This window comes from Paenarthrobacter sp. Z7-10 (assembly GCF_026932795.1).
Classification (GTDB): domain Bacteria; phylum Actinomycetota; class Actinomycetes; order Actinomycetales; family Micrococcaceae; genus Arthrobacter_M.
Genome location: NZ_JADPVH010000008.1, coordinates 1 through 86,780, shown reverse-complemented (window position 1 = coordinate 86,780; position 86,780 = coordinate 1). Strand labels below are relative to the sequence as shown.

The following is an 86,780-nucleotide window of genomic DNA, read 5'->3' as shown; positions in this document are numbered from 1 at the left end:
AACGTTTCTTTGGATTGAAGGCTATTACAACACACGTCGCCGCCATTCAACGCTCGGCTATTTGACGCCAGCCGAAATTGAGTTAGGCTATAAATCTATTCACGAACTCGCGGCATAATCCCGAGTCCACAAAAACGGGAACACTCCATATCCACATCAGGGCGCTCCTTCTGCCAAACCTGAGTCGGCTCCACGCCAGGCCGTGGAGCGGCGTTTAGCCCAGCCACAGATGTTGCCTTGTCCGACGAGTTCACGCAGCAGCCCCGCCAGCCGGTATCCCGGCATGGCGTTAAGGGCCTGCCGCAGGTATCCGTCCGCGGCGGATGCGCGACCCCGGCACCAGGAAATCCAGCCGAGCATGGTCAGCGCGGCGGCCTGGGGGTTCCCACTGGCGGCTTCCGCCAGATATTCGAGCAGCCGTGCGGCGACGTCCATCCTGCACCAGTCAGGACGGTTTCCGGTTTCGCCCATCAGCACAGCACCAAACTCCGCCGCACCGAACTCCCCCGCTCCAAACTCCGCCGCACCGAACTCCCCCGCTCCAAACTCCGCCTCTCCAGGCTCGGAGCTCCGAAACTCCGAGCCTGGAAATTCCGATTCTCCGGTCGCCGGCCCTCCAGACGCCGACCCTCCGAAGCACACCTCCGATTTCCGGAGGGCTGCTTGGAACTTGGTCCGCAGGAACTCCCGCTCGGCAGATGTGGGGTCCCAGCCCTCAGGCAGGAAAACATCGGGTGTAATCGGTGCCGGCAGGCCGCAGGCGGCCGCTCCTTGCACCGCCAGACGGACCGAGACACTGCAGGAAACCAATACCGCGTCCCGAACTGTGAGGCTTTCCAACGATGCCAGCAGGAAGCCGGCCGCCGCCGCATCCGGAGCCGCCGGCCACCGCGCCATCGCCAGTTCCCAGACCTCCATCGTGGCCCGTAGCTGGTCCGGACCGCAGGGATTGTGCGCGAATTCCTGCGTGTACTGACTCTGCCGGACACCGGTAGCCAATCGCAGCCCTTGTGGACCCGCCGCTTCGGACCCGTAAATGCGCAATACACCGTCGGGTGGCTCCGACGAGTAGCTGCTGCCCATAAATATCAGTTCGGCGTTGAGTTTGCTTTCCGCGATTTCGCTCTGTGGCCGGCCGGGCCAGCCACAGCAGGACGCATCCGTGCAGCGATAGTTGCGCCAACGTTCCGGGCCCACGTACCAGGAATCTTTGACAGGCGTTCCAGCTATAGCGAACGCCTTCTGCAGAGCGGCCATGAGCTGACCATGCGGAACGGGCCGGATGGCAAGCCAATCCTGGGAGCCGAAGATGGCCAGCAGCACACCGTCAGACGTCTCGTCCGACTGCAAGTAACCAAGGATATGCTCGGCGAAGGTCAGCAAATATGCTTTGTCACTTTCGCGTCCTCCCGAGGGCAGGTCAACCCGGAGGGTGGCCCCCACGGCCTTCCCCGTCATTGTGATGCAGACCAGGCTCCGGACGGGCCAATAGCCCAGCGCATGGGGAATGTAGCTGAGGATGTCCTGACCGGTGCTGACGGAAAGCCGTTGTTTTGTGCTCATGGATCCACGATCGCCAAAGGGCGGGTTTCGGACCAGATGCTTCCGCTGCTATGTGCGCTCAGGGCCATCCCAGCTCGGCTGTGCAGGAGCTGTGGAGAGCTGTGCAGGAAGGGCTCCCCGTCATCCCTTGTCGGGAGAATTCCTGCCGCTGTTCTTGGCAGCCTTCTTGGCGGCATTCTTGGCGGCCGTGGGCCGCCGGGTCGCCAATTCCTGCCGGTATTGCTGACGTCGGCGGCGGTTGTCCGCCATGGCGGCGCGCAGCGGAGGCACGCGAACCCCCTCAAGTGCCATCCGGCGTCGAACCTCGTGCCGTGACATCAGGACTCCGCTGACTCCGACTGCTATCACCAGGAACTGGACCGACAAGGCGATCCGAAAGGAATCCAGCCCGTACAGTTGTCCGTGCGAAAATCCGCTGTTATTGAGCAGATCCAGGACCAATCCGATCACATACATAGTCAGCAGGGAGGCGAAAAACCCACCGACGTTGACAATGCCGGTCGCGGTGCCCATCCGGTGCGCTGGATTAAAGGTTCGGGCAAAATCAAAACCGATCATCGAGGCCGGACCTCCGAGCGCAAGCACCAGCACCAGCACCACCAACAACCACAGCGGCGCCCGGCCGGGATACAGCAGCACCACCATCCAGATGGCCGCAATGGCGGCGGAAATCAGCAGCACCATGGTGGAGCGGCGCAGCGGATGCCGGCCCACCCATCCCCCGAGCAGTGGCCCACAGACCATTCCCACCAGCACGAACAGGCTCATCAGCACCGACGCCGTCGCCGGGGCCACGCCCTGCCCGGAGAGCAGAAAGGGATAACCCCAGGTCAACGTAAAAACGGTGCCGGAGAACTGGGTGGTGAAATGGCTCCACAGTCCCAGCCGGGTTCCCGGCTGCTTCCATGCTCTGGCCAGCGCCGCACCGCTGTCGCGCAGGCCCGGATGCACCAGTGCCGGGGCAACATTGGGCGGCTGGTTGCGCAGCAGCGACGCGGCCAGGACGAAGGCCAGCAGGGACAACCCAGCGGCGCTCAGGAACGCGGCGCTCCAGCCCAAGCTGTGCAGCAGCAAGGCGAACGGAATCACGCTGATCAGCTGCCCCAGTTGCCCCAGTTGTCCTGTGAGCTGGGTCAACAGCGGGATCCGGCGGGGCGGAAACCAAGCCGGCAGCAGCCGGAGCACGGAAATAAAGGTCAGGGCGTCGCCGGCGCCTACCAGGACACGTCCAATCAGTCCGGCCGGTACCGAGGTGGCCGCTGCGAGCTGCAGCTGGCCCAGGCACATCAGCACGGCGCCCGAGGCGACCATCAGCCGGGGTCCAAAACGGTCCACCAGCACTCCCACCGGGATCTGCAACACCGCGTAGACCAGCAGCTGCAGTACGGTGAACGCGGACAATGCCGATGCCGTGGCATGGAACCGGGCAGTAGCTTCCAACCCCACCACACCGAATGACGTCCTTTGGGTGATGGCAATCAGATAGGCGAAGACGCCAATCCCCCACATGACCCAGGCGCGTCTGCTTTCCACCTGTCCATCCTATGCGCGCCGGTAACGCCCGCCACCGGCGCGGTGCGCCGGCGTAACACACCGGCACCGGAAGGGCCTGCCTGCCGTCAGCCGTGGGACACAGCCTGCATCAATGCCGCCAGCGGCCGGGCTACTGAGGCGGCTGGCCGCCGTCGCCCTCTGCCGGGTCCTGGCTCGCGAGATACGCCTCCACCGCGGCACCCAGGGCGTCGGCATCGGGCAGCTGATCATTTTCGTCGGCCAGCAGGGAGCGGGTGGGGGTGTCCTTGGTCCGGTCGTCGTACTGGTGTTCCAGGCTCCGCACCACGTTCTGCACATCCGCTGAGGACTGCACCTGCTCCCCGATCTGCCGTTCCACGTCCCGGCCTGCCTCGCGAAGCCTTTCGCTGGGCAGCATCAGCGACGCGGCCGCACCAAGGTATTCCAGTCCCGCGACGGCGGCGGGCGGGTACTCTGCCTCGGCCAGATAATGCGGGACATGGATGGCGTATCCGGCAACGTTCCGGCCGGCCTGCTGCAGCCGGAACTCGAGCACGTGGCCGATGGCCGAGGGAATCTGGACGGTGGCGCGCCAGGAGGATATTCCCTCGATCAGATCCGGCCGATTGCCGTGCACCGTTACGCCAAGCGGGCGGGTGTGCGGAACCGGCATGGGAATAGAGTGCACCCATGCCACCAGGTTGACGTCAAACTTGCGCACCAGACCCAGCACCGCGGCGCTGAACCGTTCCCACTGCAGGTCCGGCTCGTTGCCGGTCAGGAACAGGAACGGGTTGCCCAGACTGTCAATCATCCGGTGCAGGGCCAGCGAGGGCTGCTGATAATCCGAGAGGTGATCCTCGGCGAACGTGATCCGGGGCCGGCGGGAGCGGTAGTCCAGCAGCTGGTCGATATCAAAGAATGCCACCGGCTCGCTGTCCAGGTTCTCCAGCAGTTCCGCGGTGATCTGCTGGACAACCTGGCCGGCATCCGAGGATCCGGTGAAGCCCATCAGCAGGTTCAGCCCGCGCAGGTCTTCGTGCTGCAGGAGCTCATCGTTGCTGGCGTACAGCGCCGACGGGTCCAGAAAAGGTTTGTACTCGATGTCTTTCACAACTTCCTCCGCGGACATTAAGGTCCATCACGCCGACGCCCACTGTGCGTCCCGCTTCTCCAACCTTAACAACGTCCAAGCTGCCGGGAATCATCCCGGATGCTCAAATATCCCCGCGCCGGGGTCCGCGCAGCAATTCGGCGGAAGATTTACTCAGGTGAGCCGGGCTACCGCAGAGCAGGCCCGGGCCTTTAAGCCGTCCCCGAGGGCTGCTTGAGCGGCTCCGCGGAACCGGCGGACTACGATCGGAGAATGGGCGCCGGCCGGACCGGGCCCGACATCCGCCAACAAGTGAGGATCCATTTTTGTGTTCACGAACGACGAAGTAACGCTCAAAGCGGTTGCCAAAGACCTGAAGAAGCACCGTTCCGATGCGCTGGTCATCGGCGTTGGCCAAGGTGTGGAAGGCCCGGTGCTGTTGGACAGCCCGCTGCCGTCCAAGGCGGCCAATGCCCTCGCCGCCTCGCTGGCGGAACTGGGCATCACCGGCGCGGCCGATGAGGTGCGCCGGTTCCCCGGCATCGAGGAGCTGGGCGCTGCCGTCCTGGTGCTGGCCGGAGTCGGCAAGGTTGCCGACGGCCAGGTTTCCGCCGAGGCGCTGCGCCGCGCCGCAGGCTCGGCGATCCGTCAGTTGGCAGGGGTGGGCAGCGTCGTCGTCGCCCTGCCGACGACGACGATCGCCGAGGCCGCGGCCGTGGCGGAGGGTGCGGCGCTGGGTGCCTACTCGTACACCGAACACCGCACCGCGGGCCCCTCCGGCCACAAACCTAATGTCAGGGCCGTCACCGTTTTCACCCCGCTGGCCACCGACCGTGCGATGGCGCCGGCGCTGGAGCGGGCCACCGTCCTCGCACGCGCCGTGAACGCCACCCGGACACTGGTCAACGCCCCGCCCAGCCATCTGTATCCGGAGACTTTCGCCGACGCCGCCAAGGAATTGGCAGCAGGCCTTCCGGTGAAGGTTACGGTCTCCGACGAGAAGGCCCTGAAGAAGGCCGGCTTCGGCGGCATCCTCGGCGTCGGACAAGGATCCTCACGGCCACCGCGCCTGATCAAGGTGGAATACTCCCCTGCCCGCGCTAAGGCACATCTGGCCTTCGTCGGCAAGGGCATCACCTTCGACAGCGGCGGAATCTCGCTCAAGCCCGCCGCCGGAATGATGACGATGAAGTGCGACATGGCCGGTGCCGCCGTCATCCTCAACGCACTGCTGGCTGTCGCCCGCCTCGGTTTGCCGATGAAGCTGACCGCATGGCTGTGTGTGGCCGAAAACCTGCCATCGGCCACGGCCATCCGGCCCTCTGATGTGCTCACCATGTTCGGCGGCAAGACCGTTGAGGTCCTGAACACCGACGCCGAAGGCCGGCTGGTGATGGCCGACGGGCTCGCCGCAGCATCCGCGGAAATGCCAGACGCCATTTTGGATGTGGCCACCCTGACCGGGGCGCAGGTTGTTGCGCTGGGTCACCGCGTCTCGGCAGTGATGGGCGACGAAGGCGTCACGGCCGCAGTGCAGGCTGCGGCAAAGCGGGCCGGCGAGCTGTTCTGGCCGATGCCGCTGCCGGAGGAACTGCGGCCCAGCCTCGACTCTCCGGTGGCTGACCTGGCCAACATCGGTGAAAAGGCCGGTGGCATGATGACGGCTGCCGTCTTCCTGAATGAGTTCGTTGGCAATGGTCCCGATGGAGCGAAGATTCCGTGGGCGCACCTGGACATCGCGGGACCGGCCTTCAATGAGGGCTCCGCCTACGGTTACACCCCGAAACAGGGCACGGGCACCGGCGTACGCACCCTCGTCGCCTATGTCGAGGACGTTCTGCAGCGCACGGCCTAGCAGCAGCCTCCGCAGGACAAATTCCCAGCGGGGCGGGCGGGACCGGCGAAAGTGCCCTCCCCGCCCCGTTACGGGATGTATCACAAGCGACCGTGAAACGGGACACAAGTCCTTTACCCCCGAGGTTTTCGGGTGGAGCATGGTAGCCGGGAACGCTAAGGTAAATGCTGAACACGTTTCGACCGGGCCGGTCTCCGCTCAATAACGCGGAGTCCCACGTCCGGAAGCAGCATCAGATATCTGCAGTCCGACTGTACGAAAAATCTCCATCAATCTTCCATCGAAGACGGCGCGCCCCGGTGCGTCAACCAATACGCGAGGGAGCGTCTAAGTGGCCGATCAGGCAACTGCGCAAGAATTCGACATCCTGGTACTCGGTGGCGGCAGCGGCGGTTACGCCACCGCACTGCGTGCGGTCCAACTGGGCTTCACCGTAGGTCTGGTGGAGAAGGCCAAACTTGGCGGCACCTGCCTGCACAACGGCTGCATCCCCACGAAGGCTCTTCTGCACTCGGCCGAAGTGGCCGATCACGCCCGCGGCGCAGCTAAGTACGGCATCAACGTTGACTTCCAGTCCGTCGACATAGCGGCAGTGAACGCGTACAAGGACGGCATCGTCGCCGGAAAGTACAAGGGCCTGCAGGGTCTGATCAAGGGCAAGGGCATCACCGTCATCGAGGGTGAGGGCAAGCTCAGCTCGAAGAACACCGTGACGGTCAACGGCACCTCCTACACAGGCAAGAATATTGTCTTGGCCACCGGTTCTTACTCCCGCAGCCTGCCCGGCTTGGAACTTGGCGGACGCGTCATCACCTCGGATCAGGCCTTAACTCTGGATTACATTCCCAAGAGCGTTATCATCCTCGGCGGCGGAGTGATAGGCGTCGAATTCGCCTCGGTCTGGAAGTCCTTCGGCGTGGACGTCACCATCGTGGAGGGCCTGCCGTCCCTGGTGCCCAACGAGGACACCGCCATCGTCAAGGTCCTGGAACGCACGTTCAAAAAGCGCGGCATCAACTTCAGCACCGGCATCTTCTTCCAGGGCGTCGAGCAGAACGACGACGGCGTCAAGGTCACCCTGGTGGACGGCAAGACCTTCGAAGCGGACCTGCTGCTGGTCGCCGTCGGCCGCGGTCCGAGCACCGCCGGCCTGGGCTTTGAAGAAGCCGGCCTGAACGTTGACCGCGGCTTCGTTGTCACCAACGAACGCCTGCACACCGGCGTCGGCAACATCTACGCCGTGGGGGACATTGTTCCCGGCCTGCAGCTGGCCCACCGCGGCTTCCAGCAGGGCATCTTTGTGGCCGAGGAAATTGCCGGTTTGAAGCCGGTGGTCGTGGAAGACATCAATATTCCAAAGGTCACGTACTGCGAGCCGGAGATTGCGTCGGTGGGTCTGACCGAAAAGGCCGCCAAGGCCAAACTCGGTGATGATCAGGTTCAGACACAGGAATACAACTTGGCCGGCAACGGCAAGAGCTCCATCCTGGGCACCGGCGGCATCATCAAGCTGGTCCGTGAAAAGGATGGTCCCATTGTTGGCGTCCACATGATCGGCACCCGGATGGGTGAGCAGATCGGCGAGGCTCAGCTGATGGTCAATTGGGAAGCCTATCCGGAGGATGTTGCCTCCCTGGTGCACGCGCACCCCACCCAGAACGAGGCCCTCGGCGAAGCTGCGATGGCGCTGGCCGGAAAGCCGCTGCACGGCTGAATTCCGCTCTTCTGAGTGCACCCGGCGGCATCCGCCGGGTGCACTAAGCTCAATTTATATTTCCAGAATTTCATTCGCACTGCAGATAATAAGGAGAACGGGGACGAAATGTCTGAATCCGTGAACTTGCCCGCCCTTGGTGAAAGTGTCACCGAAGGCACCGTCACCCGCTGGCTCAAGCAGGTTGGTGACCGGGTTGAGGTCGACGAGCCCCTGCTCGAGGTCTCGACCGACAAAGTGGATACCGAAATCCCCTCTCCGATTGCCGGCGTGATCGAGGAAATCCTCGTCGCCGAAGATGAAACCGCTGAGGTTGGCGCCCCGCTGGTGCGCATCGGCAGCGGCGCGGACGCCGGAAGCGCGGCACCGGCATCCGAGCCGGCCCCGGCCTCCGAAGCCACGGAGCCGGCCCCGGCCTCCGAAGCCACGGCGCCGGCGCAGGCCCAGCCAACCTCCGCCGAAAAACCGGCACCTGCGTCCGAACCCACGGTGGCCGAGCCCTCCACAGAAACCCCCGCCGACGAAGAGCCGGCTACCTCCGCTCCGTCGGCCGATGCGACCCCCAGCGGTGGCGAAAGCCACAATGTCACCCTGCCGGCGTTGGGTGAGAGCGTTACCGAAGGGACAGTGACCCGCTGGCTGAAGGCAGTTGGTGACTCTGTCGAGGTGGACGAACCGCTGTTGGAAGTTTCCACCGACAAAGTGGATACCGAGATTCCCTCTCCGGTGGCTGGCACGCTGCAGGAAATCCGCGTCAACGAAGATGAGACTGCGGAAGTTGGTTCCGTCCTGGCCGTGATCGGAGCCGGCGCAGCCGCTCCGGCACCCAAGGCGCCAAAGGCCGCTCCGGCTGCACCCGCCGCACCGGCACCCAAGGCAGAACCGGCGGCCAAGCCGGAAGCTGCTGCCGCCCCGGCGCCCTCCGCGACCGAGAGCGGAACTGAGGCTCCGGCCCCCGAGGCCGAAGCGCCGAAGGCAGCCCCGGCCGGACCGCCGTCGTCGGCTCCCACCGCCCAGTCCTCGGCCGCCCCCGCTCCTGCCGGCGGTTCCGGCGAGGCCGGCTATGTGACCCCGTTGGTCCGCAAACTGGCCAACCAACACGGCATCGAAGTCTCCGCCCTCACCGGCACCGGCGTGGGCGGGCGAATCCGCAAGCAGGACGTTCTTAGCGCCGCCGAGGCCAAGTCCGCCCCCGCCGCACCGGCGGCTGCACCCGCAGCGACCTCGGCACAGGCTTCTTCGGGCGGCGTTGCAGCGTCCTCGCTGCGCGGAACCGTGCAGAAGGCGCCCCGGATCCGGCAGGTCATCGCCCGTCGGATGCGGGAGTCACTGGACGTTTCCACCCAGCTGACACAGGTCCATGAAGTGGACATGACCCGGGTCGCCAAGCTGCGTGCGAAGGCCAAGAACTCCTTTGCCGCCCAGAACGGCGTCAAACTGACCTACCTGCCGTTCATCGCCAAGGCCGTCGCCGAAGCCCTCAAGCAGCACCCAAAGCTGAATGCGGCCTACGACGAGGACAAGCAGGAGATTACCTACCACAATGCCGAACACCTGGCCATCGCGGTGGATACGGACAAGGGCCTGCTGGTTCCGGTGATCGCCGACGCCGGCAGCCTGAACCTTGCCGGCCTGGCGGGCAAGATTGCCGATGTCGCCGACCGCACCCGCCGTGCGAAAATTGGTCCGGATGAGCTCTCCGGCGGCACCTTCTCCATCACGAATATCGGTTCCGTCGGCGCCCTGTTCGACACGCCGATCATCAACCAGCCGCAGGTCGGTATTCTGGGCACCGGAGCCATCGTCAAGCGCCCCGTGGTGGTGACCGACGTCGACGGCGATGACACCATCGCCATCCGCTCGATGATGTACCTGTCGCTGACCTACGACCACCGCCTGGTGGACGGGGCAGACGCTGGACGCTTCCTGCAGACCCTCAAGGCGCGCCTGGAAGCGGGTGCATTCGAGGCCGATCTTGGCCTCTAGAGCCTGAACCGGGTCCGGTCCTGCACTGCGTGGCCGGATCCGGTCCCGCTCACACAGCTGTGGCGTCCTCTTCCAATTGGAGGAGGACGCCAAGTTGTTTGCGTTCGGCTGCTGCCCAAAGAGCCGGTCCACCAGTGGGCACATCAGTAAGTTGCTCGCGGCACAGCGCCCTCGATGGACAGAACGAGCGGCAGTTCGATTGTGGTTATGGACGCCAGACCATCAGGACGACCACAAGGACCATCAGCAGCGCCACAATGCCCGAGGACATCGAGATGCGCTGGTAGCCCTTGCCGGCAGGCTGGCTGGAGTTTGCGGCCGTCTGAGTACCTGACCCGGCGGTGACCGGAACCACCGCGGACCCGGCGTGCCGCAAGGCCGGCACGACGACGGCCAGGTTGAGGACCAGCGCCAGCACGTAGGCGATGATCGAAATCAGGATCCACGGCGTGGTCATCGACAGGTGATATTTCGGATCGCTCATACCCATCAGACCAAAGCCGAAGACGACCACGATCAGCGAGAGCAGGCTGAAGACATAAGTGGATTTGGCCAGCGACGCCACCTGCGTCTGCGCTCCTGAGCGCAGCGCCCGCATCGCCGTCATCGGCAAAATTGTCATCGGTCCGACGATAAAGACGGCCGCAACGACGTGTAAAACATTCATCAGGGTTTCCATGCCCCCATGCTACAAGTCCGCCCTGTTAGGACCATCGTCGTTTCTCCCGCTGCCCGGGCCCGTGGCGCCGGGAACTGAGCCTCGGTGCCGACCGGTCGGCTCCCCGCCTAGGATGGAAGAGCAGGGGTGCTTCCCGGTGGGAAGCGTCCCTGGGACCTGGCAGCTGAAGCTGATCAGGGAGTTACTTTCCGAGAGTCAGTTCAATTCCAAGGAGCGATTATGGCGACAACGCGCACAGCCCACACAGTATGGAACGGCGATCTGCCCAGCGGCTCGGGGCAGGTCACTTTGGACAGCTCCGGTCTTGGAACCTACGACGTGACCTGGAAAGCCCGGGCGGAACAGGCGGAGGGAAAAACGAGCCCGGAGGAACTGATTGCCGCGGCGCACTCGGCATGTTTCTCGATGGCCTTCAGCCACGCACTCGGCGAGGAAAACAAGGGCGCACCCGAAGAAGTCCACACCACCGCGGACGTCAGCTTCCAGCCGGGTGAGGGCATCACAGGAATTCATTTGACGCTCAAGGCCAGGGTTCCGGGCTTGAGTCAGGAGGATTTTGCCCGGATTGCGGATGCGGCCAAGACCGGGTGCCCCGTCTCCGCGGCGCTGACGGGCACAACGATCACCTTGGACGCGACGCTGGAAGGCTAGCATAAGAAGTCCTGCGGCCCCTGCCGCGGAATATGTGGCTCCGGTTCCCGCGGAACCGGAGCCACGGCTGGCAGGGACGCCGGCCGTCCCAGGCGGGAGAAGAATCCGTCAGTCGGCTTCGGGGCGCGGCGGCAGGACACCCGGCTGCAGCTTGCGGTAGTTCTCCCGGGCAGGCGGCGCGTCCGGTGGCGTCTGTGCCAGCATTTCCTTCAGGAGGCCCACCCCTCGTTCGAGCTGCGGATCGTCGTCCGCTCCATAGGCGTGTGGCGGAAAGGGAACCTCAATATCTGGGTCCACGCCATAGTTTTCCACCTTCCATCCAACTCCTGCCGTAAACCAGAATGCATAGCGCGGCTGGGTCACGGCAGTGCCGTCAGCCAGCGAAAATTTCCCGTCAATGCCGATGACGCCACCCCAGGTCCGGGTGCCAACCACGGGTCCGATTCCCCGCAGCTTGGCGACCTGGGTGATGATGTCCCCGTCCGAGCCCGCGAACTCGTCAGCCAGGATCACCACCGCACCGCGCGGCGCCTGCTTGGGATAGATACCCGCCTTCTGCCTGCGCACCAGCGTCCACGCAGTCATTCTGCGGCCGATCAGTTCTGCCACCAATTCGGAGGTGTGGCCGCCGCGGTTCCGCCGGACGTCCACAATCAACGCATCCTGGGCCGTCTCAGTATCCAAGTCCCGGTGCAGTTGGGACCAACCCCGCGCCAGCATGTCGGGAATGTGCAGATAACCGAAGCGCTCACCGGAGCCCTGGCGGACCTTCCGCCGGTTTTCCAAGACCCAGCGCTGGTAGCGCAGCCGCTCTTCGTCCTTGATCGGCACCACCGCAATCCGGCGCACCTGCCCGGCGCCGCCGTCGTGGGCGGGCCCCTGGACAATAGTGAGCTCGACTGCCTTCTCCGCAGCGTTAACCAGCAGAGCATCGGGTCCGGTGTCCGGAATTTCGACGCCGTCAACGCGCAGCAGCACATCTCCCGGCAGCGCGCCGGCTCCGGGCGCGGTCAGTGGAGACCTGGCCTGCGGGTCGGAGGACTCACCGGGCAGCACCCGCTCAACCTCCCAGCCGCGGGCGGTCCGCTTGAAGTCAGCACCCAGCCTGCCCTGCTGACCGGCGCCCGGCTCCGCGGCCGGGGCCGGTGTGACGTAGGCATGCGAGGTGCCGAGCTCGCCGTGGATTTCCCAGAGCAGATCCACCAGATCATCGTGTGAGCCCAGTCGCTGGACAATCGGGCGGTACCTGTCATAAACGCCCTGCCAGTCCACTCCGGCCATGTCCGGTGTCCAAAAGAAGTCCCGCTGCAGGCGCCAGGTCTCATCGAAGGCCTGGCCCCAGACCTGGACCGGGTCCAGCTGAACCCGAACGCGGCCAAGGTCCACCTCAACACTTTCCGCCGAACCCTCCTCCACCGCCGCTGCCGCAGGCAGCAGCCGCACCTTGGCCTCATGGACCACCACAATGCGCTTTCCATCGCCGGAGACGCGGTAGGCACTCAGCGCGGGCACCAGCGTGCTGGTCTCGCGCTTGGCGATATCGAAACGTTCCAGCCGCCTGGCCTGCGCCTTGTCACCGGTGGATGCGCGCCCATCACCGGTCACGCCCTCCGGCTCGCCGGCGAGCCAAAGGAACGCTCCTTCCGCCGCCGTAAGCTGCTCGTAGTTCCCCTGCGCAACGGGCACCGCAATGATCCGCTCGCTGATGCCCTGCGGATCCACTGCCAACGCAGGAGAGGCGGGGTTCTTCCCGGGGTACTCGTGTGCCGGCGCCAGACTCTCCGGCTCTGCCGGTGTGCCGGCAACGGAGGGTCCGAAGGGCGACGGGGTCCCGGCTGCAAGCGCCAGCAGGAACGGCTTGGTTGAGGACGGGAAACTCAGATCAAAACCGTGGGTGTTGTAAACCGGGTCAAAACTGCGCTGCGACAAGAACGCCACAAAGCGTCCATCCGGGGTGAAGGCCGGTCCATGGTCGGGGAAACGCCCGTCGGTGAGGTCCAAAATATCGGCCGCTTCATCGGCGATATGTGCCAGCCGCAGCTTTGAGCGGTCCGTGTCCATGGTGACCGGCTCCACCCAGAGCAACCAGTCCGAATCGGGGCTGAACACCAACTCCCCGATCGCGCCTGCTTCAGTGCTGGCTATCCGCCGCAGGGTCCCTGCCGCAACGTCGAGCAGCAATACCTGACCGTCTTCGGTTCCAATGGCTGCACGTTGTCCATCCGAGCTCGCCACAATCTCGCTGGCACGCGTCGGCCCAGCGAACTCCACCCGCTGCGAACCCGCGGAAGGACCCCCGGATACATCGGCTGCCGCAGGCGCTCCGCCGGGCAGCGAGACGGCAGAACTGGCTTCTACCCCGGCAGAGAGATCCCTTATGTACAGTCCCTCTATTCCGCCGTGATCGGCCACGTAGATGACTTTTCCATTTCCCAGCGGGCGCACCAGTCTTGCCCGCACACCAGGTGTTGCTTCGACTATCCGGGAGGGACCGTCGCGGTGCGTGAGCCAGTGCGCCGTGCCGTGGGCCTCCACTGCGCTGGCACGGCCGGTATGGTCAGGAACCACCTGGCCAAGGTGCTTGGCGATGTCCAGCGGCCTGCGCCGGCGGCCTGTCGAGGCCGAGCCGAGCGTAATCTCCACCTCACGAGGATCCGTGTCCAGAGAGTCGATCAGAAACAGACGACCCGCCGATTCATAGACCAMGCGGGCCCCGTCACTGCTGGCATGCCGGGCATAAAACGCGTCGTGGTCGGTGTGCCGGCGCAGCTGGCTCCCGTCCGGCAGAACGGAGTACACGTTGCCGTAGCCCTCATGATCGGACAGGAACGCGATCCGCTCCTTAATCCACAGCGGATCGGCCAAGTTGCCGTCCAACTGTTCGGCGAGGCGGATGAACTGGCCGGATCCATCGCCGTCAATCCACAGTTTGCCGCCGGTGCCTCCCCGGTAGCGCTTCCACCAGGCCGGCTCGCGGGACAGGACGGAAGAGACCACAACCGGCCGTGCATTGCCTGATTCCAGGCCATAGGCCACCGAATCCACCGGACCGAAGGGCAGGATGGAACGACTGGATCCGTCCAGGCTGAGCGCGTATGCCCAGGTGTGCCGGCTTTCGGCCTGCTCGAAGGCGCTGGTCGCCAACACCTCGCCGGCGGGAGTAAATCCCTTGACCTTCGTACTTTGGTGGCCAAAATAGCTCAGCTGATGGAAGTCACCTCCATCGGTTGAGGCCGTCACCACTTCAGGGGCGCTGCCCTGCACGACGGACCAGGCCAGCCGGCTGCCGTCCGGGGAAAACCGCGGATTCCGGGCCGGCAACTGCAGCGAAGAGACCCGCCACGCCCGCCCTCCACGCAATGGTGCAACCCAGACGTCGTCTTCGGCCACAAAGGTGATCAGATCTCCGTGCAGGTGCGGATAACGGAAATAGCTCGATGAAGTCATGCACCGATCCTAACCACGGCGGCAGACAAAAAAGCCGATCCACAATAAGTTGGCCCGCAGTCCGCAGTGGCATGCGGACTTCCCTGCGGACTGAAGCCATGATGGGATGAAGCATGCGTATTCTCCTTTCGGGCGGTTCCGGTCTCCTCGGTTCTGCCCTCGCCAAACATCTGAGCGGTCAAGGACACCGGGTGGGCAAGCTCGTCCGCCGGCCAGCACGCACCGACGACGAATTTCAGTGGGACCCAGCCCACCGCGATCTGGATACGCGGCATTTGGACGGCGTGGACGCCGTCGTCAATTTGTCCGGTGCGGGACTGGCGAGTCGGCCCTGGACCCGAGGCTACGTTGAAGTTCTCTATGAATCGCGCATCGATCCCATTCTTACGCTGACCGCTGCCATGGGACGGATGGACCATCCGCCCAAGGTCTTCCTGAGTCAATCCGCAACCGGCTATTACGGTCCGACATCACCCGCTCAGGGCCAGGCCGACGAATCCTCCCCCTCCTCCCCGCAGTCCCTGCTGGCCGATATCTGCCGCCGCTGGGAGGCAGCAGCGCAAACTGCTCCCCCTGCCATCCGCACCGTGAACATGCGCACGGGAGTGGTCTTCACTCCGGACGACGGAGCCTTGAACAAACTGCTGCTGCCGCTGAAACTCGGTATTGGTGGCCCGCTGGGCAGCGGAAAACAATACTGGCCATGGATCTCTCTGCCGGACCTCGTGGCGGCCATCGAATTTCTGCTGACCCACGACATCTCGGGACCAGTGAACCTGTCTGCGCCCGAATCCAGCCAGGTCGGGGTCCTGGTGACCGCGCTGGCCAAGGCTTTTGAGAAACCGGCAAGATTCCGTGTTCCCGAGGTGGTCCTCACCACCGTGATGGGTCAAATGGCGCGTGAGATGCTCCTGACCAGCACCCGCGTCCGTCCCGCCGTCCTCAGCGCGCACGGTTTCACTTTTCAGCATCCCACGCCGGCCGCGGTGGCCGGCTGGGCAGCGGCCGCCCTGCACTGATCCTGCCCTCAGGGAACGGCCCGGCGCACCTCCGCTATCTGCCAGTATCCCGATTCCCGGAACAGTACGAAGGTCAGCATTTGAGTGGCGGCCTCAGGCTGGGAACGGACGACCGTCCCGAACCGGTCGACTTCGGTAAAGCCGCTTGTCACAGCCGTGGCCTTAACCAGGACGGTCGCATCGGACCGCGCTTCCAGAGTCCGCGCGGTGAGAATCTGGGTCTCCAAACCGGCCAAGGTATGCGCGCTGGCTTCCAATTGCGTTGCCACTGTCCTGTCGTCCGCCAGGGCCGTGGATCCGGACACGTCGACCCACTCCAGCATTCCACCCTGGCCTGCGCTGAAGGCATAAGACCGCAGCCAGGCCAGGCCGGCCAATGCCCGCTGTGGGTCTTGGGATTCGAGCTTTTCCCTGATGGGATCCGGCACGGCGAGATTGGCCAAGGAATGTGCCGTCCCACCTGCGCCGTTGCGGGCGGGGCTGGAACCAGTGGTGGGATCCGGGCCGGGATTAGCGCGCGGCCAGGCGAGCACGACGACGGCCGCAACAAGCACGACGGCGACAACGCCGGCCGTGCGGCGCAGAGCCCAACCCCGGTTGCGGACGCCGGCACTGGCACCAGTCCCGCCGCGGCCCCGACTGGGGACACTGCTGCGGTTATTCGTCCGATCCCAGCCCTGGCTGGGGATACCAGTACCTGTGCCGGTCAAGCCTCGGCCGCGGAGAATTGCACGGATCCGGACACCCAACCGGGCCCAGCGGAGTCTGCCTGCGGCTTCGACCCTGAGTTGACGGCGCGTCAACAGCTCGGGAATGACGCTGGGATGCACGGAGAAGGACAGGTCCAGGGGAAGGGCCACAGCGCTGCGGTAGATGGCCTGGCCCAGTTCCAGCGCCGATGGACGCAATGCCGCCGATTCCTGGAGTCCGGCTTCCAGCGCCTCGGACAGTTCTTCGGGAATGCCCTGGACATGCAGGGCCAGCGGCAGCCGGGAAGCCGGTGGCGGAGGCGCTTGACCAGTGAGTGCGAACCAGCCCACGGCAGCCATCGCGTAGACATCCGCCGCCGGATCCAGGACCAGCGATGAGCCAGAGGCGTCTCCGTCTGCGGGGCCGTCCACCACGAAACCATCGGTGCCAAGCCACGGTTGGGACCTGTCCCCCACCATGGCCGCGACGCCGAAATCCGCCAGCAGTGGTTTTCCCTCCGCGGTAAAGAGAACATTGCCGGGAGCGACATCGCCGTGCACCACGCCCTGGTCATGCAGGTAGCCCAGCACTTGGGCCAGCGGGGACAGAACTGTCACGGTCTCGCCCACAGTCAGCCGAGTCCGTGCCGCCACCAGATCTGCCAGCGAACCGCCGGCGGCATAGTCCATCAGCAAAGCCCACGAACCACCCCAGTCCGGGGACAACGGCAGCACGGCATGCAGGTTCAGCAGGTGCTCGTGGCTGTAGTTTGCCAAAATGCGCAATTCGCGCGTCAGTTTGCGCTGCACCGGTTGGCCCTTGTCGTCGTCGTCGGACCCCGGCAGGAAGCACTTTGCCGCCAAGGACTGCCCGCCGGCGTTGCTGTGGACCAGCCATACTTGGGCGCTGGCGCCGCTGCCCAGCAGGCGGTCCGCCTGATATCCCGGCATCATCGGAACCGGCCAGGCAGAGGCCGACGTGGCAGTGGTCTGCACGGGCAGGGCGGCAGCGGCGGCTCTATCGTCGGCAGAGGCACCGGCGGGGGCGGCACCGGAGGGAGCGTCGGCGGCACCGGAGGGAGCGTCGGCGGCACCGGAGGGAGCGTCGGCGGCACCGGAGGCTAAATAATAGTCCATGCTTAGTGATAGCGCGGATCGCCGATTCCCGCCGAAGTTATCCACAGATCTGGAACTGACGTGTGATGTATGTCCCGCCGCCCGTCGTTGATTTAGGGCTTCAGTCGCGGAGGACTACCCTTGAACTCATGACTCTTGAGTTCTCTGAAGTCGGTTTCGCCCCTGACTTCGTCGACTACAACCAGGCTTGGGATCTGCAGCGCCGACTGCACGCCGAGGTTCTTGCCGGCACCTCCCCCAGCACCGTTCTTTTGCTCGAACACGCGGCGGTTTACACGGCCGGTAAACGCACCGAAGAACATGAACGGCCGTTCGACGGCACGCCGGTTATCGCTGTGGACCGGGGCGGCAAGCTCACGTGGCATGGGCCCGGCCAGTTGGTTGGGTATCCCGTGCTGGCTCTGAAGGATCCGCACGACATCCGCGGCTATGTCCGGGCTCTGGAAGACGTGATCATCACCGTCCTGGCCGGATTCGGGGTTACCGGCACCCGGGTGGATGGCCGTGCCGGCATCTGGATTGAGGCCGATGGGCGCGGTCCCACCCGGAAAATCGCAGCCATCGGCATTCGGGTGCACAACGGGGTGACGATGCATGGCTTTGCCATCAACGCCAATAACGATCTGGCCCCCTATTCGATGATCATCGCGTGCGGGATCACCGACGCCGGGACGACCTCAATTCAGCAGGAGACCGGCCAGGACGTGACACCGCGGGACCTTGTGGCTCCGGTGGCCGAGGAACTACGCAGAACTGCGGAGGCACTCATCGCCTCCGATGGACCTCATCAGGTAAAGGCCGGCGGCGCCACGGAGCAAGCGCCGGCAGAAGGAGCCCTATCGTGACGCTGGCACCCGAAGGCCGGAAGATGTTGCGCATTGAAGCGCGCAACGCCGAAACCCCCGTCGAGCGCAAGCCCGATTGGATTAAGGCCAAGGTCAAAATGGGACCGGAGTACATCGGCCTGAAGAATCTGGTGCAGAAAGAGGGGCTTCACACTGTCTGCGAGGAAGCCGGCTGCCCGAACATCTTCGAATGCTGGGAAGACAAGGAGGCGACCTTCCTGATAGGCGGCGCGCAATGCACCCGACGCTGCGATTTCTGCCAGATCGACACCGGCAAACCCTCCCCGCTGGACCGCTTTGAGCCCACGAAGGTGGCCCGCTCGGTGCAGGCTATGGAGCTGCGCTATGCCACAGTGACGGGCGTGGCGCGGGACGATCTTGCGGATGAGGGTGTCTGGCTGTATGCCGAGACCATCCGCAAGATCCACGAACTGAACCCGGGCACCGGCGTCGAAATCCTTATTCCGGACTTTTCCGGTAAACCGGAAAACATCCAAGCCATCTGCGACGCCAAACCCGAAGTCTTTGCGCACAATGTCGAGACCGTGCCGAGGATTTTCAAGAGCATCCGGCCTGCGTTCCGCTACGAACGCTCGCTGGACGTTATTACCCAGGGCCGGAACCTGGGCATGGTCACCAAGTCCAACCTGATCCTTGGCATGGGCGAGACCCGTGCGGAAGTTTCCTCCGCTCTCCGCGACCTGCATGAAGCCGGCTGTGACCTGGTCACCATCAACCAGTATCTGCGCCCCAGCGAACGGCACCATCCGGTGGACCGATGGGTCAAGCCACAGGAATTCGTGGAACTGCAGCAGGAAGCCGACGAAATCGGCTTCCTCGGCGTGATGGCCGGACCGCTGGTTCGCTCCTCTTACCGGGCCGGACGGCTCTGGGCGACGGCGATGCGCAAAAAGGGTCTGCCGATCCCCGAAGAGCTGGCCCACATCGGCAATTCCGGCAGCACCCGCCAAGAGGCGGCGACACTTTTGGCGGCGCGGTAGTCGGTCCAAGTACCGGTAGAATTGATCCCACTATGGCCAAATCCACAGACTCAGCAAACGCCTCCTCCGATCCCGACGCGGTAAAGAAACGCAGTCCCTTCTTCCGGCGCGGCAAGGGTTCGACAGCTGTCGGCCCGAAAAAGCAGAACCGTGTGAAGCAGCTGGTGGACATCTTCAAGATGACCCGCCGGCATGACCCGAACGCTCAGTGGCTGATGCTGCTGGTCTTCCTCGGTGTCATTGTGGTGGCGCTGGGCATCGGCTTCCTGGTCGGTAATTGGATCACCGGGCTGATCCTGGGTATTCCGCTTGGGTTCCTGGGCGCGTTGCTGATTCTCTCCCGGCGGGCCGAACGGGCCGCCTTTGCACAGATTGAAGGCCAGCCCGGAGCCGCCGGTGCCGCCATCAACACGCTGCGCCGAGGTTGGATCGTCGAGGAACAACCGGTCGCTGTAAATCCGCGCAGCCAGGACGTCATCTTCCGGGCCATTGGCCGGGCGGGCGTGGTGCTGGTGTCAGAAGGCCCCTCGGCCCGGGTGAAGCCGCTGATCGATGCTGAGCGCCGGCGCCTTAACCGCATTCTTCCCAACGTCACGGTGCACGTCCTCGAATCCGGCCGGGGTGAGGGACAGGTCGAACTGCGCAGCCTGGCCAAAAAGATGCAAAAGCTCAAGCCCGAACTGACCAAAGGCGAGGTCAGCGCCGTCAACAAGCGGGTCGCCTCTCTGGGCAATAAGTTGCCCATTCCCAAGGGCATTGACCCCAACAAAGCACGCCCCGACCGCAAGGCCGCCCGCGGCCGTTAGCCTTCGGCCGCTGCGCCGCTGCAGGGCCACCGCCGTCCCCCCGGCAGCGGGAGGGTTCGATGGCCGCAAACTCAGCCCCGGATCAGAACCGTATTCGCCGCCCTGTCATGGAGTCCGCGGTGGTCGGCATCGGTGATGACCACCGGCAGCACCAACGCCAGCAGGACCGCCCGCACGACTCCAGCCAGCAGGCCGGCGGAGCCGCCCCCCACCCGGATCACATGGATGCCGGCGATCCGATGGCCGATGCTGTAGCCCAGTGTCCCAACCAGCACCACCTGCTCCAGCAGGAAGATGGCCAGAATCCCCATGGAATTGCCTGCCAGCAGCAGATGCGCAATCAGGTAACTCAGGCCCCAGTCGATGCAGATCGCCAGGATCCGCCGGCCGGCGCGCGCCAGGGAGCTTGGACCGGATTCGGGCAAACCAAGCCGCTGCCCTGGGTACGCGGAGACGCCGGAGGTGTCCGGACCGCTGAGCCATGAACCGATATCTTTGCGTTCCACCACCATCCCAGCCTACCCGGGTGCAAGTGGTGTGGAGCCGTAACGCAAAGGGACGTCCAAGCGCGCCCGGTTAGACTGGAAGAAGCGGGAAACCTGTAACCTCCCTGAAACACCATGGACACTCCCGGGTAATCCCTTGTCCTTAGTCTGGTAACAGTGGCAGGCGCAGTCGCACCACGCGACAGCGGCAATGGCCTGCCGGCGGCCGGATCCCCCTTATGCGTAAGGAGCATAGATGTTCAAGAATGCGGACGAAGTCCTCAGATTCATCCAGGACGAAGATGTGAAGTTCGTCGACATCCGATTCACCGACCTCCCCGGCGTGCAGCAGCACTTCAATGTGCCGGCCAAAAGTGTTGACGCGGATTTCTTCGTCAATGGGCAGTTGTTTGACGGTTCCTCCATCCGCGGTTTCCAGGGCATTGCCGAATCCGACATGCAGCTGATTCCGGACCCCACCACCGCCTTCGTGGATGCCTTCCGGCTGGAAAAGACACTGGCCCTGAACTTCTCCATCGTCAATCCCCGCACGGGAGATCCGTACCACCGCGATCCGCGCGGCGTGGCAGAAAAGGCCGAGGCCTACCTTGCCTCGACCGGCATCGCCGACAAGGCCTTCTTCGGCTCCGAGGCCGAGTTCTTCGTCTTCGATAATGTGCAGTTCGAGTCCTCCCCGCAGGGCTCCTTCTACAAGATCGACTCGATTGAAGCCCCCTGGAACACCGGCCGGGAAGAAGAAGGCGGAAACCTGGGCTACAAGACGCCGACCAAGGGCGGTTACTTCCCGGTCTCTCCGGTTGACCAGCAGGCCGACCTGCGCGATGCCATGTGTGTGGAGCTGGACAACGTGGGGCTGGCGGTTGAGCGCTCGCACCACGAGGTGGGCGCGGCTGGCCAGGCCGAAATCAACTACAAGTTCAACACGCTGGTGCACGCCGCCGATGACCTGCAGAAGTTCAAGTACGTCATCAAGAACACGGCGTGGCAGTGGAACAAGTCCGTCACCTTCATGCCCAAGCCTGTCTTCGGCGACAACGGCTCCGGCATGCATTGCCACCAGTCGCTGTGGAACGGCGACGCTCCGCTGTTCTATGACGAGAAGGGCTACGCCGGCCTGTCCGACGTGGCACGCTGGTACATCGGCGGCCTGCTCAAGCACGCCTCCGCGGTGCTGGCCTTCACCAATCCGACGGTGAACTCCTACCGCCGGCTGGTCAAGGGCTTCGAGGCACCGGTGAACATGGTGTACTCGCAGGGCAACCGCTCCGCCGGCATCCGGATTCCGATCACCGGTTCCAATCCCAAAGCCAAGCGCTTGGAGTTCCGCGCCCCGGATGCCTCCTCCAATCCTTACCTCGCCTTCGCCGCACAGCTGATGGCCGGCTTGGATGGCATCAAGAACCGGATCGAACCACCGGCTCCGATCGACAAGGACCTGTACGAGCTGCCCGCCGAGGAGGCCAAGGACATTCCCAAGGCTCCGGGTTCGCTTGAAGAGGCTCTGGCCGCGCTGGCCGAGGACAACGAGTTCCTGCAGGCCGGCGGCGTGTTCACCCAGGACCTCATCGACACCTGGATCGAGTACAAGTACGAATACGAGATCCGGCCCCTCTCGCTGCGCCCGAATCCCTACGAATTCGAGCTCTACTACGGCGTCTAAGCACGGCATCAGGATCTGGAGTACGACGACGGCGGTCCTCACCATAGGTGCGGGCCGCCGCCTTTTAAGCCGAATTGTCTGCCGTTGACGAGACTTTCACTCGTCAACCATCATTGACAGCCTCAGCGAAAATTGATGATGGCAGGCAAAGTTAACGGCGTCAGCCAAAGTTAGCGGCGGGCGGTGCGAAGCCATAAAACAACCGCTCGAAGACCGCCCGCGCCCGCCGGGTCAGGCCCAGGTAGTCGTCCTCCAGTTGCGCAGCCTGGCCGGCCTCGTAGCCGCACCAGCGAGCAACGGCTTCCAAGTCGCGGCGGGAGGACGGCAGCAGGTCCGATGGCTTGCCGCTCCAGATCACGTTGGCGGAGCGGATCCTGCTGGCCAGCCGCCAGCTCCCGGCCAGGAGTGCTGCATCGGCGGGGTCCACCAGACCTAAGCGCCCGGCGGCTTCCAGCGCGTCGAGCGTGGATGTGGTGCGCAGCGAAGGCTCGTGGTGGGCATGCTGAAGCTGCCAGAGCTGCACCAGCCATTCAACATCGCTCAAGGCACCGCGGCCCAGTTTGAGGTGCCGCGCGGGATCAGCGCCGCGCGGCAGCCGCTCCGCCTCAACTCTGGCCTTGATCCGCCGGATTTCACGTACCTCAGCGTCGGCGAGCTGGTGGGGGTAACGCACCGGATCCACGAGGGCAAGGAACTCCGCGGCCAGTTCATCGTTGCCTGCCATCGGGCGGGCCCGCAGCAGGGCCTGCGCCTCCCAGACCAGTGACCAGCGGGCGTAGTACCCGCGGTAGGACTCCAGGCTTCGGACCAGGGGTCCGTTTTTGCCTTCGGGGCGCAGGCCCGCGTCGATGACCAGCACCCTTTCAGCGAGGATCGCAGGTTTCAGCGGCTGCGTCAGCAGCGCCGAAAGTCTGCTCACAATGTGCTCCGCCTGCCGCTGGGCGTCCTGCTCAGCCACCCCCGGGAGTGCCCTGTGCACATACATAACGTCCGCGTCGGAGCCGTAGCCGATCTCCCGGCCGCCCTGCCGGCCCATGGCAACGACCAGAACATTGGTCAGTGTCCCTGATTCCGCATGCGCGGCGGCTTCGGCAACATGGAGTGCCCCCAGCACGGCCGCCCGGTCCGCGTCCGCCAGGGCCGCGCCCACCTGGTCCTGCTCCAGCATCGAACAGCAGTCCGCAATCGCTATCCGCAGCACCTCACGGCGCCGGATCAGCCTGATCAGCCGCATCGCCTGGCCAGGGTCGGCATGGCGGGACATCTTGGACCGGATTTCCTGCCACTGCGCCGCGAAGCTGAGCGGCACCAGTTCCTTGTCCGCACCCAGCCAGGCGGTCGCCTCGGGCGACACTTCCAGCAGATCCGTGATCAGCCGTGAGCTGGAGAGCAGATGGCACAGCCGTTCAGCGGCGGCCTGCGAATCCCGCAGCATGCCCAGGTACCAGTGCGAGGTGCCCAGCGCCTCGCTGAGCCGGCGGAAACCCAGCAGCCCCGCATCCGGATCGACGCCGTCGGCCAGCCAGTCAAGCAGTACCGGCAGCAGCTGACGCTGCAGCGCCGCCCGCCGGCTGACGCCTGCCGTGAGCGCCTCAATATGGCGCAGCGCACCGGGCGCGTCCCGGTAGCCGAGCGCGGCGAGTCGGCCCTGAGCTGCCTCCGAGGTGAGGGTGACGTCATCGGCGCTGAGGTGGGCCGCCGTATTGAGCAGCGGCCGATCGAAGATGCGCTCATGCAGTGCCCGGACACGCCGCTTCACCTGTTGCCAATGCGCCAGCAGGGCAGCCCCGCTGGGACGGGCGGTACTTAGCGGTCCGGCTGCGGATTTGGCGAGTGCACGCAGGGCGGAATCGGACTCCGGCATCAAATGCGTCCGACGCATCTGCACGAGCTGGATCCGGTGTTCAAGCACCCGCAGATAGCGATAAGCGTTGTCGAACTCGCGGGCATCGGTGCGCCCGATGTATCCACCGGCCGACAACGCCGCGATGGCCGCCGTCGTATCCTTGCAGCGCAGCGACGGGTCCGCCTTGGCATGCACCAGCTGCAGCAGCTGGACGGTGAATTCCACGTCGCGCAGGCCGCCCTTACCCAGCTTGAGCTGGCGCGATTCCTCCCGCTGCGGAATGTTGTCCGTGACCCGCCGGCGCATGGACTGCACCGAATCCACGAAGCCCTCCCGCTCCGAAGAGGTCCAGATCAGCGGCGCCAGGGCTTCCTCGTAGCGTGCACCAAGGGCGGCATTCCCCGCGACCGTGCGCGCCTTGAGCAGGGCCTGGAACTCCCAGCTTTGCGCCCAACGCCGGTAGTACGTCAGATGGGATTCCAGCGTCCGCACCAGCGGTCCTTCCTTGCCCTCCGGCCGCAGATTGGCGTCCACCTCCCACAGCCCCGGTTCCCGGGCAGGGGCATTGATGGCCCGGGAGATTCCGCTGGCCAGCGCGGTGCCGAGCGGAACTGCCTCGCTCTCGTCGATACCGGTGGCTTCGAGGACATAAATGACGTCGACGTCGGAGATGTAGTTCAGCTCGCGGGCGCCACATTTGCCCATCCCGATGACGGCGAGCGCGACGGCGGCCACCCGGTCCGCGCCCGCGGTGCGGCCCAGCTCCGCCCGGGAAACGGCAAGCGCTGCCTCCAGCGCCGCTCCGGCCAGGTCCGCCAACTCCGCCCCGGCCTCCGGCAGAAAGTCCTGCGGCGACGCAGCACAGAGGTCGCGGATGGCCAGCTGAGCCAGATGCCTGCGGTACCGGCTGCGGAGCGCAACGTAGGCATCCGGCCCCGTCAGGGCGGCCACCGGTGTTCCGGCTGCCGGATCGGCGCCCACCGCCTCCAGCAGGGAGGACCGCAGCTCGGCACCGCTGCGCGCTCTGGGCTCCGGACCGACCCGTTCGGAGAGCACATCCAGATGTTCCGGGTGCCTGATCAGGAATTCGGCCAGCGCCTCGGAGGAGCCCAGCAGCCGGTACGTCGCCTCACTGCGCTCGACGCCGGCACCGGCCAGTTCCTTCAACTGCGGACTTTGACTCAGCAGCCGGACCAGGGACTGCAGCGCCAAGTCCGGATCCGCCGCCATCGCCAGCCCGTCGAACAGCCGGACCTCATCGATGCCCGCCAGCTCCGGCGCACGAAGGAAACGCTCGCTCTTCTCCAGGTCGGCAAAGCCATTGGCAATCAGTTTGCGCTGCAGGCTGACCACGGCGGAGCCCTAAAGAATGCCCAGATTGCGCGTCAGCTCGTAGGGAGTCACCTGCAGCCGGTAGTCCTGCCACTCGGCCCGCTTATTGCGCAGGAAATGCTCAAAAACCTGCTCCCCCAGGATTTTCGGCATAAGCTCGGACTCCTCCATCTGGCGGACCGCGTCGTGCAGGCTGGATGGCAGCGGGTCATGGCCCATGGCGCGGCGCTCCGAGGAGGTCAGCGACCACACGTCGTCCTCCGCAGCCGGCGGCAGTTCGTACTCCTCCTCGATCCCCTTCAGCCCCGCCCCGAGCAGCACCGCGTACGCCAGATACGGGTTCGCGGCGGAATCAATTCCGCGGTATTCAATCCGCGCAGACTGTCCTTTGCCCGGCTTGTACAGTGGCACCCGAACCAAGGCGGAGCGGTTATTGTGCCCCCAGGAGAGATAGCTGGGAGCTTCCCCGCCGCCCCAGAGACGCTTGTAGGAGTTCACGAACTGATTGGTGACAGCTGTGAACTCCGGCGCATGGTGCAGGATGCCGGCAATGAAGTGCCGGGCGGTGGCGGAGAGCTGGAACTCGGCGCCCGCCTCGTAGAACGCGTTGGCGTCTCCCTCGAAGAGTGAGAAGTGGGTGTGCATGCCGGAGCCGGGATGATCCGAAAAGGGCTTGGGCATGAAAGTGGCATAGGTGCCCTGCTGCAGCGCCACCTCCTTGATGACGGTGCGGAAGGTCATGATGTTGTCCGCGGTCTGCAAGGCGTCCGCGTACCGCAGATCAATCTCGTTCTGTCCCGGCCCGCCCTCGTGGTGGCTGAATTCCACCGAAATGCCGACGTTTTCCAGCATCGTCACGGCGGTGCGGCGGAAATCCTGCGCCACTCCGCCCGGAACGTGGTCAAAGTACCCGGCACGGTCCACCGGGACCGGAATGCCGTCGGGTCCCAGTTCCTGGGACTTCAGCAGGTAGAACTCGATTTCCGGGTGCGTGTAACAGGTGAAACCCATGTCCGCGGCTTTGGCCAGAGTCCGTTTGAGCACGTTGCGGGGGTCCGCCGCGGAGGGCTGGCCGTCCGGGGTAAGGATGTCGCAGAACATCCGCGAGGTCTGCTCCGTCTCGCCCCGCCATGGCAGGATCTGGAAGGTCGACGGATCGGGTTGGGCCAGCATGTCGGATTCGAAGACACGGGCCAGACCCTCAATCGCGGAGCCATCAAAACCCAGACCCTCAGCGAAAGCGCCTTCCACCTCGGCCGGCGCAAGCGCCACGGACTTTAGCGAGCCCACGACGTCGGTGAACCACATGCGCACAAAGCGCACGTCGCGCTCTTCGATGGTGCGTAGGACGAACTCCTGCTGACGGTCCATGACTCCTCTTTTCCTTTGGTCCACTTCCGCTGGCCGCGGGCCTTTGTTCCCATCCTAAGTCGGGCATCGGAGAATTCCCTGTCCGCGATGGCGCGCTGGCCACAGCGCGGCCCTGCGGGCGGCCCGGACAGTGCCCGCCTCCAGTAGGCTCGAGGCATGAGTGATGCAGAAAGCGCCCCGCCCTACGGCTCAGGACCGGCGGCCCCCGCGGAACCGGCGAAACGGATCCGTACTCACCATCTGCAGCAGGCCAAGGACCGCGGCACCCGGTTTGCCATGCTTACCGCATACGACCAGTACGCGGCGCAGATCTTCGATGAGGCCGGGATCGAGGTGCTGCTGATTGGGGATTCGGCGGCCAACAATGTCCTGGGCTATGAAACCTCGCTGCCGATTACACTCGATGAGCTGATTATCTTTTCCCGTGCGGTCAGCTCCGCTGCGCGCCGGGCGCTTGTGGTGGCGGATCTGCCCTTTGGCAGCTATGAGGCCTCACCGGCGCAGGCCATTGCCTCCTCGGTGCGGCTGATGAAAGAGGGCCGGGTGCACGCCGTCAAGATGGAAGGCGGCGCCTACTACGCGGAAACCGTGCGTGCCATGACGGCTGCGGGAATCCCGGTGATGGCACACATCGGCTTCACGCCGCAAAGTGAGCACGTGCTCGGCGGCTACCGGGTGCAGGGCCGCGGCGATGCCGGGCAGGCCCTCGTTGACGACGCAGTGGCGCTGGCCGAGGCCGGTGCCTTCGCGGTGCTGATGGAAATGGTTCCCGCTGGCGTGGCCGCGGCCGTGGAGGCGGCTGTCTCCGTGCCCACCATCGGCATTGGCGCAGGCAATGCCACCACCGGGCAGGTGCTGGTGTGGCAGGACATGGCGGGCCTGCGCACCGGGCGGATGGCCAAGTTCGTCAAGCAGTATGCCGATCTGCACACCGTGCTGTCCACTGCCGCCAAGGCTTATGGGGAGGACGTCCGCAATGGCAGTTTCCCCGGCCCGGAGCACTCCTTCTGAGCCTTTTCGCCGCCACCCGCCAACCGGGGCTGCCCGCTCCAGCCCTCAGTCGTCGTCGGCCTCCCAGCTGGCATTGCGGCTCTTGACCTTTTCCAGCGCCTGCTGCGCTTCCTCGCGGCTGTCGTACGGGCCAATCAGGGCACGCCAGTCGGACTGCGCGTCCTCTTCGACCTCGTGTGTTTTGACGTTGTACCAGAACTGCGGCATGGTGGCTCCTTTCACCTCTTTGTCCTCAGGCCGACATACAGGGCCCAATACCGATCCTACGCGGCAGCCCGGGGGCAGGTCCCGACTCCGGGGCGGCGGATCTTATAGGATGGTTTTATGTCCGCGCAGATGTCCACCGCCCCCACCGGCACCTTGGTGCAGGGCTCCCTCAGTCCGCTGCTGTCCGTTCCCGCGGGCATTCCACGGCCCGAATATGTTGGCCGGCCAGGTCCGTCAAAGTTCACCGGGTCAGAGGTTAAGTCGGCCGAAACGATCGAAAAGATCAGGCTGGCCTCCAAAATCGCCGCCCAGGCCATCGTGGAGGTCGGACGGCACATTCAGCCGGGCGTGACCACCGACCAGCTGGACCGGGTAGGTCACGAGTTCATCCTGGACCAGCAGGCCTATCCCTCAACTTTGGGCTACAGGGGATTTCCCAAGTCTCTGTGCTCGTCCCTGAATGAGGTTATCTGCCACGGTATTCCGGACAGCACGGTGCTGAAGGATGGCGACATCCTCAACATCGACATCACGGCCTACAAGGACGGCGTCCACGGGGACACGAACTACACCTTTCTGGTGGGGGACGTCGATGAAGAGTCCCGGCTGCTGGTTGAGCGGACACAGGAGTCGCTAAACCGTGCCATCCGTGCGGTGGCACCGGGCCGGGAGATCAACATCATCGGCAGGGCGATCGAGTCCTACGCCAAACGCTTCGGCTACGGCGTGGTCCGGGACTTCACCGGCCACGGCGTGGGCGAGGCGTTCCACACCGGGCTGATTATTCCGCATTATGACGCGGCACCGGCGTACAACACCGTGATCCAAACCGGAATGACCTTTACCATCGAACCAATGCTCACGCTTGGCACCGTGGACTGGGACATGTGGGACGATGACTGGACCGTCGTCACCCGCGACCGGAAACGCACGGCGCAATTTGAACACACCCTGCTGGTCACCGAAACCGGCGCCGAAATCCTGACCCTGCCGTAGCCGGCACTTCCCGCAATTTACCCCTGATCCGGAGCCCCCATGTCGAAAAAGCACCCCTCCCAGTCCCATGTGATAGGCATCGACATCGGCGGAACAGGCATAAAGGGCGGCATCGTCAATCTGGATAAGGGCAAGCTGGTGGGCGAGCGGTTCCGCATCGACACCCCGCAGCCGTCCAGGCCTGAGGCAGTTGCGACAGTGGTTGGCCAGATCGTCGCAGAGCTCATGACCCGGGACGGCGCACCGGACGCGGACGCCCCGGTGGGTGTAACCTTCCCCGCCATCATTGCCCACGGAGTCGCCCGTTCGGCTGCCAACGTGGACAAGAGCTGGGTGAACACCGACGTTGACGCGCTGCTGACCAGTGAGCTGGGCCGGGACGTCCAAGTGATGAACGACGCCGATGCGGCCGGCCTGGCGGAGGCCCGTTACGGTGCGGGCAAGGGTGTCAAGGGCACCGTCCTGGTAATCACGCTGGGCACCGGCATCGGCTCGGCCTTCATCTTTAACGGCAAGCTGGTTCCGAACGCGGAGCTTGGACACCTGGAACTGGACGGCGTCGATGCCGAAACCAAGGCATCGGCCAGCGCGCGGGAGCGGGATGGCCTGAGCTGGGAAGAGTACACCGGACGGTTGCAGCGCTACTTTTCGCACCTGGAATTCCTGTTCTCCCCCGAACTGTTCATCGTCGGCGGCGGAATTTCCAAGCGCAGCGAGGATTACCTGCCGCAGCTGAAACTGCAGACTCCGATCATTCCGGCGCTGCTGCAGAACAACGCGGGCATCGTGGGCGGGGCGCTGCAGGCGGCGGTGCATTTCAAGGCCGTCAAGTAGCGGTTGCTTCCTGAGCCGACGATGAACTGCAGACCTCCTTCGGGAGGTTCCCACGGAAGTGGTGCCGGTGGCGGCCAGGGCTTCCCCTCCCCGGCCGCCACCGGAGCTTAGTCGGTGCCGGGCGCCATCGGATTGGCGCTGCCGCCGTGGGTGCCGTTGCCGCCGGCGTCCTGTCCGCGCAGCAGTGCGATCGCGCACTCAAAATCTTCCAGCGACTCAAAGTCCTGGTACACACTGGCGAAGCGCAGATACGCGATCTGGTCGAGCTTCTGCAGCGGGCCCAGGATTGCCAGGCCTACCTGGTGGGCGTCCACTTCCGCTGCGCCGCTGGCTCGGATGGTCTCTTCGACCTCCTGCGCCAGCAGCGCCAGATCGTCGTCGGTGGCAGGCCTGCCCTGGCAAGCCTTGCGGACGCCGTTGACGATCTTGCTGCGGCTGAAAGGCTCGGCGACGCCGGAGCGCTTGATGACGGACAGGCTCGTGGTCTCCAGCGTACTGAAACGCCGTCCGCACTCCGGGCACTGCCGGCGGCGCCGGATCGCGGATCCATCCTCGGCCATCCGGCTGTCGACCACGCGGGAATCGGGATTGCGGCAGAACGGACAGTACATGTCAATCCTTCCTCCAGATGGAGCGCCCGCCGTAAACATCCTCGGTGGCGTGCCGCAAAACTATCCCTTCGTGCCAGTGTACGACTACATGTTGGGGAATTACAAACAGGTAATTACCATATGTGGTGGTTGGAGGTCCGTCGGCGAACGCCGCCCGCCGCTTTCCAACTGACCCGTACATGACCCAAATCAAAGCCGAATCAGGGTGAAGCCGGCGAGGAGTCAGGGCACAAAGCGGATCTTCACGGCGTCGCCATGCGCCGGAAGATTTTCGGCCGCCGACAGAGCCACAATATGGGCGCTGACCTCCTGCAGGGCATCGCGGTCGTAGTGGACGACCTGGATGGCCCGCAGGAAGGTCGTCACATTCAGGCCCGATGAGAAGGCGGCCGTACCGCGGGTGGGCAGCACATGGTTGGACCCCGCACAGTAGTCGCCCAGGCTGACCGGACTATAGTCGCCCACGAAGATGGCTCCGGCGTTCCGGATGCGGCCCGCGACGCCCGCAGCGTCGGCTGTCATAATTTCCAGGTGTTCGGCGGCATAGGCGTTGCAGACAGCGATCCCCTGCACCATGTCGTCCACCAGCACGACGGCGGACTGCGGGCCGCCGAGTGCCTCCGCAACGCGGTCCGCATGTTTGGTCGCAACGGTCTGGACGCCCAGCTGGGCACGCACGGCATCGGCGAGTTCCGGGGAGTCCGTGACCAGCACCGACGCGGCCTGCGGATCATGCTCCGCCTGGCTGATCAGATCGGCGGCCACCAGCGCCGGCACCGCCGTGGCGTCGGCAAGCACTGCTATTTCGGTGGCACCGGCCTCGGAATCGATTCCGACGGCGCCCTTGACCAGGCGTTTGGCGGTGGCGACGAAGATGTTACCCGGGCCCGTAATCACATCGACAGGTTCCAGTGCCCCTGCACTCACGTCTGCTTCGTGGCCAGCTTCCCCAGCAACGCTGTCCGCGGCGATGCCGTAGGCAAATGCCGCGATCGCCTGGGCACCGCCGATGGCATAGACCTCCTCAATTCCGAGCAGGGCTGCCGCGGCCAAAATCGTCGGATGCGGCAGCGAACCGAACTCCTTCTGCGGCGGCGAGGCCAGGGCGATGGATTCCACGCCCGCCACCTGGGCGGGAACCACATTCATCACCACGGAGGAGGGATAGACGGCCAGGCCGCCGGGAACGTACAGCCCCACCCGGCCCACCGGCACCCAGCGCTGACCCAACGCGGCGCCCGCGGCGACTGTGAGGTCGACATCGGCGGGGCGCTGGGACTCGGCAAAGCTCCGAACGCGGCGGATGGACTCCTCAAGGGCAGCCCGCACCACCGGGTCCAACTCCGCCAACGCCTTCGCCAGCGCCTCGGTGGGAACCCGGGGATGACGCTGCTCGACGCCGTCGAACCGGGCAGCCAGCTCGCTGAGCGCGGCAAAACCGGAATGCCGCACATCGTCGATAATCTGCTGGACCTTGTGTTCGGCATCCGCGGCCGCTGTGCGCCCGGCCCGGGGAACTGCGCCGCGCAGTTCGGCGAGGGAGAGCCGCCGGCCCCGCAAATCGATGGTGCGTAGCGTTCGTCCCACGTCCTGAAGCTGCCTGATCACTGCCCCAGTTTACTTCTGATCGGAGGGGCCCGAGCGCAGCAGGCTGACCAGTGTGACGGCGAAAATGATCAGCGCGCAGATGCCGGGCCAGAGGGTGAGGACGCTCACGGAGCGGAGCGAAAAAGCGATGCTGTCACTGGCCGGATTGGCCGGGACGTGTCCCCACAGATCACCCGCGAGTGTTCCCAGCCGCCAGGCGATCACGGAACCGGCGGCAGAGCCGGCGACGGCGGCGAGAATCTTGGTATATGAGCCGGCATTGCGCCGCTGCGGCAGCAGCAGTGCCGCCGTGACGATGCCGGCAACCAGCCCGATCAACCCCAGCACCAGGTCCCGCGGCAGCCAGACGGCGGTGTCCGACCCTGAGCCGTAAAATGCTCCGCCGGGAGCAAGGCACCACCACAGTGCTCCGACGACAATGCCGGCGGCAGCTGTTGAGGAAAACCAGCGCAGCAGCGACGCCGGCGGGGCACTGGTCAGGTCACCGGGAACCGCAGGAGCATAAACGGCCGGCGGATACTGCTGAGCACCGGAAAGCGGCGGTTGTGTCATGCTTCTACGCTAGCAAACGAAACAGCTCCCGGCCGCCGGCAGCACCGGCCCCGCTATACCTCCAGACAGGCCGGTCCAAGCAGGACTTTGAGGTCCCCAAACAGGGCAGGGGTGGGACTAACCCGCAGGTGCAGTCCCAGCTTCATGATCTCGATGCTGCGCGACCCGGCCAGCCGAAGCTGTACTTCGGTGGTCCCCGGATGCGTCTGCAGCACCTCGCCGAGGGACGTCACCACAATTTCCGTCGCTTTGTGGTTGGGCAGCGAGATCACCACCGGCCCGGAGTGGCCGTCGCTGAGGTCCGGAACAGTCAGTTCCATCGCATTGAGGGTGACAGCACCGTCGTCGCGCCGCTGCAGCCGCCCCTTCACCACCACAATGAGGTCCTCGGCCAGCACTGTCGCGATGGGTCCGTAGACCTGGCCGAAGAACATCACCTCGATGGAGCCGCCAAGGTCTTCGATTTCGGCCCGCGCATAGGCGTTGCCGCTGGATTTGGCGATCCGCCGGGACAGCGAGGTGATCATGCCGGCGATGGTGACAATGGAGCCGTCGGCCGGGCCTTCCTCGCCAATCAGCGTCGTGATGGTGCGGTCCGCGTGCTGGCTGAGCACCGCTTCCAGCCCCTGCAGGGGATGATCCGAAACGTACAGGCCCAGCATGTCCCGCTCGAAGGCGAGCTTGTCTTTTTTCTCCCACTCGGGCAGATCCGGCACCTCGGTGGTCATTCCGCTCCCCGGACCGGATCCCTCCATGTCGAAGGCGCTGAATAGATCGAACTGATTGGCCGCTTCGTTGCGCTTGAGCACGATCACCGAATCCACGGCTTCCTCGTGAATCATGGCCAAAGCGCGCCGGGGATGGCCCAATGAGTCGAACGACCCTGCCTTGATCAGCGATTCGATGGTGCGTTTGTTGCACACAACAGCGGGAACCTTGTGCAGATAGTCCGAGAAGGAGGTGAAGGCCCCCTTTTCCTCGCGGGAGGCGACCATGGCGTTAACGACATTGGCACCGACGTTGCGGATGGCCGCCATGCCAAAGCGGATGTCCTTGCCGACAGGAGTGAAGTTCACCGACGATTCGTTCACGTCCGGCGGCAGCACCGTGATGCCCATTTTCCGGCACTCGTTCAAGTACAGCGCCAGTTTGTCTTTGTCATCGCCGACGCTGGTGAGCAGGGCGGCCATGTATTCGGCCGGGTAATGGGCCTTAAGGAAGGCCGTCCAGTAGGAGATCATTCCGTAGGCTGCCGAGTGCGCTTTATTAAAGGCGTAATCGGAGAACGGCAGCAGGATGTCCCACAGAGTCTTGATCGCAGCGGCGGAGTAGCCATTGTCCAGCATGCCTCGTTCGAAACCGGCGTACTGCTTGTCCAGCTCGGACTTCTTCTTCTTACCCATGGCACGGCGCAGAATATCCGCTTGTCCCAGCGTGAAGCCGGCAACCTTCTGGGCGATCGCCATCACCTGTTCCTGGTAGACGATCAGACCGTAGGTACCGCCAAGGATCTCCGCCAGCGGCTCCTCCAGTTCGGCATGGATGGGGTCGATGTTCTGCAGCCCGGTCTTGCGCAGCGCATAATTTGTGTGCGAGTTGGCACCCATTGGACCTGGCCGGTAGAGAGCGATGACGGCGGAAATGTCCTCAAAGTTATCCGGCCGCATTTGCTTGAGCAGCGCCCGCATCGGGCCGCCGTCGAGCTGGAAAACCCCCAATGTATCGCCGCGCGCCAGCAGCTCGTAGGAGGCCTTATCGTCCAGTTCCAGGTCCTCCAGGACCAGGTCCACGTCCGCGTTGGCCTTAATGTTCTCCACCGCGTCGGTGATGATGGTCAGGTTACGCAGCCCCAGGAAGTCCATCTTGATCAGGCCGAGGCCCTCACAGGTGGGGTAGTCGAACTGGGTGATGACCTGCCCGTCCTGCTCCCGGCGCATGATGGGCACAATGTCGATCAGCGGGTCCGAGGACATGATCACCCCGGCGGCGTGCACGCCCCACTGCCGCTTGAGGCCCTCCAGCCCCAGCGCCATGTCAAAAACCTTCTGCGAGTCCGCGTCGGTGCGTAGCAGCTCACGCAGTTCCTCGGCCTCGGAATAGCGTTTAGCTTCGGGATTATGGACCTCAGTCAGCAGCATGCCCTTGCCCATCACATCCGGCGGCATGGCCTTGGTGAGCCGCTCGCCGGTGGAGAAGGGATAGCCCTGCACCCGGGAGGAATCCTTCAGCGCCTGCTTGGCCTTGATGGTTCCATAGGTGACGATCATGGCCACGCGCTCATCACCATACTTCTGCGTGACGTAACGGATCACCTCGGAACGGCGGCGATCATCAAAGTCCACGTCGAAGTCGGGCATGGAGACGCGCTCGGGGTTGAGGAAGCGCTCAAAGATCAAACCGTGCTTGAGTGGATCCAGATCCGTGATGCGCATGGCGTACGCAACCATGGAGCCGGCCCCCGAACCTCGGCCCGGTCCGACCCGGATGCCGTTGTTCTTGGCCCAGTTGATGAAGTCGGCCACCACCAGGAAGTAGCCGGGGAAGCCCATCTGCGTGATGACGCCGACCTCGAATTCGGCCTGCTTGCGGACCTCGTCCGGAATGCCGCCAGGATACCTGTACTGCAGGCCCGTCTCAACCTCTTTGACGAACCAGGATTGCTCGTTTTCACCCTCCGGGACGGGGAAGCGCGGCATGTAGCTGGCGCTGGTGTCGAAGTCGACCTCGCAGCGTTCGGCGATCAGCAAGGTGTTGTCGCAGGCCTCCGGATGGTCGCGGAACAGGGCGCGCATTTCCTGTGGCGACTTGAGGTAGAACTCGTCCGCGTCGAATTTGAAACGCTTCGGATCCGCCATTGTGGAGCCGGACTGCACGCACAGCAGGGCTGCGTGCGACGCCGAATCCTCCGCATGGGTGTAGTGCAGGTCGTTGGTCGCCAGCAGCGGGAGGTCCAGTTCCTTGGCGAGCTTGAGCAGGTCCGCGGAGACATTGCGCTCGATGTCCAGCCCGTGGTCCATCAGCTCACAGAAATAGTTTTCCGCGCCGAAGATATCGCGGAAGTCCGAGGCCGCCTGCACCGCTTCCCGGTACATCCCCAGGCGCAGTTTTGTCTGCACTTCCCCGGAGGGGCAGCCGGTGCTGGCGATCAGTCCCTTGCCGTAGGTCTGGAGCAGGTCCCGGTCCATTCGCGGCTTGTACAGATACCCCTCCAGCGATGCCAGCGAGGACATCCGGAACAGGTTGTGCATGCCCTCGGTGGATTCGGACCACAGCGTCATGTGCGTGTACGCGCCGGCGCCGGAAACGTCGTCGCGCCCGCCGCCGCCCCACCGCACCCGGCTGCGGTCAGCGCGGGCGGTCCCCGGCGTCAGATACGCCTCCACGCCGATGATCGGCTTAATGCCGGCGGATTTGGCTTTGGACCAAAAATCGAAGGCTCCGAAGACGAATCCGTGGTCCGTCGTGGCGAGGGCGTTCATCCCCAGCTCGTCGGCGTGGCTGAACAGATCCGTCAGCCGCGCCGCGCCATCGAGCATCGAATATTCGGTGTGATTGTGCAGATGGATGAAGGAATCGGAGCTAGCCACTTGTACATTCTAGGCCGTCGGGGACGGCACCGACGCAGGCGCACCGAGCGTTCCGGGGACGCCCAATTCAGTGCGCTCCCGACCCCAACGCCGTCAGGGCGTACTGCAGATCCTGCGGATAGTCGCTGAAGACCTCCACCCACGCCCCGGTCTGCGGGTGTGTGAAGCCCAGCTTGCGGGCATGCAGCCACTGCCGCGTCAGCCCCAGCTCGGCCGCCAGCCGCGGATCCGCACCATAGGTGAGATCACCCGCGCAGGGATGGTGCAGGGCCGAAAAGTGCACCCGGATCTGGTGCGTGCGCCCCGTCTCGAGATGCACCTCCACCAGCGAAGCCCGGCCGAATGCCTCCAACACCTCGTAATGTGTCACCGAGTCCCTGCCGTCTTCGAGCACGGCGAAGCGCCAGTCATGGCCAGGATGCCGGCCGATGGGTGCGTCAATGGTTCCCTGCAGCGGGTCCGGCAGGCCCTGGATCACGGCGTGGTAGACCTTCTCCACGGTGCGATCCTTGAAGGCACGTTTGAGCACGGTGTAAGCTAGTTCCGTTTTGGCCACCACCATCACGCCCGAGGTTCCCACGTCGAGCCGGTGCACGATTCCGACACGTTCGGCGGCGCCGGAGGTGGAGATGCGGTAGCCCGCTGCCGCCAACGCACCGACCACGGTTGGGCCCACCCAGCCCGGTGACGGATGGGCAGCAACACCGACGGGCTTGTCGATCACCACGAAAGCGTCGTCGTCGAGCAGTACCTTCAGGTCTTTAACCGGCTCGACGACGATGGCCAGCGGGTCGCGGCGCTGCGGGATCGTCACCTCCAGCAGTGCTCCGGACTGGAGCCTGTCGGCCTTGGCCAGTGCGGTGCCCTCCCGACCAGGCCGCTCGAGCACGACGTTGCCCTCCGCGCACAGCAGAGCCGCCGCGGAACGGGAAATTCCCAGCAGCTGGGCCAGGGCGGAGTCCGCCCGCTCCCCTGCCAGTTCCGGCGGAACGGCAACAGTTTTAGACATCTCTGTCCTCGGGCTCGGGCTTCTTCGTGCCGGTTCCGTCGGCGGCCACGGCCCGGCGGCCGGCCAGCGGGACACCCTTCAGCGTCAGGATGCAGATCAGAATCACCGAGCCGACAACGGACGAGTCGGCAACGTTGAAGATAGCAAAATGCGGCAGGGCAATAAAGTCCACCACGTGGCCCATTCCGAAGGACGGCTCGCGGAACAGCCGGTCGGTCAGATTGCCCAAGGCCCCGCCCAGCAGCATCCCGAGGGCAATGGACCACCAGATGGAGCCCAGCCTACGGGCTTGGATCAGGATGCCGACCACCACCGCCGCCATCACCAGGGTGAAAACCCAGGTAATATTTTCGCCTATGGAAAAGGCGGCGCCGGAGTTACGGATGTAGTGCCATGACAGCACCGAGCCCAATACAGGGGTAACCTGGCCGTCCACCATGGTGCTGGTGACCCACCATTTGGTGAGCTGGTCCAAGGCATAGGCCAGGAGCGCGAAGCCGGCCAGGATCAGCAGCAGCGGTCCCCGCCGGCGCACGCCCACCGTGCCCTCCCCGCTGGGGACGGACGCGCTGAGGCCGGGAGTCGATTCGTCGTTCATGATGCTTTCGTTCGTTGGTGCGGGTTTCCGGGTGCGGTCGGGCGGCTGCTGCAGGTCAGCGGTCCGATGCCGCCGCACTTGTGGTAGCCGCCGCACCCGAGTTAGCCTCCGCACCCGAGTTAGCCTCCGCACTTGTGTTAACAGTGAAAGCCGGCGGCTGTGGAGATCCCCAGCCGCCGGCTCTGACGTACATTCTGCTTAGGACGCGGTAGACGCTTCCGGTGCGTCCGAGGCCGCCACAGATCCCCGGGTGTCCAAGTCACGCAGCTGGCCTTCAATGTAGGCCTTGAGCCGGGACCTGTAGTCACGCTCGAACCCGCGCAGCTGTTCGACCTTGCGTTCCAGCACCGACCTCTGCTGCTCCAAGGCGCCAAGGGTCTTCCGGCTCTTCTCCTGGGCGTCATTGACCAGCGTGCTGGCCTCGATCTGGGCCTCCGCAATGATTTTGTCCCGCTGCTCAACGCCGGCGGTAACATATTCGTCATGCAGCCGCTGGGCCATGGCCAATACCCCGGCCGCGGACTCGTGCGCAGGAACAGAGCTGGTGGCCGGTGCGGCAACGGCCGCAGTCGCCGCAGCGGAGGGAACGGAAGCGGCGTCGTCCTTGCCCGCTTCGGTCTTGGCCGCCGCGGTGTCCTTGGCAGCTGTCTTGTCCGCCTTCGCCTGGTCGTCCTTGGTTGAACCGGCATCCTTGGCTGTGCCAGCATCCTTGGCCGTGCCTGCATCCTTGGCGGTGCTGGCGCTCTTGGACGAGCTGTCTTTCGAGGCGGTGGTGGCGTCGTGCTGCTCCGCGGGCGGGACCTTTGAAACCACGGGCGCGGCCGAAGAACCGGCGGCCTGCGGATTCGACTGCAGATCGGCTACCTTCTTGCGCAGCTCGTCATTTTCCTGGTTGAGCCTGCGGAATTCAACAACAATTTCGTCGAGAAAGTCGTCGACTTCATCCTGGTCGTAGCCTTCACGGAATTTCGTCGGCTGAAACCGCTTGTTGACAACATCTTCTGGCGTGAGAGCCATCCAGTCACCTCGTTGGTTTTAGAAAGTTCAGACCGCCTGCGGCCATCTCAACTACGGTCCCTCTCACACAGATCCGGGATCGGCATAAAAAGGCTGTATCGAAATCAGACTATATCGTTTCGGTTCCGAAAACGAACCTTTGCGGCGCCGACATGCCGACGTTCGTGCAGCTCCGGACTTAGAGTCCAAGTCCCTGGAAAACGGCCATCCCGATCCCTACAACGATCAGCAGCAGCATGAACCCAAGGTCCAGTGACATGCCGCCCAGCTGGAGAGGTGGAATCAGCCGGCGCAGCAGCCGCAGCGGCGGATCCGTCACCGAATAGATGCCTGAGGCCGCAACAAGGGCCGGTCCGCGGGGACGCCATTCACGGGCAAACACCTGGACCCAGTCAAAGACCAGCCGAACCATCAGGGCAAGGAAAAAGAGCAGCAGCAGCAGGTACAGCAAAGAAAATACGATTGACACGCCGGCAGACACAATCCTTAGAAGTTATCCATCAAGGGAATCCCACAATACTCCGCAATGCTGCGGGAAAGAATGTGAACCCCTGCGCAGGCCCGGTCGGGATGCGGCCGGGCCTTCGCCGTCAGCTCTGGTTGAAGAAGCTCGCCTGTGTGTCGGAGGCCTTCTTGTCATCGCCAAGAACCTCGATGTAGGACGGGGAGAGCAGGAAAACCTTGTTGGTGACCCGCTCAATGCTTCCATGCAGGCCAAACACCAAGCCGGCGGAGAAATCAACCAGGCGCTTTGCGTCCGACTCCCCCATGTCCGTGACGTTCATGATGACCGGGATTCCATCCCGGAAGCTTTCACCAATGATCTTGGCGTCGTTGTAGGAGCGCGGGTGGACTGTGGTGATCTGGCGCAGTCCGTGCGCGTCGTCGCGGGCGGACGCGGCCCGCTTGATCGGGGTCACCGGAGCCCGGTACTCATCGTCCGCCACCTTCAGCGTGGCCGGCTCGGAAGCGGCTTCTGCACGGTGCGGGGCATCCCGGTCGTAGTCCACTGAATAATCCTCGTTCTTATGTCCGGACTGAGGGTGCTCAGCCTCGTAGTGCTCCTCACCATCGGCGAGCCCAAGATAGATCATTGTCTTGCGCAGAGCGCCAGCCATGGTAGCTCCTCATATTCCTTTTAGCTTCGGGTCAAAGTGTTGTTGCCAACAGCATCGAGGCTACCTCAGCGCCGGGCGCGCACCGAGAACATCCGATCCGACACGCAGGTGTGTCGCGCCGTGGCGAATTGCCTGCTCCAGATCGTGGCTCATGCCCGCTGAGATCGACGTTGCGTCCGGAAAGCGTTCGAGGACCGCGGCGGAAATTTGCGCCAGCCTGGCAAAGGCTTCATCGGGGTCCGTTGCCTGCGGCGCCACCGCCATCACACCCGCTAGTACCAGTCCGGGCGCCGCGTCCACCAGCGCGGCAAGGTCGACAACCTCGTGCGGATGCGCGCCGCCCCGATGGGGGGCGCCGGCACTGCCCGGTGCCGGGTGCCCGGCGGCTGGATCCAAATTGACTTGGATAAAGCACAGCAAATCGGGTCGTCCTGTGCGTTCCTGCTCGGCAGCGATCGCTTTACTGAGTTCCCGGACCAGGGCCGGCCGGTCGACGGAGTGAACCGCAGCGGCGTAGGCCGCCACGGACTTGGCCTTGTTCGTCTGCAGTTGGCCGACAAAATGCCAGCGCAGCGGCAGCTGCGTGGAACTGGAATCGTGCACCGAGCGCTGCCGTCGGTGGTTCCACCCGTTGCCCAGCTCGAATGCCTTGGCACTGGCCTCCTGATCCCGGTTCTCGCCAAAATCGCCCGCTCCGAGCTCCATCAGCAGCCGAATGTCGGACGCCGGATGAAACTTACTGACGACAATCAGCTCCGGCTCCGGTGCCCCGGCGGGGCGTTCCCGGGACACCGAGCTGATGCGGGCACGGACCGCTGCCAAACTCTCGCGCAACTGGGCAAGCCTGTCCGTTCCCGGGCCGGCAGCTTCAGGACCTGGCATACACCACTCCGGCAAATCGTCCCGGCCACTCACCGGCTCCGTCCCTGCGGTGCGAAAACAACTCCGGCTCCTCCATGGTGCAGGCGGCAATCCGCTCCGCGGCAACCCCGGCCCGAGCCAACTGGCTCAGCACACCGGCTGGCAGATCCAGCGCCGGAGTGCCCCAGCGGGTGTTCGAATGGGTGGCAGGTTCCACCGCCGCCAGCCCGGCCCGCATGCTGTCCGGGACTTCGTAGCACTCTCCGCAGACCGAAGGGCCCAGCCATGCGCGTATTTCGCCGGCGCCACGGCGCCGCATCACGTCCACGGTCCGGGGCACCACCGCGTTGGCAACTCCGGCCCTCCCGGCATGGGCGACGGCCAGTACCGGTTGCCCGTCCCTGGCCGTGCCCACCAAGACCACAGGAACACAATCGGCCACCAGCACGGCCAGCGGTGTTCCCCCGGAAACCATGCCATCCGCCGTCGGGGCAGCGCCGTGCCCCGCGGTACCGACACCTTCAGAGCGGCCAACTCCAGCAGAGCCGTTCCGTTCGGCCACTGCGGAGCCGTCACCGCCGTCGGCGACCGGGTTGCCAATTTCCGCCACTTCATTGCCGTGGACTTGGGTCATGAAGGCAATCCCGGCGCGGCCAAGGCCCAGCCCGGCTGCCAGCCTGTTCCGGTTTTGTGCCGTCTGCGCCGCATCGCCGACGGAAAAGGCCAGGTTGCCGGCCCGGGTGTCGGTGAATGCCACCCAGATTCCCGGGGAAACTTCACGGCGCCACCAAAACACAGCTACCTGGCCTTCTCTAGGGTGCCGGCCCAATGTGCCCCTGCGGAGAGCGTTGGGCCGGCATGGATGTCCCGCAGGAAATTACTTCAGGAAGTCGGGCACGTCCAGCTCATCGGAACGATGCCCGGACAGGTCCGGCTCCACCACGGCGGGCAGATCCACATCGAAGCCGGCGTCGGCCGGAATGTGGTTGTTGTTGGACTGCTGACCCCAGTGGTTCAGGCCTGCGGCCGGCACGGTGGCCGGTGCCAAGTGCGGTGCCGACTGCGGCGCCGCTGGGGCTGCGGCCGGCAGTGTCCGGCGGGAAGCCTCGGTTGGCATCGCCGGGGCCGAGGTGACGTCGACGTTGTCAAAGCCGGCTGCAATCACCGTGACGCGTGCCTCGTCGCCCAGGGCGTCGTCGATCACGGCGCCGAAGATGATGTTGGCCTCCGGGTGCGCCACTTCCTGCACCAGCCGGGCCGCTTCGTTGATTTCAAACAGGCCGAGGTCGGAGCCGCCCTGGATCGAGAGCAGCACACCGTGTGCGCCGTCGATCGAGGCTTCCAGCAGTGGTGAGGCGATCGCCAGTTCCGCAGCCTTGACGGCCCGGTCCTCGCCACGTGCGGAACCAATACCCATCAATGCCGAGCCAGCGCCCTGCATAACCGACTTCACATCGGCAAAGTCCAGGTTGATCAGGCCCGGGGTAGTGATCAGGTCCGTGATTCCCTGCACACCGGAGAGCAGCACCTGGTCCGCCGAACGGAAGGCATCCAGGACCGAGACGTTGCGGTCACTGATGGAAAGCAACCGGTCGTTGGGGATCACGATGAGCGTGTCCACCTCGCCGCGCAGGGCATCGATGCCGTTTTCGGCCGAGGTGGCCCGGCGGCGTCCCTCAAAGGTGAAAGGCCGGGTGACCACGCCAATGGTCAGCGCGCCCAGTGATCGGGCAATACGGGCCACCACGGGTGCTCCACCGGTTCCGGTGCCGCCACCCTCGCCAGCCGTAACGAAGACCATGTCGGCCCCGCGCAGCACCTCTTCGAGTTCGTCCGAATGGTCCTCCGCCGCCTGCCGTCCAACATCGGGATTGGCACCGGCACCGAGCCCACGCGTCAACTCACGGCCGATGTCGAGTTTGACGTCCGCATCGCTCATCAACAATGCCTGGGCATCGGTATTGACCGCAATGAACTCAACGCCGCGCAGTCCCACGTCGATCATCCGGTTGATTGCGTTGACGCCACCGCCGCCGATGCCGACGACCTTGATGACGGCCAGGTAATTCTGGGGTGCTGCCACGTTACGTGTCCCTTGTTCGTGTACTGGTGAGAATCTTCAGTGCTCCGCCGCGTGCCGCGTTCCGGTGAACTTTCCCCGTAACTCTCCACTGCCGCTTGAAGCTTTTAGAGCTTAACCCTCAAGTCGAAGGTTATAGTTATGTCAAGTAACTCCTGCTTGGAACGCTAAAGGGGTTCCTGCCCGCATGCAATTACCGCCGCCCGCGTGTCGTCTTAATCGGGTGGAAATATTCGCCGCGACCTTGTGCCTGGAATTGACTGAACGGGCGGCCCGTCATCGGGTCACCGGATGCCGGGGTGCGCTGACATCGTAAACCTTTATCGGAGCCGGCGCGGGTTGGCCGGGCTGCTGAACGGGAGCGGGAGCCTTCAACAGCGCCTGCAGCACCTTGGCCTTAAGCTCCTTGTCACTGGCATTACCCCACACCACCGTTTTACCGTCGGTCAGCGTCAGCGTCACTGCATCCGGCGAACTGGCGGACGCGTGCTGCAGCCGCGAAAGTACCTGCGCCGGCAGCGCCGAAAGCACCGTGGTGATCGCCGTGAACGTGCTGCTTCCCGTGGTGGCAATCCCACCGTCTATCAGCGGGAGTGAAACCTTGGCCGGATCCGGCACCGTTCCCAGCGGAACGCCGTCCTGATCCACCAGGACGTACCCTTTGCCGCTCTTGCTTTGGTTTTTGACCACAGCCACCGGTACCCGTTCCACCACATGCACCAGCAGGGTGGAAGGCGGCCGCGCCTCTACGGAAACGGACCGGATCTGCTGCAGCGGTACCAGCAGCTTCTGCACCTGGTCCTGGTTGACCTGCGGAAGCGGCTTGTTTTTCAGCGGAGCCAAAGCCCTGACAATGCTGGCTGTGGACACCATTTTATTGCCGTCGATGGTCATGCTCTTCAGCGCCAGCAGCGGTGAAAAGAGCACGACGGCGGTAATCACCGCCAGCGTCACCACCACGGCAGCCGCGGTGATCCAGACGGTGCGGCGCAGCCGCCGGCCGTGGCGCTGCGGGAAATCGATAACCTTGGCCGAGCTTCCAGAGCTCCCCGCCGTCCGAGGTGTTTTCATAGTCGCTGTCTGTGGGTCCGGCACCGGCAATTCCGGCGCCGACAATTCTGACGCGGCCAAGTCTGACGCCGAAAATTCTGACGTCGACAATTCCGGCATCGATGACCCCGTCTTCGGCGCAGCACCGATCCGAAACCGGCCACCGGTCCAAAACCGACGCCCAATTCTGAAGCCGCCGCGTGTCCCTGCGACGGCGCCAGCCGCAGTCTGGTCCGGCGCTTGGTGTTCATGTGTGGCAGCGACCCCGCCGGTCGCGCCGGAAGCCTCGGTCACGGCGGCCCCACTCCTCGCGCCGGAAGCCTCGGTCACGGCGGCCCTACCCGTCTCGTTGCACGCGTCGGTCACCTCCTCCGTCCCTACAGCGTCCATCGGCTGGGCGGGATCCAGCGACTGGGCGGCGGCCGCCCGGACCGTTCCGGAAGCAGGGTCGGGCATCGGCAGGACCGAGACTTTGGAACTCTGCGGCACCACCGTAACGCTGCGCACCCCTGCCGGTCCCCCATGTCCAGGCTGTGGCTGGCGGGACCGGGTATTATCAGCCGCCCGCGGAGCCGGAACATGCCTGACTGGAGCCGCCGGCAAGGTCGGATTGGTCCGGATTACCGGTGGCTTGCGCCTAGGTGCCATGATCGGTCCTTGCGGAGGTGAGTGAGCTTAGGGCGTCGAGAATCCAAGGCCCGTATTGGGTCACATCCCCGGCGCCAATCGTCAGGATAATGTCTCCGGGCTCGGCCGCACCGGCCAGGGCGGCGACCGCTGCCCGGGCATCGGGCTGGTACGTCAGCTCCCCGGGCGGCATCGACGCCGCCTGCGTGGACGGCGCCATCGCGGATGGCGCCCGCGTGGACGGCGCCCGCGTGGACGGCGCCTGCGCTGCTGGCGCCACCGGGCTGGCCGGGACAGCAGTGATCAGTTCGCTGCTGACGCCGGGGATCGGGTCCTCGCGGGCCGGATAGATGTCCAGTACGGCCACCGAATTGGCCAGCCTCAGGGCCCGGGCGAACTCCGGCGCGAACTCCCGCGTCCGGGAAAACAGGTGCGGCTGGAACAGCACGTGCACCCGGTGTCCGCCGGCAACCGTGCGCGCTGCCCGCAGGGCGGCTTCCACCTCGGTGGGATGGTGGGCATAGTCGTCGAAGACCCGCACGCCTGCTATTTCACCGCGCTGCTCGAATCGCCGGGCAGCGCCACTGAATTCCTGCAGGGCCGCCACCGCGGTATCGGGCTGGACGCCCAGCTCCAGCGCGACGGCCAGGGCTGCCACCGCATTCAGGGCATTATGGACGCCCGGAACCTGCAGCTGAAGTGGATACGCGGTCAGCTGGCCCGCGTCGGCTTCGGCTGGCACCGCTCCATCGGCCGGTGCCGACACCGGCGTGCGCAGGGTTACCGTGCTGCGGGTGCCTATCCCCGCGCTGTCCATGGCGGCGGAGAGCACCAGATCGGCACGCTCATTACGGCCGTAGAGCACCACCCTGGTTCCCGCATCCGCCGCCCGCCGTGCCAAAGCCAGGGCGCCGTCGTCGTCGGCGCAGGCCACCAGCAGGCCCCCGGCCGGAAGCAGCGCCGCGAAATCGTCAAAGGACCGGTAGAACGCCTCGGCCGTGCCGTAGTGATCCAGGTGGTCCGGTTCGACATTGGTCACGACAGCGATCTGCGGCGAATAGTTCAAAAAAGAGCCATCCGATTCATCAGCCTCGGCGACGAAGATCCCCGACCCGCCATGGGCGGCATTCACGCCGAGGGCAGGCACCGTGCCCCCGATCGCGAAGGATGGGTCCATTCCGGCACCGCGCAGCAGGACCGTGATCATGGACGTTGTGGTTGTTTTGCCATGCGTTCCCGCCACAGCCACCACCCGCTGCCCGGCCATCGCGGCCGCCAGCGCCTCCGACCGGTGCAGCACCCTTCCACCGGCCGCACGGGCCGCGACCAACTCCGGATTGTCCGCGCGGATGGCAGAGGAGACGACTACGGTATCCGCACCCCCTGCCGCAGCCGCGGAATGTCCCACGTGCACGGTCGCGCCGAGGGCGGCGAGCTCCTGCAGCGCGGACGAGTCCTTTGCATCGGAGCCGCTCACCGCAACGCCGCGCGCCAGCAGGATCCGGGCCACCGCCGACATTCCAGCGCCGCCGATGCCGATGAAGTGCACCCGCCCGAGCCGGTCCAGCGGGTCGATGCCGGTGCTGCCGGGCTGGCTGGGGGAAGTCCCGCCGCCTCGATTGCCGTCGCTTCCGGTATCTGCCGTCATCGCTGTGCTGCCTCCAAGACCATCCGTGCCATTCTCTCATCCGCATCCCGGATGCCTAGTTTGCGTCCGTGTTCCGCCATGGACTCCAGCCGCGCGTCGTCCGCGAGCAGCGGCAGCAGTTCGGCGCTGACCCAGGCCGGGTTGAAGTGAGCGTCCCTGACCAGCAGGGCCGCACCCGCTGCCACCAGGGCGGAGGCATTCAGGGCCTGCTCGCCGTTACCCACCGGCAGCGGCACAAATACCGCTGGCAGCCCGACGGCGGCAACCTCACAGACGGTGCCGGCACCCGAGCGGCACAGCAGAACATCGGCGGCGGCGTACGCGAGTTCCATCGAGTCGATGTATTCCACTTGACGGTAGTGCGGACCGGCCAGCGGGGATCCGTCGGCGGCCAGCACTTGTTTGCCCGCACCGGTGATGTGCAGCATCTGCACACCCGCAGCTTCGAGCGCCGGTAGGGAACCGGCGATCGTGCGATTAATCTGTTGGGCACCCAGCGATCCGCCCGTAATGATCAGCGTGGCACGTTGCGGCTCAAGTCCCAGCATGGCCCGGGCCTGTTGGCGGGCACCGGCCCGGTCCAGTCCGGAAATTTCCGGGCGCATGGGCATACCTACGAGCTGGCCGTCCTTGATTTCGACCGCCTCGAAAGCGGTCCCCACGGCGCTTGCGAAGCGCGCGCCGAGCCGGTTGGCCAGCCCCGCTTTACTGTTCGCCTCATGGATCACGATTGGGATGCCGCGCTTTCGGGCCGCCAGGTACATCGGGGTGCAGACATAGCCGCCCACCCCCACCAGCACGTCCGCCTTGGCGTCCTCCAGAATGGCGCCCGACTGCCGGATTGCCGCGCGCAGTCGTGCGGGCAGCCGGAGCAGATCCGCCGAGGGCCGGCGCGGGAACGGAACCCTGTCAATGGTGACCAGCTCGAAGCCGGCCGCGGGGACAAGCCGGGTTTCCAGCCCTGATGTTGTTCCGACGGCCAGAACGGAGGCATCCGGACGGGCGCGGCGGAGTGCCTTCGCGATGGCCAGCAGCGGACTGACGTGGCCGGCGGAGCCACCGCCGGCCAGCACAACCGAAAGGCTGCCTTCAGTGGCACCGGAAGCGGAAGGGAAGGGGGTGGTCATGAAGGGATTTTTTCGCTTTCCGGACGGGAACGGGCAAAGGACAGCACGACGCCGACCGCGGCAAGGACCAGAGTCAGGGCACTGCCGCCGTTGGAGATCAGCGGCAGCGGAACTCCAATCACCGGCAGCAGCCCGGTGACCATGGCAATGTTCACGAAGGCCTGGCCGATGATCCAGGCCATGATGCAGCCGCAGACTATCCGAATGAACGGGTCGCGGTGCCGGACGATCACACGGAAGATCGCGACGGCCAGAATGCCATAGAGCAGGACTACGACCAGGGTCCCCAGCAGCCCCAGCTCCTCGCCAATAATGGCAAAAATAAAGTCGTTGTGCGCCTCCGGAATCCAGTTCCACTTTTGCCGGCTCTGGCCCAGGCCAACGCCCCACCAGCCGCCGGATGCCAGCGCGTAGAGGCCATTCCGGGCCTGCAGGCAGAGGTCATTGCCGTCATCACAGTTGCCCATCCAGCCGGAAATCCGCGACGTCCGGTTGGAGCTGGTCAGAGCCAGCACGACGGCGGCCAGCACGCCGAACACGCCGGCCGGAATGAACAAACGGGCCCGGGCGCCGCCAAAGTACAGGCCAGCCGCCACAATGCCCATCAGGATCACGCTGGTCCCCAGGTCATGGCCCAGCAGCACCAGTCCGATCACGACAGCGGCCGCGGGGACCACCGGGATAATGGCGTGCTTCCATTGCAGGATCAACGTCCCCTTGCGTGCCAGCACTGCGGCCATCCACAGGGCAAGTGCAAGCTTCGCCGCTTCCGAAGGCTGCGCGCTGAAGCCGCCGATGCGCAGCCAGTTGCGGTTTCCGCCAACGCTCTCGCCCAGTGGAGTAAAGATCACCATGGCAAGCAGCACGATCGCCAACAGCAGGGCCGGCCACGCCAGTTTCTTCAGCCGCCTGATGCTGGTGCGGGACAGCACAAACATCAGCACTACGCCAAAGGCACCAAAGGCGCTCTCGCGCAGGAACAGGTTGTAGGGGTCCTTGCCCTGCGAAATCACTTCAACAGCGGAGGAGGACAGCACCATCATCAGGCCGACGCATGTCAGCGCCAGGGTTGCGCCCAGAATCAGGTAATAGCTGGAGCCGTTGCTGGGCCGGTTACTGCCCTCCACCCGGGGCCAGAACTCGCGGAAGAACCGACGCAGACTGGAATTGCCTTTGGTCCGCGCGGCGGTTTGGGATCCGGGACGCGCGGTGGCTCCGGTGCGTTTGCCGGCTGCACCGGAACGGCCATCCCGGCCGGCACCCGGACGGGGCGCGGGCTTGAGCGCGCGCAGCGCCGCAGGAACGGACCGTTTCGAAGCGGATGCGGCGGTCGATGCCGCCCGTGCGGTGGACGGGGTCCCGCCGCGAAGGTTTGGCCTAACGGGCGTGGTGACCATTTAAAGCTCCTTGCTGGTCGTCGCCTGCCCTTCCAGCAGCTTCCGGACGGCGTCGATGAACGCGTCGCCCCGATGAGCATAGGAAGAGAACTGATCCATTGATGCAGCGGCCGGTGCCATCAGCACGGTGTCCCCGGCCGCGGCAAGCCGGGCTGCTGCTGCCACGGCCCCGGCCATGACAGCCCGCCCCAGGTCGGGCGGTGCCGAAACTGTCTGCACCATTTCAGTTTGCGGGCTGCCCGCCTCGATCACGGGGACATCCGGTGCGTGTCGCGCCAATGCCACCCGCAGCGCCGCGGTGTCCGTTCCGATCAGCACGACTGCCTTCAGCCTGGCGGCGTGGCTGGAGACCAGCGGGCCGTAATCCACCCCTTTGGAGAGGCCGCCGGCAATCCAGATCACCGGCGAAAAAGCCGCCAGCGATGCGCCCGCGGCGTGCGGGTTGGTGGCCTTGGAATCATTGACCCAGAGCACGCCATCCCGCGTGGCCACCGGCTGGATCCGGTGCTCGCCGGGTTCGTAGCGGCGCAGGCCCTCACGCACGGCGTCCGGTTCCAACCCATACGCCCGCACCAGCGCGGCGGCGGCCAAGGCGTTCGCAACCAGATGTCGGGGCACCAGCTCTCCAATGTCCGCAACGGAGGCCAGTTCGACGGCGGAATCCTTGCGTTCGGCGATAAAGGCCCGGTCCACCAGCAGTCCTTCGACCACCCCAACCATGCTGATGGCCGGCACACCGGTGGTGAATCCCACGGCACGGCAGCCCTCAACAACGTTGGCTTCTTCCACCATCCGCTCGGTCTCAATCTGGTCAGCGTTGTAGACGCAGGCAGTCCTGGTATTGGCGTAGATCCTGGCCTTGTCCGCGGCGTAATCCTCAAAGGAGCCGTGCCAGTCCACATGATCTTCGGCAATATTGAGGCAGACGCTGGCCACCGGCGACACCGAGGAAGTCCAGTGCAGCTGGAAGGTGGACAGTTCGACGGCCAGGGCGTCATAGCCAACCGGGTCCCGGATGGCATCCAGAATGGGGGTTCCAATGTTGCCGGCCGCGATGGCGCGCAGGCCACCGGCCTGCAGCATCGACTCGACCATCGAGGTGGTCGTGGTTTTGCCGTTGGTGCCGGTGATGGTGATCCACTCGGCCGTCTTCCGCCCGGCCCGGGTCCGCAGCCGCCAGGCCAGCTCGACGTCGCCCCAGATGGGGATACCCTCCCCGGCCGCGCGCTGCAGCAGTGGGTGCGAGGGCCGCAGTCCGGGGCTGGTCACCACCAAGTCGGCAGGTCGACCATCCACCAAAGGCAGCACGGTGGACGTCGCGGTACCCAGCAGAACGTCCTTAACACCCACAATCCGCAGCGTTTCCGCCTTCCGTACTGCGTCGTCGTCGTCCGAGGCGGCCACCACCACCACCTTGGCGCCGAGCTCGGCGAGCGTATCAGCGGCGGAGAATCCCGTTTTGGTGATTCCGGTGACCACTACCCGCAGGCCGGACCAGTCGTCATCCCAGCTCTGCAGCGCATCGAGCCGGCTGGCGGCAGTCATATTTGCACAATCCATTCGGCATAGAAGGCCCCCAGGCCGACGGCCACCATCAGGCCGCAGAGGATCCAGAACCGCACCACCACTGTGACCTCGGCCCAGCCCTTGAGCTCAAAGTGATGCTGCAGCGGCGCCATTTTGAACACGCGCCGTCCTTTGGTGAGCTTAAAGAACCCCACCTGGATGATCACCGAGAGCGTGATCAGCACAAACAGTCCGCCGATGATCGCCAGCAGGATTTCGGTCCGGGACAGGATGGCAAAGCCGGCCACGGCACCACCAATGGCCAGCGAGCCGGTGTCGCCCATGAAGATTTTGGCGGGCGAGGTGTTCCACCACAGGAAGCCGATCAGCGCCCCGAAGATGATCACCGCCAGCAGCGCAAGGTCCAGCGGGTCACGCACGTCGTAGCAGACGTTGTGTGTGCTGGCACGGACGGATCCGCAGCCTTGGTTGCTCTGCCAGATGCCCATCAGGGTGTATGCCCCGAAGACCATCACCGATGCGCCCGCGGCCAGCCCGTCCAGGCCGTCCGTCAGGTTCACCCCATTCGTGGCGGCTGTGACAATCAGGTTGGACCAGATCACGAACAGCACCACGCCAAGGGCCGCGCCGCCGAAAGCAAGGTCCAGGCCCGGAATGTCTCGGGCAAAGGAGATTTTGGTGGTGGCCGGCGTCTGGCCCAGTTCGTTTGGAAAGTTCAGTGCCAACACCGCGAAGGTGATGCCGACGGCGGCCTGCAGGATCAGTTTCGCTTTGGCGTTCAGTCCCAGACTGCGCTGTTTCCTGATCTTAATGAAGTCATCCAGGAAACCCACCATGCCCATTCCCACCATCAGGAACAGCAGCAGCCAGCCGGAGACGCTGGGACCGGAGGACGTGGGATTGATCATCCACAGCACCAGATGCGTGATCAGGTAGGCGAAGACCACCGAGCCGACGACGACGGCGCCGCCCATTGTGGGCGTGCCCCGTTTGGTGTGGTGCGAGGTAGGTCCGTCGTCACGGATGAACTGGCCGTAGCCTTTGTTGACGAGCAGACGAATGAAGAGCGGGGTGCCGATCATGGCCAGGGATAGTCCCAGACCGGCGCCGATGAGCAAAGCAATCATGGCGTCCTCGTCCCTTCGGGGTCGGCGGGTTGGCCGGTTGTTGGCAATGCTATCCGATCCCCCAGGAATCGCAGCCCGGCACCGTTGGAGGACTTGAACAGAACGATGTCCCCGGGACGAAGTTCGCGGGCCAGCAATTCATAGGCTGCCTCGGCGTCCTCAACAAAGACCGACTCGTCCCCCCAGGACCCTTCCATCACCGCCGCAACATGCATGGCACGGGCCGGTGTTCCCACCACCACCAGACGGGAGATGTTCAAACGAACAGCAACCCTGCCGATCGCGTCGTGGGCGTTGATGGAGTCCTCGCCTAGCTCCAGCATCGGTCCGAGCACGGCCCAGGTGCGCCGTTCGGCGCTGCCGTCGGTGCGGCCGAGTTCGGCCAGCGTCCGCAGCGCGGCCCGCATGGACTCCGGGTTGGCGTTGTAGGCATCGTTAATGACGCTCACGCCGTCATCGCGCTCGGTGCGTTCCATCCGCCAGCGGCTGGCGGCTTTTTGCCCGCTCAGCGACTCCGCGATCAGTTCCGGGGACGCTCCCGCCAGATGCGCCGCGGTGGCTGCGGCCAGCAGATTCGTCACATGGTGCAGGCCAAGCAGCTTGCTGGAGAGGGCATGGCGAACACCCTCCGGCTCATCCGTAAACCGCAGGTCGAAAACCGGGTGTCCGTGCCGGTCCGTGGTCGCGTCCAGCGCCACTGCAGCCGGTCCGAGGCGCGCTGCGGCGCCGCTGCCTACCTGGCTGCCGGTGCCAAAGAGCGCAACGCGGGCCGACGTCCGGGATGCCATGGCACGCACCCGGTTGTCATCGCCATTGAGTACAGCGAACCCGGACGGGGACAGCGATTCGACCAGTTCACCCTTGGCCCGGGCAATGTTTTCCACCCCGCCAAACTCCCCGGCATGCGCGGTGCCCACCCCCAGCACCACACCAATGTCCGGGTGCACCAGCGATGCCAGGTAACCCACATGGCCAATCTTCGTGGCACCCATTTCGATCACCAGGAACCGGGTTGAGAGGTCGGCTCCGAACACCGTCAGTGGAACGCCCACCTCGCCATTGTAGGAACCCTGCGGCGCCACCGTCGGGCCCAGCCGGGACAGGACGCCGGCCAGCAGGTCCTTTGTCGTGGTCTTTCCCGCCGAACCGGTAATGCCGATGACCGTCAGCTGACCCGCGGCGCGGATCCGGCGCACCACCTCGGCGGCGAGGGCACCCATCGCCAACACCGCGTCCTGGACGATCACCGCCGGAAAGGCTGCACCGCCGTCGTCCGCGACATCGCGCTCCGAAAGCGCCAAGACGGCACCGGCAGCGAAGGCGGCCGGAAGGAAGTCATGGCCGTCGGAGAACTCCCCGGGCTTGGCGACATAAAGCGAGCCGGAACGAACCTCGCGGGAGTCCGGAACGATCGCCGAAACCGCAATCCGCAGTTCGGGCACCGCGGTTGCGCTCAGTCGTCCATGGGTTATTGCGGCGATGTCCGCCGCGCTCAGTTCAATCATCTCGATCTAGGACTCTATCTTGGAAAAGGGTTCCGGGGTGAATCCGAAGTGCGTCAGCGCCCGGCGCAGTTCCACCCTGTCGTCCAACGGCAGCATCACGCCCTGGACCTCCTGCCACACCTCATGTCCGCGCCCGGCGACCACGATGATGTCCTGTTCACGGGACTGTTCGACGGCCTTGAAAATGGCGTCCGCCCGGGGAAACACCTCCAGGATCTCCCGGTTCAGCGCTTCGTCGGCGTTGGCCATCCGGGCGCCGGCGAGCACGTCCCGGCGGATGCTGGCCGCGTCCTCATCATGCGGGTCATCGTCGGTGATAATCACCACATCGGCAAGCCGGACGGCGATGGCTCCCATGGTGGGGCGCTTCGTGGCGTCCCGCGCCCCTGTTGCGCCGAAAACCACGATTACTTTGGCATCCGCCGCTTCGCTTTCGGAGGTCGGTGCGGCAGTTGCACCGGAGGTGGGTGCAACCGTTGGCCTGACGGCCCGCAGCACCAGCTCCAGCGCATCGGGGTTGTGGGCAAAATCCACGAGGGCTGCCGGCTTCCGGCCCACCAGCTGCATCCGGCCCGGGACCTGGACCGTGAACGGGTCATGGTCATCCAGCGCTGCCTGCACCGATTCCAGCGGCACTCCGCTGGCCAGCACCATCAGCGCCGCCAGTGCGGCGTTGGAAACATTGAAGCGGCCCGGCAATCCGGTGGCGGCACGCAGCTCCCGGCCATCGCCGCAGCGCAGCACGAATGAACTGCCAAGTCCCTGGGCGCGCACGTCGGTGACCCGCCAGACGTTCCCAGACCCGGGTACGGCGGATCCGGCGCCACCCGGGTAATCGTCTCCGGTGGTGAGCAGCGTCGTCGTCGGAATGCGGCTGGCCGCTGCCATCTGCCGTCCCCACTCGTCGTCGACCGTTATGACCGCATGCCGGGCCCGCTCGGGCGTGAACAGCTCCGCTTTCGTGCCGAAATACTCCTCCATCGTGCCGTGCAGGTCCAGATGATCCTGGGTCAAGTTCGTGAAGCCGGCGGCGTCGAAAACCACACTGTCCACCCGACCGAAGGAGAGCGCGTGCGAGGAAACTTCCATCGAAGCGGCGTCCAGCTTTCGCTCCCGCATCAGCGCCAGCAGCGCATGTACGTCCGGCGCCTCCGGAGTCGTGAGCTGACTGGGGATGGCGGCCGATCCGGCCAGGATTTCAATGGTGCCGATCAAACCGGTGGTCCGGCCCAAAGCCCGCAGCAGGGAATTGATCAGGTAGGTGGTGGTGGTCTTGCCGTTCGTCCCCGTGACCCCCAGCAGCGGCATGGCCGGCTCCCGGTCCGCTGGACCATAGATGAGGGCCGCGAGGCTGCCTATGACGCTGCGCGGAGAGTCCACAGTCAGCACCGGGACCTGCAGACCGACGCCGGAGTTATGCTCGGCCTGCTCCGCCTGCTCCGCCTGCCCGGCCTCGGCAAAAGGACGAAGCCTGCTGAGCCGGCGGGCGCCGTCGGCATCGGTCAGGATTGCCGCCGCACCCGCCTCCACCGCCTGCACGCCAAAGTCGGCGCCGTGCGCCTTCGCGCCAGGCAAGGCCAGGTACAGGTCGCCCGGGCGAACCATGCGCGAATCCAAGGTCAGTCCCGTGACTGTGATGCCGCCCCCGCCCTGAAGAGCCGCTGCGCAGTGCCGCGCGATCTCCGCCAACTCCCGCGGACGGACCTGGTTCGGCCGCAGGGATGGTTCGCCCTCGGGCGTGGAGTTCTGATTTTCAGTCACGATAATGCTCCGCTGGCTTCTGCCCGGATTCAGGCGTCCGGTCGGGTGGATTGGGCCGTACAACTGGGCGCATCAGCGCGATGCATCAGGACCATGCGCTAGTACATTTGCGCCAATGCGACAGATTTGGTGGTGGACGGGGGAACGTTGTAGGTGTGCAGGACTTGTCCCATTACGGAATTAAACACCGGCGCCTGTGAAATACCGTAGATATTTCCCTGCGGCCGCTGCACCGTCACCAGCACCACGTACTGCGGATCCTCCATTGGAGCCATCCCGACGAACGATGCGGTGTAACCCTCGAACCCCACACCATTGTCCTTCGGCGCCTCCGCCGTGCCGGTCTTGCCTCCCACCCGGTAGCCGGCAACCTTGACGTCCTTGGCGTCGCCGGCGGTGACCACGCTCTCCAGGAGATCCTTAACCTGCTGGTCGCTTTGGGGGCTAATGACCTTGGTACCGGGCTGCTGGGCCACCTTATGCACGGTGCCATCCGGATCAATGTAGGAATCGATCAGTTGCGGCTTGAGCCGGACACCGTTGTTGGCAATGGTCTGATAAACCATGGCGGTCTGCAGCGGGGTCTGGGAGACGCCCTGGCCAAAGAGCACGGTGAACTCCTGCCTGCCATCCCACTGCTCCGGCTGTGCCAGAATGCCCTTATTCTCCCCCGGCAGGGGAATGCCTGTGCGTTGCCCGATGCCGAAGTTATGCAGGTAGTCGTAGCGCTTCTGTTTGCTCAACTGCTCCCCCACCATCACGGTTCCGGTATTCATGGAATCGCCGATGATGCCGGCGAAGGTCCGCCGCTGGTAACCGTGCTCGAAGGCGTCCGAAAAGGTTTGCCCGTGGGTGCTGTACGTCGGCGGCACCAGCACATGGGAGATTGGGGTGATCTTGCCTTCGTTGATCGCCGCGGAAGCCGTAACGGTTTTCTCGGTGGAACCGGGCTCGACGGCGGCAGTCACGGAACGCGCACCGCGGTCAATGGCGGCGGTGGCACCGGGGTCATTCGGATCCACGGTGTTATTGTCCGCCATGGCCACAATCCTGCCGGTCTTGGCCTCCACCACAACGATGTTGCCCCATTGTGCACTGAATTTCTTGACCTGGTCGTTGATGGCCTGCTGGGCATAATACTGAATGTCGCTGTTGATGGTCAGCTTCACCGTTTGGCCGTCAACAGCGGGCGTGATTTCGTCCGGTGCCGTCGGGATGACGATGCCGTTCGCGCCGCGCTGGTAGGTGCGGGAACCGTCCGTACCGGTCAGTTTTTGGTTCATGGTCTGTTCCAGCCCGGCCAGCGGCGTGCCATCGGAGCCAAGGAATCCCACCAGGCTTCCGGCCACCGCACCCTGTGGATACACGCGCTGGCTGGTCGGCTGCGCATAAATGCCCGGCAGCCCCAGCGCCATCACTTTGGTTTCCAGCTCCGGTGTGACGCCCTTGGCGACGTAGGCAAAGTTGGAATTCCCTGTCACAGCTTTTCGGACGTTCGTCTCGGAGAGCCCCAGCACGGAGGTCAGCTCCGCAATACCCTGATCCCGGGAAATCTCCTCTACTTTTCCCTCGGCGTTGCGGCGATTGAACGATGCGGCGTCGGTATTGTTCTTCGGTGAGACCGTGATGTCGTAGCGAATCACGCTGCGCGCAAGGACTTTGCCATTGGCGTCGACGATCTCCCCGCGGGTGGCCGGAAGTGTCTGCGCCACGGTGCGCTGGCTGATCGCGGCCTCAGCCATGCCACCCATATCAAGCCCCTGCACGAGGAACAGCTTGCCGGTAATGATGAGCAGCAAAGCGAGCATCAGGCCCAGACCAATCCTCAACCGGCGGGTAGCGGTCTTTGCGGTCCGGGACCGGAGGGTGGAATTCCGGCCTCTGCTGTTAGTGGGTGCCACTGCTGTTCCTCATTACCTAGCCTTCGCAGACAAGCTGCATTTCTGGTGGCAGCACCCCGCCAGGCTGCCATGTATTCGGCAGCGCCGCCCTAGCCGTGCTTCTGCTGGGGCGACGGAATGCTGCCGCCGTGGAGATCCTCCGCCGGAGGGGCCACGACGTGTGCTGCCGGCACCGCGGTATCCGGCACCATGACCGGGTCCGGTGCCGAAGCCGGCGCCGGATCCGCAGCGGCCGAAGCCGCCGCCTGCTGCCCGTCGACGGCCGGAGGTGCCATGACGGTCATAGGCTTATCCGCCGCGGTGGCGGGCTTGGGGCTGCCGCTGATTGCCATTGTCTTCAAGTTGATCTGACCCATCGAGTTGGAACTGACCATTCCCAATTCTGCCGCCTTGGCGACCAAATTCTGGGGAGCTTCGGCGTTTTGCACCTGCTGTGTCAGATCCTGATTGGCCTTGAGCAGGTCCGCTTGCTGCCCGGTGAGTTGCACCAGCTGGTACTGCCCGCTGGAAACCGAGATATTGAGCACCAAAACGGTCATCAGCGCGGCCACCAGGGTCAGGAAGCAGAAGACGACGAAGGGTGTGCGCCGCCTGCGCGGAGTCCCGGCGACGAGCGAGAGCGGCGTTCGCACCCTGGCCGTCTCCTGGCCATCGGTCCCCGGCCGGGCAGGGACCGGCCCGAAACCCTGCAGGGTACGCGCCGTATTGCCGAGGATCGACTGAAAATTACTGGGTGCCGCGGCGCTCATGCTGCTCTCCTGTTTCGGATTCGTTCCACTGCCCGCAGCCGGGCCGAGGCCGCCCGCGGATTTTCTGCCGTTTCGGCGGCCGTGGGTACTTCGGTGCCCTTGGTCAGCATCTTGAGCACGGCCTTATGCTCTTCCAACTCCACTGGGAAGCCCAACGGAGCGGACGATTTCGAGCCGGCGGCAAAGACCGTCTTGACGATCTTGTCCTCCAGCGAGTGGTAGGACATAACCACGCAGCGGCCATGCAGAACCAACGCGTCCACTGCGGCCGGGACAGCGCGCTCCAGTACGTCGAGTTCCTCGTTGACTTCGATGCGTAAGGCCTGGAAGGTCCGCTTGGCTGGATGTCCACCGGTCCGGGCGGCCGCGGCAGGCACGACCTGACGGATCTGCTCCACCAGCTCGCCGGTGGTGCGCAAAGGTGCCTGGGCCCGGGCTGCCACAATCCGGTTCGCAATTCGACCGGCGAACTTTTCTTCACCCCAACGGCGGATGATGCGCACCAGGTCCTCTTCGCTGTAGCCGTTGACGACGTCAGCGGCGGTGCGGCCCCGGCTCGTGTCCATCCGCATATCGAGCGGAGCGTCGTAGGAGTAGGCAAAGCCGCGTTCCCGCTCGTCCAACTGCAGCGAGGAAACGCCGAGGTCCATCAGAACGCCGTCGACGCCGTCGAACCCCAAGTCCGCCAGCACATCGCCGATCTCGTCGTAGATTGCATGAACCAAATCGGTACGCTGTTGGAATGGGGCGAGCCGTTCAGCCGCCAGCGCCAGCGCTTCGGTGTCACGGTCGATGGCCACCAGATGCAGCTGTGGAAAGCGCTGCAGGAGCGCTTCGCTGTGGCCACCCATGCCCAATGTCGCATCGACGACGACAGGGGTGCGGTCGGCGCCGATGGCCAGTTCGATGGCCGGTGCGAGGAGACTAATGCAACGCTCCTTCAGGACGGGAACGTGACGGTCCGCAGTGGGCGGCGTTGCCTCGTTCCCCGTCATGCCGTCTCCTTGCGTTGAATCCTGAGTTGCAGCCCGCCCGGCACCGGCTCGGTGCCGACGAGCCGTTTCTTAAGCCAGATCCCCATCCGCGCCGAGCCCTGCTCCGCCTGGCTCCGGGGAAGGTGAGCCAGGTTGAGAGTGCTGGGCGGCTGGAGATCTCGTTCAAGAACCCTGCTGTCCGTGTTTCGTCGTGGTGCTGCCGGTGAGGCATCTTTTGCTGGTTAGTTTCACCGTTGTACTGCTGATTGTTCGTACCTGCGTTGATTCGTACCTGCGTTGATTCGTACCGCTGCGAAGGCCGTCAGTTGATGCCCGGCATGTTTTCCTCGTCCGTATCGGAGAAGGAGTCCTCAGACGCTGCAAGGTAGTCCACCCAAGCCGTGGCATCCCAGATCTCTGCCCGGGCCCCGACCCCAATTACGATCAGCTCACGGTCAAGACCGGCATAGTCCCGCAGCGCCGGCGGAATGGTCACCCGTCCCTGCTTGTCCGGAACCTCGTCTGAGGCGCCCGACAGGAAAACCCGGAGATAATCACGTGTCCGCCGGGAGGAGATTGGAGACCTCTGCATCTGTTCGTGGGTTTTCTCGAACTCAGCCCGAGAGAAGACGTAGATGCAGCGCTCCTGCCCACGCGTAAGCACCAGCCCTTCGGCCAGTTCCTCGCGGTATTTGGCCGGAAGAATGACTCGTCCCTTCTCATCGAGACGCGGCGAATACGTTCCGAGAAACATCGCCACTCCCTCTTAGAGACCCACCTGCAGAACCACTCATACCCACCACCCTCTTACTTGCTCCACTTTACTCCACAATGCCCCACGGTCAACGCCACATACGGGAACGGCTGGGCGTGTTGCGATGAGGACCCGCGCCAGAGCTGCGAACCGGCGGTGGGTGGCCGGTGGAGGGATTTCAGCGGCACGGCCGTTGCGCCGAACCTGCGGGCGAGCTTAAATGCGAAAGACCCGCTACCGCGGGTCTTTTCGAGCCACCGCCTCGTCCGGTGGTGGAATGTGGAGGGTGAAGTTACGTCACTTGGACCCGGGCTACTCGCCGCGCCGCCGCTGATCCCATCGTTCTTCCAGGCTGCTCATGAACGAGCTTTTGGATTTTCCGCCACGCCCGGCACTGCCGCCGGACGATCGGAGCGCTCCTCGGCGCAGCGTGGCGAAGTAAACGCCCGCCCCCATCACGACAAAGCCGGCAACGCCCAGCGGAATGAACTGCCAAGCCACTCCCATCAGAAGGATGAGAACGCCTGCTATTGCAACCAGCACACCTATGACAATGTGCCGAGTTGACAATAACCGCGCCGGATCCGAGCCCAATGAACTGGCGAATTTGGGATCTTCGGCGTGCAACTGCTGCTCGAGCTGGTCCAGCAACCTCTGCTCGTGCTCCGAAAGGGGCATCTCGACCTCCTTCAGGTCATTACCGTGGGGACTTCATCCTAAGTAACGAACGACGCCGGAAGGTTAGTTCCCTGCCGACGCCTCGCTTCCAAGCTCACTGCCTAGAACTAAGAATAGGCTTGTTTGGACGGAACTGAAACCCGTCCCAGCAACGGTGCAACAGCCCGTGACCGGTCGCCTCAGCGCGGTGCTCCACCGGTATTTTCGCCTCGCGCTGTCGATCCCGTTTTCGGCGCTGAAGTTCGTGCTGCCGTTCTGGTCTCCAGCAGTCTGGCCGGAACGATTTTCCGCGGGCCGAATTTGGCCGCCACCGCATCGAGGGCAGCCTCCGCCGTCCTCCAGTTGTCCTCACGCCGGTCCAAACTGAGCTGGAACGACGATTGCCCGGCCGGTTCCAGCGCTTCGGCCCGCAGCCCGATCAGACGCACCGTCATCGGCCTGTCCCCCAGTGCTTCCAGCAGCTGTACCGCCGTGGCATAGAGCAGTTGTGCGCTGTCCACGGGTGAGCCCACGGTGCGCGAGCGGCTCAGCACTGAAAAGTCCGCGTACTTGACCTTGAGCACCACGGTGCGCGCCACGACGCCGGATTGGCGCAGGCGCTCCGCGCTGCGGTGAGCCAATCGAAGCAGCTCACGCTTGAGGGCCGCGTCATCGGAGGTGTCCGTGGCAAACGTTGATTCCGCCCCGATGCTCTTTTCCGCCCGGACCGGCGTCACGGGACGGGGATCGATGCCCCAGGACAGCCGGTGCACGTGTTCGCCGGTGACGCCCAACACCTTACGCAGCACCGGTAGAGGCGTCGCTGCGACATCGGCCACCGAATGGATACCCAGCCTGGCCAGCAGTTGGACTGTCTTTTGGCCAACGCCCCAAAGTGCCTGCACCGGCAGAGTATGCAGGTACGCCACTGTCTCGTCCCGCGGAATCAGCAGCATTCCGTCCGGTTTGCACCGGGTGGAGGCAATCTTCGCGACGAATTTCGTGGACGCTATACCTACGGAAGCGGTAATGCCCAGCTCCGCAGCGACCCGCCGCCGGATCAGTGCACCGATGGCCAGCGGTGGGCCGAGCCGGCGCATCGAACCCGCGACATCCAGGAAAGCCTCATCGACGCTCAGCGGCTCCACCAGATCTGTGATGGAATTAAAAATCTCCATCAGCTGGCCGGACACCTCGTAATAGAGCTGGTGGCGGGGTTCAATAATGGCGGCCGCCGGACAGAGCCGCATCGCGGCGGCCATCGGCATCGCGGAGTGGACGCCCACTGCCCGCGCTTCATAGGAGGCCGACAGCACTACGGAGCGGCCCGCGGGAAAGCCTACAATGACGGGTCGGCCCAGCAGGTGTGGAGCATCAAGTAATTCAACCGAGACAAAGAACGCGTCCATATCAACATGGAGAATATGAGCGCTGCGGTGCTCAGCCGAGGCTGCGGCGGCCCCCACATCCTCCCGCGGTGGGGGACCAGCCGCCACCTGCTCAGACTGATTCGATTCCACAACAGCCATTCTAGAATCAGGAGCCGACGTCGTCCGCACCGCCCCAGAGGTTCAGTGCCGGAGGAGGTTCTCGTTAGACTGGCCAACAGACTCCCAAGCCTAAGGACCAGCAATGTTGAACCGACCCCGACCCCTCCGCCCCGGCGGGATCTCCATCGCCGGCCTCGCTGCGGTCCTCTTGTTGGCCGGCTGCAGCGGAACGGCTGGCGCGTCATCCGCCAGCACGCCACCCGTCGCGTCCAAGCAAGTGGCGAGCTTTTCCAGTGCTTCGGCTGCGGCCGGTGCCGCCGTCAGCGCCCGGCCCACCAGCACCACGGGGCCGGCCTCAGAAACGTCCCCTGCGTCCACGACGGGCACGGCCGCCGCCACGGTCGGCGCGCTGGTCCCCGACTTTCCCCGCACGCTGATTCCGGTGATGCCCGGGGCCACTGTCGAATCCTCCTCGGTCCAGCGCGGCAGGCAACTGAGCATCGTTTCGCTGGTGGCTTCCAGCAGCTCCAGCAATACCGACATCGCGACCTATTACATTCAGGTGTTGGAACGGCACGGCTTCAAGGCTCTGCCGGGGAACACGGTGGGATCGACCCCGTCCAGAGATTTTGTCCGCAGCAACGGTCAGGAGACCGCCACCGTGTCCTTAGTAACGTCCGGACGGCTGGCCACTGTCAGCGTCAGTGCCAGCGTGCTGACGGCGTCGCTGAAGTGAGCACCGCCCCCTTAGGCCGGGCGGACGGCCACGAAGAAGGCACCGAAGCGGAGCAGGCTCAATATGTTGCGGCAGTGGCGGCCAGGCTCGCGGAGTTCCTGAATTCGAAACGCGGAATGCTGAGGCGAATATCCCCCGAGACTCTTGCCCTTCTCGATTCCATCGGCGAACTGGTCTCGGGCGGAAAACGGCTGCGTGCCCTGATGTGCTACTGGGGCTGGCGGGGCGCCGGGGGTTCAGCGGATGCGGGCGGAATTGTCGACGCCGGTGCAGCACTTGAACTCTTCCAGGCGGCCGCCCTTATCCACGACGACATAATTGATCGTTCGGACATCCGGCGCGGCGCGCCCAGCGTCCACCGCCGCTTCAGCCAGCTGCATCAGCGCCACCGCTGGGTGCTGGATGCGGAGCGCTTCGGACACGCCGCCGCCATCCTGGCCGGTGACCTCTGCCTTTCCTTCAGCGAGGAAGTGTTCGCCGGCATCGGGGAAGCCACTGCCGCCGGCACTCATGCCCGCGAGGTCTTCAATGTGATGCGGGCCGAGGTCATGGCGGGACAATACCTGGACATCCTGGAAGAGGTTTCCGGGCCCTCGAAGCCACCCGCCGGCGCGGTCGAAAGAGCGCAGGCAATTATCCGTTACAAAAGCGCCAAGTACTCCACCGAACACCCGTTGGTCCTCGGCGGCGCCATGGCCGGCGGCAGCGCCGGCCTGCTGGCCGGATATGCGGCGTTCGCCATGCCGCTGGGCGAAGCCTTCCAATTACGCGACGACATCCTGGGCGTCTTCGGCGACCCGGCCAATACGGGCAAGCCGGCCGGCGATGATCTGCGCGAAGGAAAGCGGACCGTGCTGGTGGGCTACACGCTCGAAAAGGCCAGCCCGGAGCAGGCCACATTCGTCGACGAACGATTAGGCATCCAGGACCTGACGGAAGACGAAATTGGGCGCATTCGGCAGATCATCTCCGGCTCAGGCGCCTTGGCCTCCACCGAAATATTGATCGGGAGCTACAGTTCCGCCGCGTTCACGGCGTTGGAAGCCCTGGACATCGGGGGTGTTCCGGCAACATCCCTGCGCCTGCTGGCTGAGGCGGCCATCGGCAAATCCTGACCGTCCGCAGCCTTGCAGCGCATGCGCTGCCAGCCACAGCATGTCGATACGCCGAGAGTTCAAGCCCCGGCGAACCGCTGATCCAGGTCGGTTACCAGGCGAGTGACTGCGCCCGGCGGCGGATCTCCGTTTTTCGGCCTTCGCGCAGCGCGTCCACCGGACGGCCAGGCAGGGATTCATCGTCCGTAAAGAGCCACACGATGGCTTCCTCGTCGGTGAATCCGGCATCAACGAGAACCGAGATCGTTCCCTTAAGGCTGTCCAGGACCTGGGAACCGACAAAGAAGCCTGCCGGCACGGAGCGGATCTTCCGCTCGCCAATGCGCAGCGCCAGCAGCGAACGGTCATCCAGCAGGCCATGGACCTTGGTGATGGACACATTCAGCAGTTCACTCACATCGGGCAGGGGCAACCAATCGCCAACCAGGCTTTCTACAGTACTCACCTGACAAGGGTGCCACATTCGCCGTCGGCGGCCTACTTCCGTGCATAGCACAACGACGACACTCCGCGGCTGCTGATGCGGCTGTCAGGCAAAACGTTGTGCTATGGAGAAACTCGTGTAAATTCACATTAGTCACTTTCGCATCATGACAACCATTGGCATCACAAGCACCCTCCGCCCCGTAGATGAGGACCATCCATGACTTCCGCACGCCAGTCACCACCGCGCCAGAAATCAGTGAGACAGCTGATGGCTGTCACCGCCGCGACCCTGCCGGTTGTGATGTTGTCCTCGTTGGCGCTGGCGCAGCCCGCCGCGGCCGTTCAACCGCAGACAGCGCCGCTGACGGCCAGTCCGGCCGCACTGGCTGCGGCCCGGCAGAAGACCGTGGCCCTGATCGCCGCACGCGCGGCGCATACACCCGCGGCGTTGGTTTCCACGGCCCTCCCCGCCTCTTTCGCGCACGCCCGGGTCTCCATTCCTTCCCAGTACACGGTGGTTGCCGGCGACACCGTCAGCGCGATCGCCGCCCGCTACGGCCTGAATGTCTTTGCGGTCCTCCAGCTCAACAATCTCGGTCCGGCCACCCTGATCCATCCCGGCCAGAAAATCAGGCTGAACGGGCACAGCGCGGCGCCCACTGCCCCGGCACATACCGCCGCGCCCGCTCCCCGACCGTCGGCCGGTGCCAGCTACACAGTCAAGCCCGGCGACACCATCAGCGCCATCGCCACACGGCATGGACTGGGCGTCAGCTCGGTCCTGCGGTTGAACGGACTGAGCGCCAGTTCCATCATCTACCCGGGCCAGTCCATCCGGCTCGGTGGCGCCGGTGGCGCCGCTCCGGCTCCGCGCGCGGCACCGGTTCAGCACGCCGCCCCGGCCCCCGCAGCCGCGCCGTCGTCGTCGGCCGGCCGGTACACGATCAAGTCCGGGGACACCCTGACCTCCATTGCGGCCCGGCACGGCCTCACGCTGGCGGCCCTGATGCACGCCAACAGCATGTCGGCCAGGACCGTGATCTATGCCGGTCGGACGCTGACCATTCCGGGACGCGTGGCGGCGGCCAGCAGTGCGGCACCGATTCCCCTGGTGCCGGGGACCTTCCTGAATTACACCTATCCGGAGGCCGTCGTCAGCCAGGCGAACGCCAACAAGGCGGCGCTGATGGCCGCCCCGGTGCCGTCTCCGCATGAAATGAAACTGATTATTGCCGCCACCGCCCGGCGTATGGGTGTGGATCCGGCGCTGGCCATGGCCTTCGGCTGGCAGGAATCCGGCTTCAACCACCAGTCCGTCTCCCCGGCCAACGCCATCGGCGCCATGCAGGTGATTCCGCAGTCCGGCCAGTGGGCCTCCGAACTGGTGGGACGGCACCTGAACCTGCTGGATCCGCAGGACAACGCGACTGCCGGCCTGGCGATTATCCGCGCCCTAGTTGCGACCTCCAGCTCCACGGACAACGCAATCGCCGGCTACTACCAGGGACAAACCTCGGTGGCCCGGAACGGAATGTACGCCGACACCAAGGCGTATGTGGCCAACGTCAAGGCCCTTGCGCGGCAGTTCCGCTAGGGCGTCAAGATAACGAAAAGGGCCGGATCGGGTGTTGGATCCGGCCCAAGTCGTTTGAGCCTCTAGGATCGAAGGGTGTCCGAACAGCCGTCAGATCCCCTCGTCGACACCTTGGTCGATGGCCGCTACCACGTCCATTCCAAGGTGGCCCGTGGCGGTATGGCCACCGTGTATCTGGCCACGGACCTGCGGCTGGACAGGAACGTCGCGCTCAAAGTCCTGCATCCACACCTGGCCACAGACAACAGTTTTTTGGACCGGTTGCGCCGCGAGGCGAAGGCCGCCGCCCGCCTTTCGCATCCACACGTGGTGGGCGTGCTGGACCAGGGCAACGACGGAACGCTGGCGTACCTGGTGATGGAATACATCCGCGGGCATACCCTGCGCGACGTTTTGGACCGCCAAGGGTTCCTGACGCCCCGGCTTGCGCTGGCCTATCTGGACGCCGTCGTCGAAGGCCTCGGCGCGGCCCACGCAGCCGGTCTCGTGCATCGCGACGTCAAACCCGAAAATGTCCTGGTTTCCGACGACGGCCGGATCAAGGTTGGCGACTTCGGTCTGGCCCGCGCGGTTACGACGACGACGAACACGGGCACGCTGATAGGTACAGTGGCGTACCTCGCGCCGGAACTGTTGGACGGCCGGCCGGGGGACGCCCGCAGCGACATTTATTCGGTCGGCATCATGGCCTACGAGATGTTGACCGGGGAGCAGCCTTTCCGCGGTGAGCTCCCCGTCCGGGTGGCCATGCAGCATGTGACTTCCAGCGTTCCGGCGCCGTCGGCTGCCCTGCCGGGCCTCGCTGCCGATCTGGACGAGCTGGTGCGCTACTGTACCGAAAAGGATCCCGAATCCCGCCCCGCGGATGGTTTCGCGCTGCTGGAGGACCTCCGGCACATCCGCACCACGCTAAGCGACGAGGAACTGGACTATACCCGCGGCGCAGCAGCCGCAGGCTCCCGGACAGCCGGGGATGAAAGCACGACGGCGATGACTGCGCATGTAGCGCGGCCCACCGAAATGCTGAGTCGGGGTACCCATCCCACCTCCGTGCTGCCCATCGACCGCCGCCCCGCCGCCGATGCGCGGCCATATGCCGCCGGACTTTATCCCCCGGATGAAACCGGTCCGCTGGAGTTTACCGGCGCCGGCGAATCCCAGCGTGAGCAGAAACGGCAGGCGCGTGCCGCCGCCGCGGCACGCGCCCGTGCTGCCGCCATCCCGGTCCAGGAACTTCGCCGCGGAAATCCGCGGCGACGGGGCGCCACCCTGCTGATCGTGGCCCTGCTGCTGGCTGTGCTCCTGGCCGTCGCCGGCTGGTTCTTCGGGCTGGGGCCGGGCGCCCTGGCCACGATCCCCAATGTCCAGAACCAAACGGTGGCTCAGGCACAGGCGCTGCTGCAGGAACAGGGATTGACCTCCACCAGCAAAGACGTCCACGACGAAAGCGTGCAGCAGGGGCTGGTGGTTCGGAGCGAACCCCGTGCGAACACTCAACAGCGCAAGTTCCAACCCGTCACGCTGCTGGTCTCACAAGGGCCCGTGCTGTACTCCGTGCCGCAGCTCGTGGGCGGGACGCTGGAGGAGGCAACCGCCGCCCTGCGTAATGCTCAGTTGGCCGTCGGCACCGTGACGGAGCAGTATGACGAGGACAAGGCGGCCTCCGTGGTGCTCAGCCAAGATCCGGCGCCGGATGCGCAAGCCCGCGGCGCCACGCCGGTGGATCTGGTCGTCTCAAAGGGACCCACACCGATTCCGGTGCCGAGCGTGGTGGGCCTGAGCCAGGACGAAGCAATTCAGCAGCTCAGCGATCTTGGCCTATCCCCCCAGGCCGCAGCGGAGAAGGTCTTCGATACGAACGTGCCGACCGGCTCCGTGGTTTCCCAGGACCCCAGCAATACCAGTCTCACCCGCGGGGACAAGGTGACGCTGACCATCTCCAAGGGCCCCAAGCTGGTGAAAGTACCGAACTATGTCGGCAAGCAGGCGTCCAAGGCTATCCGGGACCTGCAGCAGCTCGGCTTTGAGGTCAAGGTCAACAACATTCTCGGCGGGTTCTTCGGCACTGTTCGGGCACAGAATCCGGTCGGCAAGGAAGTCCCCGAGGGATCGACCATTACGCTGACGGTGGTCTAGCGCCGGCCTGCCCCGCCAGGTTCCGGAGCACGGCGAGGCAGCTTACGGGCGCTTGGACAGCGCGCCGGCGACCAGGAATGCCATCTCCAGTGACTGCATGTGGTTCAGCCGGGGATCGCAGACCGACTCGTAGCGCTCCAGGAACGCCTCCTGGTCTATCGGGTCCGCGCCGCCCAAGCACTCGGCAACGTCGTCGCCCGTCATCTCCACATGCAGACCGCCGGCGACAGTCCCCAACTCACGGTGCACCTCAAAGAAGCCGCGAACCTCATCAATGATGTCGTCGAAATTGCGGGTCTTGTATCCGTTCGGGGATGTCACCGTATTACCGTGCATCGGGTCCGTAACCCAGAGCACCTTGGCACCGGAGTCCGTGACGGTGCCAACCAGCTGCGGCAATTTCTCTCTGATGTTTTTTGCGCCCATTCGGGTGATGAACGTCAGCCGCCCCGGCTCTCGATCCGGATCCAGCTTGTCGATCAGCCGCAAAGCGTCGTCGCCGGAGGTGTTCGGGCCGAGCTTGACGCCAATCGGATTCCGAACCCGGGAGAGGAAGTCGACGTGCGCGTGATCCAGTTCTCTGGTGCGTTCGCCGATCCAGAGGAAGTGGCCAGAGGTGTCATAGGGCAGGCCGGTGCGTGAATCGATCCGCGTCAGCGCCCGTTCATAGTCCAGCAGCAGGGCCTCGTGACTGGCAAAGAATTCGACCCGTTTGAGAGCCTCAAAGTCCGCTCCGCAGGAGGCCATGAACTTGATGGCCCGGTCAATGTCTTTGGCCAGGGATTCGTAGAGCGCGTGCGCCGGATTTTCGGTGAATCCCTTGTTCCATTGGTGCACCAAGCGCAGATCCGCGAATCCGCCTTGGGTGAAGGCCCTGATCAAATTCAGCGTCGAGGCGGACGTATGGTACGCCTTGAGCATGCGGGAAGCATCGTGAGCACGGGACTCCGGGCTGAACTCGTACCCGTTGACGATATCCCCGCGGAATGCCGGCAGCGTGATGCCATCACGCGTTTCATCGTTGGAGGATCGTGGCTTGGCGAACTGACCGGCCATCCGGCCCATTTTGATCACCGGGAGCGAGGCGCCGTAGGTCAACACCACCGACATCTGCAGGATGGTTTTGACCCGCGCGCTGATCCTGTCCGCCGTCGCGCCGCCGAAGGTCTCGGCGCAATCGCCACCCTGCAGCAGGAAGGCTTTGCCCAACGCTGCCTGGGCCAAACGGTCGCGAAGGACGTCAACCTCTCCGGCAAAGACCAGGGGCGGCAGCACCGAAAGCTCGCGGACCGAGGCCCGGTAGACCTGCGCATCGGCCCACTGCGGCTGCTGCGAAACCGGCAGCGCACGCCAGTCGTCCAGGCCCGGATAGTCCGCAGCGCCACTTTGGGCAGGACTGGCAGGCTGGCTGGAACGGGGAGGCGCTGAAATATCGGTCACCCTTAAAGCCTAGTTGCTATCGGGCTCTCCGGAAGACAGCGAGCGTAACGCATTCCGGCACCCCGTCATGTAGCAGCATTCGGCGGAACCGACCGGGCGGCCTCGGCAGCGGGGCCGCCGGCCGCATTGTCCGGTTTTGCGCCACCATCCGGCGGGGTCGTTCCAAATTTGGCAGCGCTGTCGGAAGCCCCGCTGACACCGCTGTCCGCGGCATCACCGGAAGCCCCGTTGACACCGCCGTCCGCAGCAGCACCCGGTGCCCCCGGCCCGGTTCCCGCCGGGCTCTTCGGTTGGCCGATGACAGAGACGGTTCCGGGTTGGACACCCTGACTGCCTGTTCCACCGGTCCCGCCGCCCGCCGCGTCCTTGCCGGCCGCGGACGTCCCCTTACCGGCCTTGGCGCCGCCGAGCTTTCCGGACTTCCGGGCAGCCAGCCGCTCCTTCACGCTGCTGGCATAGACGTCGGCGTATTCCTGGCCGGAAAGGCGCATCAGTTCGTACATGATTTCGTCCGTCACGGAGCGTTGCACAAACCGGTCGTTCTGCAGACCCTGATAGCGGGTGAAATCCATGGGTTCACCGAAGATCACCCCAATCCGGCGAATATTGGGAATTCGCCGGCCGATCGGCTGCACCTTGTCCGTCCCGATCATGGCTACCGGAATGACTGGTACTCCCGTGCTGAGCACCAACTTGGCTACCCCCACCTTGCCCCGATACAGCTTCCCGTCCGGGCTCCGCGTACCTTCGGGATAGATCCCCAGCAACCCGCCATCCTTGAGGATCTGCATTCCGGAATCCAACGACGTGACCGAGGCGGTGCCGCCGGAGCGGTCCATCGGCAGCTGATTCGTCAAGCGGAAAAATGCCGCAGTGAGATTGCCTTTGAGACCCTTGCCGGTGAAATATTCCGACTTGGCCAGAAACACCACCGGCCGCGGCACCATCAGTGGCATGAAAATTGAGTCCGAAAAGGACAGGTGGTTACTGGCGAGAACAGCTGGACCATCCACCGGGATGTTCTCCAGCCCCTTGATCCACGGTCGGAACAACAATTTCAGCAGCGGACCAATAAATATCCGCTTCATCACCCAATAGAACACGCGGCGTTTCCCTCCTGGTGCCTCTCCCGACGGAACTGCGCTGACCGGGCTGCTGGCGGGACTGCACAATGGGCACCACCGGGTACTGCTGATCTGATCGGCACGTCAGTGCAACCTTACTCTAGTGACAAACACGGGAATAGTGACACGATAGGGCTATGAGAGTTTCTGTGGCCAGCCGGGATGGCCATGCCTGCCCCTAGGCCCTTCACGAGTGCCGGCCATGGGGATCTGGCACACATCGGAATAGCCCTCAGTCACGGGTTCACCGGCTCTCCCGTCAGTATGCAGGCTTGGGCGGAGTACCTGGCGGAGCAGGGATTCTCCGTTAGCCTGCCGCTGCTTCCCGGTCACGGCACCAGCTGGCAGGATCTTGCCCGGACCCGCTGGCAGCAGTGGTATTCCGCTTTCGAAGATTCCTATTCGCAGTTGGCTGCCCAGTGCGATGTCGTGTTCGCGGCGGGACTGTCCATGGGCGGGACGCTGGCCCTGCGCCTGGCTCAGCACCATCCGGTCGCGGGGGTGGCGGTGGTGAATCCGGCATTATCGTTCAGCGACCCGCGCGCCCGGTACTCCGGACTGCTGAAGTATGTTCTGAAAAGTGTTCCGGCCATTGGCGATGACATCAAACTTGCCGGTGTCACGGAGGGCGCCTACGGCCGCACCCCGGTGGCCGCCGTTCACCAACTGTCCAAGTTGTTTTCGGATACCGTTGCCGGCCTGCCCGCAGTCCGGGTACCTACGCTCGTCTTCCGCTCCAGCATCGATCGGGTGGTTCCGGAGACGAGCATGCTGGCCCTGCGGTCCGGCATCGGCACGCAGGATCTCGAGGTCCTGACGTTGGAGAACAGCTACCACGTCGCCACCATGGACAACGATGCGGCCCAGATCTTCGAGCGGTCCGCCCACTTCTTCCGGGAGCACGCCGGTGGTCAATAAACCAGAACAGAACCCGCCGGACCCGAGCGCCAACCGCGACGATGAGGCCGTTTGGCTCGATCTGGTGGCCAGATTGGAGGAAACCTCCAGCGATTACCCCGACGCTCCTGTAGCCAATTCCTTCCGGGATTTCGATCCGCTGGGCATCGCGGCGCCACCACAGCGCCCAACAGCTCCTGCCACGCCAGAGGAAACGGGGTCGGGACACTCAGACGCATGGTCCGGGGAGACCCCCGCCGAGGACGGCGGCACCTTTTGGGATCATCGAGGGCATTCCGCGGATTACGACGACGACGGATTCGTACCGCAGGAACCCGAATCCCTCTCCAACATCGAGCCGGCCCTGATTCTGGCTTGGATAGGTGCGGTGGGTGGTCCCATCGGGCTCCTGATGGCCGCAATTCTGTGGCGCAATGCGCCTCTGACAGCCATCATCGGAATCATCGCCGTCTTCGTGATCTCGGCCGGCTACCTCATGTTCCGATTGCCGGCCGAGCGTGAAGACAACGGCGACGACGGCGCAGTTCTCTGAGACCGCCGGGGCACATGAGCGGCCCGCCCCCGCACAAGCGGTCCTTGGCCTCTAAAGCGGTATTGACCAACACCGCAAAAGCGGGTTAGGACCGTCATCGGCGCGTGGCGGCGTCAGCTTCCCTTCGCGAGGACGCGGCCGGTGATTCGGGAAAGGTCAGCAGCACCGATCATCCCCGCCCGGGGTCCGAGCGCGGCCATGGAGATTTCCGCGGCCGGGCGAAACCCACGGCCGGTCAGATTCCGGGCGAACGACCTTCTGGCGGGCAGCAGCAGCAAGTCCCCGGCTTCGCAGAGGCCTCCACCGACAACGAACTTCCCTGGATCCAGGGCGGCAGCGAGATTAGCCAGCCCGAGTCCAAGCCAGTCACCGACGTCCTCCACCAACTCGCGGGAGGCGGCATCCCCCGCTTGGGCCAGCTCGGTTACCACTGCCCCCGTGATGGCGGCGGCGTTACCGCCCACAGCGCGCAGCAGCTCCTGCGCGACAGGGGAATTGGCCAGGGCCAGTTCGCGTGCTTCCCTGCCCAGGGCGTTGCCCGATGCGTATTGTTCCCAGCAGCCCCGGTTGCCGCATTCGCAGCGGTGTCCCTGCGGCATGATGATCTGATGTCCAAATTCGCCCGCCACACCGAACCGTCCGCGCTCCAGCCGGCCATCCATAACCATGGCCCCGCCTATTCCGGTGCCCAGCGTGATGCAGACCAGCCGGGACTGGCCCTTTCCAGCGCCAAAACGCCATTCGGCCCATCCGGCGGCATCGGCGTCGTTGGCCAGCACCACCCGTCGGCGCAGCAGTTTTTCCAGGTTGGCGCGCAGCGGCTCATTCCGCCAGGCCAAATGCGGACTGAACAATACCGTGCTCGCGGAAAGGTCCATCCAGCCGGCAGCGCCTATTCCCACCGAGGCGACGCGGTGATCGGTCGAAAGTTCCCGGACCAGCTCCAGGATGGTGGCTTCAACGGCCCGCGGCTCACTGCCCGGTGTTTGCCGCCGTCGTTCATCCAAAACGGTGCCTTGAGCATCCACCACACCGGCTGCCACCTTGGTGCCGCCAATGTCGATGCCAATGGCCAGCCCGCGCCCCGCCAGCCGCCGCGGAAATCGATGCGGCAGCCGCGTGTGCTGGCGCAGCCCGACGGTGGGACGGTTGCTCCAGGCGGCCGGAAGGTAGCCGGCGGGGCGCGGCGCAGGGCGGGGAAAGTTCTCAGACATCCCTGTCAGTCTACTGACCTCCCGCGGCGTTCCCGGATACCGGTGGGCTTGACGCGGCCAAACGGACTTTTGGTAAAAATGCCGCGCCAGCCTAAAGTTACTCGCCAGTAGCAATATTCGGTGACGAGATGGTGCGGTGCCGGATAGAGTATTGGCAAGTCCGGGCATCCGGGGAGATCGAAGGAGCTATCGTGCGAGAATTCAGCGCAGCGGCGTTGGCGGATGTTCCGCGCAGATCCAACATCACCGACCTGGTGATCCGGCAGGCAATGAAGCCGTCCAATCCTGCATTGTTTGCCCGGCGGGGCCCGGACGGGCAATGGCAGGACATCTCCGCCACCGAATTCCGGGCGGATGTCACGTCCTTGGCCAAGGGTCTGATGGCGGCAGGTGTGGCCGCCGGCGACCGGATCGGCATCATGGCCCGCACCAGGTATGAGTGGACGCTGGTGGATTTCGCCATCTGGTATGCCGGCGCCGTCTCGGTACCCATTTACGAAACCTCCTCCGCCAGCCAGGTCGCCTGGAATCTTGGGGATTCCGGGGCTGTGGGCGCGTTCGCCGAAAGTGCGTCGCAGGAGAACGTCATTAAGGAAGCGGCCGGATCGGGCGCCCTGGGCGCGTTGGCCCACATCTGGCAACTGGAGGGCACCGGCCTGGACGAGCTCCGCCGCGGCGGCGTGGCCGTGCCGGATGCCGAGCTGGAGCACCGGCGCACCACGTTCGGCCTCGACGACATTGCCACCATTATTTACACTTCCGGCACCACCGGGCGTCCCAAGGGCTGCGAGCTGACGCACGGCAATTTCGTGGAACTGGCGGACAATGCACTGGCAGTCCTGAGCGATGTGGTGCCCGAGGGTGCGCAGACCATCATGTTCCTGCCGCTTGCGCACGTTTTCGCCCGCTACATCTCCGTCCTGGCGGTGGCCGCCGGGGCCAAAGTGGCGCACACCCCGGACATAAAGCACTTATTGGAGGACCTGCAGAGTTTCCAGCCAACCTTTATCCTTGCCGTCCCGCGCGTCTTCGAGAAGGTCTACAACTCGGCCTGCCTCAAGGCGGAGACGGAGGGCAAGGGGAAAATTTTCAGTGTCGCCACGGATGTGGCCATCGCCTATTCGAAGGCCCGCCAGGCTGGCTCGGTGCCGATCCTGCTCCGGGCCAAGCACGCACTCTTCGACAAGCTCGTGTACGGCAAGCTGCGGGCGGCCATGGGCGGTCAGGTCCGCCATGCCGTTTCCGGCGGGGGGCCCCTCGGTGAGCGGCTTGGGCATTTCTTCCAGGGCATCGGACTGCAGATTTTGGAGGGCTACGGGCTCACGGAAACCACGGCCCCGATCACCGTCAACCGGCCCACGCTGATCAAAATCGGCACCGTCGGCACACCATTGCCTGGCAACGCAGTCAGGATTGCCGACGACGGCGAGGTCCTCGCCAAGGGTGTCTGCGTTATGCGGGGCTACTTTGGCAGGGCAGACCTGACGGCCGAGGCCTTCAGCGACGGCTGGCTGCGCACCGGGGACGTCGGCGAATTGGACGACGACGGTTTCCTTCGGATCACCGGACGCAAAAAAGAAATCATTGTTACGGCCGGTGGAAAAAACGTTGCCCCGGCGATGCTGGAGGACCAGATCCGCGCCGATGCGGTGATTTCGCAGTGCATCGTGATCGGCGACGGGAGGCCGTTCATTGCCGCCTTGGTCACCTTGGATGAAGAGGCGCTGCCGAAATGGGCCGAACACCACGGACTGCCACCCGCCCTCAGCATCGCGGATGCCGGCCGGAACGAGGTGATCGTTGCGGCCGTGCAGCATGCCATTGACAAGGCCAACCTTTCCGTTTCGCAGGCCGAGGGCATCAAATCCTTCCGGATAGTGCCCTCCGACTTCACCGAAGCGTCCGGCCACCTGACCCCCTCGCTGAAGATCAAACGTGGCCAAGTGCTCAAAGACTACGACGACGTGGTCCGGGAGTTGTATTCTGCCCGGCGGCCAGACTAGGACGGCGGCGGCTAGTCCACCTCAAGGGCCAGCAATGCGTTTTCCACTACCTCGGTCAGGGCCGGATGTATCCAATATTGGCCCGTCGCCATGGTTTTGACATCGAGTCCAAAGCTCATGGCCTGGACCAGCGGCTGGATGAGCAGCGACGCCTCGTGGCCCATGATATGGGCGCCGAGCAGCTGGCCATCTTCCTTTCCGGCGATCAGTTTCACCACGCCCGAAGTGTCCTCCATAGCCCAGCCATACGCCGTCGTGCCGTAATTCTGCACAGCTGTCACGATTTGGCGGCCCTGCCCGCGCGCATGTTGGCGGGCCTGCAGCTCCGTCATCCCCACGGAGGCAATCTGCGGACGGGTGAAGACCGCTGCTGGGACAAAGCGGTGGTCGCTGGCCCGCAACTCCGACGGGGCGAGCAGGTTGTGCGCCACCGTCCGGGCCTCATGGTTCGCGACATGTTTGAGTTCGAATGGGCTGCTGATATCGCCCAGCGCCCAAACGCCTTTCACCGGACGCCCCGAGGCCAGCACGCGCTGGAAAGCGTCAACGCTGAGCCTGCCATCGGCGTGCACATCAAACCCGGTGGCTTCCAGACCAAGCCGGTCTGTGTTGGGCCGGCGGCCCGTGGCGAGCAGCACCAGGTCCACTGTCAAGGTGGTGGCCTCGGAGGGAAATCCGGCCGAAGGGGTCAGCTCCACGGTAACGGGACCCGAAGAGCTCACCTGCTGCCCGGGCTGATCCCGGCGATCGAGCGGGCGGACGGAGGCGACCTGATAGCCGTGTCGAACGGTCCAATTGCGGCGGACCTGGTCCTCGAAACGCTGGGAAATCTCCGCATCCTGGCTTTTGAGCATACCGCCGGACCGGGTCACCACCGTCACTTCCGAGCCAAAGGAGGAGAAGATATGACCAAATTCAGCGGCGATGAATCCCCCGCCCACGATCAGGACACGACCGGGGAGTTCGTCGATCCGCATCACCGTGTCCGAGGTATGCACCTGCGGCAGATCGTTGCCTTCAAAGTCAGGAAGAACCGGCCGGGAGCCGGCGGCGACGACGATGTCCGCGGCGGTGATGCGCGCACCGCTGGTGGTGCTGAGCTCATTTGGCCCAGTGAAGTGGGCGTCCTCGGCGTAAAGCGTCGTGTTGGGGTTTCCGTGCTGGCGGTATTCCTTCCCGCCGGCGGAAATCGGGTCAATGCGGTCAAAGATTCGGTCCCGGATAGCGCGCCAGTGTACGTTCCGCACCTCGGCGTCGACGCCGAGCCGCCCGGCCTCACGGGTGCCTGCCGCCAGGTCCGCGGGGTAGACGAACATTTTGGTCGGGATGCAGCCAACGTTCAGGCAGGTTCCGCCGAAGGTGCCGCCATCAAGCACGGCCACCTTTTTATCCGCCCAGGCCGGACCTGGAAGCGAATTTCCAGAACCGGATCCAATGATTGCCAGATCGTAATGCGTCACCGGTCTGCTGACTGTGCTTCATCCACGACGACCAGCAGGTCCCCGCCCTGAACCTGCTCGATGGCTCCGACGGCCAGCCGTGCGATCTTCCCGGCGACAGGCGTCGTGATGGAAGCCTCCATCTTCATCGCCTCGATGGTGGCGACGGAATCACCGGCGGCTACCTCATCTCCCACGGCAACCGCCAGGGTGACCGCGCCCGCAAAGGGAGCCGCTATCTGTCCGGAAACTGCGGGATCGGCCTTTTCGGCGGCCTTCACCTCGCTGACCACGCTGCGGTCACGAACCGTGACCGGCCGGGATTGGCCGTTCAAGGTGCACATGACGACGCGCATGCCCTTCTCATCCGGCTCGGAAACGGCTTCCAATGAGGCAATCAACCGCACACCCTTTTCCAGCTCCATGATGTGCTCCGCGCCGCGCTGCAGACCATAGAGGTAGTCCCGGGTATCCAGGACCGAAATGTCACCATAGGTCTCCCGGGTGGCCAGAAAATCATTACTGGGTCCGGCGAACAGGAGCCGGTTCAGCGTCCGGCGCCGGCTTTCCGGGTCCTGCCGCAGGGCGGCGCTGTCCTCGGCACTGAGCTGGACATCGCGTACCTTGACGACCCGGCCCTGCAGCGCCTTGGTGCGGAACGGCTCCGGCCAGCCCCCGGGCGGATCGCCCAGTTCCCCCGAGAGGAAACCGATGACGGAGTCGGGGATGTCAAAGTTCTGCGGGTTTTCCTCGAAGTCCCGGGGATCGGCTTTGATTCCCACCAGGTGCAGGGCTAAATCACCCACCACTTTGGATGAGGGCGTCACCTTGACCAGCCGGCCCAGAATCCGGTCGGCCGCGGTGTACATGTCTTCGATTTCCTCAAACCGCTCCCCCAGGCCCAGGGCCATAGCCTGCTGCCGGAGGTTGGAGAGCTGGCCACCGGGTATCTCGTGCCGGTAGACCCGTCCGGTGGGTCCCGGAAGCCCGGATTCAAACGGCGCGTAGACGCGCCGCACCGCTTCCCAGTAGGGTTCCAGGGCACTGATGTTGGCCAGCGAAATGCCGGTATCGCGTTCGGTGTGGGCCAGCGCCGCCACCAACGCCGAGGCGGAGGGTTGACTGGTGGTGCCGGCGAGCGGGGCGGAGGCAACATCCACCGCATCCACGCCGGCATCCACGGCTGCCAGCAGGGTCGCCAGCTGGCCACCGGCCGTGTCGTGGGTATGCAGGTGGATCGGAAGGTCGAATTCCTGCCGCAGCGCCGTCACCAGCTTGGCCGCCGCGGCTGGACGCAGCAGGCCCGCCATGTCCTTGATGGCCAGGATATGGGCCCCGGCGCCGACGATCTTCCGTGCCAGTTCGAGGTAGTAGTCCAGGGTGTAGAGCGTCTCCGCCGGGTCCAGCATGTCCGCGGTGTAGCACAACGCAACTTCCGCCACGGCCGTGCCGGTTGCCCGGACGGCCTTGATGGCCGGTGCCATTTGACTGACATCGTTGAGCGCGTCGAAAATCCGGAAAATATCGATGCCGGCAGCGGCAGCCTCCGAGACGAAAGCGTCAGTGACTTCGTCGGGATAAGGGGTATAGCCCACCGTATTGCGTCCGCGCAGCAGCATCTGCAGACAAATGTTGGGCAGTGCCGTCCGCAGCGCCGTAAGCCGTTCCCAGGGATCCTCGCCCAGGAAGCGCAGGGCCACGTCATAGGTGGCTCCGCCCCAGGCCTCCACGGAGAGCAATTGCGGGGTCAGCACGGATACGGCGGGACCGGCGGCGACGAGGTCCCGGGTACGCACCCGGGTGGCCAGCAGCGACTGGTGCGCGTCGCGGAAGGTGGTATCGGTCACCGCCACAGCCGTTTGCGCCCGCAGCGCGGCGGCAAATCCTTCCGGCCCCAGCTCCGCTAGCCGCTGTCTGGAACCCGGTGCGGCGTCCACCGCATCCGCCACCGGAAGCTTGTCAGCTGGATCGATGTGGACAGTCAGCTCGCCGTTGGGTTTGTTGACCGTGACATCGGCCAGCCAGGTCAGCAGCTTGGTGCCGCGGTCCGCGGAGGCCCGCGCCTTCAGCAGCTCGGGGCGCTCGTCGATGAAGGACGTGGCGACATTTCCGGCAATGAAGTCCGGATCGTCCAGGACCGCCTGCAGGAAGGAAATGTTGGTGGAGACACCGCGGATCCGAAATTCGGCCAGCGCCCGGCGGGCACGGGCGACGGCGGCAGGATAGTTACGCCCGCGGCAGGTCAGTTTCACCAGCAGAGAGTCAAAGTGCGGACTGATCTCCGCGCCCGAGTAGACCGTGCCGCCGTCGAGCCGTACACCGGCACCGCCGGCCGACCGATAGCCGGTGATCTTGCCAACGTCGGGCCTGAAACCATTGGCCGGATCCTCCGTGGTGATCCGGCACTGAAGTGCGGCGCCGCGGACCGTGACACTCTCCTGGCTCAAGCCCAAGTCCGCCAGGGTCTCTCCCGCAGCAATCCGCAACTGGGCCTGCACCAGATCAACGTCGGTGATCTCCTCGGTGACCGTGTGCTCGACCTGGATCCTGGGATTCATTTCAATGAAAACGTGCTGACCTGCCCGCTCGCCTACGGTATCGACCAGGAACTCCACGGTTCCGGCATTGACGTAGTTCAGCGCCTTGGCAAACTTCACTGCGTCGCGGTACAGGGCCTGCCGGATCGATTCGTCCAGGTTGGGCGCCGGTGCAATCTCCACCACCTTCTGGTGGCGGCGCTGCAGCGAACAATCCCGCTCGAACAGGTGCATCACGTTGCCCGCCGCGTCCGCGAGAATCTGGACCTCGATGTGGCGCGGCCGCAGCACGGCCTGCTCCAGGAACATGGTGGCATCGCCGAAGGCAGCGTCCGCCTCGCGCATGGCCGCCCGGAGCGCGTCGGGCAGTTCCGCCCGGGTGTCCACCCGGCGCATGCCGCGCCCGCCGCCGCCCGCCACAGCTTTGGCGAAGATCGGAAAGCCCACCTCGTCCGCGGCGGCAATCAATTCGTCCAGGTCGGCCGACGGTTGGCTGGATTTGAGCACCGGAATGCCAGCCTTACGGGCAGCATTCAGGGCATGCACCTTATGTCCGGCAAGCTCCAGCACGTCCGCTGGGGGTCCCACAAAGGTGATCCCCGCGTCAGCGGCCGCCCGAGCCAGATCGGGATTCTCCGACAGGAAACCATAACCGGGATAGATTGCTTCGGCCCCGGATTCCTTGGCCACCCGGATAATCTCCGCGATGTCCAGGTAGGCCCGGACGGGGTGGCCCTCGGCTCCAATCAGGTACGCCTCGTCCGCCTTCTGCCGGTGAATCGAGTTCCGGTCCTCATGCGGGAAGACGGCCACAGTCTTGGCCCCCAGCTCGTACCCGGCACGGAAGGCGCGAATGGCAATTTCACCGCGGTTGGCTACCAAAATCTTTGAAAACATGGTGCTCCTGGATCGGTATTGTCAAGAATGATCGTGCTCAGTCTCTAGGAAGACCGTCCCTCACCACAAGCCGATGTGCCCCAGAACACCCCGGCGACGTCATCTGGCCGCGGACAAACCGGCGCCCTGCCGCGTCCGCGCACCGGTGGCATCGGTGCACCTCAGGAGAGTTCGGCCAACTCCTCGATGGAGGGACAGGAGCAAACGAGGTTGCGGTCTCCGTAGGCCTGATCGACGCGGCGGACCGGTGGCCAGTATTTCGAGCGGGGATCAACGCCCGCGGGGAATACGGCCTCCTCACGGGTGTAGGCGTGCTCCCAGTTCCCGACCAGGCTTCGAGCGGTATGCGGAGCATGGACCAGGGGATTGTCATCGGCTGGCCACAGTCCGTCCTGCACCGCGGCGATCTCCCGCCGAATGGAGATCATGGCCTCAATGAACCGGTCAATTTCGCCCAGGTCCTCGGATTCGGTCGGTTCCACCATCAGGGTTCCGGCCACAGGGAAGGACATCGTGGGGGCGTGGAAGCCGTAATCGATCAGGCGTTTGGCCACGTCATCGACCGATATCCCGGAGTCAGCGCTGATGCCGCGCAGGTCCAGAATGCATTCGTGCGCCACCAGATCGTGGGCTCCGGTGTAGAGCACCGGATAATGGCCGCTCAGCCGGCGGGCAATGTAGTTTGCCGACAGGATGGCCGTCTGCGTGGCCCGGCGCAGCCCGGCCGGCCCCATCATGCGGATGTAGGCCCAGGAGATCGGCAGGATGGACGCGGACCCGTACGGAGCGGCCGAGACGAGGCCAACGCCGGATTCCTGGCCCAGCTCGCGGGCTGGCAGGTACGGCGCCAGATGCGCACGGACCGCAACGGGACCCACGCCGGGGCCGCCGCCGCCATGCGGAATGCAGAACGTCTTATGCAGATTCAGATGGGAGACATCGGCCCCGAATTTGCCCGGCTTGGCCAGACCCACCAGCGCGTTCAGATTGGCACCGTCCACGTAAACCTGGCCCCCGGCGTCATGGATCATGGCACAGATGGTGGTGATTTCGGTTTCGAACACCCCATGGGTGGACGGATAGGTGATCATGATGGCGGCCAGGTCGTCCGCGTGCAGGGTCACTTGGCGCTTGAGGTCATCGACGTCCACATTGCCAAAGCCATCGGTGGCCACGGCCACCACCCTCATCCCCGCCATGACGGCAGATGCGGCATTGGTGCCGTGCGCGCTGGACGGGATCAGCACCACCCGACGCTCGGGCTGGCCGTTTTCGCGGTGGTATGCCCTAATCGCCAGCAGCCCGGCCAGTTCACCCTGCGAGCCCGCGTTTGGCTGCACCGACACCGCGTCGTAGCCGGTAATTTCTGCCAGCCAGTTCTCCAGCTGGGTCGCCATCTCCACGATGCCTACGGTGTCCTGCGCCGGTGCATACGGATGCAGATTGGAAAATTCTGGCCAGCTCACGGCGGCCATTTCCGCCGTCGCATTGAGCTTCATGGTGCACGATCCCAGCGGAATCATGCCGCGGTCCAGTGCATAATCGGCGTCTGACAGGCGGCGCAGGTACCGCAGCATTTGAGTTTCCGAGTTGTGCGCCGAGAAAACAGCGTTGCTCAGGTAGTCCGTGCTGCGCGCGGGAACAATGTCCACCGCGGCTGCTGGCGGGTCGGACTTTGCGCCGAGCAGCCGGGCGACGACGGCCAGGTCGGCTTCGGTGGTGGTCTCGTCCACGGCGATCTGGATATGGTCGTGATCCACCAACCGAAGGAGGTAGCCCGCCTCGTGTGCGGCGGCAACGATTTCCGCGGCGGCATGTCCGCTTCCGCTCGAGAGGTGGATTTTCACGGTGTCGAAGAAGTTCGGATGCACCACGGTGTGGCCGGCAGTCCTCGCGGCGGCAGCGACGCTGGCCGCCCGGGAGGCAACCCGGGAGGCAATGGCCCTCAGTCCCCCGGGGCCATGGTAAACGGCATACATGCCGGCCATCACGGCGAGCAGCACCTGGGCGGTGCAGATGTTGGACGTGGCCTTTTCGCGGCGGATGTGCTGCTCGCGCGTCTGCAGCGCCAACCGGTAGGCCTGGTTTCCTTCGGCGTCCTTGGACACACCGACCAAGCGTCCCGGCAGCGCCCGTTCCAGTCCCGGGCGGACGGCCAAGTACCCTGCATGCGGTCCGCCGAAGCCCATCGGGACGCCGAAGCGCTGCGAGCTTCCGACCGCCACATCGGCGCCGAGGGTGCCCGGCGCCTCAAGCAGGGTCAGGGCCAACAGATCCGCGGCGACCCCTACCAGCGCCTTGCGTGCAGCGGCGGCCGCGACGATGGGGGCGAGGTCGCGGATACTGCCGGAGTCGCCGGGGTACTGCAGGAGGAGGGCAAAGTAGTCGACCTCCGGCAGCCCATCGTCAAAGTTGTGCAACAGCACCGGGATATTCATCGCTTCGGCGCGGGTCCTGATGACTGCCAGCGTCTGCGGGAACACATCCGCATCCACCACGAAGGCCGCGTCGGGCTTAGCTGCGCGGTTGGATCGGCGCAGCAGCGTCATCGCCTCAGCGGCGGCCGTGGCCTCGTCCAGCATGGAGGCATTTGCCGTTCCCATACCCGTCAGGTCCGAAACGACTGTCTGGAAATTCAGCAGCGCCTCCAGCCGGCCCTGGGAAATCTCCGGCTGGTACGGCGTGTATGCGGTGTACCAGGACGGGCTCTCCAGGACATTACGCTGAATCACTCCGGGCGTGAAAGTCCCGTAATAACCTTGGCCGATCAGGGATTTCCGCACGGTGTTCTTGGTGGCCAGCGCACGCAGCTCAGCCAGCATCGCCTCTTCGGAAATCGCCTCCGGCAGGTCCAGCGGCGCCTGGATCTGGATGCTCTCCGGCAGGGCCACCTCGCACAGTTCATCCAAAGAACCGTATCCGAGGGCGCCCAACAGAGAATGAAGGTGGGGTTCAGTTGTGACTCCGATGTGCCGGTCACTGAATGTGGCCGGTGCGGTGCGCCTGGACGCAGGGCTGCTGGCCGCTTTGTCGCTGGGATTAGTGCTCTTAGTCAATTATGGCTCCAGTTCGCAGACGTTCCACAGCCATTGTAGGCGGCATGGACCATGCCCCGGACATGCGGGCGTGGCCTCCCCAACCGGGATCTGCGTCCACACGCGGCAGCACCACCCGGGAGTACTCGATGTAAAGGTATTGGTTTAAGCCGTGCAAGTAGTGAGCATCAGCAGCCTCAAAGGCGGAGTTGGCAAAACGTCCGTCACCATGGGGCTTGCCTCCGCCGCACTCGCGGCAGGCATTCCCACGCTGGTGGTGGATCTTGATCCGCATGCCGACGTCACCACGGGATTGCGGGTGCGTGCCAACGGTGAGCTGGATATTGGCCGGATGATCAAAGACCCCCGCCGGACAGACCTCATGGCCAACGTCGTCTCCAGCGGCTGGGTCGGCAAGAACCCGGCCGACGGCGGCAGGCGGCGGGTATTGGACGTCGCCGTGGGTTCGGCGTACGCAGGCATCTATGACCGTCCGGACCTTGGCCGCCGCGACCTGCGTCGACTCGGCGTCGTGCTGAACGGTCCGGGCGCCAAAATGTCCCGACCGTCCGGGACGAAGTCCGGTTCCGAAACCAGCGACTACGCTTTGGTGCTGATCGACTGCCCGCCATCGCTTAACGGATTGACCAGGATGGCGTGGACCGCCAGCAACCGCGTACTCCTGGTGGCCGAACCCGCACTGTTTTCTGTCGCGGGAACCCAGCGCACGATGCGCGCCCTGGAGCTTTTCCGCAGCGAGTTCGCTCCCGGCTTGGCCGCAGCCGGAATCGTGGCGAACCGCGTCCGCAGCGACTCCACCGAACACACCTACCGGCTGGCGGAGATGAAATCGATGTTCGGCCCGCTGCTGCTCTCTCCAGTGATTCCGGAACAGGCCAACTGGCAGCAGATCCAAGGGGCGGCGCATCCGATCCACTCGTGGCCCGGTGATTCTGCCCGGACTGCGGCGACCATGTTCGATGATCTGCTGGCTGGTCTGCTGCGGCAGGGAACCCTGCGGAACCGTTTCCGGCGTTGAGGCAGGAGAGGCCGAGTCAGCAGCGGCCGGGTCAGGAGACACTGCGAAGCCGTCTCCTGCACTGAATCAGGAGAGACCGGTCAGGAAATCCTGCGGGCGGTCCGGCGCTTACTGAGTTCGTCGTCGGGGAAGACCTGTTCCTCAACATGCTCGCTGGGAAGGGCCGCCAGACTGCCCTCCACCTCGCGCCATACCCGGCCCACGGCTATGCCGAAAACCCCCTGGCCGCCCTGAACCAGATCTATGACCTCGTCCGCGGAGGTGCACTCATACACGGAGGCGCCGTCGCTCATCAGCGTAATCTGCGCCAGGTCCTCGACCCCGCGCTCGCGCAGATGTTCCACTGCGGCGCGGATCTGTTGGAGTGAAACCCCGGTATCAAGCAGCCGCTTGACGACCTTCAGCACCAGAATGTCCCGGAAGCCATAGAGCCGCTGTGAGCCGGAGCCAGCCGCGCCGCGGACCGCAGGCTCAACCAGTCCGGTCCTGGCCCAATAGTCCAGCTGACGATAGGTGATGCCCGCAGCTTTGCAGGCCGTCGGGCCACGGTAACCGGCGTCCTCGTCCAGTACCGGCAAATCCTCGGTAAAGAGCAATCCCTGGGCGCCGGCCGCTATGACCTTACTCGGGACCGCGGCGGGCTTAAGCCCGCCAGCGTCGCCTTTCGGACTCACGTGAACCCTCCTTGTCGTGGCTTCCGGTGAAGCCGCATGGCCGCTGCTGCGCAGCCGCCGGTGCCATGCCATCGTGTCATGCATGGAAGCTCTATACATTGACGTTAGAGCGGCACCGTCCATTGGTCAAAGATCTGGGGCAAATATCTGCCCGTGTCGGATCGAGCTACTTCTCGAAATCCTCGGGCTCAACGTCATTAAGAAATTTCCGGAAGCGGTTCAATTCGCGCTCGTCCGCCTCCGGAGAGCTGATCGACTCCGGTTCGACGTCATCGTGGTCCGTAATCCGCACCCCTGCCTCGTCCATCACGGCTTCGGCACACCAGATCGTGCAGTCCACCCGCAGGGCCACGGCCAGCGCATCGGATGCCCTCGAACTGACTTGGGTGCCGTCGTCGAACACCAACTGAGCGTAGAAGACACCATCCTCAACCGCTGTAATGTTCGCCGCGACGACGGTGCGGCCGAGCGCTGTCACGATATTGCACAGCAGATCGTGGGTCAGCGGACGGGGTGGGACCACTCCCTGCTGGGCCAGGGCTATCGCAGTGGCTTCCGGCGTGCCGATCCAGATGGGCAGATGGCGCTCACCCAGGAGCTCCTTGAGCAGGACCAGCGGCTGATTCGAGGGCATCTCCACCCGCACGCCAACAATCTGGACCTCGATCACGGCTGACCCGTCCCGCCGCCGGTCCGGATGGTTCTGGGCATCAGCGTTCCATCCGCGCAATCTGACCCTGCACCAGTGCACTGTGCAGACCGAGGCAGAGGTCACTGATTTCCCGGGCCGTTTCCGCAGCCCTGGCCGCGGAGGCGGCATCCCGCCGGGATACCAGCGGGGCGACCACGCGCTCCACCAGTCCAAATTCGCGTTCCGCCGCTGCCTGGAACGGACGAAGGTGCCGCGGCTCCAAACCATGAGCGGACAAGGCCGTGCAGGCTTTGGCAATGTGCAGGGCGGCGTCGTCGAAACGTCCGTCCTGGCTGGAGATCAGGCCGTAGCTGAGGAGCGCGTCGAGCAGTTCGGCACTGGCGCCGGACTCGGCACGGAGCTGGTCCGGGGACAACGAACGCGTTCGGCTCTTCAACTCGCCGGCCAACTCGTCGGAAACCATCCGCGGGGCTATTGAAACGCCAGGGGGCAAATTTTCCGGACCCTCACCGCGGTCGATGGCATCCAGGTAGTCCCGGATCACCTTCAGGGGCAGGTAGTGGTCGCGCTGCAGCGCCAGGATAAAGCGCAAACGCTCGACGTCGGCCTCGCGGAACTGCCGATAACCGGCCGGGGTCCGCTGCGGGGTGATCAGTCCCTTTTCCTCGTAGAAGCGGATTTTGGAGGCAGTAACGGAGCTGAAGTCCTCGCTGAGCTGGGCCAGCACCTCACCGATATTGAAGATCACCGGCGTGCCGGGACGGACGCTGTGCACCCGCACTCCCGTCAGTGCGCTCAACTTCCGCTGGGATGCATTATTCATGCTCACAACGGCGGCCCCTACGAGCGGGGCCTGACCGGGGCGGCCGGGCTGTAGTAGTAGGTCAGCCGGAACTTGCCAATCTGGACTTCGTTCCCGCTGCGCAGTCGAACCGAGTCGACTCGGTCCCCGTTGACGTAAGTGCCGTTCAGGCTCTTGGAATCAACGACCTCGAAGCCCCCGGGCACCCGGCGGAAGGTGACATGCCGGCGGGACACCGTGACGTCGTCCAGGAAAACGTCGGCATCCGGATGCCGGCCGGCCGAGGTGGAATCGGAGTCGAGCAGGAACCGGGCGCCGCGGTTGGGACCGCTGTGGGCGATGAGCAGCGCGGATCCAGCCGGCAGCGCCTCAACCGCGGACCGCTCCTCGGCGCTGAGATTGTACTCAACCGCCGGTTCGCGACGCACTGGGGAAAGATTAATCGACGTCGTCTCAGAGGCTCCTGGCTGATCCTGAGACTCCGCCTGCCCACTGAACCCGGCGTTGTTCCCATCGGCAACCATCGGTGCTCCTCCTTGTATTCCCCAGCAGCCCCGAACCGCAACGGTTTCGGGGCGTTTCATCGGTGAGTTAAATCGTTCCAGCGGCCCCTGCCACCTCTGGCCAAGGCCAGCGTGGCTCTGGGAACTAGCCTACCTGTTGTTCGTACTCTCCGGCACCGAGCAAAGTGGCGTAGGACGCGACATCCTCAAGCCGGACTTCTACAAGCCAGCCTTCGCCATAGGGGTCAGAGTTGATCAGCGAGGGATCGGCGTCCAAGGCCTCATTGCGGCCAACAACTTCGCCTGCCAGCGGAGCGTAGATGTCGCTGACGCTCTTGGTGGACTCCACCTCGCCCACGACATCGGCGGCAACGATTTTCGTGCCGGCCTCCGGCATCTGGACGTACACCACGTCACCCAAGGCATCCTGGGCGAAATCAGTAATGCCGAAGCGGATTACGCCGTCCGCAGTCGGTGCCGTGACCCACTCGTGCTCGGCTGTGTAGGAGAGATCTGCCGGAATGTTGCTCATCAGTTGCCTTTCGTGGGACCAACGGAGTACGAGATGTCTTGCCGACTAAACCAGCGCAGCGCCGGATATGGTCCAGTCTTCAGGGCGGTGCCGTGCAACACAAGTCACCGCAGAAAGTATAGGCACATCCGCCCGGTTCGTTTCGGCCACCTGCACCGCCGAAGCAGCCCACCCGTCGCCGAGTTCGGCGGGCAGCTTGAATTCTAGGGGTTGTTGCAACACCCGGGTTTAGCTGGCTCTTAGTAGATCACGTAGTTGTTCGGCTGGGGTATTCCAGCCCAGTGTTTTGCGGGGGCGGGCGTTGAGTTCCTGGGCGACGTGTTCGAGGTCTTCGGGT

At 64.7% G+C, this 86,780-nt stretch carries 67 protein-coding genes and 1 pseudogene; 20 read left to right on the top strand and 48 right to left on the bottom strand.

Translation table 11 applies throughout. From position 1 onward, the window contains the following. Positions 1-156: 156 nt before the first annotated feature. The 3 genes from IV498_RS04230 to IV498_RS04220 form a co-directional block, all read right to left on the bottom strand. Positions 157-1,563, bottom strand: coding sequence for a DUF4192 family protein (locus IV498_RS04230; RefSeq protein ID WP_269045307.1), 1,407 nt, complete (start codon positions 1,561-1,563; stop codon positions 157-159). 120 nt (positions 1,564-1,683) lie between these two features. Beyond that, entirely contained in the window at positions 1,684-3,096 is a 1,413-nt protein-coding gene (locus tag IV498_RS04225; protein ID WP_269045306.1) for an MFS transporter, read from the bottom strand. A 130-nt stretch (positions 3,097-3,226) separates the two neighbouring features. Next, positions 3,227-4,207, bottom strand: a complete 981-nt coding sequence (locus IV498_RS04220) for a proteasome assembly chaperone family protein (RefSeq protein WP_269045305.1) — start codon at positions 4,205-4,207, stop codon at positions 3,227-3,229. 289 nt (positions 4,208-4,496) lie between these two features. On the opposite strand from IV498_RS04220, the gene IV498_RS04215 reads away from it, so the two are divergent. The 3 genes from IV498_RS04215 to sucB all read left to right on the top strand — a co-directional run bounded on the left by IV498_RS04215 (position 4,497) and on the right by sucB (position 9,723). Further along, on the top strand, positions 4,497-6,023 hold the full coding sequence (locus tag IV498_RS04215) for a leucyl aminopeptidase (protein ID WP_269045304.1): 1,527 nt from the start codon (positions 4,497-4,499) through the stop codon (positions 6,021-6,023). Positions 6,024-6,354: 331 nt separating this feature from the next. Continuing rightward, positions 6,355-7,737 carry a dihydrolipoyl dehydrogenase gene (gene lpdA / locus IV498_RS04210; protein ID WP_269045303.1) on the top strand — a complete coding sequence of 461 codons (1,383 nt, stop codon included), beginning with the start codon at positions 6,355-6,357 and terminating at the stop codon, positions 7,735-7,737. Between the two features lie 108 nt (positions 7,738-7,845). Further along, positions 7,846-9,723, top strand: coding sequence for a 2-oxoglutarate dehydrogenase, E2 component, dihydrolipoamide succinyltransferase (gene sucB / locus IV498_RS04205; protein WP_269045302.1), 1,878 nt, complete (start codon positions 7,846-7,848; stop codon positions 9,721-9,723). A gap of 205 nt (positions 9,724-9,928) precedes the next feature. Here sucB and IV498_RS04200 read toward each other — a convergent pair whose 3' ends face one another. Further along, positions 9,929-10,390 (bottom strand): DUF2269 family protein, encoded by a 462-nt coding sequence (locus IV498_RS04200; protein WP_269045301.1) that lies wholly within the window; start codon positions 10,388-10,390, stop codon positions 9,929-9,931. 231 nt (positions 10,391-10,621) lie between these two features. On the opposite strand from IV498_RS04200, the gene IV498_RS04195 reads away from it, so the two are divergent. Then, positions 10,622-11,053: an OsmC family protein gene (locus IV498_RS04195; RefSeq protein ID WP_269045300.1), complete on the top strand. Its 432-nt coding sequence runs from the start codon at positions 10,622-10,624 to the stop codon at positions 11,051-11,053. 108 nt (positions 11,054-11,161) lie between these two features. On the opposite strand, the gene IV498_RS04190 is transcribed toward IV498_RS04195, so the two are convergent. After that, entirely contained in the window at positions 11,162-14,500 is a 3,339-nt protein-coding gene (locus IV498_RS04190; protein WP_269045299.1) for a S41 family peptidase, read from the bottom strand. 113 nt (positions 14,501-14,613) lie between these two features. On the opposite strand from IV498_RS04190, the gene IV498_RS04185 reads away from it, so the two are divergent. Further along, positions 14,614-15,519 carry a TIGR01777 family oxidoreductase gene (locus IV498_RS04185; RefSeq protein WP_269045298.1) on the top strand — a complete coding sequence of 302 codons (906 nt, stop codon included), beginning with the start codon at positions 14,614-14,616 and terminating at the stop codon, positions 15,517-15,519. Positions 15,520-15,527: 8 nt separating this feature from the next. Here the strand turns inward: IV498_RS04185 and IV498_RS04180 are convergent, their stop codons facing one another. After that, positions 15,528-17,345, bottom strand: coding sequence for a serine/threonine-protein kinase (locus IV498_RS04180; protein ID WP_269045297.1), 1,818 nt, complete (start codon positions 17,343-17,345; stop codon positions 15,528-15,530). A 128-nt stretch (positions 17,346-17,473) separates the two neighbouring features. Here IV498_RS04180 and lipB point away from each other — a divergent pair, with 128 nt between their 5' ends. The 3 genes from lipB to IV498_RS04165 are packed head-to-tail and all read left to right on the top strand — an operon-like array spanning position 17,474 to position 19,997. Beyond that, complete coding sequence (gene lipB / locus IV498_RS04175) at positions 17,474-18,190, top strand: lipoyl(octanoyl) transferase LipB (RefSeq protein ID WP_442951277.1); 717 nt, start codon at positions 17,474-17,476, stop codon at positions 18,188-18,190. Beyond that, positions 18,187-19,191, top strand: a complete 1,005-nt coding sequence (gene lipA / locus IV498_RS04170; RefSeq protein WP_269045295.1) for a lipoyl synthase — start codon at positions 18,187-18,189, stop codon at positions 19,189-19,191. The genes lipB and lipA overlap by 4 nt, the downstream gene beginning before the upstream one ends. A gap of 32 nt (positions 19,192-19,223) precedes the next feature. Next, positions 19,224-19,997, top strand: coding sequence for a DUF4191 domain-containing protein (locus tag IV498_RS04165; RefSeq protein WP_269045293.1), 774 nt, complete (start codon positions 19,224-19,226; stop codon positions 19,995-19,997). 71 nt (positions 19,998-20,068) lie between these two features. On the opposite strand, the gene IV498_RS04160 is transcribed toward IV498_RS04165, so the two are convergent. Beyond that, the gene (locus IV498_RS04160) at positions 20,069-20,506 is read right to left on the bottom strand and encodes an RDD family protein (protein ID WP_269045314.1); all 438 of its coding nucleotides are present in this window, start codon (positions 20,504-20,506) and stop codon (positions 20,069-20,071) included. Between the two features lie 232 nt (positions 20,507-20,738). Between IV498_RS04160 and glnA (IV498_RS04155) the strand changes: the two genes are divergently transcribed. Beyond that, entirely contained in the window at positions 20,739-22,163 is a 1,425-nt protein-coding gene (glnA, locus tag IV498_RS04155) for a type I glutamate--ammonia ligase (protein WP_269045291.1), read from the top strand. A gap of 160 nt (positions 22,164-22,323) precedes the next feature. On the opposite strand, the gene IV498_RS04150 is transcribed toward glnA (IV498_RS04155), so the two are convergent. Both IV498_RS04150 and glnA (IV498_RS04145) read right to left on the bottom strand, forming a co-directional pair. After that, the gene (locus IV498_RS04150; protein ID WP_269045290.1) at positions 22,324-25,362 is read right to left on the bottom strand and encodes a bifunctional [glutamine synthetase] adenylyltransferase/[glutamine synthetase]-adenylyl-L-tyrosine phosphorylase; all 3,039 of its coding nucleotides are present in this window, start codon (positions 25,360-25,362) and stop codon (positions 22,324-22,326) included. Positions 25,363-25,371: 9 nt separating this feature from the next. Further along, positions 25,372-26,712, bottom strand: coding sequence for a type I glutamate--ammonia ligase (glnA, locus tag IV498_RS04145; RefSeq protein ID WP_269045289.1), 1,341 nt, complete (start codon positions 26,710-26,712; stop codon positions 25,372-25,374). Positions 26,713-26,868: 156 nt separating this feature from the next. Here glnA (IV498_RS04145) and panB point away from each other — a divergent pair, with 156 nt between their 5' ends. Then, entirely contained in the window at positions 26,869-27,723 is an 855-nt protein-coding gene (gene panB / locus IV498_RS04140; RefSeq protein WP_269045288.1) for a 3-methyl-2-oxobutanoate hydroxymethyltransferase, read from the top strand. A gap of 45 nt (positions 27,724-27,768) precedes the next feature. Here the strand turns inward: panB and IV498_RS04135 are convergent, their stop codons facing one another. Further along, the gene (locus IV498_RS04135) at positions 27,769-27,930 is read right to left on the bottom strand and encodes an SPOR domain-containing protein (protein WP_269045287.1); all 162 of its coding nucleotides are present in this window, start codon (positions 27,928-27,930) and stop codon (positions 27,769-27,771) included. Positions 27,931-28,047: 117 nt separating this feature from the next. On the opposite strand from IV498_RS04135, the gene map reads away from it, so the two are divergent. Continuing rightward, positions 28,048-28,926 carry a type I methionyl aminopeptidase gene (map, locus tag IV498_RS04130; protein ID WP_269045286.1) on the top strand — a complete coding sequence of 293 codons (879 nt, stop codon included), beginning with the start codon at positions 28,048-28,050 and terminating at the stop codon, positions 28,924-28,926. Positions 28,927-28,965: 39 nt separating this feature from the next. Continuing rightward, on the top strand, positions 28,966-29,760 hold the full coding sequence (gene ppgK, locus IV498_RS04125) for a polyphosphate--glucose phosphotransferase (protein WP_269045285.1): 795 nt from the start codon (positions 28,966-28,968) through the stop codon (positions 29,758-29,760). A gap of 107 nt (positions 29,761-29,867) precedes the next feature. Here the strand turns inward: ppgK and nrdR are convergent, their stop codons facing one another. The 26 genes from nrdR to dinB all read right to left on the bottom strand — a co-directional run bounded on the left by nrdR (position 29,868) and on the right by dinB (position 61,071). Beyond that, a complete protein-coding gene (gene nrdR / locus IV498_RS04120; protein WP_269045284.1) occupies positions 29,868-30,371 on the bottom strand; it encodes a transcriptional regulator NrdR in 504 nt (167 codons plus the stop codon). Positions 30,372-30,593: 222 nt separating this feature from the next. Next, a complete protein-coding gene (hisD, locus tag IV498_RS04115; RefSeq protein ID WP_269045283.1) occupies positions 30,594-31,979 on the bottom strand; it encodes a histidinol dehydrogenase in 1,386 nt (461 codons plus the stop codon). Positions 31,980-31,988: 9 nt separating this feature from the next. After that, on the bottom strand, positions 31,989-32,531 hold the full coding sequence (locus IV498_RS04110) for a hypothetical protein (protein WP_269045282.1): 543 nt from the start codon (positions 32,529-32,531) through the stop codon (positions 31,989-31,991). A 53-nt stretch (positions 32,532-32,584) separates the two neighbouring features. Next, complete coding sequence (gene dnaE / locus IV498_RS04105) at positions 32,585-36,118, bottom strand: DNA polymerase III subunit alpha (protein ID WP_269045281.1); 3,534 nt, start codon at positions 36,116-36,118, stop codon at positions 32,585-32,587. A gap of 67 nt (positions 36,119-36,185) precedes the next feature. Continuing rightward, positions 36,186-37,127, bottom strand: a complete 942-nt coding sequence (locus tag IV498_RS04100; RefSeq protein WP_269045280.1) for an RluA family pseudouridine synthase — start codon at positions 37,125-37,127, stop codon at positions 36,186-36,188. Next, entirely contained in the window at positions 37,120-37,725 is a 606-nt protein-coding gene (gene lspA, locus IV498_RS04095; protein WP_269045279.1) for a signal peptidase II, read from the bottom strand. Before lspA ends, IV498_RS04100 begins: the two co-directional genes overlap by 8 nt. 198 nt (positions 37,726-37,923) lie before the next feature. Then, the gene (locus IV498_RS04090) at positions 37,924-38,742 is read right to left on the bottom strand and encodes a DivIVA domain-containing protein (RefSeq protein ID WP_269045278.1); all 819 of its coding nucleotides are present in this window, start codon (positions 38,740-38,742) and stop codon (positions 37,924-37,926) included. 178 nt (positions 38,743-38,920) lie between these two features. After that, the gene (locus IV498_RS04085) at positions 38,921-39,211 is read right to left on the bottom strand and encodes a YggT family protein (protein WP_269045277.1); all 291 of its coding nucleotides are present in this window, start codon (positions 39,209-39,211) and stop codon (positions 38,921-38,923) included. A 121-nt stretch (positions 39,212-39,332) separates the two neighbouring features. After that, a complete protein-coding gene (locus tag IV498_RS04080; protein ID WP_269045276.1) occupies positions 39,333-39,860 on the bottom strand; it encodes a cell division protein SepF in 528 nt (175 codons plus the stop codon). A gap of 60 nt (positions 39,861-39,920) precedes the next feature. Then, positions 39,921-40,742 (bottom strand): YggS family pyridoxal phosphate enzyme, encoded by an 822-nt coding sequence (locus IV498_RS04075; RefSeq protein ID WP_269045275.1) that lies wholly within the window; start codon positions 40,740-40,742, stop codon positions 39,921-39,923. Next, positions 40,729-41,478: a polyphenol oxidase family protein gene (locus IV498_RS04070; protein ID WP_442951276.1), complete on the bottom strand. Its 750-nt coding sequence runs from the start codon at positions 41,476-41,478 to the stop codon at positions 40,729-40,731. The genes IV498_RS04075 and IV498_RS04070 overlap by 14 nt, the downstream gene beginning before the upstream one ends. A 120-nt stretch (positions 41,479-41,598) precedes the next feature. Continuing rightward, positions 41,599-42,804, bottom strand: a complete 1,206-nt coding sequence (gene ftsZ, locus IV498_RS04065; RefSeq protein WP_269045273.1) for a cell division protein FtsZ — start codon at positions 42,802-42,804, stop codon at positions 41,599-41,601. Positions 42,805-43,077: 273 nt separating this feature from the next. Then, positions 43,078-44,358 (bottom strand): FtsQ-type POTRA domain-containing protein, encoded by a 1,281-nt coding sequence (locus IV498_RS04060; RefSeq protein WP_269045272.1) that lies wholly within the window; start codon positions 44,356-44,358, stop codon positions 43,078-43,080. A gap of 130 nt (positions 44,359-44,488) precedes the next feature. Then, on the bottom strand, positions 44,489-45,997 hold the full coding sequence (gene murC, locus IV498_RS04055) for a UDP-N-acetylmuramate--L-alanine ligase (RefSeq protein ID WP_442951278.1): 1,509 nt from the start codon (positions 45,995-45,997) through the stop codon (positions 44,489-44,491). A gap of 125 nt (positions 45,998-46,122) precedes the next feature. Continuing rightward, complete coding sequence (gene murG, locus IV498_RS04050; protein ID WP_269045270.1) at positions 46,123-47,253, bottom strand: undecaprenyldiphospho-muramoylpentapeptide beta-N-acetylglucosaminyltransferase; 1,131 nt, start codon at positions 47,251-47,253, stop codon at positions 46,123-46,125. Beyond that, on the bottom strand, positions 47,250-48,650 hold the full coding sequence (gene ftsW / locus IV498_RS04045) for a putative lipid II flippase FtsW (protein WP_269045269.1): 1,401 nt from the start codon (positions 48,648-48,650) through the stop codon (positions 47,250-47,252). Before ftsW ends, murG begins: the two co-directional genes overlap by 4 nt. Then, complete coding sequence (gene murD / locus IV498_RS04040; protein ID WP_269045268.1) at positions 48,651-50,195, bottom strand: UDP-N-acetylmuramoyl-L-alanine--D-glutamate ligase; 1,545 nt, start codon at positions 50,193-50,195, stop codon at positions 48,651-48,653. Beyond that, positions 50,192-51,304 (bottom strand): phospho-N-acetylmuramoyl-pentapeptide-transferase, encoded by a 1,113-nt coding sequence (gene mraY / locus IV498_RS04035; RefSeq protein WP_269045267.1) that lies wholly within the window; start codon positions 51,302-51,304, stop codon positions 50,192-50,194. The genes murD and mraY overlap by 4 nt, the downstream gene beginning before the upstream one ends. Beyond that, on the bottom strand, positions 51,301-52,809 hold the full coding sequence (locus IV498_RS04030; RefSeq protein WP_269045266.1) for a UDP-N-acetylmuramoyl-tripeptide--D-alanyl-D-alanine ligase: 1,509 nt from the start codon (positions 52,807-52,809) through the stop codon (positions 51,301-51,303). The genes mraY and IV498_RS04030 overlap by 4 nt, the downstream gene beginning before the upstream one ends. 6 nt (positions 52,810-52,815) lie before the next feature. Beyond that, positions 52,816-54,570, bottom strand: a complete 1,755-nt coding sequence (locus tag IV498_RS04025) for a UDP-N-acetylmuramoyl-L-alanyl-D-glutamate--2,6-diaminopimelate ligase (protein WP_442951275.1) — start codon at positions 54,568-54,570, stop codon at positions 52,816-52,818. Positions 54,571-54,668: 98 nt separating this feature from the next. After that, positions 54,669-56,378 carry a peptidoglycan D,D-transpeptidase FtsI family protein gene (locus tag IV498_RS04020; RefSeq protein WP_269045312.1) on the bottom strand — a complete coding sequence of 570 codons (1,710 nt, stop codon included), beginning with the start codon at positions 56,376-56,378 and terminating at the stop codon, positions 54,669-54,671. A gap of 182 nt (positions 56,379-56,560) precedes the next feature. After that, positions 56,561-57,220, bottom strand: a complete 660-nt coding sequence (locus IV498_RS04015; RefSeq protein ID WP_269045264.1) for a hypothetical protein — start codon at positions 57,218-57,220, stop codon at positions 56,561-56,563. Next, the gene (gene rsmH / locus IV498_RS04010; RefSeq protein ID WP_269045262.1) at positions 57,217-58,215 is read right to left on the bottom strand and encodes a 16S rRNA (cytosine(1402)-N(4))-methyltransferase RsmH; all 999 of its coding nucleotides are present in this window, start codon (positions 58,213-58,215) and stop codon (positions 57,217-57,219) included. The genes IV498_RS04015 and rsmH overlap by 4 nt, the downstream gene beginning before the upstream one ends. Positions 58,216-58,516: 301 nt before the next feature. After that, positions 58,517-58,948: a division/cell wall cluster transcriptional repressor MraZ gene (mraZ, locus tag IV498_RS04005; protein ID WP_269045261.1), complete on the bottom strand. Its 432-nt coding sequence runs from the start codon at positions 58,946-58,948 to the stop codon at positions 58,517-58,519. 312 nt (positions 58,949-59,260) lie between these two features. Beyond that, positions 59,261-59,626 carry a DUF3040 domain-containing protein gene (locus tag IV498_RS04000; RefSeq protein ID WP_269045260.1) on the bottom strand — a complete coding sequence of 122 codons (366 nt, stop codon included), beginning with the start codon at positions 59,624-59,626 and terminating at the stop codon, positions 59,261-59,263. A gap of 179 nt (positions 59,627-59,805) precedes the next feature. Then, positions 59,806-61,071 (bottom strand): DNA polymerase IV, encoded by a 1,266-nt coding sequence (gene dinB, locus IV498_RS03995; RefSeq protein ID WP_269045311.1) that lies wholly within the window; start codon positions 61,069-61,071, stop codon positions 59,806-59,808. Between the two features lie 166 nt (positions 61,072-61,237). On the opposite strand from dinB, the gene IV498_RS03990 reads away from it, so the two are divergent. After that, positions 61,238-61,831 (top strand): hypothetical protein, encoded by a 594-nt coding sequence (locus IV498_RS03990; RefSeq protein ID WP_269045259.1) that lies wholly within the window; start codon positions 61,238-61,240, stop codon positions 61,829-61,831. Next, positions 61,828-62,946, top strand: coding sequence for a polyprenyl synthetase family protein (locus IV498_RS03985; RefSeq protein WP_269045258.1), 1,119 nt, complete (start codon positions 61,828-61,830; stop codon positions 62,944-62,946). Before IV498_RS03990 ends, IV498_RS03985 begins: the two co-directional genes overlap by 4 nt. A gap of 91 nt (positions 62,947-63,037) precedes the next feature. Here the strand turns inward: IV498_RS03985 and IV498_RS03980 are convergent, their stop codons facing one another. Further along, positions 63,038-63,391, bottom strand: a complete 354-nt coding sequence (locus IV498_RS03980) for an Rv2175c family DNA-binding protein (RefSeq protein ID WP_269045256.1) — start codon at positions 63,389-63,391, stop codon at positions 63,038-63,040. A 198-nt stretch (positions 63,392-63,589) separates the two neighbouring features. Between IV498_RS03980 and IV498_RS03975 the strand changes: the two genes are divergently transcribed. Together IV498_RS03975 and pknB are read left to right on the top strand one after the other, a co-directional pair. Then, the gene (locus tag IV498_RS03975) at positions 63,590-64,966 is read left to right on the top strand and encodes a LysM peptidoglycan-binding domain-containing protein (RefSeq protein ID WP_269045255.1); all 1,377 of its coding nucleotides are present in this window, start codon (positions 63,590-63,592) and stop codon (positions 64,964-64,966) included. 75 nt (positions 64,967-65,041) lie between these two features. Continuing rightward, positions 65,042-67,102, top strand: a complete 2,061-nt coding sequence (gene pknB, locus IV498_RS03970; protein WP_269045254.1) for a Stk1 family PASTA domain-containing Ser/Thr kinase — start codon at positions 65,042-65,044, stop codon at positions 67,100-67,102. Positions 67,103-67,144: 42 nt separating this feature from the next. Here pknB and IV498_RS03965 read toward each other — a convergent pair whose 3' ends face one another. Together IV498_RS03965 and IV498_RS03960 are read right to left on the bottom strand one after the other, a co-directional pair. Beyond that, entirely contained in the window at positions 67,145-68,542 is a 1,398-nt protein-coding gene (locus IV498_RS03965; RefSeq protein WP_269045253.1) for a class II 3-deoxy-7-phosphoheptulonate synthase, read from the bottom strand. A gap of 422 nt (positions 68,543-68,964) precedes the next feature. After that, positions 68,965-69,645: pseudogene (locus IV498_RS03960) on the bottom strand (lysophospholipid acyltransferase family protein); the annotation flags it as partial. A gap of 189 nt (positions 69,646-69,834) precedes the next feature. Between IV498_RS03960 and IV498_RS03955 the strand changes: the two are divergent. Both IV498_RS03955 and IV498_RS03950 read left to right on the top strand, forming a co-directional pair. Beyond that, a complete protein-coding gene (locus tag IV498_RS03955) occupies positions 69,835-70,584 on the top strand; it encodes an alpha/beta hydrolase (RefSeq protein WP_330059155.1) in 750 nt (249 codons plus the stop codon). Further along, the gene (locus IV498_RS03950; RefSeq protein ID WP_269045251.1) at positions 70,574-71,116 is read left to right on the top strand and encodes a hypothetical protein; all 543 of its coding nucleotides are present in this window, start codon (positions 70,574-70,576) and stop codon (positions 71,114-71,116) included. Before IV498_RS03955 ends, IV498_RS03950 begins: the two co-directional genes overlap by 11 nt. Before the next feature lie 113 nt (positions 71,117-71,229). On the opposite strand, the gene IV498_RS03945 is transcribed toward IV498_RS03950, so the two are convergent. After that, positions 71,230-72,330, bottom strand: coding sequence for an ROK family glucokinase (locus IV498_RS03945; RefSeq protein ID WP_269045250.1), 1,101 nt, complete (start codon positions 72,328-72,330; stop codon positions 71,230-71,232). A gap of 191 nt (positions 72,331-72,521) precedes the next feature. On the opposite strand from IV498_RS03945, the gene IV498_RS03940 reads away from it, so the two are divergent. Further along, on the top strand, positions 72,522-74,333 hold the full coding sequence (locus IV498_RS03940; RefSeq protein WP_269045248.1) for an AMP-dependent synthetase/ligase: 1,812 nt from the start codon (positions 72,522-72,524) through the stop codon (positions 74,331-74,333). Between the two features lie 11 nt (positions 74,334-74,344). Here the strand turns inward: IV498_RS03940 and IV498_RS03935 are convergent, their stop codons facing one another. From IV498_RS03935 to gcvP, 3 genes are all read right to left on the bottom strand, one after another. Beyond that, a complete protein-coding gene (locus IV498_RS03935; RefSeq protein WP_269045247.1) occupies positions 74,345-75,793 on the bottom strand; it encodes a mycothione reductase in 1,449 nt (482 codons plus the stop codon). Continuing rightward, the gene (locus IV498_RS03930; protein WP_269045245.1) at positions 75,790-79,206 is read right to left on the bottom strand and encodes a pyruvate carboxylase; all 3,417 of its coding nucleotides are present in this window, start codon (positions 79,204-79,206) and stop codon (positions 75,790-75,792) included. The genes IV498_RS03935 and IV498_RS03930 overlap by 4 nt, the downstream gene beginning before the upstream one ends. Positions 79,207-79,367: 161 nt before the next feature. Further along, entirely contained in the window at positions 79,368-82,262 is a 2,895-nt protein-coding gene (gene gcvP / locus IV498_RS03925; protein WP_442951274.1) for an aminomethyl-transferring glycine dehydrogenase, read from the bottom strand. Positions 82,263-82,413: 151 nt separating this feature from the next. Here gcvP and IV498_RS03920 point away from each other — a divergent pair, with 151 nt between their 5' ends. Next, positions 82,414-83,280 (top strand): ParA family protein, encoded by an 867-nt coding sequence (locus IV498_RS03920; RefSeq protein WP_269045244.1) that lies wholly within the window; start codon positions 82,414-82,416, stop codon positions 83,278-83,280. An 80-nt stretch (positions 83,281-83,360) separates the two neighbouring features. On the opposite strand, the gene IV498_RS03915 is transcribed toward IV498_RS03920, so the two are convergent. From IV498_RS03915 to gcvH, 5 genes are all read right to left on the bottom strand, one after another. Next, entirely contained in the window at positions 83,361-83,954 is a 594-nt protein-coding gene (locus IV498_RS03915) for a MerR family transcriptional regulator (RefSeq protein WP_330059154.1), read from the bottom strand. A gap of 166 nt (positions 83,955-84,120) precedes the next feature. Further along, positions 84,121-84,624 (bottom strand): bifunctional nuclease family protein, encoded by a 504-nt coding sequence (locus IV498_RS03910; RefSeq protein WP_269045243.1) that lies wholly within the window; start codon positions 84,622-84,624, stop codon positions 84,121-84,123. Positions 84,625-84,664: 40 nt separating this feature from the next. Beyond that, positions 84,665-85,429, bottom strand: a complete 765-nt coding sequence (gene ftsR / locus IV498_RS03905) for a transcriptional regulator FtsR (RefSeq protein WP_269045308.1) — start codon at positions 85,427-85,429, stop codon at positions 84,665-84,667. Between the two features lie 17 nt (positions 85,430-85,446). Continuing rightward, a complete protein-coding gene (locus IV498_RS03900) occupies positions 85,447-85,932 on the bottom strand; it encodes an FHA domain-containing protein (protein ID WP_269045242.1) in 486 nt (161 codons plus the stop codon). 124 nt (positions 85,933-86,056) lie between these two features. Beyond that, entirely contained in the window at positions 86,057-86,443 is a 387-nt protein-coding gene (gene gcvH / locus IV498_RS03895) for a glycine cleavage system protein GcvH (RefSeq protein ID WP_269045241.1), read from the bottom strand. Positions 86,444-86,780: the final 337 nt, after the last annotated feature.

Excerpts from the sequence above, each read along its gene's own strand:
- IV498_RS04230 (WP_269045307.1), bottom strand. The coding sequence starts at position 1,563 with ATGAGCACAAAACAACGGCTTTCCGTCAGCACCGGTCAGGACATCCTC.
- IV498_RS04220 (WP_269045305.1), bottom strand. The coding sequence starts at position 4,207 with ATGTCCGCGGAGGAAGTTGTGAAAGACATCGAGTACAAACCTTTTCTG.
- sucB (WP_269045302.1), top strand. The coding sequence starts at position 7,846 with ATGTCTGAATCCGTGAACTTGCCCGCCCTTGGTGAAAGTGTCACCGAA.
- IV498_RS04200 (WP_269045301.1), bottom strand. The coding sequence starts at position 10,390 with ATGAATGTTTTACACGTCGTTGCGGCCGTCTTTATCGTCGGACCGATG.
- IV498_RS04195 (WP_269045300.1), top strand. The coding sequence starts at position 10,622 with ATGGCGACAACGCGCACAGCCCACACAGTATGGAACGGCGATCTGCCC.
- IV498_RS04185 (WP_269045298.1), top strand. The coding sequence starts at position 14,614 with ATGCGTATTCTCCTTTCGGGCGGTTCCGGTCTCCTCGGTTCTGCCCTC.
- IV498_RS04180 (WP_269045297.1), bottom strand. The coding sequence starts at position 17,345 with ATGGACTATTATTTAGCCTCCGGTGCCGCCGACGCTCCCTCCGGTGCC.
- lipB (WP_442951277.1), top strand. The coding sequence starts at position 17,474 with ATGACTCTTGAGTTCTCTGAAGTCGGTTTCGCCCCTGACTTCGTCGAC.
- IV498_RS04165 (WP_269045293.1), top strand. The coding sequence starts at position 19,224 with ATGGCCAAATCCACAGACTCAGCAAACGCCTCCTCCGATCCCGACGCG.
- glnA (WP_269045291.1), top strand. The coding sequence starts at position 20,739 with ATGTTCAAGAATGCGGACGAAGTCCTCAGATTCATCCAGGACGAAGAT.
- glnA (WP_269045289.1), bottom strand. The coding sequence starts at position 26,712 with ATGGACCGTCAGCAGGAGTTCGTCCTACGCACCATCGAAGAGCGCGAC.
- panB (WP_269045288.1), top strand. The coding sequence starts at position 26,869 with ATGAGTGATGCAGAAAGCGCCCCGCCCTACGGCTCAGGACCGGCGGCC.
- IV498_RS04135 (WP_269045287.1), bottom strand. The coding sequence starts at position 27,930 with ATGCCGCAGTTCTGGTACAACGTCAAAACACACGAGGTCGAAGAGGAC.
- map (WP_269045286.1), top strand. The coding sequence starts at position 28,048 with ATGTCCGCGCAGATGTCCACCGCCCCCACCGGCACCTTGGTGCAGGGC.
- ppgK (WP_269045285.1), top strand. The coding sequence starts at position 28,966 with ATGTCGAAAAAGCACCCCTCCCAGTCCCATGTGATAGGCATCGACATC.
- nrdR (WP_269045284.1), bottom strand. The coding sequence starts at position 30,371 with ATGTACTGTCCGTTCTGCCGCAATCCCGATTCCCGCGTGGTCGACAGC.
- IV498_RS04110 (WP_269045282.1), bottom strand. The coding sequence starts at position 32,531 with ATGACACAACCGCCGCTTTCCGGTGCTCAGCAGTATCCGCCGGCCGTT.
- IV498_RS04100 (WP_269045280.1), bottom strand. The coding sequence starts at position 37,127 with ATGTCTAAAACTGTTGCCGTTCCGCCGGAACTGGCAGGGGAGCGGGCG.
- lspA (WP_269045279.1), bottom strand. The coding sequence starts at position 37,725 with ATGAACGACGAATCGACTCCCGGCCTCAGCGCGTCCGTCCCCAGCGGG.
- IV498_RS04090 (WP_269045278.1), bottom strand. The coding sequence starts at position 38,742 with ATGGCTCTCACGCCAGAAGATGTTGTCAACAAGCGGTTTCAGCCGACG.
- IV498_RS04080 (WP_269045276.1), bottom strand. The coding sequence starts at position 39,860 with ATGGCTGGCGCTCTGCGCAAGACAATGATCTATCTTGGGCTCGCCGAT.
- IV498_RS04075 (WP_269045275.1), bottom strand. The coding sequence starts at position 40,742 with ATGCCAGGTCCTGAAGCTGCCGGCCCGGGAACGGACAGGCTTGCCCAG.
- murC (WP_442951278.1), bottom strand. The coding sequence starts at position 45,997 with ATGTCGGCGGTGGCCCGGATCCTGCTGGCGCGCGGCGTTGCGGTGAGC.
- murG (WP_269045270.1), bottom strand. The coding sequence starts at position 47,253 with ATGACCACCCCCTTCCCTTCCGCTTCCGGTGCCACTGAAGGCAGCCTT.
- ftsW (WP_269045269.1), bottom strand. The coding sequence starts at position 48,650 with ATGGTCACCACGCCCGTTAGGCCAAACCTTCGCGGCGGGACCCCGTCC.
- murD (WP_269045268.1), bottom strand. The coding sequence starts at position 50,195 with ATGACTGCCGCCAGCCGGCTCGATGCGCTGCAGAGCTGGGATGACGAC.
- mraY (WP_269045267.1), bottom strand. The coding sequence starts at position 51,304 with ATGATTGCTTTGCTCATCGGCGCCGGTCTGGGACTATCCCTGGCCATG.
- IV498_RS04030 (WP_269045266.1), bottom strand. The coding sequence starts at position 52,809 with ATGATTGAACTGAGCGCGGCGGACATCGCCGCAATAACCCATGGACGA.
- IV498_RS04020 (WP_269045312.1), bottom strand. The coding sequence starts at position 56,378 with ATGCTCGCTTTGCTGCTCATCATTACCGGCAAGCTGTTCCTCGTGCAG.
- IV498_RS04015 (WP_269045264.1), bottom strand. The coding sequence starts at position 57,220 with ATGAGCGCCGCGGCACCCAGTAATTTTCAGTCGATCCTCGGCAATACG.
- rsmH (WP_269045262.1), bottom strand. The coding sequence starts at position 58,215 with ATGACGGGGAACGAGGCAACGCCGCCCACTGCGGACCGTCACGTTCCC.
- mraZ (WP_269045261.1), bottom strand. The coding sequence starts at position 58,948 with ATGTTTCTCGGAACGTATTCGCCGCGTCTCGATGAGAAGGGACGAGTC.
- IV498_RS04000 (WP_269045260.1), bottom strand. The coding sequence starts at position 59,626 with ATGCCCCTTTCGGAGCACGAGCAGAGGTTGCTGGACCAGCTCGAGCAG.
- IV498_RS03990 (WP_269045259.1), top strand. The coding sequence starts at position 61,238 with ATGTTGAACCGACCCCGACCCCTCCGCCCCGGCGGGATCTCCATCGCC.
- IV498_RS03975 (WP_269045255.1), top strand. The coding sequence starts at position 63,590 with ATGACTTCCGCACGCCAGTCACCACCGCGCCAGAAATCAGTGAGACAG.
- IV498_RS03955 (WP_330059155.1), top strand. The coding sequence starts at position 69,835 with ATGCCTGCCCCTAGGCCCTTCACGAGTGCCGGCCATGGGGATCTGGCA.
- IV498_RS03945 (WP_269045250.1), bottom strand. The coding sequence starts at position 72,330 with ATGTCTGAGAACTTTCCCCGCCCTGCGCCGCGCCCCGCCGGCTACCTT.
- IV498_RS03930 (WP_269045245.1), bottom strand. The coding sequence starts at position 79,206 with ATGTTTTCAAAGATTTTGGTAGCCAACCGCGGTGAAATTGCCATTCGC.
- ftsR (WP_269045308.1), bottom strand. The coding sequence starts at position 85,429 with ATGAATAATGCATCCCAGCGGAAGTTGAGCGCACTGACGGGAGTGCGG.
- IV498_RS03900 (WP_269045242.1), bottom strand. The coding sequence starts at position 85,932 with ATGGTTGCCGATGGGAACAACGCCGGGTTCAGTGGGCAGGCGGAGTCT.
- gcvH (WP_269045241.1), bottom strand. The coding sequence starts at position 86,443 with ATGAGCAACATTCCGGCAGATCTCTCCTACACAGCCGAGCACGAGTGG.